Source organism: Paenibacillus sp. FSL L8-0470 (genome assembly GCF_038008625.1).
Taxonomy (GTDB): Bacteria; Bacillota; Bacilli; order Paenibacillales; family Paenibacillaceae; genus Paenibacillus_AQ.
Genome location: NZ_JBBOZM010000001.1, coordinates 115,343 through 230,685, shown reverse-complemented (window position 1 = coordinate 230,685; position 115,343 = coordinate 115,343). Strand labels below are relative to the sequence as shown.

96 protein-coding genes, 11 tRNA genes, 3 rRNA genes, 1 other RNA gene and 4 pseudogenes (2 of these 115 running past the window's edge) are annotated in these 115,343 nt (G+C 49.3%); 20 read left to right on the top strand and 95 right to left on the bottom strand.

The features are described from left to right. On the bottom strand, nt 1-29 hold the 5' end (the start) of the coding sequence (locus NST99_RS01150; protein WP_341089205.1) for a copper amine oxidase N-terminal domain-containing protein. Its footprint begins 862 nt before the window's first position; 29 of the gene's 891 nt are visible here — the first part of the coding sequence; its start codon is at nt 27-29; its stop codon lies off the left edge, out of view. Nucleotides 30-270: 241 nt separating this feature from the next. On the opposite strand from NST99_RS01150, the gene NST99_RS01145 reads away from it, so the two are divergent. Beyond that, the gene (locus NST99_RS01145) at nt 271-2,070 is read left to right on the top strand and encodes a helix-turn-helix transcriptional regulator (protein ID WP_341089204.1); all 1,800 of its coding nucleotides are present in this window, start codon (nt 271-273) and stop codon (nt 2,068-2,070) included. Nucleotides 2,071-2,223: 153 nt separating this feature from the next. Here the strand turns inward: NST99_RS01145 and NST99_RS01140 are convergent, their stop codons facing one another. Then, entirely contained in the window at nt 2,224-5,961 is a 3,738-nt protein-coding gene (locus tag NST99_RS01140) for an alpha-L-arabinofuranosidase C-terminal domain-containing protein (protein WP_341089203.1), read from the bottom strand. Between the two features lie 189 nt (nt 5,962-6,150). Between NST99_RS01140 and NST99_RS01135 the strand changes: the two genes are divergently transcribed. Beyond that, complete coding sequence (locus NST99_RS01135) at nt 6,151-6,585, top strand: LSm family protein (protein ID WP_341089201.1); 435 nt, start codon at nt 6,151-6,153, stop codon at nt 6,583-6,585. Between the two features lie 132 nt (nt 6,586-6,717). Here NST99_RS01135 and NST99_RS01130 read toward each other — a convergent pair whose 3' ends face one another. Further along, the gene (locus NST99_RS01130; RefSeq protein ID WP_341089200.1) at nt 6,718-7,302 is read right to left on the bottom strand and encodes a lysozyme inhibitor LprI family protein; all 585 of its coding nucleotides are present in this window, start codon (nt 7,300-7,302) and stop codon (nt 6,718-6,720) included. Nucleotides 7,303-7,468: 166 nt separating this feature from the next. Here NST99_RS01130 and NST99_RS01125 point away from each other — a divergent pair, with 166 nt between their 5' ends. The 4 genes from NST99_RS01125 (at nt 7,469) to NST99_RS01110 (ending at nt 12,763) form a co-directional block, all read left to right on the top strand. Next, nucleotides 7,469-8,152 (top strand): response regulator transcription factor, encoded by a 684-nt coding sequence (locus NST99_RS01125; protein ID WP_341089198.1) that lies wholly within the window; start codon nt 7,469-7,471, stop codon nt 8,150-8,152. After that, entirely contained in the window at nt 8,145-9,335 is a 1,191-nt protein-coding gene (locus NST99_RS01120) for a sensor histidine kinase (RefSeq protein ID WP_341089196.1), read from the top strand. The genes NST99_RS01125 and NST99_RS01120 overlap by 8 nt, the downstream gene beginning before the upstream one ends. A 66-nt stretch (nt 9,336-9,401) precedes the next feature. Beyond that, complete coding sequence (locus NST99_RS01115) at nt 9,402-10,085, top strand: ABC transporter ATP-binding protein (RefSeq protein ID WP_341089194.1); 684 nt, start codon at nt 9,402-9,404, stop codon at nt 10,083-10,085. Continuing rightward, complete coding sequence (locus NST99_RS01110; protein WP_341089193.1) at nt 10,082-12,763, top strand: ABC transporter permease; 2,682 nt, start codon at nt 10,082-10,084, stop codon at nt 12,761-12,763. The genes NST99_RS01115 and NST99_RS01110 overlap by 4 nt, the downstream gene beginning before the upstream one ends. A 427-nt stretch (nt 12,764-13,190) precedes the next feature. Here the strand turns inward: NST99_RS01110 and NST99_RS01105 are convergent, their stop codons facing one another. The 7 genes from NST99_RS01105 to NST99_RS01075 all read right to left on the bottom strand — a co-directional run bounded on the left by NST99_RS01105 (nt 13,191) and on the right by NST99_RS01075 (nt 21,661). Beyond that, entirely contained in the window at nt 13,191-14,309 is a 1,119-nt protein-coding gene (locus NST99_RS01105; protein WP_341089192.1) for a GerAB/ArcD/ProY family transporter, read from the bottom strand. 33 nt (nt 14,310-14,342) lie between these two features. Next, complete coding sequence (locus NST99_RS01100) at nt 14,343-15,563, bottom strand: Ger(x)C family spore germination protein (protein ID WP_341089190.1); 1,221 nt, start codon at nt 15,561-15,563, stop codon at nt 14,343-14,345. A gap of 13 nt (nt 15,564-15,576) precedes the next feature. Continuing rightward, nucleotides 15,577-17,199 carry a spore germination protein gene (locus tag NST99_RS01095; RefSeq protein ID WP_341089189.1) on the bottom strand — a complete coding sequence of 541 codons (1,623 nt, stop codon included), beginning with the start codon at nt 17,197-17,199 and terminating at the stop codon, nt 15,577-15,579. Nucleotides 17,200-17,438: 239 nt separating this feature from the next. Further along, on the bottom strand, nt 17,439-20,225 hold the full coding sequence (locus NST99_RS01090) for a glycoside hydrolase family 3 C-terminal domain-containing protein (RefSeq protein WP_341089188.1): 2,787 nt from the start codon (nt 20,223-20,225) through the stop codon (nt 17,439-17,441). 204 nt (nt 20,226-20,429) lie between these two features. Next, entirely contained in the window at nt 20,430-20,621 is a 192-nt protein-coding gene (locus NST99_RS01085) for a hypothetical protein (RefSeq protein ID WP_341089187.1), read from the bottom strand. A 187-nt stretch (nt 20,622-20,808) separates the two neighbouring features. Beyond that, nucleotides 20,809-21,219, bottom strand: coding sequence for a hypothetical protein (locus NST99_RS01080; protein WP_341089185.1), 411 nt, complete (start codon nt 21,217-21,219; stop codon nt 20,809-20,811). After that, nucleotides 21,212-21,661 carry a LytTR family DNA-binding domain-containing protein gene (locus NST99_RS01075; RefSeq protein ID WP_341089184.1) on the bottom strand — a complete coding sequence of 150 codons (450 nt, stop codon included), beginning with the start codon at nt 21,659-21,661 and terminating at the stop codon, nt 21,212-21,214. Before NST99_RS01075 ends, NST99_RS01080 begins: the two co-directional genes overlap by 8 nt. Before the next feature lie 229 nt (nt 21,662-21,890). Here NST99_RS01075 and NST99_RS01070 point away from each other — a divergent pair, with 229 nt between their 5' ends. Together NST99_RS01070 and NST99_RS01065 are read left to right on the top strand one after the other, a co-directional pair. Next, nucleotides 21,891-23,201: a putative DNA modification/repair radical SAM protein gene (locus NST99_RS01070; protein ID WP_341097512.1), complete on the top strand. Its 1,311-nt coding sequence runs from the start codon at nt 21,891-21,893 to the stop codon at nt 23,199-23,201. Next, nucleotides 23,201-24,064 (top strand): TIGR03915 family putative DNA repair protein, encoded by an 864-nt coding sequence (locus NST99_RS01065; RefSeq protein WP_341089183.1) that lies wholly within the window; start codon nt 23,201-23,203, stop codon nt 24,062-24,064. The genes NST99_RS01070 and NST99_RS01065 overlap by 1 nt, the downstream gene beginning before the upstream one ends. Before the next feature lie 186 nt (nt 24,065-24,250). Here NST99_RS01065 and NST99_RS01060 read toward each other — a convergent pair. The 15 genes and pseudogenes from NST99_RS01060 to NST99_RS00990 all read right to left on the bottom strand — a co-directional run. Further along, nucleotides 24,251-24,580, bottom strand: a pseudogene (locus NST99_RS01060) (glycoside hydrolase family 88 protein); the annotation flags it as partial. Between the two features lie 205 nt (nt 24,581-24,785). After that, a complete protein-coding gene (locus tag NST99_RS01055; RefSeq protein WP_341089182.1) occupies nt 24,786-25,589 on the bottom strand; it encodes a hypothetical protein in 804 nt (267 codons plus the stop codon). Nucleotides 25,590-25,605: 16 nt separating this feature from the next. Beyond that, complete coding sequence (locus NST99_RS01050; protein WP_341097510.1) at nt 25,606-26,394, bottom strand: vWA domain-containing protein; 789 nt, start codon at nt 26,392-26,394, stop codon at nt 25,606-25,608. Nucleotides 26,395-26,511: 117 nt separating this feature from the next. Then, nucleotides 26,512-27,249, bottom strand: a pseudogene (locus NST99_RS01045) (serine/threonine protein kinase); the annotation flags it as partial. Between the two features lie 74 nt (nt 27,250-27,323). Then, complete coding sequence (locus NST99_RS01040) at nt 27,324-27,626, bottom strand: pore-forming ESAT-6 family protein (protein WP_341089181.1); 303 nt, start codon at nt 27,624-27,626, stop codon at nt 27,324-27,326. 17 nt (nt 27,627-27,643) lie between these two features. Next, complete coding sequence (locus tag NST99_RS01035; RefSeq protein ID WP_038584741.1) at nt 27,644-27,943, bottom strand: WXG100 family type VII secretion target; 300 nt, start codon at nt 27,941-27,943, stop codon at nt 27,644-27,646. A gap of 36 nt (nt 27,944-27,979) precedes the next feature. Continuing rightward, nucleotides 27,980-28,231, bottom strand: coding sequence for a methyltransferase (locus tag NST99_RS01030; protein ID WP_341089180.1), 252 nt, complete (start codon nt 28,229-28,231; stop codon nt 27,980-27,982). Next, complete coding sequence (gene essC / locus NST99_RS01025) at nt 28,224-32,849, bottom strand: type VII secretion protein EssC (protein ID WP_341089178.1); 4,626 nt, start codon at nt 32,847-32,849, stop codon at nt 28,224-28,226. Before essC ends, NST99_RS01030 begins: the two co-directional genes overlap by 8 nt. A 61-nt stretch (nt 32,850-32,910) precedes the next feature. Then, entirely contained in the window at nt 32,911-33,657 is a 747-nt protein-coding gene (locus tag NST99_RS01020; RefSeq protein ID WP_341089176.1) for a hypothetical protein, read from the bottom strand. Between the two features lie 38 nt (nt 33,658-33,695). Continuing rightward, entirely contained in the window at nt 33,696-35,570 is a 1,875-nt protein-coding gene (locus NST99_RS01015) for a PT domain-containing protein (protein WP_341089175.1), read from the bottom strand. Between the two features lie 58 nt (nt 35,571-35,628). Then, complete coding sequence (locus tag NST99_RS01010) at nt 35,629-36,093, bottom strand: DUF5085 family protein (protein WP_341089174.1); 465 nt, start codon at nt 36,091-36,093, stop codon at nt 35,629-35,631. A 1-nt stretch (nt 36,094) separates the two neighbouring features. Beyond that, complete coding sequence (locus NST99_RS01005) at nt 36,095-36,544, bottom strand: DUF5085 family protein (protein ID WP_341089173.1); 450 nt, start codon at nt 36,542-36,544, stop codon at nt 36,095-36,097. Next, nucleotides 36,541-37,314 carry a hypothetical protein gene (locus NST99_RS01000; RefSeq protein ID WP_341089172.1) on the bottom strand — a complete coding sequence of 258 codons (774 nt, stop codon included), beginning with the start codon at nt 37,312-37,314 and terminating at the stop codon, nt 36,541-36,543. Before NST99_RS01000 ends, NST99_RS01005 begins: the two co-directional genes overlap by 4 nt. A 9-nt stretch (nt 37,315-37,323) precedes the next feature. Further along, nucleotides 37,324-38,421: a hypothetical protein gene (locus tag NST99_RS00995; protein WP_341089171.1), complete on the bottom strand. Its 1,098-nt coding sequence runs from the start codon at nt 38,419-38,421 to the stop codon at nt 37,324-37,326. 108 nt (nt 38,422-38,529) lie between these two features. Continuing rightward, entirely contained in the window at nt 38,530-38,859 is a 330-nt protein-coding gene (locus NST99_RS00990) for a hypothetical protein (protein WP_341089170.1), read from the bottom strand. Between the two features lie 369 nt (nt 38,860-39,228). Here NST99_RS00990 and NST99_RS00985 point away from each other — a divergent pair, with 369 nt between their 5' ends. Continuing rightward, the gene (locus NST99_RS00985) at nt 39,229-41,610 is read left to right on the top strand and encodes a GH36-type glycosyl hydrolase domain-containing protein (RefSeq protein ID WP_341089169.1); all 2,382 of its coding nucleotides are present in this window, start codon (nt 39,229-39,231) and stop codon (nt 41,608-41,610) included. A 115-nt stretch (nt 41,611-41,725) separates the two neighbouring features. Here NST99_RS00985 and NST99_RS00980 read toward each other — a convergent pair whose 3' ends face one another. Further along, entirely contained in the window at nt 41,726-42,697 is a 972-nt protein-coding gene (locus NST99_RS00980; RefSeq protein WP_341089168.1) for an aldo/keto reductase, read from the bottom strand. 28 nt (nt 42,698-42,725) lie between these two features. Continuing rightward, entirely contained in the window at nt 42,726-43,142 is a 417-nt protein-coding gene (locus NST99_RS00975) for a MerR family transcriptional regulator (RefSeq protein ID WP_341089166.1), read from the bottom strand. 284 nt (nt 43,143-43,426) lie between these two features. Here NST99_RS00975 and NST99_RS00970 point away from each other — a divergent pair, with 284 nt between their 5' ends. Both NST99_RS00970 and NST99_RS00965 read left to right on the top strand, forming a co-directional pair. Then, nucleotides 43,427-44,443 carry a helix-turn-helix domain-containing protein gene (locus tag NST99_RS00970; RefSeq protein ID WP_341089165.1) on the top strand — a complete coding sequence of 339 codons (1,017 nt, stop codon included), beginning with the start codon at nt 43,427-43,429 and terminating at the stop codon, nt 44,441-44,443. A 143-nt stretch (nt 44,444-44,586) separates the two neighbouring features. Continuing rightward, the gene (locus tag NST99_RS00965; RefSeq protein WP_341089164.1) at nt 44,587-45,381 is read left to right on the top strand and encodes an SDR family NAD(P)-dependent oxidoreductase; all 795 of its coding nucleotides are present in this window, start codon (nt 44,587-44,589) and stop codon (nt 45,379-45,381) included. Nucleotides 45,382-45,459: 78 nt separating this feature from the next. On the opposite strand, the gene NST99_RS00960 is transcribed toward NST99_RS00965, so the two are convergent. The 3 genes and pseudogenes from NST99_RS00960 to NST99_RS00950 form a co-directional block, all read right to left on the bottom strand. Next, nucleotides 45,460-45,729, bottom strand: coding sequence for a DUF6809 family protein (locus NST99_RS00960; RefSeq protein WP_038584714.1), 270 nt, complete (start codon nt 45,727-45,729; stop codon nt 45,460-45,462). Between the two features lie 445 nt (nt 45,730-46,174). Further along, nucleotides 46,175-46,431: pseudogene (locus tag NST99_RS00955) on the bottom strand (Rpn family recombination-promoting nuclease/putative transposase); the annotation flags it as partial. Nucleotides 46,432-46,519: 88 nt separating this feature from the next. Then, complete coding sequence (locus NST99_RS00950; RefSeq protein ID WP_341089162.1) at nt 46,520-46,756, bottom strand: hypothetical protein; 237 nt, start codon at nt 46,754-46,756, stop codon at nt 46,520-46,522. Nucleotides 46,757-46,827: 71 nt separating this feature from the next. On the opposite strand from NST99_RS00950, the pseudogene NST99_RS00945 reads away from it, so the two are divergent. After that, nucleotides 46,828-47,088: pseudogene (locus NST99_RS00945) on the top strand (erythromycin esterase family protein); the annotation flags it as partial. On the opposite strand, the gene NST99_RS00940 reads toward NST99_RS00945, so the two are convergent. Genes NST99_RS00940 through NST99_RS00930 form a run of 3 tightly spaced genes read right to left on the bottom strand, consistent with a single transcriptional unit; the run spans nt 47,062 to nt 49,265 of the window. Then, nucleotides 47,062-47,805: a MerR family transcriptional regulator gene (locus NST99_RS00940; RefSeq protein WP_341089161.1), complete on the bottom strand. Its 744-nt coding sequence runs from the start codon at nt 47,803-47,805 to the stop codon at nt 47,062-47,064. The pseudogene NST99_RS00945 and the gene NST99_RS00940 sit on opposite strands and share 27 nt — an antisense overlap. 9 nt (nt 47,806-47,814) lie before the next feature. After that, complete coding sequence (locus tag NST99_RS00935; protein ID WP_341089160.1) at nt 47,815-48,549, bottom strand: ABC transporter permease; 735 nt, start codon at nt 48,547-48,549, stop codon at nt 47,815-47,817. After that, the gene (locus tag NST99_RS00930) at nt 48,546-49,265 is read right to left on the bottom strand and encodes an ABC transporter ATP-binding protein (protein ID WP_341089159.1); all 720 of its coding nucleotides are present in this window, start codon (nt 49,263-49,265) and stop codon (nt 48,546-48,548) included. Before NST99_RS00930 ends, NST99_RS00935 begins: the two co-directional genes overlap by 4 nt. Before the next feature lie 107 nt (nt 49,266-49,372). Here NST99_RS00930 and NST99_RS00925 point away from each other — a divergent pair, with 107 nt between their 5' ends. After that, complete coding sequence (locus NST99_RS00925; RefSeq protein WP_341089158.1) at nt 49,373-49,543, top strand: hypothetical protein; 171 nt, start codon at nt 49,373-49,375, stop codon at nt 49,541-49,543. A gap of 229 nt (nt 49,544-49,772) precedes the next feature. Here the strand turns inward: NST99_RS00925 and NST99_RS00920 are convergent, their stop codons facing one another. From NST99_RS00920 to pflB, 3 genes are all read right to left on the bottom strand, one after another. After that, nucleotides 49,773-50,720: a hypothetical protein gene (locus tag NST99_RS00920; RefSeq protein ID WP_341089157.1), complete on the bottom strand. Its 948-nt coding sequence runs from the start codon at nt 50,718-50,720 to the stop codon at nt 49,773-49,775. Nucleotides 50,721-51,009: 289 nt separating this feature from the next. Further along, the gene (pflA, locus tag NST99_RS00915; RefSeq protein WP_341089156.1) at nt 51,010-51,750 is read right to left on the bottom strand and encodes a pyruvate formate-lyase-activating protein; all 741 of its coding nucleotides are present in this window, start codon (nt 51,748-51,750) and stop codon (nt 51,010-51,012) included. A gap of 13 nt (nt 51,751-51,763) precedes the next feature. Continuing rightward, nucleotides 51,764-53,992 (bottom strand): formate C-acetyltransferase, encoded by a 2,229-nt coding sequence (pflB, locus tag NST99_RS00910; protein ID WP_341089155.1) that lies wholly within the window; start codon nt 53,990-53,992, stop codon nt 51,764-51,766. Between the two features lie 260 nt (nt 53,993-54,252). Here pflB and adhE point away from each other — a divergent pair, with 260 nt between their 5' ends. Next, nucleotides 54,253-56,877, top strand: a complete 2,625-nt coding sequence (gene adhE / locus NST99_RS00905) for a bifunctional acetaldehyde-CoA/alcohol dehydrogenase (RefSeq protein WP_341097508.1) — start codon at nt 54,253-54,255, stop codon at nt 56,875-56,877. 310 nt (nt 56,878-57,187) lie between these two features. Beyond that, a complete protein-coding gene (locus NST99_RS00900) occupies nt 57,188-57,589 on the top strand; it encodes a CHRD domain-containing protein (RefSeq protein ID WP_341097507.1) in 402 nt (133 codons plus the stop codon). A gap of 366 nt (nt 57,590-57,955) precedes the next feature. Here NST99_RS00900 and NST99_RS00895 read toward each other — a convergent pair whose 3' ends face one another. From NST99_RS00895 to NST99_RS00835, 13 genes are all read right to left on the bottom strand, one after another. Continuing rightward, nucleotides 57,956-58,873, bottom strand: coding sequence for a VOC family protein (locus tag NST99_RS00895; protein ID WP_341089154.1), 918 nt, complete (start codon nt 58,871-58,873; stop codon nt 57,956-57,958). Nucleotides 58,874-58,963: 90 nt separating this feature from the next. Beyond that, nucleotides 58,964-59,389, bottom strand: a complete 426-nt coding sequence (locus NST99_RS00890) for a VOC family protein (RefSeq protein ID WP_341097506.1) — start codon at nt 59,387-59,389, stop codon at nt 58,964-58,966. A gap of 254 nt (nt 59,390-59,643) precedes the next feature. After that, nucleotides 59,644-60,008, bottom strand: a transfer-messenger RNA (tmRNA) gene (ssrA, locus tag NST99_RS00885). Between the two features lie 193 nt (nt 60,009-60,201). After that, nucleotides 60,202-60,681 (bottom strand): SsrA-binding protein SmpB, encoded by a 480-nt coding sequence (smpB, locus tag NST99_RS00880; RefSeq protein ID WP_038584698.1) that lies wholly within the window; start codon nt 60,679-60,681, stop codon nt 60,202-60,204. 400 nt (nt 60,682-61,081) lie between these two features. Continuing rightward, entirely contained in the window at nt 61,082-63,976 is a 2,895-nt protein-coding gene (rnr, locus tag NST99_RS00875; RefSeq protein ID WP_341097505.1) for a ribonuclease R, read from the bottom strand. Nucleotides 63,977-64,220: 244 nt separating this feature from the next. Beyond that, nucleotides 64,221-64,454 carry a preprotein translocase subunit SecG gene (gene secG / locus NST99_RS00870; protein WP_038584695.1) on the bottom strand — a complete coding sequence of 78 codons (234 nt, stop codon included), beginning with the start codon at nt 64,452-64,454 and terminating at the stop codon, nt 64,221-64,223. A gap of 148 nt (nt 64,455-64,602) precedes the next feature. Beyond that, entirely contained in the window at nt 64,603-64,866 is a 264-nt protein-coding gene (locus NST99_RS00865; protein WP_341089153.1) for a hypothetical protein, read from the bottom strand. A 126-nt stretch (nt 64,867-64,992) separates the two neighbouring features. Beyond that, entirely contained in the window at nt 64,993-66,279 is a 1,287-nt protein-coding gene (gene eno / locus NST99_RS00860) for a phosphopyruvate hydratase (protein WP_038584689.1), read from the bottom strand. A gap of 58 nt (nt 66,280-66,337) precedes the next feature. Next, the gene (gene gpmI / locus NST99_RS00855; protein WP_341089152.1) at nt 66,338-67,882 is read right to left on the bottom strand and encodes a 2,3-bisphosphoglycerate-independent phosphoglycerate mutase; all 1,545 of its coding nucleotides are present in this window, start codon (nt 67,880-67,882) and stop codon (nt 66,338-66,340) included. Nucleotides 67,883-67,884: 2 nt separating this feature from the next. After that, complete coding sequence (gene tpiA / locus NST99_RS00850) at nt 67,885-68,640, bottom strand: triose-phosphate isomerase (RefSeq protein ID WP_341089151.1); 756 nt, start codon at nt 68,638-68,640, stop codon at nt 67,885-67,887. 33 nt (nt 68,641-68,673) lie between these two features. Then, nucleotides 68,674-69,855 carry a phosphoglycerate kinase gene (locus tag NST99_RS00845; RefSeq protein WP_341089150.1) on the bottom strand — a complete coding sequence of 394 codons (1,182 nt, stop codon included), beginning with the start codon at nt 69,853-69,855 and terminating at the stop codon, nt 68,674-68,676. Between the two features lie 110 nt (nt 69,856-69,965). Next, the gene (gene gap / locus NST99_RS00840; protein ID WP_038584677.1) at nt 69,966-70,976 is read right to left on the bottom strand and encodes a type I glyceraldehyde-3-phosphate dehydrogenase; all 1,011 of its coding nucleotides are present in this window, start codon (nt 70,974-70,976) and stop codon (nt 69,966-69,968) included. A gap of 116 nt (nt 70,977-71,092) precedes the next feature. Further along, the gene (locus NST99_RS00835; RefSeq protein WP_341089148.1) at nt 71,093-72,145 is read right to left on the bottom strand and encodes a sugar-binding transcriptional regulator; all 1,053 of its coding nucleotides are present in this window, start codon (nt 72,143-72,145) and stop codon (nt 71,093-71,095) included. Nucleotides 72,146-72,393: 248 nt separating this feature from the next. Between NST99_RS00835 and NST99_RS00830 the strand changes: the two genes are divergently transcribed. Together NST99_RS00830 and clpP are read left to right on the top strand one after the other, a co-directional pair. Further along, nucleotides 72,394-72,468, top strand: a tRNA-Arg gene (locus tag NST99_RS00830). 191 nt (nt 72,469-72,659) lie between these two features. Further along, nucleotides 72,660-73,256, top strand: coding sequence for an ATP-dependent Clp endopeptidase proteolytic subunit ClpP (gene clpP, locus NST99_RS00825; RefSeq protein ID WP_341089147.1), 597 nt, complete (start codon nt 72,660-72,662; stop codon nt 73,254-73,256). A 100-nt stretch (nt 73,257-73,356) separates the two neighbouring features. Here clpP and NST99_RS00820 read toward each other — a convergent pair whose 3' ends face one another. The 23 genes from NST99_RS00820 to NST99_RS00710 all read right to left on the bottom strand — a co-directional run bounded on the left by NST99_RS00820 (nt 73,357) and on the right by NST99_RS00710 (nt 95,186). Next, nucleotides 73,357-73,995 carry a GDSL-type esterase/lipase family protein gene (locus NST99_RS00820; protein ID WP_341089146.1) on the bottom strand — a complete coding sequence of 213 codons (639 nt, stop codon included), beginning with the start codon at nt 73,993-73,995 and terminating at the stop codon, nt 73,357-73,359. 121 nt (nt 73,996-74,116) lie between these two features. Continuing rightward, nucleotides 74,117-75,217: a PdaC/SigV domain-containing protein gene (locus NST99_RS00815; protein ID WP_341089144.1), complete on the bottom strand. Its 1,101-nt coding sequence runs from the start codon at nt 75,215-75,217 to the stop codon at nt 74,117-74,119. 235 nt (nt 75,218-75,452) lie between these two features. Continuing rightward, nucleotides 75,453-76,211 (bottom strand): SIMPL domain-containing protein, encoded by a 759-nt coding sequence (locus NST99_RS00810; protein WP_341089143.1) that lies wholly within the window; start codon nt 76,209-76,211, stop codon nt 75,453-75,455. 126 nt (nt 76,212-76,337) lie between these two features. After that, nucleotides 76,338-76,862 (bottom strand): GNAT family N-acetyltransferase, encoded by a 525-nt coding sequence (locus NST99_RS00805; protein ID WP_341089141.1) that lies wholly within the window; start codon nt 76,860-76,862, stop codon nt 76,338-76,340. Between the two features lie 147 nt (nt 76,863-77,009). Further along, nucleotides 77,010-77,279 carry an HPr family phosphocarrier protein gene (locus tag NST99_RS00800; protein ID WP_019914358.1) on the bottom strand — a complete coding sequence of 90 codons (270 nt, stop codon included), beginning with the start codon at nt 77,277-77,279 and terminating at the stop codon, nt 77,010-77,012. A 97-nt stretch (nt 77,280-77,376) separates the two neighbouring features. Beyond that, entirely contained in the window at nt 77,377-78,306 is a 930-nt protein-coding gene (gene whiA / locus NST99_RS00795; RefSeq protein WP_341097504.1) for a DNA-binding protein WhiA, read from the bottom strand. Between the two features lie 42 nt (nt 78,307-78,348). Next, complete coding sequence (locus tag NST99_RS00790) at nt 78,349-79,284, bottom strand: gluconeogenesis factor YvcK family protein (RefSeq protein WP_179091833.1); 936 nt, start codon at nt 79,282-79,284, stop codon at nt 78,349-78,351. 57 nt (nt 79,285-79,341) lie between these two features. Next, nucleotides 79,342-80,241: an RNase adapter RapZ gene (gene rapZ, locus NST99_RS00785; protein ID WP_076113245.1), complete on the bottom strand. Its 900-nt coding sequence runs from the start codon at nt 80,239-80,241 to the stop codon at nt 79,342-79,344. A 46-nt stretch (nt 80,242-80,287) separates the two neighbouring features. Then, nucleotides 80,288-81,238, bottom strand: coding sequence for an ROK family glucokinase (locus NST99_RS00780; RefSeq protein WP_341089140.1), 951 nt, complete (start codon nt 81,236-81,238; stop codon nt 80,288-80,290). 319 nt (nt 81,239-81,557) lie between these two features. Next, nucleotides 81,558-82,817 carry a DUF438 domain-containing protein gene (locus tag NST99_RS00775; RefSeq protein WP_341089139.1) on the bottom strand — a complete coding sequence of 420 codons (1,260 nt, stop codon included), beginning with the start codon at nt 82,815-82,817 and terminating at the stop codon, nt 81,558-81,560. Nucleotides 82,818-82,860: 43 nt separating this feature from the next. Then, on the bottom strand, nt 82,861-83,088 hold the full coding sequence (locus NST99_RS00770) for a DUF1858 domain-containing protein (protein ID WP_038584645.1): 228 nt from the start codon (nt 83,086-83,088) through the stop codon (nt 82,861-82,863). Between the two features lie 204 nt (nt 83,089-83,292). Next, nucleotides 83,293-84,246: a thioredoxin-disulfide reductase gene (gene trxB / locus NST99_RS00765; RefSeq protein ID WP_038584642.1), complete on the bottom strand. Its 954-nt coding sequence runs from the start codon at nt 84,244-84,246 to the stop codon at nt 83,293-83,295. A gap of 160 nt (nt 84,247-84,406) precedes the next feature. Next, entirely contained in the window at nt 84,407-86,149 is a 1,743-nt protein-coding gene (locus NST99_RS00760) for a tetratricopeptide repeat protein (RefSeq protein WP_341089138.1), read from the bottom strand. A 252-nt stretch (nt 86,150-86,401) separates the two neighbouring features. Beyond that, nucleotides 86,402-87,352: a ribose-phosphate diphosphokinase gene (locus NST99_RS00755; RefSeq protein ID WP_341089136.1), complete on the bottom strand. Its 951-nt coding sequence runs from the start codon at nt 87,350-87,352 to the stop codon at nt 86,402-86,404. A gap of 23 nt (nt 87,353-87,375) precedes the next feature. Further along, on the bottom strand, nt 87,376-88,203 hold the full coding sequence (gene hisJ / locus NST99_RS00750; RefSeq protein ID WP_341089134.1) for a histidinol-phosphatase HisJ: 828 nt from the start codon (nt 88,201-88,203) through the stop codon (nt 87,376-87,378). A 13-nt stretch (nt 88,204-88,216) separates the two neighbouring features. Then, on the bottom strand, nt 88,217-88,948 hold the full coding sequence (gene hisIE / locus NST99_RS00745) for a bifunctional phosphoribosyl-AMP cyclohydrolase/phosphoribosyl-ATP diphosphatase HisIE (protein ID WP_341089133.1): 732 nt from the start codon (nt 88,946-88,948) through the stop codon (nt 88,217-88,219). After that, nucleotides 88,945-89,703 (bottom strand): imidazole glycerol phosphate synthase subunit HisF, encoded by a 759-nt coding sequence (gene hisF / locus NST99_RS00740; RefSeq protein WP_341089132.1) that lies wholly within the window; start codon nt 89,701-89,703, stop codon nt 88,945-88,947. Before hisF ends, hisIE begins: the two co-directional genes overlap by 4 nt. Nucleotides 89,704-89,776: 73 nt before the next feature. After that, nucleotides 89,777-90,526 (bottom strand): 1-(5-phosphoribosyl)-5-[(5-phosphoribosylamino)methylideneamino]imidazole-4-carboxamide isomerase, encoded by a 750-nt coding sequence (hisA, locus tag NST99_RS00735; RefSeq protein WP_341089130.1) that lies wholly within the window; start codon nt 90,524-90,526, stop codon nt 89,777-89,779. A 41-nt stretch (nt 90,527-90,567) separates the two neighbouring features. Then, nucleotides 90,568-91,191: an imidazole glycerol phosphate synthase subunit HisH gene (gene hisH / locus NST99_RS00730; protein ID WP_341089128.1), complete on the bottom strand. Its 624-nt coding sequence runs from the start codon at nt 91,189-91,191 to the stop codon at nt 90,568-90,570. 1 nt (nt 91,192) lies between these two features. Next, the gene (gene hisB / locus NST99_RS00725; RefSeq protein ID WP_076113252.1) at nt 91,193-91,804 is read right to left on the bottom strand and encodes an imidazoleglycerol-phosphate dehydratase HisB; all 612 of its coding nucleotides are present in this window, start codon (nt 91,802-91,804) and stop codon (nt 91,193-91,195) included. Continuing rightward, a complete protein-coding gene (hisD, locus tag NST99_RS00720; RefSeq protein ID WP_341089127.1) occupies nt 91,794-93,101 on the bottom strand; it encodes a histidinol dehydrogenase in 1,308 nt (435 codons plus the stop codon). Before hisD ends, hisB begins: the two co-directional genes overlap by 11 nt. A gap of 33 nt (nt 93,102-93,134) precedes the next feature. Continuing rightward, nucleotides 93,135-93,779 (bottom strand): ATP phosphoribosyltransferase, encoded by a 645-nt coding sequence (hisG, locus tag NST99_RS00715; protein WP_341089126.1) that lies wholly within the window; start codon nt 93,777-93,779, stop codon nt 93,135-93,137. A 189-nt stretch (nt 93,780-93,968) separates the two neighbouring features. After that, nucleotides 93,969-95,186 carry an ATP phosphoribosyltransferase regulatory subunit gene (locus tag NST99_RS00710; RefSeq protein WP_341089125.1) on the bottom strand — a complete coding sequence of 406 codons (1,218 nt, stop codon included), beginning with the start codon at nt 95,184-95,186 and terminating at the stop codon, nt 93,969-93,971. Between the two features lie 311 nt (nt 95,187-95,497). On the opposite strand from NST99_RS00710, the gene gntK reads away from it, so the two are divergent. The 3 genes from gntK to NST99_RS00695 all read left to right on the top strand — a co-directional run bounded on the left by gntK (nt 95,498) and on the right by NST99_RS00695 (nt 100,168). Beyond that, complete coding sequence (gntK, locus tag NST99_RS00705; RefSeq protein WP_445745010.1) at nt 95,498-97,027, top strand: gluconokinase; 1,530 nt, start codon at nt 95,498-95,500, stop codon at nt 97,025-97,027. A 275-nt stretch (nt 97,028-97,302) separates the two neighbouring features. Beyond that, nucleotides 97,303-98,691 (top strand): MBOAT family O-acyltransferase, encoded by a 1,389-nt coding sequence (locus tag NST99_RS00700; RefSeq protein WP_038584612.1) that lies wholly within the window; start codon nt 97,303-97,305, stop codon nt 98,689-98,691. A gap of 37 nt (nt 98,692-98,728) precedes the next feature. After that, on the top strand, nt 98,729-100,168 hold the full coding sequence (locus NST99_RS00695; RefSeq protein ID WP_341089123.1) for a copper amine oxidase N-terminal domain-containing protein: 1,440 nt from the start codon (nt 98,729-98,731) through the stop codon (nt 100,166-100,168). A 100-nt stretch (nt 100,169-100,268) separates the two neighbouring features. Here the strand turns inward: NST99_RS00695 and NST99_RS00690 are convergent, their stop codons facing one another. The 23 genes from NST99_RS00690 to NST99_RS00580 form a co-directional block, all read right to left on the bottom strand. Continuing rightward, nucleotides 100,269-101,468 (bottom strand): acyltransferase, encoded by a 1,200-nt coding sequence (locus tag NST99_RS00690; RefSeq protein ID WP_341089122.1) that lies wholly within the window; start codon nt 101,466-101,468, stop codon nt 100,269-100,271. Nucleotides 101,469-101,630: 162 nt separating this feature from the next. Next, nucleotides 101,631-102,152, bottom strand: a complete 522-nt coding sequence (locus NST99_RS00685; protein ID WP_341089120.1) for an acyltransferase — start codon at nt 102,150-102,152, stop codon at nt 101,631-101,633. Beyond that, complete coding sequence (ppaX, locus tag NST99_RS00680; RefSeq protein WP_341089119.1) at nt 102,149-102,802, bottom strand: pyrophosphatase PpaX; 654 nt, start codon at nt 102,800-102,802, stop codon at nt 102,149-102,151. Before ppaX ends, NST99_RS00685 begins: the two co-directional genes overlap by 4 nt. Nucleotides 102,803-102,809: 7 nt before the next feature. Next, nucleotides 102,810-103,841, bottom strand: coding sequence for a prolipoprotein diacylglyceryl transferase (lgt, locus tag NST99_RS00675; RefSeq protein ID WP_341089117.1), 1,032 nt, complete (start codon nt 103,839-103,841; stop codon nt 102,810-102,812). 12 nt (nt 103,842-103,853) lie between these two features. After that, entirely contained in the window at nt 103,854-104,792 is a 939-nt protein-coding gene (hprK, locus tag NST99_RS00670) for an HPr(Ser) kinase/phosphatase (protein WP_038584597.1), read from the bottom strand. Nucleotides 104,793-105,093: 301 nt separating this feature from the next. Continuing rightward, nucleotides 105,094-106,215 carry an ABC transporter ATP-binding protein gene (locus tag NST99_RS00665; protein ID WP_038584594.1) on the bottom strand — a complete coding sequence of 374 codons (1,122 nt, stop codon included), beginning with the start codon at nt 106,213-106,215 and terminating at the stop codon, nt 105,094-105,096. A gap of 107 nt (nt 106,216-106,322) precedes the next feature. Then, nucleotides 106,323-107,417, bottom strand: coding sequence for a PucR family transcriptional regulator (locus tag NST99_RS00660; protein WP_341089115.1), 1,095 nt, complete (start codon nt 107,415-107,417; stop codon nt 106,323-106,325). Between the two features lie 109 nt (nt 107,418-107,526). Further along, nucleotides 107,527-108,576, bottom strand: coding sequence for an NAD(P)/FAD-dependent oxidoreductase (locus NST99_RS00655; protein ID WP_341089114.1), 1,050 nt, complete (start codon nt 108,574-108,576; stop codon nt 107,527-107,529). A gap of 59 nt (nt 108,577-108,635) precedes the next feature. Next, nucleotides 108,636-108,708, bottom strand: a tRNA-Lys gene (locus NST99_RS00650). Between the two features lie 7 nt (nt 108,709-108,715). Next, a tRNA-Tyr gene (locus NST99_RS00645) sits at nt 108,716-108,801 on the bottom strand. A gap of 5 nt (nt 108,802-108,806) precedes the next feature. Continuing rightward, nucleotides 108,807-108,882: transfer RNA gene (locus NST99_RS00640), tRNA-Phe, on the bottom strand. Nucleotides 108,883-108,909: 27 nt separating this feature from the next. After that, nucleotides 108,910-108,987 (bottom strand) — tRNA-Asp (locus NST99_RS00635). 16 nt (nt 108,988-109,003) lie between these two features. After that, a tRNA-Thr gene (locus NST99_RS00630) sits at nt 109,004-109,079 on the bottom strand. Nucleotides 109,080-109,118: 39 nt separating this feature from the next. Continuing rightward, a tRNA-Val gene (locus NST99_RS00625) sits at nt 109,119-109,194 on the bottom strand. 8 nt (nt 109,195-109,202) lie between these two features. Then, nucleotides 109,203-109,279: transfer RNA gene (locus NST99_RS00620), tRNA-Met, on the bottom strand. A gap of 26 nt (nt 109,280-109,305) precedes the next feature. Next, a tRNA-Ser gene (locus tag NST99_RS00615) sits at nt 109,306-109,397 on the bottom strand. 81 nt (nt 109,398-109,478) lie between these two features. Next, nucleotides 109,479-112,405: ribosomal RNA gene (locus tag NST99_RS00610) — 23S ribosomal RNA — on the bottom strand. 151 nt (nt 112,406-112,556) lie between these two features. Then, nucleotides 112,557-112,632: transfer RNA gene (locus tag NST99_RS00605), tRNA-Ala, on the bottom strand. A 21-nt stretch (nt 112,633-112,653) separates the two neighbouring features. Next, nucleotides 112,654-112,730 (bottom strand) — tRNA-Ile (locus tag NST99_RS00600). Nucleotides 112,731-112,777: 47 nt separating this feature from the next. Continuing rightward, nucleotides 112,778-112,894: ribosomal RNA gene (gene rrf / locus NST99_RS00595) — 5S ribosomal RNA — on the bottom strand. Between the two features lie 105 nt (nt 112,895-112,999). Next, nucleotides 113,000-114,555: ribosomal RNA gene (locus tag NST99_RS00590) — 16S ribosomal RNA — on the bottom strand. Together the 16S, 23S and 5S rRNA genes with 10 tRNA genes alongside form the textbook arrangement of a ribosomal RNA operon. A 345-nt stretch (nt 114,556-114,900) precedes the next feature. After that, complete coding sequence (locus tag NST99_RS00585; protein ID WP_341089113.1) at nt 114,901-115,167, bottom strand: pro-sigmaK processing inhibitor BofA family protein; 267 nt, start codon at nt 115,165-115,167, stop codon at nt 114,901-114,903. A gap of 31 nt (nt 115,168-115,198) precedes the next feature. After that, nucleotides 115,199-115,343, bottom strand: the 3' end of a protein-coding gene (locus NST99_RS00580; protein ID WP_341089112.1) for a hypothetical protein. The gene runs 185 nt beyond the window's last position; 145 of the gene's 330 nt are visible here — the last part of the coding sequence; the start codon falls outside the window, past its right edge; the stop codon is at nt 115,199-115,201.

Here is a 115,343-nt window from a genome sequence, read left to right as displayed (position 1 = left end):
ACTAATAAAGCACTTATCATTTTTTTCATATTTCTACATACCTCCCATTTTTTAGACCCATTTATAATAGACGCAACCAAACATACAAAAGTTTTTAAAAAATATTGCGAACGTTACGCATCTCCTATAAAAAAATGCCCTTGACTGTCGTCCGGCTCAACTGCCGGTTGGAAAACGCCCTCCCTCTCCCCTCCTTGAATCCATGGTTATTCCATAGTCCGGGATTATAATGAAATTACGACGTCGAATTCAATTTCGGGAGAGGTAACTATGATCAGTAGCGAAAAAGTCGGCAAACGCATCGCCATGCTCCGCAAAGAAAAACAGCTGTCCCAAGAACAATTGGCCGAACAGCTCAATGTCACGGCTCAAGCCGTCTCCAAATGGGAAACAGGGAAGTCCCTGCCCGAAACGGCTACCCTGCCTTTGTTGTCCAGTGTACTGGGCCACCCCATTGACGGCATTTTGCTGCCCCAGGAATTAGTCGTACTTTCCGCCGTATACACAGACGGCCGGGATTCCCATGATGTCACCCACTTTGTGAACCAGTTCGTAGCCGGCAACAGACTGTCCTTCACCGTCAGCGATCATATCTTCCCCGGCTGTCTGTCCGGCGACCGCTCCAAGGTGCTGATTGTCAGATATGAGACGCCTGCCGGAATCTATTCAGCCTATGCGCTAAAAGAACAGCTTCTGACGATTGATGTCCATTCCAAAGGGTATACCCCCGGCAAAAGCGGACTGGAATTTGTGTATGCCTCCTATGGAAATGAGCTGATCCACCGGAATGTTTTGAAGAAGATGCAGCATTATGAGTTCTTTCAGTGGGAGCATTTCACGGTCAGCCACGAGCTTTTCCCAAGTCTTATCGACAATGATGGCAACGATTATCTGCTGCTCCTCTACTTGAATGCCGAGGGTATTCATGCGGTAAGCTGTGCCGAAGGTGAGCAGATTCACTACAGCCCGGACCGGACCCGCCTCTTCGCCATCCAATCGTCCCGGCAGCATTACATTGTTGAGAATGTAGGCCGACTTGGCTTCGGCCAGGGAATGGACTGCTCATGGGCAGGAGCCTTCTATCTGTCTTTGAGCACAAGGGGGATTGAGACTACCTATGAGCAGGTAATGGGGGTGTCCGGGGCATGCTGGAGAATTTCTTTCACACCTGTGTGGGATTATAGCTCAGCCGATGCGCTCGTAGCCTATGATTTTTCAGCTGCTGCCCATAAAGCCTATGGTCTTACAGCCAGTTGGGCGAACCGGCTTACACCGGAAGAGCGCAAACAGGAGAAGCAACAACTAATGGACAGCATTCGGAAGCATCAGCTGCCGATAGCGATCAACCTCAGGGTTGCCCCCGAGTGGGGCGTAATTACAGGGTACTTGGACAATGGGGATACCCTGCTGTGCCGCAGCTATTTTGACGGGGAAACGTTCGAGGGCCTGCACGACGATCCAGAGTTTCAGAGCGATATGAAGGTCAGCAAGGGCTATTTATATGTGGACCATTGGCCTTATATGCTAATGCGCTTTGACAGCCAGGCTCCTGTACCGTCAGCTCTGGACAACTTCTATACTTCACTCAGGGTCAAGCTGGACTCCATGAGGGCCGATGACAATAGAGGCTACCGGCTCGGCTATAAGGCTTTGGATACATGGTGCGAAGGTCTGCTCAGCAGCCGGTGGTACCAAGATGCAGAAACCTATGATTTTGAACGCAGGTTCGGCGTAAACCACTTTTGCATGATGGCGCTAACCGATGCCCGTAGAAGCGCCGCAGCTTACTTAAAAGCCTCGCTGCCGCTGTTGCAGCATCCTGCCGAAGCCGGCGCGCTGGCTGAAATGGCCGGCGTGTATGAACAGATCGACGCCTTACTCGAAGGTTTTTACAAGGCAATGACCGATCCGGCCTCTATAGAGCCGGGCTTATCCCCCCGCCCGTTCTGGACGAATGAGCACCGAAGCCGGCAGGCGGAGCTACTGCAAACCGTAAGCATGCTTGAACACCGTGGAGATGAGCTGGCTAAAGAGATCCTGGAGAACAGCCAGCACCATGCAGAGGCTTAAAGACTTTTTCTTCATAAGATAGAAAGTACAGGAACAAATGATAAAAGAACCTGTGGCCCTTGAACTGGGCGACAGGTTCTTTTGTTCAGCTTATTTGAGGATCACGTGGGCAAATACTGGCTAAAGCCTGCATAGTACAGAGCAGACGCTTCTTTATGCCTTAAGATCCAGCACCAGCACATTCACCGAGTTAGCAGGCAGATTAAGAACAATATTGCTGCTGTTCAACGTAATCTCCCGCTCGTCAGGCACGATTCGCTCATTGTTCTTCTGGTTTACATTAGGCACATGCACAAGCTGGGCTTCGCCGGTCAAGGTGATCAGCTTCGCGGCTGTCTCGACCTTCAAATCTTCAAGCCGCAGCTGCGTTATTTTGTCTACATCATCGGCATTCACAAGCTTTACATACACATGCTTCGCGTCTTTTGTAACCGAGTTGAAGATCTCTCTGTTGTACGCCTCCAGCTTGTAGTCCAGCACCTTGCTGGCTGCTCTGCCGTCCGTATAAGAACAGATCAGGCTCTCTCCGGTTTCACCACCGTAATTCACTGTAATCGTGTATTCCGTGTTGTCGGAAATCTCCTCATAGCTGGCTGCTCTAAGATTGCCTGCCGCCGTGCTGGAAGAGTAGTCGCCCAGGGTATAGGCTTCCACGCCTTGCTTGTACACCTTCACACCGGTAGCGTTGCCGCCATAGCTGATAGCATATTCGAGGACATCCTTGTTCTCCGGCGAAATGTCAGTCAGCCCTGTGCCCACGTAGAAACCGTCCTCCCCCGCGATTCGCGAAGCAACAACCTCCACCTTGTAATCGGTCCAGCTGTCATTCAAGATGTAAAGGCCGTTCAGCCCGCTGGCCTGAGCTTTAAGCACAAGCCCTTTATCCAGAACGGTATACCCTGCGGAGCCGGGAATGGTCTGCCAAGCCTGGTTAAGCGCCTGTGTAAAGTCCTGATCAAGCAGCACAGAGCCATCCTTATTCGACGTTACGGTCAAGCGCTTCACCAGAATATCAGCATTGCCTGCCGCCACTTCAATTCCGCCATGAGGAAGGAGTGCTGCCGGTTTGCCGTTTCTATACGTAGAGAAGGAGGTTGCCAGTACTTTATTGCCCAAATATTTGGCATACAGCTGCTGCACATAATAGTTCGGGGTGAACCAGACCGTCTCATCGTCGAACCAGATGCAGTCCGGTGTCCAGCGGTAGGTCCCGTCCGTCAGCACCTTGTTGAACAGCGGCGCATAAGCGGCGAGCAGAACAACATCCGCATTGTTTTCAAATCCGGTCATAACCGCTGCCTCTGCTACTGCGCCAGCCAGTGTGTTTTTGTCCGTAGAAGCATATTCCCCGACAAATACCTTGGAGGTTTCCTTCCAGTCGATGCTGCCGTCTGCGTTATACGCTCTATAGTAATAATTATACCGGTCGGCATTCGCAAGCAGATAGTCATTGGAGCGGTAGTAATGCTCATCGGCAATCGTGTCCATGTAGTTGCTCTGCTGCCCGTACCAGGTTACCGTTTCTTCAATTACTTTATGCCCGTCGGCAAAAGCTACCTCAGCCGATCCGCTGAGATTGCCGCTCAGGAACTTCCAGCCCTGCTGGTACGCATCATCGTCCGCTTGCGCGCCAACCGTGGAGATAATATGCAGTTCATGCCCCGGATAGTTCTGCTCCATATAGGCATCTATTGATGTCTTGAACACTTCAAAGTTGGCGAAGAACTCTGTACCCCAGTTCTCGTTGCCTACGCCCAGATAACGCAGATCAAACGGAGCTTCATGGCCCATCTTGCTGCGCATAGCCGCCCATTCGTTGTTCTCGAAGTCCATGCTGATGGCGAAGTCGATCAGGTCGGTAAAGTTCTTGATGTAATACTCCCGTAATTCGCCTCCGGCCGGATGGGCGTAGTCCGAACGCGCCTGGCACAGCACGCCGCAAGCCATCACCGGAAGTGGAGTTGCATTAAGGTCTTCTGCCAGCTGGAAATATTCCATATAGCCGAGGCCCATAGTCATCATGTAGCCCCATACGTTGTAATTTTCTTTGCGCAGCTCAACCGCTCCGATGGAATCCTTCCAGTCATACACATTCTCCCAAATAAAGGAGCCTTCAGAGATGCACCCGCCGGGGAAACGCAGGAATTTCGGATGCATGCCTACAAGCGCGTTCACCAGATCTTTTCTCAGCCGGTAGTTCGGGTTGCCCGTATAGTTGGCGTGAGCCGACCGGGAGTGCTCTTCCTCGCCTGCTCCCCATACATCCTGCGGAACCAGGGACACCATGTCGATCGAAATTTCACCCGCAAAAGCAAGCGCCAGCTGGCCAAGAGCCGTGGCCGAACCCGTCAGCACAAGCTTGGCATCCACTCCATACTTCTTCCAGGTGTTTCCGCCCTCCACTTTTACGATTACGGAATCACTGATCGCTGCTCCGTCCGCTCCCTGAAGCTGCAGCGTAATTGTACCGGCTGACTCTGCCTTCGCCCAGATTGTGAAATCGTACTTCGCGCCCGTTAGTATGGACATGGCACAATTTCCGTTGGAATCAGCAAACCCTTTGTTCTGAATCACGGCACCATCTGCCACTGTCACATAATAAGCATTTACTTCCGGGTCCTTTACGCCAAAATGTTCATTTAGTCCGCCGCTGTGCTGCGGGAGCATCTTACCGGTATCTCCGGACCACGCGAATAAGGGCTCGCGGTTCCGGCCGGTGGAGCAGCCGCATTCCCCGGAAGTATGGGAATAGGTATCAAAAGCAAAAGATTCAAACGAGCGGTTCTGCACCAGCTCAGCATAAATTCCGCCGTCTGCTGCGTTGTTAATGTCTTCATAGAACAAGCCGTACATCACCTCGCTGACATCGAGGATTTCCTTATTTCCGTGGATGGTCAGTGTGTATGGAGGCAGGTCCTGCGGCAGCACCGAGACGTCGAAGCTTTTTTCCATAGAGACGGGCCCCCGGGTCAGAACTGCGGTAAGGGTTGCCGCTTCAGCAGAGCTTATTTCCTGAACCTGTCCATTATCCAGAAGCGCTGCAGGCTGGCTAGATTTCCAGCTCACTTCAACTTTTCCGCCCATCAGCGAAGCCGGAAGTGACAAGTCCTTAGTGATTATGGTCGTGGGGAAGGCAAGATACTTGTCTCTGGCCAGCCTTACGATCTCTTCATTACTCAAAGAATCGCACATCACCTCAATGACCTCATCCATCGACAAGCCCGCTTTATAAATCCGCATATCCGAGAGCGAGCCGGCAAAGTCTGCATCCGCAGCAAACTGCGAACGGCCGATAAAATTGCTGCTGTAGTTGTCCGAATCCGTAAAGGTCGCGAACCATCTGCGCAGTTGGGCATAGTTGCCGCTGGAGGTCTGGCTGATCGAGCCGTCAGCAACGGCTTCACCGTTCACATACACCACCGGACCCGCACTGCTTAAAGTGCCGCCTTGCGTACCCGTTACCGACATGGCAATATGCATCCACTCGCCCCCGGCAAATCCTCTGCCCGGATCAACGGCCAAATCGCCTTGGGCAGACAACGTACCGCGCAAATTACGTGTCAGGAACAGATAAGGCCCTTTCTCCCCTTTGCCAAAGTCAAAGATCCGCTCCCATACGTTAGAGCCCTTGGCAAAGTTCACCCATGCAGCAACGGTTATCCCCGTGTTGTCGCTTACATCTTGAAGCAAGTCCGCCGGAAGCCGGACATACGAGGTTCCTGCATCGCCACCGGCAAACGTTGCAGCCACTCTGCCGCTCACCTTGGAGATTACCGGCGCCACCTTGCCGAAGGCCTCTCCATCCCGCCCTTGTCCAGAGCTGTCTTTAGCGATACGGTCTGCATCCTCGAATTTGTAATGTGCAATGATTTGATCGCGGAAATTAGTCATTAGGGTCTCTCCTAACCTTTTATTTAATATAAATATGAATCAGTTTATAAAAATAAATACCATATAGCTATACTACCTCATTAGGCGGTTATTTCTCAACTTTTTTTGCTATACTCGTGGAACTAGCACAAGCCGTATCCAATCCTCTGTGTACTATAGGAGTAAATAGAACAATGAGGTGATCTGCAAATGGGCAATTCAGCAGCAAGAGTGCGCAAGCAGGCAAAACGATTGAAGGGCCGAAAGGTCTGCATTACGCTGCATGACGGGCGTACCTATGTAGGATGGATAACCGGACTCGATCAGGGGGCGCTGATTCTCTCCAAACGGCGCAGTAACCATAAACCACGCAGAGCTTCCACCTCCCGTTCGCAAAAGGCCACAACCTCAGCATTTCTGCCGATGCTCGGAACCTTGCTCGGAGGCTCGGGTGCTGGCGCTGCCGGAGGACCCGGCGGGGGGCTTGGCGGAGGCCTGGGCGGACTGATGGGCGGCGGGCTCCGCTTCTTCGGAATGATTCAGAAAGCTATGCCGGTGATGAAGATGGGCTACAGCATGATTAAGACGATCAGACCGTTTATGAGTGGGCTTAAGGGATTGATGGGGGGGGGCGGTGGGGTTTAGCAGCTTAGGGGCTGAACAAAGAATGACATCCATTTCAGCGAGAAATAGAAGGATAATTTATACGTGAAGCATATAAATTCTATATTTTTAAAAAGACACCCCGGGGGTGTCTTTTTTGCGATAGTATTCTGTTCACTTCATATACAGCTCAACCAGCTCATAGCATCTTTCCTTCGTCACCCCTGACTGGGTCGCTGCATATTCCAGCGGCTCCATCGTTCCGCCTTCAAATTCTGCCGCTGCCTTTGCCGCCGTTTCATCTCTTTCTGTGATCCATTTTAATTGCTTTTCTTTTAATTTGGCCATTTCATCTTTCGGGAGCTGCCGCTTGAGCTCCTGGTAAATCTCATTTAGAGCCGCATCCCACCGTCCGTACTCCTTGTCCGCAGCCTCGATCATCGACGCCGTTGTCCCTTCATCTGATAAAGCCTGCAAATCTGTAAGCCCCTCTTCAATCTTATCCAGCTTCTTCAAGTAGTCCTGCTTCATCGATCCGGCGGCAGGCTCCTGCCCGGTTTCAGGCGACGTTTCCTCCGGTGTGGCTTCCGGGGTTGTTGCCGGGGTTGCTTCTCGCGTTGTAGCCGGTGCTGTTGCTGTTGCTGTTTGCTGCGCATTCTGATCCGGCTCTGCCGAATTTACCTTGCTGTCTGCATTATTACTGCAACCGGCAAATACTAAACTGCAGGTCAATAGAGTCAATATCATTGTTTTTCTCATTCGTCCTCACCCTATCATCGGTTTATAGTATATATCGTGTGGTTTGGCTTACCTTTTAACAGAGGCTTATTTGTATATATTATCTGCATTGGCAGCAATATAATCATCGCAGATATAGTTAAAGATATACTTTCCTTCCAAAAACTAAAATAGATATACTAGAAACATGAGACAACAACAAATTCTAATCGTTGAAGATGACGAAACTATTGCCTTTGGACTTAAAGTATTCCTGCTGCAAAAGGGTTTTGGTATACAACATGCCGATCGGGTCAGTACCGCCAAAGCTATGCTGACCGCCAGCCCCCATGATCTGATCCTGCTGGACTGGAATCTTCCTGACGGCAACGGCTATGAGTTCTGCTCTTACGTCAAACAGATGTCCGATATTCCGGTAATCTTCCTGACTGTACGGGATGACGAGCATGATATCGTGCAGGGTCTGGATATGGGGGCTGATGATTATATCGTTAAGCCGTTTCAGCTTAGTGTGGTACTCTCCCGCATCCAGGCCGTATTGCGCCGGACAGGAGGCACCGCCCCTGCGGCAGCCCGCCTCACCTGCGGAGCACTTCTGCTCGATCCGGTCAAAACGCAGGTATTCTGCGGCGGAACAGAGGTGCCGGTGACCGCCGGTGAATACCGCCTGCTACTGCTGCTTCTGCAGAACAAAAATCAGACGCTGACCCGCAGAGTGCTGCTTGAGAAATTATGGGATGCAGACGGGGATTTTGTCAACGATAACACTTTGACCGTGATGATAAAGCGGCTGCGGGAGAAATTAGGCCCTTCCTCCAGCATCAAGACGATTCGCGGCATCGGCTACCGCCTGGAGCCGGATGATGAATAGACGCAGGTACAGCCGGTTTCTCCTTCTGGCCTTCGCCGCTGCCTTGTTTGCCGGACTGGTTATGGGGATTGGCATATCCCGGCTCGTCTCGCAGGCTGAATACACCCAAACGGCGCAGCTCACCGGGACATCCTACAGCCGCCACCCTGAGCTGGAACAGACTTTAGTACAGGGACTGCATGACGGGAATGCCGCCGCTTTGCAGACCGGTACCGAACTTCTGCACCGCTATGGGTATACCCTCCACACCTTTAATAACAAGAACCGCCTGCTGATCATCACGGGAAGTGTGGGCCTGTGGATGCTCCTGTTTCTGCTGTTTGCAGCAGTTCAGTATCGATTACAAAACAAAAGAAAGGAAAGAATCGCAGGACTGACAGCCTATCTCTATTCCATTAATCAGGGACAGCACCAAATTCTGCCCCGGACTGGTGAGGATGAATACTCTTTCCTGGAAGACGAATTATATAAGACTGTTGTAGAGCTGCGGCATACCCGTGAGACAGCCGTGCTGGAAAGGCAATCGCTCGCCGACAATCTGTCCGATATTGCCCATCAGATCAAGACCCCGCTGACTTCTGTCTCTTTGATGGCTGAATTACTGGCTGACAGCAGGCAGAACAGCGCAGACGCCTTATATGTGGAGAAAATCCAAAGCCAGCTAACCCGCCTGGAGCGTCTGGTATCCTCCTTGCTGACGTTGTCCAGGCTGGATGCGGGAACGCTGGAACTGCAGCAGCTTCCGGTGGATGTGTACACGATGCTGGCCAGCGCCGCTGAACCTCTGGAGAATATCCTCTCCGGCAGAAGGCAAACCTTGACCCTTCAATCCAGCCCCGCCATCAGCTACCGCGGAGATTACCATTGGAGCTCGGAGGCACTGCTCAATGTTCTGATGAACTGTTCGGAGCATACCCCAACTGGCGGCAACATCACTGTATCTTACGCACAGAACCCCGTGTACACGCAAATTATAGTGGAGGATTCCGGGGCGGGATTTCCTGCGGAAGAACTTCCGCATATATTTAAACGCTTTTACAGAGGGAGCAATGCCCGCAAGGATAGCGTTGGCATCGGACTTGCGCTGGCCCATTCCATCATTCAGCGGCAGAACGGCAGCATCCATGCGGAGAACCGGCCGGGGGGCGGAGCCCGCTTTGTCATCAAGTGGTATGCTCATTAATCTTCCTCCGTCACCGGAATGTCACCTGGGGCTGGTAGAGTGGACCGTACAAAGGAGGCTCCACCCATGGAAATATTACGTTGTGAGAACTTAACGAAAGCCTACGGTTCGGGACAATCGCTCGTTACCGCCCTTGACTCCGTTCAGCTGTCGGTACAAAAAGGCGAATTCGTCGCCATTATCGGCGCTTCGGGTTCCGGCAAGTCCACCCTGCTGCATCTGCTGGGCGGCGTAGACCGCCCGACCAGCGGTACGATCATGATTGAGGACCGTAACATTGCACAGCTGAACGAAGAAGAATTAGCGGTATTCCGCAGAAGGAAGGTCGGGCTGATCTACCAGTTCTATAATCTTATTCCTGCCTTAAGTGTCCGGAAAAATATTGTACTGCCGATGCTTCTGGACGGAAGAACGCCGGATGAACAGCGGCTGCAGGACATTATCCGCAGCCTGGGATTGGAATCACGGCTCCACCACCTGCCAGGCCAGCTGTCCGGCGGGCAGCAGCAGCGTGTGGCTATCGCCCGTTCCTTGATTTACAGACCTGCTCTTCTATTGGCGGACGAACCGACCGGAAACCTCGACAGGAAAAATACAGAGGAAACGGTCGGGCTGCTGAAATTGTCCCATCAGCAATTCAATCAGACCGTTCTGCTCATTACCCATAACGAGAAGATTGCGCTGGAAGCGGACCGCATTATCACCCTGGAAGACGGCCGCATTGTTTCCGACGAGGTGATCCGGCAATGAATACTATCATCGGAGACTACGTCCGCTCCCATCTCAGGGCGAACAAGCGCAGCACAATGTTCATCTTCACGGCCATTCTGATCGCTGCCACCTTACTCTGCGCCTCTGGTTTTCTACTTTATTCCCAGTGGCTTAACGAGGTGGATACGACCGTTAAGGACCGCGGTAATTGGCATGCCCGTTTAGGACAACCGGTTCCGGCAGAACAGCTGAAATATATTCAGCTCCATCCGCAGGTGGATGAGGTCTATCTGGAATCGCAGCACAAGTCGCTACAGCTGGAGGGCACAAAGCGGCCTTATCTGAATCTGGTACAGCTGAGCGTTGACGCTTGGGAGAACAGCCCGCGTACAGGAAGACTACTGGAAGGCAGGATCCCAAAGAAGAAGGGCGAGATCATCGTATCCAAATTGTTTTTTGCCGAGAATCCCCAATACCAAATAGGAGACAGCCTTCAGCTTCCCATAGGGCAACGTATGCTGGATGGAAGGCAGGTGGCGGACTATGCCCCACGGCTCCAAGGTGAAATCTTTCAGCCTGCTGGTGAACAAGCCTTCATCATTACGGGAACGATCAATGAATCCTCCGTATCCTCTTATCCCTGTTACTCTGCCTATGGCTTCGCGGATATGCAGACGGCTTCACCGAAAGAGCTGTTTAACGTCTCCGTGCGGCTACGTAACATCTCTGATGCTTATGAAACGGCTCCGCAGCTGGCCGGGAATATTGGCCAGAAGCCGAATGCTGCCGGAAGCTACGCCATCACCTACAACACACCGCTTCTGGCCTTATACGGACTCAAGGGGCCCGGTGTCCATGGCGGAATTGCCCTAACCTCCGGCTATGCACTCTCCGCCCTCCTGACGATGGGGCTGGTGATGCTCCTCTTCACCATATTGATCTACAATGCCTTTACAGCTACAACGGCAAGCCAAATCAGGCAACTGGGTATTCTCAAAAGCGTTGGCGCAACGCCGAAGCAAATTCGCCGCATTGTATTATATGAAGCCTTGGGACTGGCCTGCATCGCAATCCCCCTGGGGCTGCTGCTTGGTTATGCCGGAATGGCCGTTATTATCAAAGCGATCGACGCCCTGTTAGCCGATTCTGCAAACAACCATTTACGCATTGCATTCTCTTGGCCCATCGTAGGCATAGCAGGGGCAGCAAGCTTTGCTACCGTATTATTGTCCGCATGGACGCCAGCCCGGAAGTTGGCCAGACTGCTGCCGATAGAAGCCATCCGAAATGTCCCGGCTACAAGGAAGGCGGGGAAGACACGCGAATACCGCTGGTTACATAACAGACTAAGTGCTGAGGGAGGGCTTGCGTTCAGCGCCTTTGCAGCCAACAAAAAAGCCTATCGCACGACGATAATCTCGCTCACGCTGTTCATTACGCTAATCGTAGGCTTTCAAAGCTTTGCGGTCATCTGGATAGCCGACCAGAAGCTGGCACTGGCCCAGAAACAATACACTTTCGAACTGTCCATGACCACCGTGGCGCAGCCCGATCCGGCTATGATGAAGCAGTTGTCCGGCTTGTCCGGTGTTCAGCAGCAGGTGGTTTACCGGGGGGCTGAACACTCCCTTAAATGGGATAAGCAGCGAATCCATCCGGCCTTTGCCGCTGCCGGTGGATTTCAGGACAGCTACTATCCCGGTAATTCCGGCGGCAGCTTCCCTACCAATCTGCTGCAAGAGGATGGGCAGCCGCGAATTTTTCTGGAGCTGAAAGGACTGGATAGCGCCTCCTTTGCCGCTTACTGTGCCCGGATTGGGGTAGACGCAGCCCTGTTTGCTGATCAGGCCCAGTCCAAGGCTATAGTAGTTAACCGGACCAGCGGCAATATTCCCTCTTTTATCGAAAAGTACAACATCCCGGAAACGGAATATCTTCAGCTTGCCGCTGGCGATTCAATGATTGTAGAAGAAGATCATTTCCCTGACCAGCCGCGTACGGGTGGGCAGTATAAGCTTACAATCGGTGCCGTGACCGGCCAATATCCGGCGCTCGACCAGCATCACTATCCCTTGGATCTGGTAGTGATCGTGCCGATGGACACTTATGAGAGTATTGTTCAGAAACTCAGCATGGAGCGGGCGCTGGATTACCAGAGTATTACCTTTAAGATGAACATTCCCCGGGAACAGCTGGCTGTGGCCCGGCAGCAGGCCGGTGAGATCCTGAATCAATACCTGCCACCTGAAGATTGGAGCATTACCACTCTGCTCAGCCGGGAGGAAAGCAACCGGGACGCCATCCGTTCCATCGAGCTTCTGGTCGGCGGCTTTGCCATCCTGCTCGGCTGTATAGGCATCACAGGTGCTTTTTCCACCGTGTCCGGCAACCTTTCAGCCCGAAGACGGGAGTTCGCGGTCCTTCGCAGTATGGGCTTGTCTCCCCGGGGTATGAAACGTATGCTGCGGCTGGAAGGACTATACTTTGGATTGTTGCCCTCCCTGCTGTCTATACCGATATTGGCCGGCGTCTGCGGTATTATGCTGCATTACGCAATTGCCGCTACGTGGAAGGACTTTCTGGCCGGGATCCCCTGGCTTCAATTAGCAGGCTGCTTTATCCTTGCCGCAGGCAGTGTAGGACTGGCCTACCAAATCACCGGCGCAAAGATACGGCAGGAGAATGTGATTGATGCCATCAAAGATGAGAACTTGTAATCGCACAGCATATAATTCCTTAAAGAACAAAAGACACCCCTGGAGGTGTCTTTTGGACCTTTTATGTTGTGTTCTTTATTGAGCGTGATAAGATAGGATATCTGAATGAATGGGGCGATCAAGATAAATCAGGAGAAAGATGCAACAAAACGTTACTCGAAGGATAGGCCGGATGGGAATGAGTATTCCTTAGAAAAGATGGCTGATATTCTTATTCAGCACTCAGTACAGAAGTAATGACTGTTTGGCGTATCATCAAAACTGTGACTGCATTCGTAGAAGCTTATATGCTGTTATTTTCATACATATGGAGTAAGTAAAAGACACCCTGGAGGTGTTTTTTACTAGTTTACGGTTAATCAGTTAACATTGTAATAGCACATCTATTGTAAAACAATATCTTATCTTTCTCAGCCGCTAGAGATCCTCAACTTTTCTCATGAGCTGGACGGTTTGTCCGCTTTTTTCGCTTTCTGATAAGGATTATGATAAGAAGCAATAAGGGTAGAATGATCTGAAAAACTGGAAAAATGTAATTTAGAACAATTTGTCTGCCTGCAACGATATGATGGGTATAATTTGGAGATAAGAAGGACAATCCGTAAACTAGAAATGCGACAGGCAACACCCACTTTTTATAACCAACACCGGTTATTTTTTCGAGTCCGATTACGGCACCATTAAAAAAGGCAGCCATTTTAACAATTAATCCAAGAAAGAGAAGCAAGGTGAACAGCGCATCCATCCGCTCAAATACTTCAGCAAAGTCAATCAATTGCACGGTTTCCAGTAGAGGTAAAGTGCTATATATTGCAATTTTTGGACCCAAAACAAAAATATTCAGTTGATTAATAAATGTCAGTGAGAGTGCCGTAATGACATAACAGGTAATCACAGCTCTGTTGAGTTTTCTTCCTGTATGGACATAGGGATAAAAAACTAGAAATAATACAGTCTGTCCGAACGGAAAAGAGACAATCTCCGGTATTGCCGCATTAAGAACGGGCTTCCACCCGGATTCCAAAACTGGAAGCATAAATTGGAAGTGGAAGAGGCCGGTGACAGGAATCAGAATACTGATTAGGGCATAGCTAACTAACACAACAGGAAAAAGAATGACGCACATCAGAAACATTACTCTATATCCATAACGGACGGTATTGGAAACAACAAGGATGACGATCAGCATGATAATCCATAGCGATGTCTGGTTTAACAATGTCATTATAGTGATTTCGCCAAGATCGCGTAAATTTCGTGATACTTCATAAACGAAATAGCCCACAAACAGAAGGTTCAGGAATGTTCCGAGATATTTCCCCATATAACGGCGAAACAATAGGAACAGATCTAAAAGGGGCTCCTGATGATGAATACTCAAGTGTATTAGAAGCACGAACAGACCGGCCAATGCCCCTACCAGCATGGCTAACCAGGCATCCTGCTTAGCCTCTCCCCCCATGAAAAATAAGGTTGTGCTGCCAACCTCGAATAATGAAATACATATGACCAGCTCCGATACCCGAATTGTACTGCTTTGGCTCATTTATTTCATCTCCTGTTTATGTTTATGTGGTCATTAATCATCTTCGGATTCGAGCAGCCGGCTAAATGAACCCTGAAATAAACCGGGCCGTTTCAGGTTCACTTCTACATCGATGTCAATGTCCATGTTAGCAATTTCCTCGGGCCAAGTTTCTTTTAAACTTTTCCAATCCTCGGGGGATTTACGGTGTATTTTATTGCCGATTCCCGCAAGGTCGACTTTTAAACGCTGTACCGCTTTCCATCCTTCCAGGATTTGCGAGCCAATAATCTTCTCTGCCTGCTGCTCCAACTTGTTAATACTCTGCGTTTTTAAAAGATCTTCAGGTGTAGTGGTCCCCAAAATCTCACCTACAACCACTTTAGCCTTGACTTTTATCGTATAATGCACATGCCCTTTTACCGGTGTAACTTTTACCTTTGCTTTTCGGATCAGGAAAGCGGACACATCGGCATCCTTACTTTTATAGCTTAGAGTGGTCGTATGTATACGGTTGGTTAGCCAGGAGAGTCCCACACTCTCGTTTTGGTCCAGTGTTCCAACCATTTTTGCTTTCTGGAAGACACTTAACCCGGAAATTTTTAGTTTGCCGCTGGCCGAGGTCTGTTGGAATACATTTGCTGACTCTAAATTTGAGCTGTCAGTGCCTGTGATAGATACTTCTGGAACTCCAGCAGCGCCGCTGTCGGAACTGATGCCCAGAGCCAATTCATGTACGGATACCGAAGGGTAATACGAACTTAACTGCTCACTTTTTTGCAGGATGTTGGATAACGCTCTGCCGGGAAGCTTCTCCGGGGGGATCAGCTTCTTCAAATAATCTCTGGCTTCGCCATTGGCAACTAAGACTTTAACTGTTTCCCGTGCTCCAGGATTACGATAATAAGTGTCCAGAATTTCTTCAATTCCGGTTTCTGCTGCTTGTTTACCAATGATAAGAATATTGGTATGTGCAAAATACAGCTTACGCGGATTTTCCTGGGTGCTGGTCGCTACAGCCTCTCTGATGGTTTTTCCATGTGCCGAGAAGGTATGCACAGCGGCTTGAGATCCCCCTGCACCGGATGATCCGCCTGCGCCGGAAGACATTGCCGGTGGAATGATGAGCTGGTATGTAATTGTCCAGTCCCCCTGCTGCCCATCAAATCCGGTTGCTGTTGTAATTCCTAATTCGTTCATTTCAATTCGGTTTCCGCACCCTGCAAGCATTAGACCTGCAACAAGCAAAATGGCAACTACCCAGCATCGGTGCACATAGATCTCTCCTTTAAGCTTTTGGTTCAGGCTCGTCTGCACTGCGGACAATGTTGTTCGAACCGACAGGATATTGGTGAGGAGCCTGTCTTTTTTTGTTAGTTCCGGATTTTATATTGGGTCTTGTTTTCATTGCCCACCAGGGTGCCCGAATAAGCAGATCTTTCATATTTGACTTGTAAAATGGACTGTATGGCAATAGATAGTCAATACCGAACGATTTTAGAGAGAGCAGATGAGCTAAAATAGGAACAACCCCTGCCATAATTCCGAATAAACCGAGAGTTCCTGCCAGCAGCATGAGAATAAAACGCAATAAACGTACGGCAGTTGCCATACTGAAGTATGGAATGACAAAGTTGGATATAGCAGTAAAGGAGACAACGATTACCATTGCGCCGGAGACCAGTCCTGCTTCTACCGCTGCTTGGCCAATAACCAGAGCTCCTACTATGGATATGGCTGGACCAATCGCACGGGGCATCCGGACGCCTGCTTCACGAATCACTTCAAAGGTTAATTCCATCAGCAAGGCTTCCAACAGAGCTGGAAAAGGAACCCCTTCCCGTTGGGCGGCCAGAGTTACTAACAGGATGGTGGGAATCATTTCTTGATGGAACGTTGTCAAGGCAATGAACAAGGAAGGAAGCAGCAAGGAAACCAGGAATGATAACAGACGGATCACCCGCAAAAAAGATGAAATGTCGTAGCGCTGGTAATAATCTTCGGCTGTCTGAAAAAAATTATAAAAAGTTACCGGGGCAATTAATGCGAACGGTGTCCCATCCACCAAAACCGCTACTTGTCCATCTAAAAGGCTTCCAGCAACGGTGTCCGGGCGTTCTGAATTTAACATTGTAGGAAAGGGAGTAAGCGGCGCATCTTGAATGAATTCTTCGATATAGCCACTTTCAAGGATACTATCTGTATCAATGGTCTGAAGCCGCTTAGTGATCTCCTGAACCACACCGGGATCGGCAATTCCTTCTATGTAGGTTACAATGACAATGGTTTGCGAATATTGTCCGATAATGTGGCTGTCAAACTTAAGATCAGGTGTCCGCAGCTTCCTTCTGATCAGAGTGATATTGACTGAGATATCCTCTGTAAAACCCTCTTTCGGCCCCCGGATCACCCCTTGCGAAGTGGGTTCTTCCACGGCCCGTCTGACCCCGCCGGCAATGGAGACAGCCAGAGCAGATTGTAAACCATCTATTATAATGACGGCACTGCCTGTAAGGACAGCTTGATAGATCTGATTTTGCGAATCAATCATTTGAATATTTCCTGCAGGCAGTGTTTTTTTTAATAAAGAAGCTGCAAGATGTTCTTCTAACCGGTTAGAGGATGTATGGGCTATTTCTTTAACTAAGCTTTCAATAAGATCGGATAACAGACCTGGGTCGATTAGCCCTTCAATATAACAAACGGCAAGAGGCCCGGTGTGCTCAGGATTATCGGAAAATTCCCGGATGGTAAAGTCAGGGCTTTGACCCAGTCTATTTTTAAGTGTGCATAGGGTACTGGCTAATGAAGCATTTATAGGCTCGTTTAAGGCCTGATGTTTGGATTTTTCCGCATCTTGGCTGGAACCTTTCGCTGGTCTCAACACATTTTTTATCCAGTGTTTTAGCATGATTAGCCTCCTCTCCTGAGTATACTATTTGCTGTCATTCCCCAATGTATGCATAACAGGACATCCATAAACAATCCGCTGGGCTGAAGAATAATAATGATTTTAAAGATTTCAGACTAGAATTAGACGGATAAATCCCTCATTATCAAAGTGCCATTATATTATTCAGGAATCAACAAAAAGAGAGCACCCCTAGGGGCACTCTCCTGTACTTCATATGGTTAGTTTCTTTGCAGCATTTACACTTGTTTGAATTCGATCGCGTTAATCTGCATGCCTGGTTTGACGAAATCAAACTTCATTTCATAGAGGCCTGCTTCCAGCTCAATCTTCACGAGCTTTAGCGTGATCCATCTGCCGTCCGTTCCATTGGTTTGAATAGTCGTCACCACTTGATCGTTTAGAGTCATATTGCTTGCACTCTGGGCAAGTTCTGTATCCGGAGACATGACGCTTGCAAAGATCCGGTATACACCCGCTTGGTCAACTTTTATGAAGGTCGAACCGGTTGCAGCCGTTTGAACCACTGCATTGTCAGCTACAGTTTGTGCTTGCCCAGCGGGAAGAGCCGGATTCGCCTTGAAGACATCAACCGTTTCTGCAATCACTTGTTCTCTGGAGAACACGGGTGCCTGCATCAGAAACTCACAAATATTGATAGCGCTGCGCTGCAGCTCTCCACGGGTCAGGGTGCCATTGTCCAGGGATTCAATCGTGTTGTCTCCCCAGACATTGGTTTCCGCACCATAGTTGCTGACGACCATATACAGGTCATTCTGTGCACGGACCATCCAGTTTGTGTTCCTCCGGTCAGCAGGACCCCCATCCACGACATCGTTCATGATCGCCCACCAGTCGGTCATCACGATGCCCTTGAAGCCCCATTCTCCGCGAAGAACCGTTGTATTCAAATCATAGTTAGATGCCGCCCAATGCCCGTTCACCGGATTATAGGAGGTCATAACCGAATTGGCTCCGCCCTGTTTTACCGCGATTTCAAAACCTTTCAGATAAATCTCGCGGAGCGCCCGTTCGGACACAATCGCATCCACCTTACTGCGGTACTTCTCCTGATTGTTGCAGGCGAAATGCTTCAGTGTAGCGTTCGATCCGCCTTTCATAATCCCGCGGGTGCAGGCTGCAGCAAAAACCCCTGAAATCAGCGGATCTTCCGAAAAATACTCAAAATTGCGCCCGTTCAATGGACTGCGGCGAATATTCAGACCCGGTCCCAGCAAGGCATCTACACTGTTGCTTAACAGCTCCCGGCCTTCCATGACGTACAGCTCTTCAACCAATTCAGCATTCCAGGTTGCTGCCAGCAAGGTTCCAATGGCAACCTGTGTCGCCTTCTGCCCGCTGTCCATGCGAATGCCTGACGGGCCGTCTGCGGTACAGCCAACCGGAATTCCATAACTGAACAGCTGATCACTTACCCCACCGAAAGCCGAAGCCGTACCCGGTGTAACGAGCGGACTGCTCATGCCTTCGCCTCTGACAATCGCCGCCAGATCCTGGTCGCTAAGCTGGGCGATGAACGCCTCCATGCTAACCTTTCCTTCATGGACATCTCTTAGTTTATATCCTTGATTACCGGTTTGCGCCAAGGTTTCAGGGAGATTGCTCTGAATGCGTTCTGCCATAGAAACCTTTTGTTTTGGCACCTCTGCATAGGCAAGTTCATAAGAGCCGTCTGCTTTGCGGGCTCCCGGGTGCATTCTTGTAAAGCTCTCTGTCGGCGCCAGCGCCTCTTGCAGCTGCTCCACAACCTGAAGAGCTTCCACGCTGTAACCGCTCTGTCCTTCCACGCCAACTTCGGCCAGCGCTTTAACACTGGTTCCTACGTAAAGGCGGTATGTCCCGGCTTCCAGCACGTAAGCAGAAGCATGACCAGTCACCCCGGCGTCATCGTAAGAGGCCATCGAATGAACAGGGAAGCTTACAGTCAGACGCTGCGATTCACCCGGCTGGAGAAGTTGTGTCTTCACGAAGGCAGCCAAAGCTTTGGCCGGCTGGCCCAGCTTGCCTTGGGGCGCTTCATAATAGACCTGAACGACCTCTTTTCCCGCAAAGGCAGTTCCCGTATTCGATACGTTCACTTCAATAGCAATGTAGGCTTCTCCATCCTTGGTGATCACTTTGGCTTCTTCCGGCTTCACTTCAAACCGGGTATACGATAGACCATATCCAAATTCAAATTGAACCCGCTCCGGGCAAAACGTCTCAAAATAACGATAGCCCACATAAATATCTTCCTGATAGAAGTTCTTGAGTTCATTGCCGTAATTACGGGTCGAGGGATAATCCTCGATGGAATAAGCAATCGTATCGGTTAATTTACCGCTGGGTGTCACTTCTCCGGCCAGCACATCGGCAATCGCATTGCCGCCCTCCATACCGCCCTGCCAAGCATAAATCACACAAGGGATGGGGTGCGCATAACCTTCATCGTTCAACCAGCTCATATCGATAATATTGGAGACATTCAGCACCACGACGGTTTGCTCAAAATAGGCCGTCACCTGCTTCAACATCGCTTTTTCTTCATCATTTAACTGGTAGCTTCCCGGCTCGTTGGCATTATCCTGGTCTTCCCCGGCCGTACGTCCGATCACTACGATAGCTTTATTGGATTTAGCTCTTGCCTCTGACACCAGTTCATCGGTTAAAGGCATCTCCTTCTGGTGCCACGGCTCTGCAGCCCAGCCCCCGCCGCCATTATCAAACGGGTTGCTCTCAATCCACGTTTCATATACAGCTGCCAATGGCTGGTTAATGGAAATGTTCTGTTTATTCCGGAGACCATCCAGCAGGTTGGTTGTATGTGAAACATGGACACTGCCGCCCGAACCGGTTCCGCTGCGATAATAATTCACCTGGGTTCTGCCAAAAATGGCAACGTTGTCGCTTGCCTGAAGCGGAAGAACTTGCCCTTCATTCTTTAACAGCACTGCACCTTCTGCGGCGGCGACTCTGCTGAATTCAGCAAACCCTTCTAATGGAACTCCAAAACTTTGTGTGCTCAATGTATTCTCTCCCTATTGTCATCTCTATACTAATTTCAACAACTTAATATTAATATACAAGCTCAGCTTCTATAAAAGCAAAGTTTCATCATTTAATATTGTGAATATTCGGCTTGTTCATCCACCAGACATTCCTAAACACCCGCTCCAGGAGCGGGTGTTTAGGAAAAGCACCAAGGGACAAGGTCCCCGGCGGCCTGATTTTTATTTTTTACGCCGTTGTTTCGTCATCCGGTTATACATCACAAACGCAGCTATAATCGCGCCGATCATGCCGACGCTGGTCGCCGAATCATTGTCCATGCCAAACAGAAGGCACAGGTTCGTAACCACACTTCTCGTAAGCAGCGCAACCAATATCAGCATCAACGGACGCCAAATGTTATATCCTCTCATCCCTGCAACACCCCTGACCTAATTTTCACAAATCGGCAAACCCACTCAGCCTAAACCATCAATCTAATCTACTATTAGATGCTATTATAGCATAAGTAGGAATGCGCATACATTTTGGCTAGGGTTGCAGAGCCAGGAGTAACTGATTCCTTGGGAATAACACTTTTAGCCCCCGCCCCGCTGCAGCCTATTTCAGTATCTTGTTCAGCTCTTCCACTCTTTTCCGGCTGTCTATTCTAGCGTAGAAATAAAAAGCTATGGTGTGCATTACAACCGACAATAACAGCATTCCGGGCCACCAGGGCAGAATAACGTGAAACATATCTTGTGAAAATAACCAGACAATCAGCATTCCGCCCGCTATCGTAATAATGGAGGAAATCAGAATATTCCAGAACGGCTTTAAGGTGAAATGATTCCATAGGGCATCGTACATTATTCCAAATAATACGGCCGATATTGCAGCAATCCCCGCAACATGCCACAGGTATACCATACTGATCGGTTGGTCCCTATAAAACACCGTTAACAGTAACGTTACCCATAAGGATGTCACCGTAAATACTTGAAAAAAAGAATGCTTGAACTGGCTAATCATGATATCTCCCCCTGAATTGTTTAATGTAATAGCGGCTGACAAAGTAACTGGAATGATCCGTGAGCACCACTTGAATCCTTGCGTTGCCAGTGGATGAAAACTCTTTAATATAGCCCGTATTGATAATGGTTTGATTATTGATTTTCATAAAAAGGGCTGAATCCAGACTTTCATCGACATATTTCAACCGTTTATTGAGCAAATACCTTTCTCCGGTAATTACACGTACGCTGCACATGCGGTCTTCCGCTTCAATTACAGCAACCGTACTCCACCCGATTTGAACATGGCGGTCATTTTTCGCGTTAATCACTACAAGCTTTTTCTCTGCAGTATGAATAGCCTCTTTAATATTCCCCCAATGTTCCTTTTCCGCAGGATGGGTACTTACTTTGGCGACACCCCGGTCTAATGCTGAATCGGCTTCAAATATAACGTTCAATGCTGCATCCTCCTTTCACAACTAATCTTATAAGCAAAACCTTGCTAAAACTATAGTATTGCGTTTTCTTGCAAAATCCTGCGTCTTTGTTGCACGGCGCTGCGACGCATATGCGCTGACACGAAAGGACACCCTTATATGTGTATTTTTATGTATTTGTTTGATTTTGACAAGAACACTTGTTCGGGTTATACTTTTCCCAAGTGAGGGGGATATGAACGTGGATATCATGGATAAACTCGAAATTTTAACCGCTTCGGCCAAATATGATGTGGCCTGTACCTCAAGCGGATCGGACCGCAAAAGTCAGGCCGGAGGTATGGGCAATGCCGTCAGTATGGGCATCTGCCACAGCTTTGCGGCAGACGGCCGCTGCATTTCACTGTTGAAGGTGCTCATGACGAACAGCTGTGTTTATGATTGCGCCTATTGTATCAACCGCAAATCGAACCAGACACGCCGGGCTGCATTTACACCGGAGGAAATCGCAGACCTCACCATGCAGTTCTACCGCCGCAATTACATAGAAGGCCTGTTTCTCAGCTCCGGCATTATGCGTAACCCCGATTATACAACCGAGCAGCTGATTGCCGCTCTGGAGCTGCTGCGGAATGTCCATCACTTCGGGGGCTATATCCATGTGAAGGCGATTCCCGGTGCAGATGATATATTGCTGTCCAGACTCGGCCTGCTCGCCGACCGCATGAGCGTTAACATCGAACTGCCCTCTAAGGAGAGTCTTGGCCGGCTTGCACCAGATAAGAGCAAACAGTCCATTCTGAAACCGATGGCCCTTATTAAAGAGAAGATAAATGAGAATTCTTCAGACATTGTCAAATACAACCATGCTCCCCGCTTCGCACCGGCCGGGCAGAGTACACAAATGATCGTTGGCGCAACACCGGACACCGATTACCAGATTCTTAACCTCACGGAAGGGTTGTACCGGAAGTATGGGCTAAAGCGTATCTTTTACTCTGCCTACACCCCCGTGGTAGAGCATTCGCTGCTGCCTTCCCTGGACACCAAACCGCCGCTCCTGCGGGAACACCGGCTCTATCAGGCTGACTGGCTGCTGCGCTTCTATGGCTTTCAGGCCAAGGAGCTGCTGGATGAAGCAGCGCCCAATTTCAATCCGCTGCTTGATCCCAAATGCAGCTGGGCCATCAATCACCGCGAGCAGTTCCCGGTCGAAATCAACCGCGTGCCGTACGAAACGCTGTTGCGTGTACCGGGCATCGGCGTAAGGAGTGCTCAGCGGATTGTAAAAGCCCGGCGGGCGGGGACATTGGATTTTTACGCGCTGAAGAAGCTCGGTGTCGTGCTGAAGCGCGCTCAATTTTTCATTACCTGTAAGGGAAAAATGCTGGAGGGGTTAAAAGTCGGCGAGCATACCCTGCTTCGTTCACTCATGTCCGGCCAAGAGCTGTCCCCGTTTCTACAGCCGCAGTACGAGCAGCTTTCCCTGTTCGATGACACGTATTTGGCAGCCTTGCCTGCAGCGGGAGCGGCAGAACTGAGGAAAGGAGAATCCTCCTGATGTTCAAGACGGCCGCTCTGGCCTATACCTATGACGGCAGCTTTGAGGGCCTGCTATGCTGCGTGTTCGAGAGCTACCAATGGAAAGAAACTCCGCTCACCATACATTCGGAGGGTGAAGGGCAAGGCATGCTGCTGGAATCCAAATGGATTGAGACCGACAACGCCAAAGCAGGCCGGGTGCTGCGCTCCATACCTCTGCGCATCTGTCCTGAGGCCGAAGAGCTTGTCCGTTTAGGATTCTGGACATGTACGCCAGACAAGGAACTGCTGCTGCTGAACTTTCTGTATCTCGGCTTCACGCATGGCCGCAAGGTTATGGACATGCTTGCCGATGATACCGTGAACGCCTTGCAGAAGGCGGTACAGCATCTGCGGCGGGAAGGGCATCTCTTTCTCGGCTTTGTGCGGTTTTCCGTTTACGGTCCGGTCATGGCAGCGGTGATTGAACCCCGCAACTACGTGCTCCCTGTCATTCAGGAGCATTTCTGCGACCGGTTTCAGGGCGAAAGCTTCATGATCTATGACAAGACCCATAGCATGGCACTGATCCATCAGCCCGGGCAAGAGGCCATTATTCCACTGCAGGAATGGATACCCCCGGAGCCGGATGCGGCTGAGGAGGCCTATCGCCGCCTATGGAAGAAGTTCTATACTGCCATCGGTATTCAGGAGCGCCGCAACGACCGGCTGCGTTCCTCCCTGATGCCCAAACGCTACTGGAAGCAACTTCCGGAAATGGACGGGGGCACTGCGGCGGTACCGGCGCTCACAGCTAAACAGGCGCAAACTGCACGACTGAAGAGTAAGGAGCGGCGTGAATTGCACCAAGTAGAAACAACTGCGTCGCCCTTACAAGGATGAGATTCGTTTCAGCGAGAACGATAAGGACAATTTACAGTACACATTTTCTGATCACACGAAGAGAAAGGCGTTTCGCCAGCAGGTAGTTTTTTCAGTGGAGGCTTCTGCTCTAAAAGCACAAAGAGCACCCATCCAGGTGCTCTTGCTTATGCTTCTCCAGCTTGAAAGAGCAAGCTTGCTTCCGGGCTACCGCTCGTACCAGTATCCCGGAATGCCCCGCTCCAGCCGCATCAATGCTTCAAGATAGTAATAATCGCCCCAGATGGTGTAGTCATCCGGGGACTCGCCACCTCTGACGGAGTACGAACCATGCTTCAGCAGACCTTCCGCTTCCTCGGCACCCCGAGTGGAATAATGCTCTGCCAGTGACTTCACTGATGCTTCCGCAGCGTCCAGGAAAAACTGGCGCTCCGGATCGCCCGCATCCATCTGTCCGGCTATCTCCAGCAGGCCGCAGGCGGCGATGGCAGAGGCGGAGCTGTCCCGTTTCGTATCCGGCCCCTGCGGAGCATCAAAGCTTTATTGCTGGCCATCTTGCTCTTAGGGCTTCATTCTATGGACCACATCCAGATTAAAAGTATATTATCAGAATCCCGCTTACCATATTTTGTATTATACTTAAATAAAGGACGATCACCACAAATGTCCGTTTTACTTATGTATAGTTTATTTTCTCAACTTATTTGGCAGCCCTACTCAAATGGTTAGAACTAACCAACAATTAATTCCAGCGAATTTCCAAAAAAGAAACATCATCACTGGCAACATGGTTATACGACGTTTCGATCATCTGTCGAAGTTCCGCGTTTTCCGGATACCTTTTCCAATTCCTGTACCCCATTAGTCCGTCCGTGAATACTTGTATACAATTCGGTCTACCGGAACCTTTTGCAAGATCCATAGACAGAATAGAAGGTCCTTCTCCCATAACACCATGACAAGTCGACCAACGGTTCCATTGGGAAAATCCGCTTACTAAGCCTGGAATCTCAGTTCCATGATCGAAGAGACGAATAGCTGTATCTCCCAGCCAGGCTACGGTGATCTGACCCTTGTTACTGTCAGCCGTGTAGCTAATCTTCCCGCATACAAATGTTGTCTCGCTGCCCTTCAAGCGTTTCTCCTCCAGTACTTCACGGAAGAGGCCGCCAATATGCGAAGGGAGTTCATAATGGTTGATCATATTTGTAGCCGGGGCGGTCATTTGCTGCAAGCCTGAAGATAACTTGTACTTTACAACTTCGCTGTCCGCAGAATTAAAACAATCGGATTCAGACATGAATTGCAGCAGAGAATCCCCTAGGTATTTTGCTGCTAAATTTCCGTAAAAGGACTGGCTGACCCCATCACATACACAGAACAGGATGCTGTCATCCGTTACTCTATAGGTTATATAGTCCTGCCCCATATCATCTCCCTGCCGTGACTCTCTGGAACGGGCATAGGTGCAGCGTATGGAAAACAGTCCTGCTTGCAGTGACGACAGAGGATATTCCAATCGTTGGTCAATCTGAAATAATCTCATCTCTAGCATCACTGTCCTATCGTATCGGAGTAGACGCAGATATCTGGAAGCCTAAAGACACCATTTCGTGACTGCTGCCAGGCAGCATCATCAGAGCTCCGCTCTGCAGAGTATAAGAGAATTCAGTCATCATCTTACGGTAGCTTTCCGGAAGTGCAGAAGACATGTTTCTGAGTTTCAGCGCATAGTCATCCTTCAGATTCATTCCGGGCAGAATCCCCTTCCAGTTCCGCGGGTCGTTAACAGGCTCTTCAAGAAAATGATCATTAATAAAAATGTTCTCAATAAGCACATTCCCATCAGGCACACTCATCTCCATGATCCGTTTGGCCACCGGTTCGGGATCCTCCCCGGTATGCACACCGTCAGTCATGTGGCAAATCAATGGAGCCGGACACTTCTGCATAAGGGGCAACTGTTCCAGAAGCAATTCCTCAGCTCTTTGAAACGCAAGTGCTGTATCCGTAAATCGCATCGGTGTAAGCTCTGGCAGCGTCGCCGTCCTGGCAATTTGATCGATCGCCTTGATGCCTCCCAGCAAATCGTCTACCTCGTCACTGTAAGGAAGAATAGCGATCCGATAACGTGCTGCAATCCGGCTACCCTTAGTGGAGCGGTAGACCATTTGCTTTATGGTAGAAACCAATGCTTTTTTCACCAAATCTATTCTTCTGACATTATTCATTTCCAACCCCATTGAAGCACTAACATCAATGAGGTAAATAATCAATGCCGGAGTGCTTTGCGTAGCCTGTACTGTATATTTTTCCCTGGGGACTAATCCCCCGGTTAAATCTCCAGTCATTGGTGAAGCCCCATCCTGATTATTGATCATAACCGTCGGTTCAACGACCGGTGTTTTACCGATCATTAATTTAGAGATGTTTTCTAATTGTTTTTTCACTTCGCGCGTACTTTGAACCCTTTGATCCGGTTGCGTTTCAAGTAATTTTTTGAGCAGATTCACATATTCTAATGGAACCTCAGGAGAAATGAGCGCAAAGGTAGAGTGAACGGAAGAATAATATTTTCCACCTGTGAGCATGAAGTAAAGAGTGGCACCCATTGAATACAAGTCGGTCCGGAAATCCGTCTGCCCATTTTCCAATTGCTCCGGTGCTGCAAACACCAGTGTACCTAATGCAACCGTATCCTTTAACTGTCCCTTCTTGAAAGTCCTTGCGATTCCGAAGTCGATCAGCTTCAAATTGTCGTATTCATCCACCATAATATTTGAAGGCTTTAGGTCACGAAAAATCACCGGTTTAGGCTGTTCATGTAAGTAATTCAGAATCTCGCACAGCTGCACGGCATATTTAAGCGCGCGCTGCACCGTTATCGGCGTCTTGTTATCCCCATATATCTCTTCAATCGTGTGCCCGTTCACATATTCCATCACCAGATAACTTCTTCCTTCAGCATCCGGCTCAAAATAATCCGCTATCTTCAGGATGTACGGGTGGGACAGATTGCTGAGAATCCGTATTTCTTCCAGAAAGCTGCTGCCATCGGTTTCAGAATCGATAATGATTTCCTTAACCGCCCAAATCTTACGATTCAATCTGGTATCCCGTACCCGGTATACAGCACCCATGCCACCTCTGGCAATAAGCTCTTCTACCAGATATCTTCCTCCAAGAATCTCTCCGTTAGTCAACATATTCCTTCTCCTATCCCTGGTTCAGTGCTAATAAGGGCAACGGACATTGTCCATTACCCTTGCTTCAGAAGCTGTTATTTGAATTGGCTCGCATTGTTTTTTATCGCGTTTTCCGTATCTTCATATCCTTTTACTGTTGTATCCAAGAAAGTAGCATAGGAGATAATGACGTTCTTATATTCCTCAAAGCGGGGTTCCATTCCTCTAAATTTCTCACGAATGGTATTGCTCGCATCACTTTGCCAGGTGGAGGCAAGTGCGTTCATCTCCATTTTAATTTCGTCCAGTCTGGCGCTGAGATTTTCATTAATGGATCGGATCGTTCCGGCAGTATTCGCTACCTCAGGCAGAGAAATTTGAATTCCTTCCGTTGACATATATGCAGCCCCCTTTTTTAATTAGTTAATTTTTTAGCTGAATTGATAATTTCACTTTGGGTATCCCGGTACATCTTGGCGCTCAGTTTTAGAAATTCGGAGTATTTAAGCAGCAGATCGTACATGTTCTTAAAATCCTCCTCAAAGCCTTGAATCTGGGTAACATATGCCGTATTGTCGGCCCCTTTCCAAGCGGCACCCATTGCATTTACCTCTGTGAATAACTTCTTGTATTGCGTGGCGTACTCAGACGCTTGGCCATCCATCTTCTGTGCTGCTGATTCCAGCCGTGCAGGATCCACAGTAATCTTCGACATTATTTCTACTCCTTTCTGATTAAAAAAATATAAAATTTATATTAACATCAGCATGGAGCCGTTACTTAACCCCAGCTCCCTTGCCGATAGGTTAATATCAAGCACTGTAGCGGTCTGTTTATCGCAAATGACAGTATCCTCTGATCTGATATAGACCCCTCCCGACAGTTCCATGATTGCAGCTGCCATCAGGCCTTCGATCTCATGCAGACGAAGATCTAAAGGAATGATTACATCGTGTGTCTGGCTGATTGCCGGAATATAGAGCTCAATAATGATCTTATCCAACGGGGACCTCCTCCTCCACGAGCGCACTGGCAGCCAGCAGTTTCACCAGAACAGCCTTCCCGCGATGCACCACGTACCCGAAGCCGTCGCCAATCTCGCGGTACATCTCTTGGCTGAATCTGGCCGGCTTCATGTGGTACTGATCGGTAAAACCGTCTCCAATCCATATCCCCTCACCTCCGGCCACATGCTCTTTAAACCAAGCTTCATAGGAGAACGTCGCGATATTAGCAGCCCGTTCAGCCAATATAAAATGTACCTGATAAGCGGCGCTCCCTTTCTCAAGCAGAACTTTCCACTTATCCTTGGCATCTACGGATAGCCTGGACAGCAAGGCCGATACCGACAGCACAATTACCGTCAGTTTATTGAATACAGGAACCGGCTGGCCTGCAGCAACTGCATCCTTAAAGGCGTTATTCCGCAGCACCAGCATATTGAACAGTTCAATAACCGCCCCCTCGGCGGCATCGTTATGGTCATTGATATAGCGGCATTTACCCTGAAAGTGTTCCGTAAGCTGTCTATTGGCATCAAGCACCAGCAGCTCCGAATCGGAAGCGCCTTGCTCAGAGAGCACCTCGACCAAACCCTGCATGAAAGTAGTCATATCATGATCTCGGGAAGCTACCAACTGAATATAGCTTTGGCTGAGGTCCATGTAGGATACCTTTAGGCTGTCTTTCTCCACCCCCACAGGAATCAATCCGTCCTTCCAGCGATGAATATCTTTCTTAAGGAAGGCCAGATCCACCTTGTCCGGCAAGATCGGTATCTGTTCAGCAGTTGTTCCAGTCCATTGTTTCGCATAGCTGCTGCAGCTGCTTCGCAATTCATTCAGCAGATTGTTGCCGTTTGCCTGAATATGGGCCAGCTGAAATTCATAGACGTTGTCTTTCTTGAAGATGCCTCTGCCCTTCAATTTGGAAGGGTACACGCCTCCCACATTGCCGAGCACACCGGAATAATCGGATGGATCATTCAGCTGGAGCACGTAGAGCTGCTTGAAATTCTGCAAGGTTTTGTACCGTACAGCTCCCGTATTAAGTGCAGTCAGCATAAAATAAATACCATACTTCAGACCTTCTCTGCTGAGCAGCGAGATCACCTCTTCCTTGCCCTCAAAAAGCTCGGTAAATACGGAATAGTTATGAATGACGACTAATATAGAAGGCTCTTGTTCCGCAGATACACGATTATAAGAACCGAAGTCGCCCCCATACGGTGAGAACATCTTCTTTCTATGTTCTATTTTTTGCTGAAGCATCTGGAAAAGTTTATTAACCCTTTCACTGTCGTGAGAGAAGACTACATCACCCACATGCGGTGCTTCTGAGAAGGCTCCCAGCGTTTCCGAACCAAAGTCCAGAATATATATATTGATTTCTTCGGGAGTATGCTGCTCTATCAAGGAGAAGATAAGTGTCGTCAGAAAGACTGTTTTTCCACTACCGGCCGTACCATAAACGAGCGCATTACCGTCCCGGGAGAGCGGGAAGGTCATGGGCAGCTGTCTCTGGTTCACCGGATCATCGACCTCGCCGATTACAGGATTAATCTCACCATAAAAAGAAAGGGAGTTAGGGTACTTCTTCTTCAATTCATGCAGATAAATAACAGCAGGAATCGGCTCCAACCACAGCGGCCGGATCTTGATGCCTTCTTCGGCAGCAATGTGGGATAGATACTCATTAATCCTGCTAATCTGCTTCTCTGGATTAGCCTGTCTGATTTTTCGTTTATTAACAGTTGTTTGCTTTACAATACGGCCCAGCGTATCAATTATCGTGAGGTTGTGATCCGGTGTACGTTCCATCCGGTCCGATGGAGCATACGGTGCGCCGGCCCATGCAGATTGCCCTAGTTCAAACAGCTCGTTAAAGCCTACCTGCACATAAAATCTTCCAGTAACGGACAATTCGGCGGCATCCGGTCTTTTGATTACATCCATACTGTCGGCCCTCTCCTGGACCTTCAATGAAATACGGAATTTACTATTGCTCCAAATTTGGTCGTCTACGACACCCGCAGGCTTCTGAGTAGCTAGAATCAAATGGATGCCCAGACTTCGTCCGATTCGCGCAGCACTTACCAGCTGTTCCATAAACTCCGGCTGCTGGGTTTTAAGTTCGGCAAATTCGTCTGAAATGATAAACAAATGCTGAAGCGGTTCGGATACCTGCCCTTCCCGGTAAAGCCTTTGGTATTTATAGATATCAATGTTGCTGAGACCAAGCCGGCTATGAATATCCTGAAATATGGCCTGCCGTCGTTTCAGCTCGCTTTGGATTGAAATCAGCGAACGTTTTACCGCAGCGCCGTCCAAATTGGTAATCGTTCCTGCCAGATGAGGAAGGCTAGAGAATGCGCTTGCCATCCCGCCACCCTTATAATCGATAAGGATAAAGGCTACTTCATGAGGATGATAATTCACTGCCAGTGATAATATAAAGGTCATAATGAATTCGCTTTTACCCGAACCTGTCATTCCGGCAATCAACCCATGTGGACCATGGAATTTTTCATGCAGATCCAGTTGAAATAAGGCTCCCGAGGTATCCACACCAATGGGAGTTTCCAGTGACAATACCGGATCGTTATCCTTCCAGCGGGTTAAGGCGTTAAGATGCTCTATCTTTCCGACGCCAAACATATCGAGGAAGGTTAACATATCCGGCAGATTATATTTAGATCCTGATGTGTCAAGCTTGATGTTAGCCAGCCGGACAGCAAGCGCAAGCTCGTTACGGATCTCATAGGGATCAGGGCGGAAAGATACAGCTTTCCCGGAAATATTATCTTTGTCAAAAATATTCGAATCTTCACCGTCGCACTCAATCACCAGGGAGCACTCTTTGGGAAGATGCATGAGCTGATCATAAAGATGCAAAATGCTGAAGCCGAGGTTCTTTTTCTGCTTTAATAATCCGTTGATTATTTCAGCTTTGCCCGCCAGCTGCTTGTCCGCAGCTATAATCACGTAATATGGCGACAACTCCCGTATTTCTTCATCAGATGAGAGCATTTCCCGGGCAGATAGCTCTTTTTCCAGATAACTGGACAGCTCTTTCACTTCATTTAGCTCCGTTGCCACAAACCGCAAACTGCCCTCTTCATTCCATACATGCGGCAGCCATTTCACAAATCCCCAAGTATCTTGTTCTTTTGTATCATAAAGAAAGACGAGCTTTAGTTCATCATAGCTGTGAAGTGCGGTAAGCTGCAGGATCAGCTGTTTCGTAAGCCTAACGGCGGCTTCCCTCGTGCCGATAATTCCCGCTATCCAATCCTCTGTCAATAACAGCGGCAACGGCACATTTTTGAGGAGCTTCGGTTCTTTAATGAACTCTTCTAATTCGTTCCGCAATTCATCTTCATCCAAGCTGAATCTTATTTCGGGATGCTTAATTTCTGCCTGCAGGTTAACGGTTCCCAGTCCCAGTCTAAGCGATAAAAAGTCATTATGCCTGCGGGTTCGCTCCCATAAATCACGTTTCTTTTGTTCTATGCGGCCAACGCAATCTTCTACAGTCACTAGGTTCTCATGTAGAATATCGCTTTGATAGGCACACTCAACTGCAATTTTTTGCCGGAGCTCTCCCAAATATGCCTTGTATTTCACATTTCTCTCCTGATTGCGCCGGCTTCTCCGCTTGCTCTCATGTCTTCTGGCCAAGACAGGCCATAATATTGTACCTAGCAGCATGCTCATAGACATTACTAGAGTAGGCATTGCATTTCTGACATTCCCCCCGGAACTGAGTGCATTCTGGAGGGCAAACAACCCTGTAAAAAGTGAAGCCATCCCCATAGTGATGGACGGACCCAGCATCAGCATAATTGGCAATTGCTCCATATTGCCGAGTGAGGGTGGAGGATCAATTACAAATTCCGCCTGCTGAATATCCCGCTTGAACCGGGGAGAACGGTAGAAGAATTCAGGGGAAACAGCGATCTCCTCCAATTCCTCCTCCTCAACCACAGCTGCTGTCTGCTTGATATACGGCTGAAACGCAGCTCCTTTGATTTTTAGCTGACCGTCCGGATTGTTCACGGCAATAAAATCGGGGCCAATAATAATTTTGAGACCGATAATATAGACGACATCTCCTAGTTTCAGCACTTTGCTGGTGACCCGTTTCCCATTCACAAACGTTCCGTTTGCGCTGCTCTGGTCTTGAATCGTCAGGGTAGAGCCGTTGATCAACAGTTCAGCATGAATGGATGAGGTATACTTATTGGCATAATGCAGATTACAATTCTCTGCCCGTCCAATCGTTATTCTGCTGTTTGCATGAAACTTCAGCTTCTTAAAGGTATTCCTGTCACGGGAGACAGGCTCAGAGAAGAGCACTACATACTCATTCGTTCGGATAAGATGAATGGAGTACATGTTCATGGGCTCTATGGCAATTTCCTTAATGGTGGATTTGTTGCTGTCCAGAATAACGGCCTGTTTATTGGACTTCAGAATCCATTTCCCCTCAATGCCTTCAATACCGATAACGTTCTCCTCATAATTCTGTTCATTTCTCTGAGTGATCCAGTATTGTCCCTTCTGTTTCTCGGGAAGAACACAAGTATAGATGACCGTGTCTTTAAGCAGTGATAGCTGCATGCGTATCTTCACTCCCTATTCAAATCCACCAAATAGCCGGCACTAACTTCCTGCAGGAATACTATTTAATAAATACTGGATCAAACATGGCGAATTCCACTTTAGAAGCGCCGATACTGCTTATTGCAAATGTAATCTTATCCACATAACGAAGCGGCACAATCAAATTTTGGGGTTCTTGAGTGGACGCGTATGTATACGTTCCGTATAAGGTCGTTTGTCCGCCTTTATCTGTAAGATAAACATCTACCGTGACCGGCTGCGTGCTGACGCTTCCTAGCTTATGCTGAATTAGAGCCGCTTTCGCATTAAACTGTCTGTACTTTTCATCCAGTTGATAGGTAATCTTCGCTTGTGCCTTGCTATCCGGAGTATAGTCTCCAAGCATCGTATAGATATAATTCAAATGGGTGGTCCCGTTTTGCTCTTTAATCACAGTGCTGCCGTCGTACATAATGCTGCTCTCTGCGTTCGTATTAACTACTTCAGGGGCTCCGATCAGGTAATCGTTGCCTGCCTCAATTGTGCCGGTGGTTGCGTAAACCTTCTTGCCTGTTGAATTTAAGATTACAGTCTTCCCGTCACGGGAACGCGAAGGTTCATAACCCAGCTCAGGCAGCATATAGCTGGGAAAATAAGCGTAGCCTTGGAATGTAAAAGGTTTGTTTTTACTATTCACCGTAATCTTCGTGCCATCCACCTCAACACTATTAATGTTGAATAGGGCTCCCTTTAAATCTGCCGCAAATACGGTAACACCTCCGAATAATAATCCACCGCAGATAAAGCCTGAGATAAACTTCTTCATTTCTATTCCTCCTAAATGTTATATGTACTTTTGTATAACTACTCTCCTGTAAGCTCTTTTAGCATGCTTCGTGCCAGCTTGTTATTGCTATCCAGTGCTTTTAGTTGTTTAGCTAGACGGATAACCTTTTCCGTATCATCTTCAACGTTATAGGCATAAAGAATGCTATCCTCCAGCGCTTTGATTTTTTGCTTCTTCGCTGCTGACTTGGCGGTTGCCGCCGGTTTAGTTGTCGGTTTCGACGTTGGTTTGGCTGTTGGTTTAGCTGTCGGCTTTGGCGTTGGTTTAACCGTCGGCTGGGCTGTCGGCTTCGGTGTTGGTTTAACCGTCGGCTGGGCTGTCGGCTTCGGTGTTGGTTTAACCGTCGGCTGGGCTGTCGGCTTCGGCGTTGGTTTAACCGTCGGCTGGGCTGTCGGCTTCGGCGTTGGTTTAACCGTCGGCTGGGCTGTCGGCTTTTCCGTGATTACAGGCGCCAGAGCAGCCGCCGACGGGCTGACGTCAACCGTTGGCTGGGCTGTTGCCGTTGGCTGCACCGTTGCTTGAGCGGCAACGTCAGCAGCCTCATTAGAAGGCTCCGATTCGCCCATCATTCCCCTTACAGTCAGACTGCCGCCGAGCACAATAGCTGCCGCCAAGGCAATCAGCATTCCAAGCCGCCATTTCTTGCCTGCCAGCGGGCGCGGTTTCTCCTGTTCCGGCGCAGTTTCTTTCGAATGCTGTTCAGCCAGCAGAGACTGAATCACCTGTATGGAAACTTCGATTTCATGGCGGACAGAGGAATCAGCAACGGGACCGGCAAGCAATGCTGTGTAAGCCGCCAAGGCCCCCTGTAAATCCCCTGAACTTTCCAGCATTCTTGCTCTACCCAGCGGCGCTTCATCCCATTCTGACAACTCTTCCATTGGAGTCGGACGAAGAACGGATGGGAGGGCCGTTGAAGTCATTGTTCCTTCCGCCCGGACCTCTTCGGAGGAGTCCGTGTAGCCAAGGCTGACCGATGATAAGGCAATATACCATTCTCCGAATGCTGGACATTGATATAGCGCGTCACTTTCCCATGCTTTACGGAAAAGACCCGCAACCTCGCCGCCGTAACTTTCAGTCAACACTCTATTAATTAAGGCTACTCTATCCTGATCATTTTCCATCAACCCGGGGTCAAAATAACTTTCACCCCATGCCGCTTCCCGAATCTCCGGATGGAACCATGCCAGCATCTCTGCGAGCAGGATGCTGCCGGAATAACGATCTGCATACTTGTTCCAAAGATGCTGATAATCACTTCTCCCGGAAGAGTATCCGGGTGATCCCATCGTCATATATTCAGGCCTGTCGAGGTGGACCGCATACATGTGCTCTATGTCGATCAGCTGAATGCATGATTTGACTAAGGGCATAATCTCATGCAGGAGCCCGGGAATCATAACGTTAGAGCCTGATAAATCCCCATGCGCCAACCCGCGCTGCTCCATGAAAGATAACACTTCAGCCAAGGACCTGGCGGTATGAAGCGCCGTTTCTTGGGGAATATCTTTCTTTTCCAGTATGATATCCATCCAGGTCGGACCATTGATCCATGGCATAAGAACAGCATACAGCAGCTCCGGGTGACTTCCCAACAGTTGCACGTCCCGCTGAGGAATCAATACATCCCGTTCACAGACCTGAAGTCCATCAATTTTTGAAAAGGCCGCAAGCTGTTCTGACAAATATACATTAGAAGGCTGCCGGAAGACGGGTTTGAATACTTTCAGCGCTTTGGAAATGCCGTCTTGAATGCTGGTGAGTTTATACACCGTACCTTGCCTGCCCTCTTGGCCGTAGGGGATCTCACTCATGAGCGGATGCCCCTGAACAACATAAACCTTCCCGTCAATCACTAATTCTTCATTGGTTTCTGGATTGAATGCCATATCCTTGCATCCTTTCTACATGCGGTTCAATTCGCTGATAACCGTCCTGTACCGCCGTTCACAGCCAAATTTCCTCAGCACTTTGAGCACTGACTCCGATTTTGATAAACAAATAGGGTAATGTCCGGTCCCCGGAAACGATATGAAAAATGGGAGTCGTCTGGCGCAAATAATTGCTCTCCATATAGTGAAGCAGCTCTCCATAAGCGGTCTCCGTACTTGCTTCATAATCGGCAAGATCACAAGTAGAAATCATCCGGTCGATGCAGAAATAACTGTGGAAATGCATATCTTCTGTCACGTCCAGATAATCCTCGTGGATAGGAATAAAAAATTCAGCATGCAGCATTTCATCCAGTGGAATATTGTTTATAGAATAGAACAAGGGACCTTTAATCGTAGCCTTCAGCTGGAATACATCACTCATAAAATCAGATAGATGCTGCTCCAGATCCTTATAGTAGAAATGATATTTTCTAGAGACAACACTGGTGTATTTTATCGAATCCTTTGGATTTACCACACTATCCCTCCTTAATGACCGGAGCAAAGATATCAATAATTCCATCTCCGTAGACGTCCAGATAGATATTGTAAAAGGGTTCCTCAAGCGTTAGCTGATAGGATTCGGCGCATGACCGCAGAACAGCGTAGGACTCTTCGATATCCTCGTCGAGATCAGCGTGTCTGAGGAGCAGCCCGTCTGTAAATTTCAAAGTTTCCGTAAAGTGATAATCCTCATTTTTCTCCATCTCTACAGGTGCATTAACAGGAATGTAGAAGGAATAGTCAGCCTCCCCTACGTCCAAATTCAGACCAGAAACTTGATAAATGATCGGACCTGTACCATATAAGCCGCTGCTTACAATGGAATTACGAAGCTCTTTGGCGAGCTGATGCCATTCCTCTATTTTGCAAGTTTTGGTACAACTGATGACGTTATGGAATATAATCGGAGTCCGCTTTATTTTCATGCCTTGTGTCCCCCCCGTGGCTTCTGCTGCTTCGATTTACGCTGGTTGGGTGGTTGGATATGAAAAGATTGGAACCGCCCTTTGCAGTATGCCAGCAGGATGAATTCAGGCAAGAACATTGCGGTGAGATACTGAATAAGTACACTAAGCACCAAGGCAATTACAGGCTCAGAGGATGTATAACTGCTGCTATCCGCGAACATCCTAGGCACAAATCCGGCAATAACGGCTCCGAGATAAATAACAGGGAAACTTATGTACGACTTGGACCCTCCAAAATTATATAATCCTTTTTCGCCTCTTCGTAAATGACCCTTTTTTACCCGATGTACTGCCCGCCAGGTCGAGAGGACCAGAAAAAGAATTCCGCCTAACAACATCAGCAGACCGAGTGATGTCATGAACGGCTCCGCTCCCCTGTCTTCACACATAAGAAAATAAACCAAATAGATCTCAAGTGAAAATTTCAGGGAAATGAAACATAGTATGTAGGCCTGAATTTTTTGATATTTGTAGGCCAATTTCTCATTATAAAATAAAAGCGCAGCCAGCAAATGGAATGCCCAGAGGACTATGTCTACAATTAAATAAATCATCCATTCCGAATCGGTGTTATCACCATAGAGAACCGCATTAAGCGAAACCGCGATCATTACAGCACTGAACACTAAGGTAGCTATAATAAATACAGATACACTATCAGGACGTAAGCGTTCACGCGCGGCTTCCTTTATTTTAGCGAAGTACTCCTCGTTATATTGCTTTAACATGTGAGCCTCCTACCAGATCAATTTGTTCAAGCCCTTTCCGATGTTTGATACAGCACCACTGATAGCGTCGCAAGTAGCATCAACGGCATCGTTAACCACATCTTTCGTATGATCGACTACACTTTTCGGCGGCGGACCTCCGAACTTGGCATTGAGGGCAAAGTTTATAGCTACACCTGTGGCGAGCCCCACTACAGTTCCCAAGGGTGGTACCACAAACGAGCCGATAACGGCACCAGTTGCTGCTGCACCCGCACCGGCGGCAACATCCACCGTGGTGTTCACAGCAAAAGTACCCGTGTTCTTCAAGTTAAAATCCCACTTCCCGCCGTCTCTGAAGGTCTCCACAAAGTTATCTCCTACCGCCAGAACCGTCCCGGCCGCACCTAGAAACTTCCCGCCCTTAGACAAGACCGTCGTGTTTTTCCAGTTAAAATCATCCCAGAGCGTCATCCCGTCTTTATAAGAAGATTTGAATACATCCTTCATATTTTGTAATCTGTTGCTTCTTCCATTGATGAATTGTTCTACAGGAGCCAGTCTATTAAAACGGTCCATATTGTCTTGGATAACTCCATGGCCGTCAACATACAGAGGTATTCCATCCCCGTTAATTAACCGGTTCACGTATCGCTTCTTGAAGGTTCCGCTTTCTCCGCCCAAGAGCCGGACCAACCCGTCTCTATACTCCATATAGTGTCTGCCCGTAACCATTTCCGCATTGACGAGCTGAATGAGAATCTTCCCGTCTTTTTTAACGGTTTTAAACTGCAAATCTTTATACCGGAGTAATGTATCTGAGTTCGTAATGCCAGAGAATACATCATTCACAGCATTGCGGAAGGCCAGCAGAAAGAAAGGATCGCCAGCCAATTGAGATTCATACTGGTCTATGGGGTTTGAGCTGAATGACAATCCCACTTTAACCAAATAATCTTCAATATCAAAATATTTTCCACTTTCATTCTCCACAAACTTCTTGAAATTCCCCAGCTTTTCCTGTAAATCCCCCAGCTCTTTACACAGGTTCCCTAACCGGCTGCCTACATCACTTCGCGACAGAACTCTATTGTCAATTTGACCAAGCAACCGGGAAAGTCTGCTCACTGCGTCAGATAAATCAGAGGTGTACTTAGAAAGATGGGTTGATGCAATTTGAATAAGATTCTCATCTAGGAAAATGGTATTCAATACAGTGTCCCCCCGGCACAGACTTTATTTAGTATGCGAACTATTCTTGAGCTGCTTCAATGCTGCCTCTCTAGCTGCGATTTCTGCTGCCTCCTTCGCATCTTCTTCTTGTCTTATCGTATTTGCCGTAGATATAATATCCGACTCAATCGCTCTAAGACTTGATGCGACCCTTCCAATACTCGTTTGAATCAGTTCCATGGCATGTGTCATATGTATAGTTTCATCTGCATCCCAGCTTTTTCTCAAACTTTCCTTGTACAACTCGAGATTTTCTTTGATTGCGCCCAGAGAAACTTCATGCTGACCGATCTCCCGGGCAATTCCACTCTCCCTTTGGACATCAATTTTCATAAAATCATCCTTTCGCAGGTTAGATTAACTCCCAACCCAAATAAACACTAAATGTGACCTATGTACAAGCTTCCGTGGACCTAATGCATATACAGAATACATAAAAACTTGGTTGATTCATTATATAACCACACAATAAACATACATTACCATCAAAAACGACATGTTAAACTAAATTTTGCGTATTACGAAAAAAAAGTCCTTCGGCACATCAATAACTAGTTTGATATTCTTTGTTGATTTTTCACAAATATGGGGTTATAGGTTGAATAAAACTATCTTATAATGAAATGGGGCCGGGAAACTTCACCCGTTTGTGAACGCGCGTTTATTGCCCTGCCCATCATCCACTTTATAGGAGGAATGGTTATGCAATACGGTCACTTTGACGAAAAAAACAAAGAGTATCTGATTACGAAACCGAATACGCCTGCCCCTTGGGCGAACTACCTGGGCTCGCCGGAATATGGCGCCATTATCTCAGGAAACGCAGGGGGCTACAGTTTTGTAAAATCTGGAGCCAACGGGCGGCATGTCCGCTACCATTTTAATTCAAAGGACGAGCCTGGACGCTACATTTACGTGAGGGATTTGGAAAACGGGGATTATTGGTCCGGTTCTTGGCAGCCCGTGGGTAAAGATCTGGATCAGTACAAGTCGGTATGCCATCATGGAACCGGATACACGAACATCGTCTCGGATTACGACAATATCCATACAGAATCATTGTATTATGTACCGCTGAACAAAACCTACGAGGTATGGCGCATGAAGGTCCGCAATGATGACTCCAAAGCGCGGAGGCTGGCTCTCTTCGGATTTGTTGAATTAACCAACAATAACAATTACGAGCAGGATACTGTCAACCTTCAGTACACGCTGTTTATCTCACGGACCTACTACAAAAACAATATGATCCTTCAATCCATCAATGAAAACGTTCCCGAGGATCAGAGCTGGAGATTCTTCGGTGCTGCAGGCGCAGAGGTAACCGCTTACGATGGCGACCGGGATACGTTCCTCGGCGATTACCGCAGCTACGGCAATCCGGCCTCCGTTGCAAACGGCCAATGTAGCAATTCATTAAACTACAACACCAACTCCTGCGGTGCTCTGCAGATCAACGTGGAGCTGCAGCCGGGAGAAGAGAAAGAAATTGCATTCCTTCTGGGACAATATGACGAGAAAGGCGCGTCCGAAATTCTTAGCCACTATAAAGATTTGTCTGTCGTGGACAAGGAACTCGAAGAACTGAAGGCATTCTGGCACAGCAAGCTTAACCGCTTCCAAGTCCAGACACCAAGCGATAATCTGAACAACATGATCAATACCTGGAACGCATATCAATGCTTCATCACTTTCATCTGGTCTCGTGCAGCCTCCTTCCAATACTCCGGTCTCCGTAACGGACTCGGCTATCGGGATACCGTACAGGATATTCAAGGTATCATTCATCTGGATCATGAGATGGCCCTAGAGCGTCTGAGACTGATGATTTCAGCCCAGGTATCCAACGGCGGTGGACTTCCACTGGTGAAGTTTGATCATAACCCTGGTCATGAAGGCACACCAGACGACCCGGAATACGTACGGGAAACCGGTCATCCCCACTATCGCGCCGATGACGCCTTGTGGATGTTCCCAACCGTCATTAAATACTTGAATGAAAGTGGCAACTGGGACTTTACAGATGAATTGATACCTTATTCGGATAAAGGCGAAGGCACGGTGTACGAGCATCTGCGCCAGGCCCTCCAATTTAGCCTGGATCGTATGGGTGCACATGGCATGCCGGTCGGGCTTCATGCGGACTGGAACGATTGTCTGCGTCTCGGAGCCAAAGGTGAGTCGCTATTCGTCGCCTTCCAGCTGTACATGGCCTTCAAAGTGTTCATGGAAATCGCGCACAACAAGAACAAACCGGACGACATAAAGTGGGCACAGGGCCTGCTTGATGAGCTCGACGGGAACATTCAGAAGCATGCTTGGGAGAACGATCAGTTCGTCCGCGGGTTCACCGAAGACAACTATACAATCGGCTCCTGGGAGAATGATGAAGCAAAAATCTGGCTGAATCCGCAAAGCTGGGCTGTATTAAGCGGCGCCGCCCGCCCGGATCAGGCAAAACTCGCGATGGACAAAGTGTACGACAATCTGCGGACCGATTACGGCACCATGTTATTCTACCCGCCGTTCCGGGAGTACGGTTTGCCAGTGGCTCTGATGGCGCTTTTCAACGCCTCCACCAAGGAAAACGCCGGTATCTTCAGCCAGCCGCAGGGATGGCTCATCTTAGCAGAGACCATGATCGGCAACGGTGAACGCGCGTTCGAATATTTCCTGAATTGCAGTCCGGCCAGCATGAACGACAAAGCTGAAATCCGCAAACTGGAGCCTTACGTGCATGGTCAATTCGTCGAGTCCAAAGACAGCCCGTATCAAGGCCGGGCCCATGTCCACTGGCTCACCGGCACAGCCTCGACTGTGATGGTCTCTCTGGTGGAGGGCATCATGGGGGTTCAGCCGCAGATGGATGGCCTTCGCATCAATCCGTGTGTTCCTTCCAGCTGGAATGACTTCTCCATGGTGCGGGAATTCCGCGGTAAGAAGCTGAACATTCAGGTAGAAAACAAGAACGGCGTCCAAAAAGGGGTTACCCATATCGTCATTAACGGCGAAGAAATTCAAGGCGACCTGATCCCAATCGCCAAAATGAAAGCCGAAAACAACGTGCGGGTCATTATGGGGTAAAGCCCTCCTTCCATTTGATCAGCCAGCTTAGCTCATCATATATACCAGCAGCAACCTCTATCCGCTTCGGACAGAGGTTGCTTTCTTTGGTCCCTAGTGAAATATGAGATGATTGTTAGCCATTCAGTTGCGACATCAGTTCTTTCATATAGCGGGTTCCATGGACTTCGTTTTTTGGGCTTACATTTTCAATCCGCGCTAAATCCTTAGGAGTCAGCTCAATAGTTGCGGAGTTTGCATTCTCCTCCAAATATTTGATTCGTTTCGTTCCCGGGATTGGCAGTGCGTGATTAGCGATCGTCCATGCGATAGCCAGTTGTGAAGGCGTGCAATTTTTCTCGATGGCGATTTCCTTGATTTTATCTACAATTTCTATATTCCTCTGGAAATTATCGCCTTGGAACCGGGGCATATATCTGCGCAGATCATTTGCATCCAAATCCTCGAATTTCCGAATTTCACCGGATATAAAACCTCTGCTTAACGGACTGTAAGCGATATGCGTAATGCCGAGTTCTCTGGCAGTGGGGAGAACGTCATCTTCAATGTCCCGGCTCCATAGAGAATATTCACTTTGCAATGCAGAAATGGGATGCACTGCATGCGCACGGCGAAGCGTAGAAGCAGATGCTTCAGACAGGCCGAGACTGCGTACCTTGCCTTCTTTAACCAAGTCAGCCATAGCGCCAACGGTTTCCTCGATGGGAATATTGGGGTCTACCCTGTGCTGGTAGTAGAGATCAATATAGTCTGTGCCTAACCGGCTGAGACTTTCTTCTACGGCCTTTTTTACGTAAGCGGGATGACCGTTCAGACTTTCATAGTTAGGGGTATATGCGAATTTGGTTGCAATAATTGCCTGATCCCGGCGGCCTTTGATAGCTTTCCCAAGAAGCTCCTCGTTGTGCCCATTTCCGTACACATCGGCGGTATCAAGCAGACTAACTCCGATTTCTAGCGAGCGGTGAATCGTCTTGGTGGACTCCTCATCATTGGTTTCTCCATACATGCCAGGAGACATGCCCATAATTCCCAGTCCAATCATAGAAACGACTATATCGCTGTTTCCTAGTATTCTTTGCTTCATAACTTGATACCTCTCCATCTATTCAATATTATTGTTTGCTGGCACTATCCATTTGGCTCAGCAGTTTACTTTCAGAAGGAAGTCTTCCTTTTTCTATCTCCTCGTAGATGACAAGCTTGTTGTCCACTGCCTCAAGTGCTTCAGCAAGCTCGTACTGACGCCGCTGCAAATCCTCTTTATATTCGCTCAGAATCGCTTTTCTCTGCGGAATGGTTGAATCGCCGTCTAAAGCAAGGCGGACCATATGCTTCAATGTAGATATCTTCATTCCTGTTGCCCGGAAGCAGGACATCAGTCTCATCCAATCCAGGTGTTCTTGCTCAAACTGACGGTTTCCATGCTCATCTCTTTGAATATAAGGGAGCAGCCCCTCCTTCTCGTAATAACGAATTTTATGTGCAGGGCAACCTAGCCGCTCCGAAGCCTCTTTTATAGAAAAAGACATGATGGTGACACTCCTTTCATGCTCGTATTTGGATGTAACAGACCGGGTCTTTTTCAGCTTAAGGGTTAATGTGTACATTAAGGCAACCCCCCAATTTATAGAGAACCGATAAAATTTTAATCCCATGAACCGGACATAATGACAGCAATACACAAGGAATCGGCAGAGTAGACTTTTGAACAGACTAGAGAGTATGCTTGGTGTTCATATGTTAGCATAAGGCTATTGCGTTTTTATTTTTTATTCAGCGGCACATCCGTGTAATCAGCAAAGGAGACCTGTATATGAAGTTACATACCACGAAATATATTAAATTTCCTTCTGGCTTTTGGTCCGGATTACAGCAGCTAGGGGTTGCTCCAAGGGATGTAGCTCGGCGAGCCGGGCTGCCGCTTACCGTAATTACTGAACCTAAAGTCACTGCCGCAGAGTATTTTGCGATCTGGCAGGCTTTTTCGGATCTCATAGGGGATATTGCCAAAGCGATCATTGGACTTGTATCTGTCTTTGAAACGGCACAATTCCCGCCTGACGTCTTGGCCACTTACCACGCCCGTGATTATCGGGATGCTCTTTGCCGTATGGCCAGGTATAAACAAATGTGTCCCCCTGAAAAGCTGCTTATCATGGAGGAGGGTGAGGAATGCACCATCGAGCTGGAGTGGCAGCATACGGAAGAGTCCGGTCCGGAGGTATTGGTCGGGATCACACTGGCGTATCTTCTGGAACTTGGGCGCCGGGGAACAGGCAAAGCGTTGAATGCACGAAGGGTAGAATTTTCACGTCCCATGGGCGATGTGCACACGCTGGAGGCTTATTTCGGCTGTCCAATCCAAATCGGTACCAGCCGGAACCGGCTCACACTGCGGCGCCAAGACTTGGACATTCCTTTTGCAACGTATAACGAAGAACTGCTAGAAATTTTGACACCTGTCTTAGACCGGACGCTGAATGAAAAGCAAAACACTACTTCTATTACTGAGACAGTAAAATGGATCATCAAGCGGAGCCTTATGGGAGGGCTTCTTGACATACAGTCTGTCGCAAAGGAGCTTAATATGAGCGATCGGACGCTGCAGCGCCGGCTAACTGAAGAAGCCACGAGCTTCAAGCATCTGTTAACGCAGGCCAGGCATGAGCAGGCAAGGACATATTTGGCTGACCCGTCACTGGATATTAAAGAAGTAGCTTGCCTAGTGGGATACGAGAACCAGAATTCGTTTTACCGCGCATTCCGTATATGGGAAGGCGAAACGCCCTCTCATTGGCGTTCGGAGAATGCAGGCTCTCACAATAAGTAAAATTTAAATAAATTGGCGCGTGATGCAAGAAGATTGGCGCTGTGAGCTAGTTACTGAGCCGCCCAAACAAGGTATTATAATCCCTATCGGAACGCAAGATTATTCTTGAGGTTCTATATAACTTCATTTAGGGGAAATGTATCATGGATATGGGATTACACAATAAAACAGCTTTAGTTACAGGTTCAACGAAGGGTATCGGTAAAGCCATTGCTATTGAACTGGCCAAAGAAGGCGTGAATGTACTGATTAATGGAAGAAACTACGAAGAGGTAGAACAAACGGTAAACCAAATTCGTTCGAAATTTCCGGCTACTTCTCCTCAAAATGCCACTGCAGATATTGTGGATGTTACGCAGAGAGAAGCCTTGTTTGAAAAATATCCTCATGTCGACATTTTGGTTAACAATATGGGCATATATGAAATCATGAGTTACGATGACGTAACCGATGAAATATGGGATAAATACTTCCGTACGAATGTGCTTGCTGCAAACGGATTATGTAAATTTTATCTGCCTAAAATGCTGGAAAACAATTATGGACGCATGATTTTTATCGCGAGCGAAGAAGCCGTAATGCCTTCAGGTCAAATGCCGCAATACTGCATGACCAAATCAATGCTGCTCTCACTTTCAAAAAGCTTATCAAAATTAACCATAGGAACGGAAGTGACCGTCAATACGATAATGCCTGGACCAACACTTTCTGAAAATGTGCATCAGATCATTGAGGGAGTCTACGCCGAGGACAATATAACGTTTCCCGAAAAAGAGAAAAAATTTATGGCCGCAAACCTGCCTCAGTCTGAGATTCAACGATTTATCAGACCGGCCGAAATCGGAAGACTAGCAGCCTTTATATGCAGCCCTTATGCTTCAGCATTTAAAGGTTCTCCAATCCGTATGGACGGAGGAATGGTGCCAACGATTTATTAAAGGATCACTGTGTTACAACGGGCAGCTGATCGATCTGATTGGTGCGGAAATCCCTAAAGAACAGGGCTTTCGCCATTCTTAATCATCGACTAGAATTTCAATCATCATCGCCGCTCCGGTCTTGAGTCCGCACACAAACGCAGCCGTCATATCCATCCCCTGCACTTGCGAATACAACTCCAATAAAGACTCCAGCTCCTCAAAATCTCCTTCGGACAGCTTGCTTTTCCAAGTTTCTATAGACTCGATGATTTGTTTGTTTAACGGGCGATAATTAGAATCTTTGGGAATAACGTGCTCGTTAGGGAACAAACTACCGTGGTATAGGGATTCGAGAATGCTTGGCATGGGGGCCTCCTCTATAAGATTCAGGATTTAAAAATGATATAAACCAGCGTAGCATATTTGCAGAATATATGTGGTACGCCTAGGCGTAAGGTTGAATTGAAAAAAAACATTTAAGGTGTCTTCACTGTATACGGAAAGGGGAATCGAATCCCTGTTCCAGGAGAACGGTAGATAGATTTTTACGAGTGTAGTCACAGTTTTGATATCATCCGATTATCACCCCGAAACCGGCTATACGTTAAGTCAGCCTGATTATCAGCTTCTGCTGACCCCAGGGGTCGAGAACTGACAGCCTGTCTCGCTACTTGTTAGTTCCTATCCCTGTCACATGGACGATGCAGGATAGAATCACGCACCTAGATAGGTTATTAAGCAACGAAAGTTACACCACAGAATTTCTTCAATAAGAAAGGAGCATCCGCTCAATTGGATGCTCCCTAATTATTTACTTCCCCAAGCTATTAATTTCCTGTTCCGTTAATCCAGTGGCTTTTATAATGGTCGCTATGTCCAGATTCAAGTTCAGCATATTCTTTGCTACCTTCTTTATACCTGCCATTTGTGCACTTTCGAGCATAGATGCCTCATCATGCAAATACTTCTGTCTGGCCTCATACAATCGTCTGGCGTCTGAATCCTGACTCAAATATTGAAGGGTATCCATGCCTTCTCCAAACCCGGATCATTCATCTTCAGTACCTCTCTCCCAGGTGAAAAGGCTTGTTATATTGTATTTTCCAAGTGAAAAAGTAGCTGCACTTAATTTATAGCTAATCTGACTTCATGCTATTTAGTTATCCTTAAAATCCATGTTTTTTATTATTAATATAGCAGAAAATAAAATCAATAAAAAAAATCCAACTAATGACAATAGGTCAGTAATTGAAACTAACAACACACCAAATATATTTTCACCATAACCACTTTTAAACATACCAAGTTTTGCGTAACTAAGTAGTGGATGATTTAATAAAGTAAGTACAAGACCACCCAAAATGCAATAAACTAATTTCACATTTTTCTCCATTAAAATTATCCCCCTTCAACTCATTACTACAGTAATTACACGAAGAACATACCATAATTTACCTTTAACTGTCGATGGTGATTCCGGCTGACTATCCAAGCATGGTGAAGCCGCATGATCAGTATCTAGCCGAGCACGCTGTGTGGGCTCAAGAAAAATTGGGCGGAAAAACGATGGTTTGGGGGCACAATATTCACATAGCTAAAGGTGTTATCACTGAGAAGATGTATCCTAAAGTCGCCGGGGAGTTTCTGAAAGAACGTGTAGGTAATCAATATGTAGCAATTGGCTCCACCACTACAATGTCATATCTCTACGTTCAGTTTTGCCCTTAGTATCCATATAAGCTCCTTTGCAGACTCAATGGCTTGTTCCAATGAATAGACTAAGCGATCTGTCACTGAAATAATGTCTTCATGATCTTCTGGTGTGTCGAGCACTTTCTTAATATTAAGATTAGTCCACCTCATGTTCTCTGCTTGATTCATCAACCGAAGGATTGCACTTATTGAATAATGTGCCGTCCTTAAGGTCCGAATAATTTTCAATCGTTTTATTTCATTTTCTGTATATGCCCGGGAGCCATTGGAAAGTCTATGGACTGTTATTAATCCATTGCGTTCCCAATTTCGAATCACTTCAGTTGAGAGATCCAGAACCCGGGCAGTCTCTTTGCGTGTATACGTTTGAGTAGATGTAGATTTGATTCCACATATCCACTGCTCCGAAAGTTCAATAGCTTCTAGCGCCCGGTTATATTCTTTTTCTAGATGGGACAAATAGTCTTGTGCATATTCTAGTGCTTGAGTAAAATCTGCTTTACCGCTAGCTTCAACTATGGCTCTAGCCTTTGCCCGAATGCGCCCTTGAACAATTTCACAACGAAAAGCGATTCTAGCTATTTTTAGTTGAAATAAATGCAAGTCGGAATAAATGCGGTAGCCATTCACACCTCTCGGAACAGCAGAGATATATCCCCATTCTTCATAAATCCGTACAGTGTTGGGATGTACCCCGACAATTGCTGCAATTTCTTTGGTTTGGTACATCCCTCAACCCTACTTCCACTTAAAAAATTTGAATGACCCAACCAAGCTGATCACAGTAACAATGCCTAAAATCAAAAACGGCACTGTCATCCCCTCGGTTTCTCTACCTGTACTTACCAGCTTTAATAAATGAATCCCATGTGACAAGGGTAATATATCCATTATCCATTGAACGAAGCGTGGCATCACTTCATATGGAATGGTCGCACCTGAGAACAATAACATCGTAAAGTACGCAATAGAACTCCACATATTAGCTGCTTTTTGATCAGGTACGACACTGCCAATTAAAGTGCCAATACTGTACATGGCTAAAATAACAAAGGCATATACGCTCAAAAATATAAACCAGGAACCTACTATTTGATAATCAAAAAATAAATAATATACGAGAGTAACACCCATAAATGAAACAAGGGCAGAGGAAAGCTGAATGATACCTTGGGCGAATAAAATCTGTAAAGGTGATACCGGTGTCACTTGGAACCGCTTCAGAATACCCCGATGCCGATAATCAGCAATGGTTAATGGTAGCCCCATTACGCCCGTTGCAAGCACACCAATAGTGGTAACGGCTGCGTAAGATAATTCAAAATTAGATGAACCTGCCGATGCATCTTTACTAAGCACGTAACCAAACAAAGCCGCTAAAATGACCGGAAAGCATATACCGAAAATTAAAATATCAATGCCTTTCCATACCAGCTTACCTTCTATTTTTAAGAGCGTAAACATTGTACTCATCCCCAGTATTCCTCCTCACCGGCCAAAAATAAATATGCGTCTTCGAGCGTTGTTTTCCCGCTAACGACTAACGCTTCCTGAATGGTCCCATGAAAAACGGTTTGACTCTCCCGCAGAATTAATATCTCATCACATAACGCTTCAACCTCATCCATGTAATGTGATGTTAATACAATCGCCAGACCATTTTCCTTCATTGTTGCGAGCTGCTTCCACAGCATACGACGTGCCTTTGTATCAAGCCCTGTTGTCAGTTCATCCAAAAACACAAGTTTCGGTTCTGGAATTAGGGCAAGGAGTACGGCCAGTCGCTGTCGCTCCCCACCAGAAAGTAATTTAACTAGTTGCTGTTCCTTATCTGCCAACCCAAAGGTTTGTAGTAAAGCAGGTAAGTCAGCTGTTGTTTTATAGAGTGATCGCCATTGTTCACATGCGTCGGAAACGGTTAGTTTATCTTGGAAATTGGTTTCTTGAAACTGCACACCAACTTGTTCAAATATCTCCTTTCGATCGCGTATTGGTGACTTACCAATGATAACAAGCTCATCATAAGTGCTCTTTTCAATACCAAGCACTGCAGCAATGGTTGAAGATTTCCCCGCCCCGTTCGCACCTAGTAATCCAAATGCTTGCCCCGACTTTACTTCAAAGCTAATGTGATCGACAGCCTTTTTCTGACCGTATGTAACGGTTAAATTCCCAACCTTTAATACCATGTTCTAACCTCCCTAAATAAATCTTAGGACGTCAGTATAACAAATGATCTATAGGGTGGTGTCTTACTGGAGGGTTTGAAACCAAGCAACTTGCTAAGATAGCTATCGTGAAATTGATTTTCTTAACTTATCTGGTAGCTCCGTACCACATCCTAGAAGCATCCAACAAAGTCGTTGGCATCATTGATTTTGGTGTTTCCGGCACCGGCGATCCAGCTCATGATGTTGGCGATGGGCACTCATCGGTTATGAAAGCAAAGATGTTTCTTGGCATTTAAAGGTCAGAACCATCCCTTTCGCGGTTAACCATAAATATGAACTCCAGGTATTAGCTAAGTTTATTCAAACACATTGTTGTCCCTGACGAAATTATAAGAAAAAACACAAAAAAGCGACCATTATAGGTCGCTTTGCTTTTCTGATACTCCATATGGAGCCGACGGGATTCCGAGCCCCTGTCCGAAGATAACGCTTCTACGAGTGTAGTTAAAATCTCTTAACTAGTTGTTATTCTTTAAGACCTGTCAGACGGATTTCATTTAGCTCCTCCGCGGTTAATAATCCGGATTTATACAAATTCATATACTCTTGAGAAACGCTTTGATTAAAAATTAACAAATCATCAGTATTAATCGTCACCGGGATTCCAAAATTATAAAGCTTGCGAATTGGATGGCTGCCGTAATTCTCCACCACACTAAGCATAATATTGCTTGTTGGACAGACATTCAATTGAATATTGTGATCGGACAACCACCTCATAATCTGAGGTGAGCGGGCTGCCGCGATCCCATGATGAACCTCTTGGAGCCCCAACTCTTCAACGGCCTCCCTTACATCATCAGCAGTTCCGAATTCCCCCACATGAGCTTTTAAAACTAGACCCCCAGATTTTGCGGCTCTGTAGATGGACTTAAAGTATGCAATAGGCTGAGCAAATTCATCACCGCAGATATCTATAGACCGGAACCACCGGAAAGCCAATATTTCATCGATCCGTCCGTAAATTTCATCGATATTGCAGGCCCGATCTAAGGCTAGTTCCGGTAGAAACCGTGTTTTGGGAGCAAAAACGCGATGAAGATCGTCAATTATTTGCGAAAATAGTTCCATTCCTCCCAAAGTATCAATCTCGTCTATTCCGAAGCTTAATATCAATCTCTCTATGTGATCTTCAGCCGCCTGAACAAAGGAAGCTTCGATACGTTTCAAATAGCCTTGTATACTGGGACAATGGCATTTTACATGTTCAACAAACCAGCTTTGCATTCCAAGCAATGATTGAAAGGGTTCTGAAGGCGGTTGAATTCTAACGTTAGCCCATACGCCAATATATTGAATCGTCCCTCCACGTCCGGCGTGGTTATGCAAATCACTTTTCGGAATGGCTTGTAAATTCGTTAGTGATTCATTCATCAAGCTATCCATAAAAGGTTGTTTTAGATCAGCTGACAACCTTAACAACTCCTTCAATATATTGGAATGATATATAGTCAATATTCCCACACCATAAAATCACTGTCAATGCATTTTGCCGGTCGAGCGATATTAATCGGGGTATACTCATGATGAGTCCGCACCCCGCGTTGCCAAGGCTCTGCAACCACCACATACCCTTGAATAACTCCCGAAAACATGAAAAAAGACACCCATTAAGGTGTCTTCTACTTTACTCCATATGGAGCCGAGGCGTGGACTCAGTAAGATCCGCCGCCCAATATACGAAGATGACAGAGAAGCAGTGCTAATGTGCACCTAATATCTCCCTCGCCATTCGAATGATCTCCTCATCGGGTGGCTTGATATGGACAAGAGGGTATTTCAAACCAAGCTGTTCGTACTTGTACTTTCCCATTTCGTGATAAGGCAGGACCTCAACCCGCTCTACATTGCGCAAGGTTTTAATAAAGTCGGCCAGGTTCCGAAGATCCGATTCATCATCAGTCAGTCCGGGAACTAGGACATGTCTGATCCAGACGGGGATATTAGTTTCTGAGAGAAAACGGGCAAAGTCGAGAATATGATCGTTGGGCTTACCGGTTAGGTCGAGATGCTTTTGCGGGTCGATCTGCTTCAGGTCAAGCAGAACGAGGTCGGTATGCTGCATCAACATCTGCAGCGTCTCAAAGAAATGGCCGCGACGGCTAAAGCAACCGCCTGAAGAATCGATTGCAGTGTGAATACCGAGTTCTCGTTTTAAAGCCCGGAAAAGAGTAAGAAGAAAATCAGCCTGCAATAGAGGCTCTCCGCCACTAACCGTTACTCCGCCCCCGGAAAACTGCAGGAAGGGGAGATATCCGCGAATTTCCTCAACTAATTCCTGAACCGTTACCAGTTGGCTTTTCCCAATCGTCCAGGTATCGGGGTTGTGGCAATATTGGCAGCGCAGTAAGCATCCCTGCATAAAAACAACGAACCGGATCCCCGGGCCATCTACCATACCGGATGTTTCAATGGAATGAATGCGGCCTTCGTGCTGCTCCATAGCGCGTTCCCCGTCAGATTTTTTCGTGAAAGGTTCTGTTGATGACATCAAGCTGCTGCTCTCTCGTCAGTTTGATGAAATTAACCGCATAGCCTGACACTCGTATCGTGAGCTGCGGATACTCCTCTGGATGCTCCATCGCATCAAGCAAGGTTTTGGTGTCAAACACATTTATATTAAGATGATGGCCATCCTTCGCTGTATACCCGTCAAGCAGCGCGGTCAGATTACGGACCCTATCCTCTTCGTTCTTCCCAAGAGCGCCAGGAATAATCGAGAACGTATTCGATATGCCATCCAAAGCGTACTCATAAGGAAGTTTCGCTACAGAGGCCAATGAAGCAATCGCACCTTTTCGGTCCCTGCCGTGCATCGGGTTCGCTCCCGGGGCGAATGGCTCGCCCTTTTTTCTCCCATCCGGGGTGTTCCCGGTCAACTTACCATATACCACATTGGATGTGATGGTCAGCACCGACATCGTGGTCCTAGCCTGTCTGTAGGTGGATTGTTTCTTAAGCTTGCGGTAGAACCGTTTGACGAGATCTACCGCAATCTCATCCGCGCGGTTATCGTTATTTCCGTAAGCAGGATATTCTCCTTCAATTATATAGTCGACAGCAAGACCGTTCTCATCCCGGACTGGCCGAACATCTGCATATTTAATGGCACTGAGCGAGTCGGTTACGACCGAAAGACCCGCAATCCCGGTTGCCATGGTCCGCATCGTTTCCTGATCATGAAGCGCCATCTCGATACGTTCATAACAATATTTATCATGCATGTAGTGAATTACATTCAAGGTGTTGATATAGAGTTCCGCAAGCCATTCCATCACATGGTCGAAAGCGGGCATCACTTCGTCAAAGTCCAGCTTGTCCGACAGAATCGGCCGCAATGGCGGGGTTATCTGCACCTTCATCTGCTCATCCATCCCGCCGTTAATCGCATACAGCAGAGCTTTTGCCAGATTCGCCCGAGCGCCGAAATACTGCATCTGCTTGCCGATCCGCATTGCGGACACACAGCAGGCAATCCCGTAATCATCGCCAAAATAAGTCCGCATTAAATCATCATTCTCATATTGAAGAGAGCTGGTCTGAATCGTCATGCGTGCACAATATTCCTTGAACTTCTGAGGGAGCCGATGGGACCAGAGTACGGTCAAATTCGGCTCCGGCGATGGACCAAGCGTCTCAAGCGTGTGCAAGAACCGGTAAGTATTCTTGGTGACTAACGGACGACCATCCAGGCCGATGCCTCCGAGGGACTCGGTGACCCATGTCGGATCGCCGCTGAACAGCGCGTTATATTCCGGTGTCCTTGCGAACTTTACCATACGTAACTTCATGACAAAATGATCGACGAGCTCCTGCGCCCCTTGCTCCGTCAGCCTCTGCTCCTTCAGGTCACGCGCTATATAGATGTCCAGAAAGGTGGAGGTGCGGCCAAGACTCATTGCAGCCCCGTTCTGCTCCTTGATCGCGGCAAGATACCCGAAGTACAGCCATTGAAAAGCTTCCTGCGCGGTCTCCGCCGGCTTGGTAATATCGAATCCGTAGCTGGCCGCCATCTGCTTCAGTTCCGTAAGGGCACGCAGCTGCTCCGCGATTTCTTCGCGTGCCCGAATTACATCTTCAGTCATCGTGCGTTCGTCGAAGAAGGAGAGCTCCTCTTTTTTGCTTTTGGCTAGAAAATCCGTGCCATATAAGGCAACTCGCCGGTAATCGCCGATAATCCGTCCCCGGCCATACGCATCCGGGAGCCCTGTAATAATGCCGGCTTTTCTGGCTAGACTCATGGCAGGTGAATAGCCGTCAAATACGCCTTGATTATGAGTTTTCCGGTAAGTGGAGAATATATGCTCGATTTCCGGATCCAGCTCATAACCGTAAGATTCACAAGCATTCTTAGCCATTCGGATCCCGCCGTAAGGCTGAAGGGCCCGCTTTAATGGCTTCTCCGTTTGAATACCCACGATGACCTCAAGCTCCTTATTCAAATAGCCGGGGCCATGGGAAATAATACTGGAAACCACTTCAGTATCCATATCCAGAACTCCGCCTTGATCACGTTCTTGCTTCGCGAGCTCCATGAACTCTTCCCAGAGCTGTTGCGTGGCTTCCGTGGAACCAGCCAGAAAAGACGCATCTCCTTCATAAGGCTCGTAGTTGAGCTGAATAAACTGGCGGACATCAATCTCTTCCTGCCAGCTTCCTGATTTAAAGTCTTCCCATGCCTGCATCGTGACATTTCCTCCTTTATTACTTTGCCATGGGTTTATGGGCTGTGCTTAGTATGATCCGCCTTGACTAATATAAAGGAGGTATATCAATGGATACTATGGAGGATATCGCCACTTTTACACAAGACCTAAACAGTAGAGACTGGAAACGGGGATAATAACACGAAATGCAGGTAAAACTGTGTTTGTTGAAAAGGCTTGTTTTGATTTTGCAACCTGAATATAAGCAGCACGAGTAGATGCCAGGGAGGGAAAAAATGATGGCTGTACAAAGCCAGGCAGAAAATAACGAAAGCATCACCGATAAAAAACTTACCGCCCAGGAAGAGGTCAACCGTCTGGTTGCACGTGCCCGGGCTTCGCAAGAAGCGTACCTTTCCATGAATCAGGAACAGATTGACCGCATTGTACAAGCAATGGCACTCGCCGGACTGGACAAGCATATGCTGCTTGCCAAGATGGCCGTGGAAGAGACCGGACGCGGCGTGTACGAAGATAAAATCACTAAGAACCTTTTTGCCTCAGAGTATATTTATAACAGTATCAAACATAACAAAACCGTCGGAATTATTGAGGAAAATCTTTATGAGAATTATCAGCGGGTAGCGGAACCTGTTGGCATTATCGCAGGCGTAACACCTGTTACGAATCCGACCTCTACAACGATCTTTAAAACACTGATTGCCACGAAGACGCGAAATCCCATTATTTTTGCTTTTCATCCTTCCGCGCAGAAATGCAGCAGCGAATCGGCAAAAACGCTGCTGGATGCAGCAGTAGCAGAAGGAGCGCCGCCACACTGTGTACAGTGGATCGAGCATCCGTCGCTGGAAGCGACGCAGCTGCTCATGAACCATCCGGATGTAGCTCTGGTCCTGGCCACAGGCGGCTCCGCCATGGTAAAGGCCGCCTATAGCACAGGCAAACCGGCACTTGGCGTCGGACCCGGAAATGTACCTTGCTTTATTGAAAAAACAGCCGATCTCAGACAAGCGGTCACCGATCTTATTCTTTCCAAAACATTCGATAACGGGATGATCTGTGCTTCCGAGCAAGCCCTCATCATTGAGGAACCGGTGTATGATCAGGTTCGCCAAATGATGATAGACAACGGGTGCTACTTTTTAGATAAAACGGAAACAGAGGCAGTCTCGAGTCTCGTTATCACCGGGGAGAAATGTTCAGTTAATGGCGCTATTGTCGGTCAGCCTGCTTACAAAATTGCCGAGATGGCCGGTCTTCAGCTTCCTGAGCATACGAAAATTCTTGTTGCCGAATTGGAGGGCGTAGGAACGGACTTCCCGCTGTCTGCTGAGAAGCTGAGCCCGGTTCTGGCATGCTATAAAGTAACCTCTGCCGAACAAGGCATTGACCGTGCAGCGGAAATCGTCGCATTTGGCGGTTTGGGACACTCTTCTGTCGTTCACTCTAAGGACAATAAAGTGATTGAGGCCTTCGCGGAACGGTTACAGACTGGACGTGTGATTGTCAATTCTCCTTCAACACAAGGGGCTATCGGCGATATTTACAACACCAATTTACCGTCACTTACCTTAGGCTGCGGATCCTACGGCAAAAACTCAACCACCTCCAATGTAACTGCAGTTAACCTGATCAATATCAAACGTGTCGCCTACCGGAGGGTGAATATGCAGTGGTTCAAAATTCCGCCCAAGATCTATTTTGAAAAAGGGTCCACGCAGTATCTCGAGAAAATGCCTAACATCTCCAAGGTGCTTATTGTTACTGACGCCATGATGGTTAAGCTCGGATATGTGGAAAAAATCGAATATTACTTGCGAAAACGTACCGAGCCAGTTTCTGTTGAGATCTTTGCGGATGTCGAGCCTGATCCGTCCGTAGAGACGGTTGAACGCGGAACCCGCATGATGGAGAGCTTCCAGCCGGACTGCATCATTGCACTGGGGGGCGGCTCACCCATGGACGCGGCGAAGGCGATGTGGTTATTTTACGAATACCCGGATACCAGCTTCCATTCGATCAAACAGAAGTTCCTGGATATCCGTAAACGGGTCTACAAATATCCGCGATTAGGCATCAAAGCCCAATTTGTCGCGATCCCAACAACCTCAGGAACAGGCTCGGAAGTAACTTCATTTGCGGTAATCACTGATAAAAAAGAAGGACATACGAAATATCCGCTTGCGGATTATGAACTGACGCCGGATGTGGCGATCATTGATCCGGAGCTTGTTTATTCCCTGCCAAAAGCGGCGGTCGCAGACACCGGGATGGACGTGCTGACGCATGCTATTGAAGCCTACGTTTCCGTCATGGCCAGTGACTATACCGATGGACTTGCGCTGCATGCCATAAGGCTCGTATTCCAGTACCTGGAGAAATCATTCCATACGGCGGACCCGGTTGCCCGTGAGAAAATGCATAATGCCTCAACAATCGCAGGGATGGCTTTCGCCAATGCCTTCCTCGGCATCAACCACAGCTTGGCGCATAAATGGGGCGGTGAATACCATACGGCGCACGGGCGTACGAACGCAATTCTGATGCCGCATGTTATCCGTTATAATGCCACGAAGCCGTCAAAATTTGCATCGTTCCCGAAATATAACTATTTCATCGCCGATGAACGTTATGCAGAAATCGCCAGAATGCTGGGAATGGAAGCACGCACCACTGAAGAGGGAGTTAACAGCTTGATTATGGCTATCCGCAAGCTGAACCAATCGCTTGGCATTCCCGAGAAATTCCAGGATCTTGGCTTCGCTCCGTCCGATTTCGAATCAAAGGTCGATTATTTGGCCGACCGCGCCTTCGAGGACCAGTGCACCACAGCCAATCCCCGCATGCCGCTAGTCAAAGAGCTTGCAGACATTTACCGGAATGCGTTCTACGGCAGATTTTAATACATTTGTTAAATAAGCCTCTCCTTAGAATGGTTGCACGAGACAACCCTTTAACAAGGAGAGGCTTTTTGTATGAAAGACATGTTCAAAACAGCCGCTGAAATAAAAAAAGACACCGATTAAGGCGAGGGGATTCGAACTGCTGTCCGAAGATAACGGCACATAAGCTTCTACGAGTGTAGTCACGGATTTGATGTCACCCGAGTATCGCCCTATTCATTTCAAAAAATCAATCAAACCTTAGACGGATGAACAATCCCTTCCTTCCGTACGGAATAAAATACCGTATCAACGAAGAGGGGTGAGGAATATCAAAACGTTTAGGGCTTTCTTGAATGGAAGAAACGAAGTACCTCCTGTAAGGACAATTTCTACTGGAAATACTGTTTTTCAGCTTAACCGTGCTGGTGATAAATTATTTTTTAGACTTGTCATCCGAAATATAAACCGAGTAACCCAAGCCCATATCCATCTTGGACGAAGAAATGAAAACGGTCCTATAGTCGCCTTTCTATTCGGCCCGTCGAAATTTGGAATCTCCGTAAGACGAGGAGTTATTCGCGGGACTCTGACTCGCAATGATTTAATCGGCCCTCTAGATGGAAAGACGATCCGCGATCTAGTCCGTGAATTTGAAAGAGGCAATGCTTATGTCAATGTACACACCATACAAAATCCAAATGGAGAAATCCGCGGCCAAGTTATTTCGTAAATTGTACATGAATAATTGAAATAAACGTGCTTCTCACACAGAAAGCACCTTCACGCTGGTCGCAGAATCGACCCGCTCTCCACATGCAAAAAGCACCGATCTAGTGGATCGATGCTTTTTGGAATGGAATGGTATGGGCCGAGGGGATTCAAACTGCTGTCCGAAAATAAGGCACATAAGCTTCTACGAGTGTAGTGACAGTTTTGATGTCACCCGAGTATCGCCCCGTAACCGGCTATACGTTGGATCAGCCTGATTATTTTCTTCCGCTCGACCCCAGTCGGAGGTTTTATGCTAATCTCTCGTCCTTACGCTGGGCGATCATCGGGTATGCGAGTAAATTTGGCGGAGGGTAGAGTTTATGCTTCACTCGCCCTTATAAGCCTTGTGCAATGCTGCAAGGTCGAATTTCTTCATCTGCAAAAAAGCCTTCGTAACACGAGCAATTTGCTCCGGTGTTCCCTTTTCCAGCATCTCGTCCATCTCGGCTGGCACAATCTGCCACGACACGCCAAACCGGTCTTTCAGCCAGCCGCATTGTTCAGCCTCGGGAACTGCAGAAAGCTTCTCCCAGTAGTGATCAATCTCCTCTTGCGAATCGCATTTTACCATAAAGGAGATCGCCTCGTTGAAACTGAATTTATGCTCATGCGCACTGTCCATGGCGGTGAACCACTGCTTCTCCAGCATGAAGTCAGAGAACATAATGGTTCCTTCCTGATCAGGCTCCAAGCCCTTAGGATAGCGGGCAATCGTTCCCTGCCGCGAGTTGCCAAATACAGATAAATAGAGAGACATAGCCTCTTCCGCCTTACCGTACTGATTACCTACAAACAAAAAAGACGGGATGATAGCCGGACGCTCCTCACCCTCAGGATTTGTAAGCATCAGCTGCCAGGACACGCCATATTTATCCTGAATCCAGCCGTACCGCTCACTGAATGGATACTTATCTAGCGGCATTAGCGCCTGTCCACCCTCAGATAACTTGTTCCAGACCTCATCTATTTTCTCAGCTGCGTCCTTATCGCGTGACGGATCAAAATTAACGAAGAAAGACACTGACGGATTTAACTTAAAATAGGGACCTGCACTGATGGCCATAAACTTCTGTCCCCATATTTCAAATGAAACTTGATCACAGTCACCTGACGGTGTGTCATGAATTGTCGTAACACTCGTAACCTTGGATTCGGGGAAAACAGAAGCGTAAAAATTAGCTGCTTCTACCGCTTCTTTGTCATACCATATATGCGGCACGATTGTCTGATTCGCATTTGTCACAAGTCATTCCTCCTCAGCTGTCCTGTCCATCCGGAAACAGTAAGCGGTATTGTGGGTAGAGTGAACACTGCATAAATGTTATCCCTGAGGTTACTCCCCTGGGACATTCACTTGAAAAGTAACGCCGAACTTGTCCTTAACAATCCCATACAAAGGGCTCCAATCCGTCTTCTGCAAAGGCATGACCACTTGACCACCGTCTTCCAGTGCGGCGAAAATCTCCCGTGCAATTGCCTCTTCTGTAGGATGAATGGCAATCTGAACCGTGTCACCGTCCGCCTGATGCGACGTACCCGGAAAAGTATCGGAGAACATGAGATCTGCATTACCAACCTTCAAATGCGCATGCATCACAAGGGTTTTCATCTCATCGGTCAGCGGATGATTCGGATCTTCCGGTAAATCCCCGAACGTCATGATCCCGACCACGTTCCCGCGCAGCGCTTTTTCATAAAAATACAGAGCTTCTCTTGTGTTTCCATTAAAGACAAAATACGGGTTCAAGCGGATTGACATCATTCTTCATCCCCTTTGGAACAAATTGGACAATCATCTTAATTATACACAAAAATTGAAGGAAATAAACGCTTTTTTACGAACATATGAACCCCTATACCCACCCCGGCTCGTTCATCTCCAGCCACCTCCTATTGCGGTGTATCAGCACCTTTCAGAATCAGTAACGTATTTGGAAGTTCATCCATATGATTTCGGTCAATAACTTCAGAAATGAAAAAAGACACCGATTAAGGTGTCTTTTAATTTACTCCATATGGAGCCGAGGGGATTCGAACCCCTGTCCGAAGATAACGGCACATAAGCTTCTACGAGTGTAGTCACGGATTTGATGTCACCCTAGAAGCCCCCCGTAACCGGGTCCCCTTCGGGTCAGCCTGATTGTCTTCTTCAGCTCACCGCAGGCGGAGATGAGACAGCGTATCCCACTACTTGTTAGCCCCTATCCCTGTCACATGGGCGATGCAGGGTAGAAGCACGCACACAGTTTCTTAGGCTGCGAAAGCGTAGTTTGTTTGTTGTTTGCCGTTTAATAGGCTTTAGCGTTGATGAAGCGGACGCGTCCCCACTACTCGCTACTCATGCTCGAACTACCCCCGTCGAATCCAAGAACGGCCCCTCATTAAAAGGGCGCTTCGGATTAAGCGGACCAGCGAGCAAAAGTGATCCGATCCACAGTCTCTTCTTCAAGAAGACTGCAAAGAAGCATTAAGCTTTACTTACACAGTATAGCACATTTATCAACACTATAACACGAAGGTTAAAGGAATTGAAGGTGGAATCTGGAACATTGGGCATTCTCCTGCCCAGGCTTATCTTGCGATCTTTTGCTTGTCGCGCAGCACACGCTGAATATCGCGCTGAGCATCACGTTTTGCGGCAGAATCGCGTTTGTCGTACTCTTTCTTCCCTTTACCGAGGCCGATCAGCAGCTTGGCGTACCCGTTGCGGACGTACACCTTCAGCGGCACGATGGTGAATCCCTCACGCTTGGACTGTCCCAGCAGCTTGTGAATCTGCTCTTTATGCATCAGCAGCTTGCGCGTACGTGTCGGGTCGGTAGGATTGGAGCGGTTCCCTTGTTCAAAAGGGCTGATATGCATATTGTGCACGAAAATCTCACCGTTTCGAATCGTCGCAAAAGCATCGCCAATATTCGCGCGTCCATTACGCAGCGACTTGATTTCTGTGCCGGTCAGCACCAAGCCTGCTTCGTAAGTGTCCTCGATGTAATAATCATGGGAAGCTTTTTTGTTCTGGGCGAGCACTTTCCCGTCTGCTTTTTTACCCATGAGAGTCACTCCTTGAATCGTATTCCTAAGCAGAGATAATCAAATTGCCTTAAAAAGCAGGTGAGTTTGATTATCCAAACGTCAGATCTATATTGTATCAAAAGCGCTCCGGGGAACGCAAGGAAGCAGCGCCCATTCACCACCAGGCATTTTGACATATGTATGTCAGCAAGACGCGCTTTGGAGATAATTTATATACAATATGATGGATAAATAGAAATTACAGCCTGGCACAACACCACATAGGATATTAGTGGCGATGACGTTAATCCCAATGTAGGGTGACTTTGACTTGGAAGTTTTTGCATTCCTTTTGCGGGCGACCCTGAACATAAAATTCTTTATTAGCAAAAAAAGCGCTGCTCCCTTCACGGGGAACAGCGCCTTTCATTATCTCAGCTTACTCCTGAGGTTTTTTCTTCTTTTTCTTTCGGCGTACTGCGCCTTCCGCATTGCTGCCTTTGTCGCTGCGCTTAGCGGCTACCTTGTCGGAGGTCTCCACGTTGCCTGGAGTCACGGAAGGGCCAATGAACACGCCGCTCTTGTTCTTCTTCTTGCGGCGGCCCTTATCCTTGCCTTCTGTGCTTCCGCTGCGGCTCTCGAACCCGCGATCCTCCCGGCTGCTGAACCGGGTGTTCGCGTCAACGCCGCGCAGCTCGCCGGCGCCTTGCTCGCCTGCGCCGCCGGCTGGCGCGCCGTAGCCGCCCTTGCCGGAGCCGAAGGCGAAGCTAATGCCGCGTCCCCCGGCACCGCCTCCGGCCTCTCCGCCGCGGCCACGTCCCCCGCCGCTGCGCTCGCGCGGCGCACTGCCGCCCGCTTCGCCGTTCAGGGCGGCGTAAGCCCGGCGTGCGGCCTCTGCAGGGCCGCCGCTGCCACGCTTGGCGCGTCCGCCTGCAGGCGCGCCGCTACCGGCCGCCGCGTCTGTGCGCGGCGCTTCCCAGGCGCCGGTTCCCACCGCGCCGGACTTGCCTCTGCCGGCGTTCAGCGCGCCGCCGGATTTACTCTTGCCCGCGCCGACAGCGCCGGGCTTGCCTTTACCGCCGGTGCGGCCCTTGCCGCCGGCCTTTCCACCGGACGGCTTGCTGAAGCCGCCGGCGCCCGGACGGCCGCCTTTACCGCCGCGTCCGCTATAGCTGCGGTGCTCGCCCGCCGCACGCGGCTTCATGTCGACCAGCTCGAAGTCGATCGTATGGTCGTCCATGTTGACCTTGGCGACACGGATCTTCACTTCATCGCCAATGCGGAACACCTTGGAGGTGCGCTCGCCGATGAGCGCCATGTGAGCTTCGTCGAAGTGGTAGTAATCATCGCTAAGCGCGCTGAGACGGATTAAGCCTTCGACGGTATTTTCCAGCTCGATGAACATGCCGAAGCTGGTTACACTGCTGATCATCGCCTCGAATTCCTCGCCGACCTTATCCTGCATATATTCCGCTTTCTTCAGCTGCTCCGTATCACGCTCTGCTTCCACTGCTACGCGTTCGCGTTCAGAGGACTGCTGCGCGATGTCAGGCATCCGGCTGGACAGGTAATCATGACGCTTCTGGCTTAGGGCTCCACCATTCTCGATCACCTCGCGCATCACGCGGTGAATGACAAGGTCGGGGTACCGGCGGATCGGCGATGTGAAGTGGGAGTAGTATTCCGCTGCAAGTCCAAAATGGCCCGTGCTCTCCGCATCATACTTAGCCTGCTTCATGGAGCGCAGCATCATCGTACTGATGACGGTCTGCTCCTTGGTGCCTTGAATGTCCTCCAGCAGGCTCTGCAGCGCGCGCGGGTGGACAGAATTGCCGCGTCCCTTAACGTGGTAGCCAAAATTGGCGGCAAAGGCCATAAAGTTCTGCAGCTTCTCCGGGTCCGGATCTTCATGAATCCGGTAGAGGAACGGCACTTTTAGCCAGTGGAAATGCTCGGCTACCGTCTCATTGGCCGCCAGCATGAACTCTTCGATAATTTGCTCGGCTACTGAACGCTCACGTTTTACAATATCAACAGCTTTGCCGTTCTCGTCTACGATGATCTTGCTTTCTTCAAAGTCAAAATCAACCGCTCCCCGCCGCATCCGCGCATCGCGCAGCTTCATGGCCAGTTCCTTCATCAGACGGAAGTCCCCGATCAGCGGACTGTACCGCTCGAGCAGCTCCGGATCCTCGTCTTCGACGATTTTGCGGACATTGGAGTAAGTCATTCTTTCTTTGGTGCGGATTACACTCGTAAAGACATCATGCTTCACGACCTTCATATGCTCATTAAATTCCATCTCACAGGACATCGTCAGACGGTCCACCTGCGGGTTCAAACTGCATATCCCGTTAGAGAGACGGTGCGGCAGCATCGGAATTACCCGGTCCACCAGATACACGCTGCATCCGCGGTCATAAGCTTCCTTGTCGAGCTCCGAACCTTCGCGCACGTAATAGCCGACATCGGCGATATGGACGCCCAGCTTATAATGCCCATTCTCCAGCCGCTCCACATTGACAGCATCATCCAGATCCTTGGCATCCTCACCGTCGATGGTGACAATGTTAAGCCCGCGTAAATCGCGGCGTCCCTGCTGGATAATTTCTTCATCGGTAATGGAATCCGGCGCCTGCTCTGCTTCAGTCATCACTTCAGACGGGAAAGCCTCAGGCAGCTGGTGCTTACGGATTACGGATAAAATATCAACACCCGGGTCGTCCTTATGTCCCAGAATTTCAATGATTTCCCCTTCAGCCGCAGCACGGCCTTCCGGGTAATTTACAATGCGGACCACAACCTTCTCACCGTCGACCGCTCCCATAAAGGACTGCTTCGGAATAAAGATATCGCGGTTAATCCGCTTGTCATCCGGCAGCACAAAACCGTAGGTCTCCAGGCTTTGGAATACCCCAACAGTCTGGAGCACACCCCTTTTCACGATCCGCACCACTTCGCCTTCCATCCGCCCGCCGGACGGACTTTTCGAAGTAATCCGCACCAGTACGATATCCCCGTTCATCGCACCCTTTAAATCGTTGGCGTGTACATACACGTCGGGATGATCACGGTCGTCGGGGATTAGAAAAGCAAACCCCTTGGCATGTGCCTGCAGCCGTCCGCGCAATAAATCCATCCGTTCCGGCACGCCATAACGGGCATTCCGGGTCAGCACGACTCTCCCGTCCTGTTCAAGCTCCAGCAGCAAATCCTCGAACGCTTTAAACGACGCGCTATCCTGCAACTCGAAGTGGCTTACCAATTCGTCATAAGTGAGCGGTTTATAAGCGGTCTCCCGCATAAAATCAAGCAATATTTCCTGTGTTATCAAGTTAGTCACCTCGGCCCTCCGCAGCCTTTAAGCGCTGCTGGCATATATGTATGTGTTGTCCTGCTTCACCCGAAATCATTCAAGTAAAATTTACCTTTATATACTTCATACCCTAGTATACACGAAATCAATCCAGAGCATCCCTGTAATGATTATCACGAAGTTAACGCAGTCCAAAAAAATGCACCAAAAAAGCCCACGCCCCATTCTATTCAGAACAGTGCGAAGGCTTATTGTAGACGTCCTAATCAACTACAATGGCAACAACGATCGCCATAATGAAGAATCCAGCTGCCAGTGCAACCGTTACACGCTGCAGTACAAGCTCCATACCGCGTGCTTTAGTTTTACCGAAAAGATGCTCAGCACCGCCGGAGATGGCACCGGAGAGACCTGCGCTTTTCCCTTTTTGCAGAAGAACGACCGCAATCAGACCGACGGAAAAAATCAGGAGAACTACTTTCAAAAAGATATCCATTCACTTCCACCTCCTACGTCCAAGCATCACTATCTATGCTAAATTAGGTTATACGTTTCATAAACAGCATTTTTATTTTATCATAGCTACCGTATGAATACAACCTTCTGACTACGAATCTAGTTTGGAGATACCGAGTGTCAATCTGTTAAGCCTGTCTCCTGAAAAACGTAAGAGTCAGCAATAACAGCGCAGAAATCACAATGATAGGAACACAAATAAAGGCATAGGCAATCCCTTCCCAGCCCCCAATCACTGAAAAACTGAGCACGAGCAAGATTGCACCGCCAACCAAGCCGACAATCCCCGGATAAAACGTGAGCCCGGAATGCAGTCCCCGGATTCGTGTAAAAACTAAGCTTATGATTACAATCAGTATTCCGATCGCAATTCCTGCCACAATAGCATTCATTCAATCCGCTCCTTCCAAATATCTACATATATAGAATACCTATTCAGAGCGGCAGATGCAATTCCAAACAAAAAAAGAGCCTGCCCGAAATCGGCAGACTCTTTGAAAAGCTTGACTCAAAAATAATTATCTTTTGAGGTTGTAGAAGGATTTCAGGCCGTTGTATTGAGCCAATTCACCCAGTTCATCTTCGATACGAAGCAATTGGTTGTACTTAGCGATACGGTCTGTACGGGAAGGAGCACCTGTTTTGATTTGGCCGGCATTAGTTGCCACAGCGATATCAGCGATGGTGCTGTCTTCGGATTCACCGGAACGGTGAGAGATAACTGCAGTGTAACCTGCACGTTTAGCCATTTCGATAGCATCGAAGGTTTCAGTCAAAGTACCGATTTGGTTAACTTTGATCAGAATGGAGTTACCGATACCTTCTTCGATACCTTTAGCCAGACGCTCAGTGTTGGTTACGAACAAGTCATCGCCAACGAGTTGGATTTTGTTGCCGAGTTTCTCGGACAGCAATTTCCAGCCTTCCCAGTCATCTTCGGAGCAGCCATCTTCGATGGTGATGATTGGGTATTTATCAGCCCAAGAAGCGAGCAGGTCAACAAATTCAGCTGGTGTGAAGGATTTGCCTTCGCCTTCCAGGTGGTATTTGCCATCTTTGAAGAACTCAGTGGAAGCAACGTCCATACCAAGGAATACATCAACGCCTGGTTTGTAACCGGCTTTTTCGATAGCTTCCATGATGGAGGACAGTGCATCTTCGTTGGAAGTGAAGTTAGGAGCGAATCCGCCTTCGTCGCCAACTGCTGTGTTCAGGCCTTTAGCTTTCAATACGGATTTCAGAGCGTGGAAGATTTCAGCGCCTGTACGCAGAGCTTCTTTGAAGCTAGGTGCGCCAACTGGCAGAACCATGAACTCTTGAACGTCTACGTTGTTGTCGGCATGTGCGCCGCCGTTAACGATGTTCATCATTGGTACTGGAAGCTGTTTAGCGTTGAATCCGCCCAGGTATACATACAAAGGTACATCCAGAGCTGCTGCTGCAGCGCGGGCTACGGCCATGGATACAGCCAGAATTGCGTTAGCGCCGAGTTTGCCTTTGTTGTGAGTACCATCCAAAGTGATCATCAATTTGTCGATGCCCAGTTGGTCAAGAGCGTCCATACCGATTACTTCAGGAGCGATGATTTCATTTACGTTCTCAACAGCTTTCAGAACGCCTTTGCCCAGGTAACGGTTTTTGTCTTCGTCACGAAGCTCTACAGCTTCATGAGCGCCAGTGGAAGCGCCGGAAGGAACGATAGCGCGGCCTTTAGCACCGGATTCCAGATAAACATCAACCTCTACAGTAGGGTTACCGCGGGAGTCGAGGACTTCGCGAGCGTAAACATCAGAAATAATAGTCATGTAAGTTAATCTCCTTTTATCATGGGTTTTGGTATTGATGGTGAAGCTTAAATCCTGCTTATTTACGGCTGGCGATCATAGATTGTCCGGTCATTTCCGCTGGTTGCGGAAGTCCCATCAAATCCAGAATCGTCGGTGCCACATCAGCAAGGATACCGGATTCGCGCAGCACAACATTTTCGGTAGTTACGATGAAAGGAACCGGGTTGGTAGTATGAGCCGTGAATGGACGTCCGTTCTCGTCAAACACCATATCCGCATTGCCGTGGTCGGCAATGATGATTGCCACGCCGCCTTTGGCTACAACGGCATCCACAACTTTACCCACACATTCATCCGTCACTTCAACGGCCTTGATTGTTGGTTCCAGCATGCCGGAGTGTCCAACCATATCAGGATTCGCAAAGTTAAGGATAATAGCATCTTGTCTATCCGCTTCGATTTCCGCTACGCAGGCCGCCGCCACTTCGTATGCGCTCATCTCAGGCTGAAGATCATAAGTTGCTACTTTAGGAGAGTTGATCAGGATGCGGGTTTCCCCAGGAAGCTCTTCATCGCGTCCGCCGCTGAAGAAGAAGGTTACATGCGGGTACTTTTCAGTTTCCGCAATACGCAATTGCTTCTTGTTCTGCTGTACCAGCACTTCACCCAAGGTATTATCCAGGTTCTTCGGTGAGTAGGCCACGAAGCCCTGCACCGTTTCGCTGAATGTAGTCAGACATACGAAGTGCAGGCCTTGCGGGAACAAAGGCCCCCGGTCAAAACCACGGAAATCCGAGTTGGTAAAGACTTGGGACAACTGAATCGCACGGTCAGGGCGGAAGTTCAGGAACACAACAGAATCACCGCTTTCCACTACCGCAACCGGCTTGTCGTTGCTGTCTACAATAACACTAGGCTCAACGAATTCATCATACACGGAATTCTGATAGGAGGCTGTGATCGCCTGCAGGGCATCAGTATATTTCGGACCATCGCCATATACCATAGCACGATAGGCTTTCTCTACACGCTCCCAGCGTTTGTCACGGTCCATAGCGAAGTAACGCCCGGATACCGTAGCAATCTTACCTACGCCAACCTCTTCAATCTTGGCTACGAGATCCTGAACGAACTTTTGTCCGCTGTCAGGAGGTACATCGCGGCCATCCATGAATGCGTGAATATACACTTCGTGCATATCCTCTTTCTTGGCCAGATCAAGCATGGCAAACAGGTGGCTGATATGACTGTGTACGCCTCCGTCGGAGACCAGTGCATACAGATGAAGCTTTTTGCCGGTTGATTTGGCGTTTCTTACAGCAGCAACCAGCGTTTCGTTATCAAAGAATTCTCCGTCACGGATAGACTTGTCAATCCGGGTCAAATCCTGATATACGATACGTCCGGCACCGATGTTAAGGTGTCCTACTTCCGAGTTACCCATTTGCCCTTCCGGCAGACCTACAGCCTCGCCGCAAGCGGTCAGTGTGGTATTCGGATATTGTTTCAGATAACGGTCATAGTTAGGCTTGTTGGCTTGAGCAACAGCGTTGCCTTCAGTCGTATTGCGCAAACCGAAACCGTCCATGATGATTAATGCTACAGGTTTTGGTGCTGACATTCTTACTTCGCCCCCTCAACGAGTGAAACAAAGGAAGCTGGCTGCAGGCTGGCACCGCCGACAAGAGCGCCGTCGATGTCGCTTTGACTCATGTACTCCGTTACATTCTCAGGCTTCACACTACCGCCGTATTGAATACGCACAGCTTCAGCAGTTGCTTCATCATACAGACCTTTTACAAGGGTACGGATATAAGCAATAACTTCGTTGGCATCCTGGGAAGTGGAGGATTTGCCTGTGCCAATCGCCCAGATAGGCTCATAGGCGATAACCACCTGAGCAGCCTGTTCGGCACTGAGACCGGCAAATGCAGCTTCGGTTTGAACTTTGCACACATCTTTTGTTTGATTAGCTTCGCGCTCTTCAAGCTTTTCGCCTACACAAACAATTGGAGTGATGCCGTGACGGAATGCCGCATGCATCTTTTTGTTGACGATTTCGTCCGTTTCGCCAAAATAAGCGCGACGTTCGGAGTGCCCGATGATAACATAATCAACGCCAAGGTCCTTCAGCATTACACCGCTGATTTCGCCTGTATAAGCGCCGTTATCTTCGAAGTGCAGGTTTTGTGCACCGATCTTGATGCTTGTGCCTTTTACTGCTGCTACCAGTGCTGGCAGGTTAGTAAATGGAGCGCAAACAACAGTCTCTACGCCTGCTACTTCTGCTTGGCCTTTGACTTCAGTGATGAAGCCTTCTGCTTCCGGAACGGTTTTGAACATCTTCCAGTTCCCGGCGATAATAGGTGTTCTACTCATAGTAATGGATTGCCTCCTTCTACCTTCTACGTCTTACTTGTCGTTCAGTGCTTCTACGCCAGGAAGTGCCTTGCCTTCCATGAACTCGAGTGATGCGCCGCCGCCAGTGGAGATATGATCCATTTGGTCAGCCAGGTGGAATTTCTCTGCTGCAGCTGCGGAATCACCGCCACCAATTACAGTGTAACCTTCGGTTGTCGCACAAGCCTGTGCTACAGCCTTTGTACCTTCAGCAAAGATGTCGATTTCGAACACACCCATAGGTCCGTTCCATACAACCAGCTTGGAGTTTTTGATGATATCGGCATAAATCTCACGAGTTTTAGGACCGATGTCCAGACCTTCCCAACCCGCAGGAATGTCAGTTGTATCAACAATTCTGGTGTTGGCATCTGCGCCGAACTTATCGGCTACAACTACGTCAACCGGAAGTACGAAATTTTTGCCCAGTGCTTTAGCCTTCTCGATAAATCCAAGAGCAACATCAAGTTTGTCGTTGTCTACCAAGGAATTTCCGATTTCGAAGCCTTGAGCTTTAGTGAATGTATAGGAAAGGCCGCCGCCGATCAGTACATTGTCAGCCAAAGTCAGCAGGTTGTCGATAACGTCGATCTTGTCTTTAACCTTGGAACCGCCGATGATGGCAGTGAAAGGACGCTCAGGGTTCGAAAGAGCTTTCCCCAGAACAGACAATTCTTTCTCCATCAGAAGACCAGATACAGCCGGCAGGAAGTGAGCGATGCCCTCAGTCGAAGCATGTGCACGGTGAGCTGCGCCGAATGCGTCGTTGACGAACAGGTCAGCCAGTTCCGCGAACTGCTTAGCCAGTTCAGGATCGTTCTTTTCTTCACCCGGATAGAAACGGACATTCTCAAGCACAAGTACATCACCGTTGTTCAGTTCAGCAATTTGTGCTTTAACAGCATCGCCGATCGCCTCATCAGCTTTGGCAACTGGTTTGCCGAGCAGCTCGGACAGACGTACAGCAGCACCGGTAAGGCGCATGGAATCAACGAATTGACCCTTAGGACGGCCCATATGGCTGGCCAGAATGATCTTTGCACCGTTCTCGATCAGGTATTTAATCGTTGGAAGTGTTTCGCGGATACGTGTATCATCAGTGATTTTACCGTCTTCCACTGGCACATTGAAATCGACGCGTACGAATACGCGTTTGCCTGCTACTTCTACATCACGGACGCTCTTTTTGTTCATGATTAGTTTCCTCCACACCCATATTGGTTCACTCACGAATCCATTTAGAAAGAGCGGAAACAAGGAACTTCTGTTTCCGCTCTATAGATGCTGCTTATATAAAAACGATCTTATTGAGCAAGTTTAGCGAAGTGTTCCAAAGTGCGAACAAGTTGTGCAGTGTAGGACATTTCATTGTCATACCAAGCAACAGTTTTAACCAGTTGTTTGTCGCCAACAGTCAGGACTTTAGTTTGTGTTGCGTCGAACAGGGAACCGAAAGTCATGCCTTTGATGTCGGAAGATACGATTTCATCTTCAGTGTAGCCGTAAGTTTCTGGATCGGAAGCTTCTTTCATTGCTGCGTTCAGCTCTTCAACAGTAACGCTCTTGTTAAGGACAGTAACCAGCTCAGTCAGGGAACCTGTAGCTACAGGCACACGTTGAGCAGCTCCGTCAAGTTTGCCTTTCAGATCTGGAATAACCAGGCCGATGGCTTTAGCAGCACCGGTAGTGTTAGGGATGATGTTCTCAGCAGCAGCACGGGCACGTCTGAAGTCGCCTTTAGCGTGTGGAGCATCAAGAGTGTTCTGGTCACCAGTGTAAGCGTGGATAGTTGTCATCAAGCCTTCAACGATGCCGAACTTGTCGTTCAGCACTTTTGCCATTGGAGCCAGGCAGTTAGTTGTGCAAGATGCGCCGGAGATAACTGTTTCAGTACCATCCAGAATGTCATGGTTAACGTTGTAAACGACAGTTTTCATGTCGCCTGTAGCTGGAGCGGAAATAACTACTTTCTTAGCTCCGCCTTTCAAGTGTTTCTCAGCTGCTTCTTTAGTTGTGAAGAAACCTGTGCATTCCAGAACGATGTCAACACCGAGGTCGCCCCAAGGAAGTTCTTCAGGGTTGCGGTTAGCCAGAACCTTAACTTCTTTGCCGTTTACTTTGAAGAATCCGTCGTGAACTTCAACTTCACCCTGGAATTTACCTTGAGTTGTATCATATTTAAGCAAATGAGCAAGCATCTTAGCATCAGTCAAGTCATTGATTGCTACCACTTCGATACCTTCTACATTTTGAATACGGCGGAATGCAAGGCGTCCAATACGTCCAAAACCGTTAATACCAACTTTTACACTCATTGAATAGTTCCTCCTAGATTTCGTTTTATTTATTCAAGACAGGCCGTTAAGCTTGTCAAGACAACAATGTTAAGTATAATGCAAAATAACTGCGAATGCTCTCCAGAAACTGGATGCTATAGGACCTGCTGTATTTGTGCGTCAATTTCTTTGCCGATTTCGACAGCCGCTGCCTCGTCTATGACGAGTATATCCTCTTGCCCAAACCGCAGCATCGCATGAATGGCCTTCGCCTTGCGTTTGCCTCCGGCGATTCCGATGACAACTTCCGTCCGGATAATATCCTCCAGTCGCAGTCCCATCGTCAGCATGGTATGGACAACCTGGCCGTCTTCATTGAAATAGTAGCCGAACGATTCGGCAACCGCGCCTTCTTCCTGTATTTCCGAGACCGTAGTCTCATCAAGCTTACGGCGGTGGGTCATTTCAATGGCATCGCCAATTCCATGAACAATAATACGCGATCTACGGATGATTTGCACGATTTCTCCAATATTGGAGTCCTGCGCCAGCGATTGATAAGCATCTCCGCTGAGCAGATCGGGTACATGCAGCAGCCGATAATTGGCTCCAAGCCGTTTGGCCATCGTCGAAGCAATGGTATTAGCTTGAATCTCCATACTTTCCCCAAGTCCTCCGCGCGCCGGAACAATCCAGGCGTTCTTATAGGAATGGGATAACGGCGGTGTCAGCTGATCGGCCATTTCGGCCAGTGTCGAACCGCCGGTGACAGCAATCGTATCGCCTGCACAGAGCACACCCAGCAACGCTTTGGCGCCTGCCCGGCCCAGCTCACGTTTGGTAAACAACGATGTCTCACAATCGCCAGGCACTACTATGACTTTACTAAGACCGTACGTTGAGCGAATCTTCTCTTCCAGATCATCCAGGCCGAACAAGCTCTTGGCGATCGGCTCCAGCAGGTCAAGCAGTCTGCGCCCGGCATCGCTGATGCGCATGCCGACACTCTCGATCTCAATGAGCCCTTGCGATTTCAGAAGATCCGTCTCGGCGCGCAGTACCCGCTCAGTCATATCAAGCGAAGCGGCGAGCGTCCTGCGTCCGATAATATCGGACAGCATGATCTGATGTAGAATCGTGTACCGTCTCTTAAGGGTTTCCATGAGATCAGGCAGAAGCTGCTTTTGGATTTCTAATAAATTACGCATACTTTCACTCCTGCAACTTCGTCTTTCTCTATTCCCTTGTTCGTGGTCTCAAAATGTCCCGGGTTAACTTTTTAAGTCCCACCCATATTCTACCCAAATATTACGCGGAGTGCAAGTCTCCCGAGAGTATAATTCTCAACCTCTTTTCATCTTATACATCATCACAGAGATCCGGGGAAAGATATTTTCTAAACAACAGGATGAACCCATTGCATTTGAATAATAAGTGTATTATAATAATTTCTGTTGCGCCCGTGGTCCAATGGATATGACGTAGGCCTCCGAAGCCTGAGATCCAAGTTCGATTCTTGGCGGGCGCGCCATTTTTTTCTTATTTGTCTATAATTTAGCAACACCTATACTAATAATTAACCAAAGAGCCAGGTGATGGCTCTTTTTTTGCAACTAAGTTTGACTTTCTTTGACTTTTTGTTTGAATTTGTTTATCATGTGGTTAATACGGTAACAGTAAAAATGAACACATTCGAAGAACCAATTCAAGGAGGTTTTCCACGTGAGTTATATTCCTATGGTAGTAGAACAGAGCAACCGCGGTGAGCGCGCTTATGACATCTATTCCCGCCTGCTGAAGGACCGCATCATTTTCCTTGGAACGGAGGTTAATGACGTGGTAGCCAATTCCATCATCGCGCAAATGCTGTTTCTGGCTGCCGAGGATCCGGAGAAGGATATTCACCTGTATGTAAACAGCCCTGGTGGCTCCATTACAGCGGGTATGGCTATATTTGATACAATGCAGTACATCAAACCGGATGTATCGACGATTTGCGTAGGTATGGCCGCTTCGATGGGAGCTTTCCTGCTGAACGCCGGTGCCAAAGGCAAACGTTTTGCACTCCCTAACAGTGAAATTATGATTCACCAGCCTCTGGGCGGTGCTCAAGGTCAGGCTACGGACATCGAAATCCGCGCCCGCCGCATCCTCAAGCTGCGCGACAAGCTGAACCGCATTCTGTCCGAGCGCACAGGACAGCCGCTGGAACGGATCGAAAAGGATACCGACCGCGACTATTTCATGACTGCAGCTGAAGCAGCTGAATATGGTATTGTCGATAAAGTTATCGAGAAAACGCTGCCTGCCGGCGTTTAATACATGCAACAACAAAGAGGCTGGTTGGGACCACTAAGTGATCCCCGCCAGCCTCTTTTGCTGTTTTATAGTCCAGGTGCATTATTCTATTGATGAAGAATTAACCCAGACGCCCATACCCCAACGCATCCAGCTTCCCGGCGATAACACGGTAACCTCTTCCGTTAGGATGCAAATGATCTATTGACAGCAGCCCGCGCTCGTTGCCGGCAAATTCATTATATATAGAGGCGAACCGGCATACCGGGCTGCTATATCCCGCAGCATAGCGGTTAAACTGCCGCACCCAATCCGTCGCTTCCGTCAACTGGGGATAGGGGTTATACAGTCCTACTATTCTGATAATATAGGGTCTCCGCATGCCCGCCTTCAACTGCGAAAGCGTGCCCATAATGTCATTCAAATTACGCTTGCATTCCCGTAGCGCTTTTTGCAGTACCGGAGCCAGATCGCCCGGCCGGCCGGCCGCCGCTTTGGCCGACTTGATCAAATCGTTGCCGCCAATGGACATCGTAATCAATTCGGCCTCGCTGATGGCAAGCCGATAGTTGTAATCCGCCTTCAGCCTTTGCTCCAATCCATCTGTGGTCAAACCATTGACTCCCAAATTGGATAATTCGATCGGTACCCGCAGCCGCGCCTCGGCCATCCGGCGGTAGACCGGAACAAACCCATTGCCCGGCAGAGCTCCAAATCCTGTCGTTAACGAATCGCCAATCGCCGTATACTGAATACTCATCGTTACTTTCCCTCCCCGCTCCTAAGCTGGTTTCTCCTTTAGCTTATGAACGGTTAGGTGATCCGGTAACGGAGAAATGTCCGTATCCGGCATTGGCGGATTCGCAGTCAGGTCACTGTATTTACTTCAATGCGGCAAATGGACTGCTTCCGCTGGGGAGCAGCTCCTTGAACGTGAAAGTAAACTCAGGGAATCCGGCAGCATACGCAGTGTATTCATACAGCTGGAAGAAAAGGACCGCCTTGCCGTCTTTCAAATAGAAATCCTTCTCCGTATTCAGGCCGGTGAAGCCGCCAAGATACCCGCCATCTGCTTTCAGCAGCTTCGCCAGCTTTGCATTAAGCTCTTTTTTATAGTTGGGGTTGGCTCCGAATAAATCTCCAAGCAATAGCTGCTTTCCGTCCTTGAGTGAGAAGGTAAAGGCATTACGGTAGGTCATTCCATGAGCGCCGCCGGTATACCCATACTGGCTGGTCACAAGGCTGAGCACCCCGTCCTGATTGTACGTAACCACGTATCCTCCTTCGTATTCATAGGGGCGGTCATCTTTGGCTCTAATCGCAATTTCTTTCTCAGCCCCTTCCGCATACTTTAGGAACGTCTGCTTAAGGGTATTATTAATCGCTGCCTGCGCTTTGGCATTGTCCAAACCGCTGATTTGCGGGTAATCCAGCTTGATCGGCGCGTCCTTGTAGTCCTTGCTGTAAGTTTCAGTCGTTACCGTAATCGGATTTTGTGTTTTCTTGATCACATTTAACCGTCCGGAGGCAGCATTCCAATCCCCCTTATAGCCCAAATAATCGCTAAGCAGATCAAAGGGAACATACAGACGGTTATTTATAATCTTGCCTTCAAACTCTCCCAGGAAATAATTATTGACCGTGATGGAGGTGCCGTAATCGGAGACCATCAGCTTGGTTCGTGTAATTCCGTTCCCGATCGTATAAGTTTTCTCCGTTTTATCATAAGTCAACGGCATACCCAGAGAATCACGCATAAAAGCAACCGGCACCCATACTTTTCCTGCGCTTACGATCCCGGTATGCTGTGAAATCGTTCCGTTTGTTTTTAATACAACAAGTGATGAATTGACCTTAGCCTGTGTCTTGGCCGCTGCGGCCTGGCTCGTCTCTGCAGGCAGAAGAGCTCCGCCCAGCAGCAATCCTGCTGCCATTAATCCTGCGCCCCATTTCCGGGCCTGTTCTTTCGACATATACTTCATACTTTTTTCCCCTTCCGCTGATACGATGATTGACTCTTCCCATTATAGAATAAACAGCAACCGTGGTTGTTACAACGCTCCTTACAGTTTCTTAAAGTTTCCCTGCAAATATTACGAGTCTTATTACATTACTTTAAACAAATTGAGAGATTTCACACCTGCTTCTGTACTTCAAAAGCAAAAAGAGGCGTTGCCTCCGCCATCACAGCGGAAGCAACGCCTCACCCGTTGCTACTTATTTCAGCTCGTACATTACACTAAGCTGGGTAGATACTTTAACCTCTCCCGCTTCAACCGAAGTGCCTGCAGCCATATCGGCCGATGCTTTGGACATTTGGGCACTCTCCATATAGACAACAGGATTATTACCGTCATCGTTCTGGATTACCGTAACGACCTGGCCCAGACTGCGTTTGGCCACTTTGGCAATCGCAGCTGCCTTCACATCTGCATTAGCCATTGCTTTCTCAATAACCTGTGCTTCGAATGCAGAAGGATCCTCAATGGCAAACCGAGCACTTCCGATGTTGTTCGCTCCCGCTGTAGAAGCGGCATCCAGCAGTCCCCCGACCTTAGTCAGATCGCGGTAAGAGACTTGCAGCGTGTGCTGGGCGTTATAACCCTTAACCTGTTGACCGTCTTTTTCAGTGTAGGCGTAATTAGGCTGCACATAAAATTGGGTGCTCTGAATATCCTTATCCGCAATACCCCAGGTTTTTTTCAGCAGGTTGGTCAGCTTGGTGATTTTGGCTCCATTGGACTTCTGTGCTTCTTCAGCTGTTGCAGCAGAAGTGCTGACGCCAATCGACAGATACACGATATCCGGCTTGATCGAAAGCTCGCCTTTACCTACAACACTAACGACATTTCTCTGCACGTCCTCAGCAGCGTAAGCCTTTTCAGGAGCCAGGAGCACTCCGCTTAACGCCGTACCCCCTACCAATAAACTTCCCGCCAGCAATACGGTACCGACTGTTTTGCCCCATTTCTTCATCCTTGCCATCCCCTTTCATTCTCCAAAAATTGTTGGTACCCTCTAGACGGAACTGCTTGGCAAAAGTTGCATATCCCCCAAGGCTTTTGAAGAAAAAATTTGCAGAGGTTACATTCCGCCTGCATTTCACGTCTCGATCCAGAACCTCCGGATCACGTTGCCGTCCTCTTCGATGTATGAACTATCCTCCAGCCCGCCGTTTCTGCGGATCGTCCGTTCGGAAGCGATATTGCTGTCATCGCAAACGACAAGCGCTTTGGCAATCCCAAGCCCGCCCGCCTTCAGCAACGCCTGTCTCAGAAGTTCGGTTGCCAATCCCTTGCGCCGCTCAGAGCGAAGTATCCCATATCCAATATGTCCCCCGCTCTGAAGCAGTTTCTCAGTCAGGCGATGCCTTATATTTACTGCACCCACCACTTTGGAATCGGCATTCACCAACCAGTATGTAGAACTAGGTACCCAGCCTTCTTTAAGATTTACGCCATCCGCGTTATCCTGCAAATACCGGACCATAGCCGCGAAGTCGGTGGGATCAATGCCAATTACCCAAGGGACGAATATCTCTCCGCCTGCCAGCCATTCTTCGTAAAATGCCAAGTACTGCGGCGCCAGCTCTACTGTCGGCTCTGCTAAAGTCACCTGATTGTGCATGCTCATTCTCCTTCTAGTCTCATCAAATTCAAATTCCCTAAACAAGGTAATAAAAAAAGCCCGCAAAGGGGCTTTTTAAACTGGCCGTCTCCCGGAGAGGGAGCGCAGCAACGTTTCTGGTGTACAAATAAGTAAGAACTTGCAAGATTATTGGTTCTCAAGCTCTTCCTTGCTTACAAGACTAGTCAAAGCGGTTACAGCTTGATCCGCATCGGCGCCATCCGCGCTAATATAAATCTCCGTGCCGGAACTGATCGCCAGGCTCATAATGCCCATGATGCTTTTGGCGTTAACCTTTTTATCGTCTTTTTCCACGAAAATCTCCGACGAAAACTTGTTAGCTTCTTGCACGAACAATGCTGCCGGCCGAGCGTGGAGCCCCGTCTTCAACCGTACAACTACCGGGTGCTTTGTCATGAAACGCTTACCCCCTATTTGAGATCTGCCCAAAAATTTCACATTAATTTTATAATATTATATCATTATAACCTCATCCACACTAGAAAAAAAATAATCAGCTTCCCCGAAGCTTATCAGCCAGCTCGTCAATTTTGCGCAAACGGTGGTTTACACCGGATTTACTGACCGTTCCCTTCAGCATCTCGCCCACTTCCTTGAGGTTGATGTCCGGGTGTGCCAAACGGATTTCAGCGACCTCGCGCAGCTTATCCGGCAGGCTTTCCAGTCCCACTTCACGCTGCAGCAGCTTGATGTTCTCAATTTGCCGCACCGCAGCGCCAATCGTTTTGTTCAAATTCGCTGTTTCACAGTTGACGATCCGGTTCACGGAGTTACGCATATCACGCATAATCCGCACATCCTCAAATTTAAACAACGCTTGATGCGCTCCAATCAGACTGAGAAATTCAATGATTTTCTCGCCTTCCTTGATATATAGGATAAAGCCTTTCTTGCGCTCTATGCATCGGGCGTTCAGGTGAAATTCCCCAGCCAGATCCACCAGCGCTTTGCAGTGCTCCTCATACATGGAGGCGATTTCCAGATGGTAGGAAGAACCTTCCGGGTTGTTGACCGATCCCCCCGCCATAAATGCACCACGCAGATATGCGCGCTTACAGCAGTTCTTACCGACGATTTCCTTGTCGATCCCATCGGTAAAGATGAAACCTTCGGAAACAATCCGCAAATCCTTCAGGATCTCCTGAACACGGTTTGGGATTCTTACGATATAAACGTTATTCTTCTTCAAACGCATTTTTTTACGCACGAGCAGCTCGATATGGACCTGGTAATATTTCTTAAGTAAAGAATATACCCGCCTTGCAATCGCGGCGTTTTCCGTCGAAATGTCGAGAACTACCTTTTTGCTCGAAAGCTGCACCGAACCATTCATTCGGATCAGCGCTGACATTTCCGCTTTCTCGCAGCAAGGCTGGCTCTCCACCATCGTCAGCTCTTTTTTTGTAAGGGCCGCAAAAGACAAGGGGCTCACCTCTTTCATGTTCATCCAAAAATCAAACCAGAACTATCTGGATTTCCAGTCCTTCACTAACTGGTAAATATGGTGACTGAGTTTATTCGTGTCATGCCGGAGATAAGTCTTGAATAAGACTAGCTTATCCGCAATGACCTTATAACCGTTGCCGTCCAGCACATCCCGGTCAAGCAGCACCGGGCGGGCGCCTTTTTCCGCATATTTGACCTGAACCTGCTCTGGGATCTCCCCGTCGTTGACAATAACGTAATCGAATAAGTGCAGGCCGACATGATCATACACCGCTTGAAGATGATCACTGACCGTGTAATTATCCGTTTCACCCGGCTGGGTCATCACATTGCAGACAAAGATCTTAATCGCTTCGGATTCTACAATAGCCTCCGCCAGCTTCGGCACCAGCAGGTTGGGAAGAATGCTGGTATACAGGCTTCCGGGGCCGCAGAGGATGGCATCTGCATTACGGATGGCCTCCAGCGCCTCCGGCAGCGGTTCCACATCAGCAGGCTCCAGAAAGACGCGTTTGATCCGTCCCCCGGCCTCCGGGATTTTGGACTCGCCGGTAATAATCGTGCCGTCCGACATCTCCGCATGCAGCACCACAGCGTGCCCAGCAGCCGGCAGCACTCTGCCGCGAACGGCGAACAACCGGCTAAGCTCACGGACAGCGGTGACAAAGTCACCGGAGATATCCGTAAGCGCCGCAAGAATAAGATTGCCGAGGCTGTGTCCGGCCAGTCCTTCTCCACTGCTGAAGCGGTATTTCATAATCTCCGCCATCAGCGGTTCTACATCAGCCATAGCCGTGAGCACATTGCGAATATCGCCTGGCGGCGGCATTTGCAGCTCGCTGCGCAGAATACCGGAGCTGCCCCCGTCATCCGCCACAGTAACTATAGCCGTAATATCAAGCGGCTTTTCCTTCAAACCGCGAAGCATGACAGATAGACCGGTACCGCCGCCCATCACGACGATACGCGGACGCTGCCCTTGTTCTTCAGCCACTAATGATCCCTTCTCTCGTTAATGCCGATCACGCTCGGAATCCCGATGGCTAACCGCTACGGATTCCGTCTCGCTAACTCCAAGCATTTTGCCCAAATATTCCGCGATCGCTACCGAACGGTGTTTGCCGCCCGTGCAGCCGATGCCGATAATAATCTGGGATTTGCCCTCCTTGCGGTATTGCGGAATTAGGAAATGAAGCATATCCAGCAGCTTGGTCAGAAACGTCTGCGTTTCAGGCCATTTCATTACATAATCGTAGACATCGCTGTCTTGGCCAGTCTTGGGCCGCAGTTGATCCACATAGTGTGGGTTAGGCAAGAAGCGGACATCAAATACGAGGTCTGCATCGATCGGAATGCCATACTTGAATCCGAACGAGGTAATGTTAACGGAGAGTGTGCTTTTTCCAAGATGCGAAAACCGCGATACGATCTTCTCCTTCAACTGCACCGGCTTCATGCTGCTGGTGTCCAGACACAGTGTAGCGGAATCCTTCAGCTCTTCCAGCATCTGGCGCTCCAGCCGGATGCCGTCAAGCGGCATCCCTTTGGGAGCCAGCGGATGATGCCGCCGGCTCTCCTTGTAGCGCTGGACAAGCACAGAATCCGTTGCATCGAGAAACAGAATCTCGCAGCCGATGGTTGACTCGTTTTTGATGTAGGCCAGCGACTCTGACAAAGCCGTAAAAAACTCCCGCCCCCGCAGATCAATTACGAGCGCCACTTTGGCAATTTTCCCCTTCGACTGCTCAATCAGCTCGGCGAATTTCGGGATCAGCACCGGCGGCAGATTATCGACACAGAAGAACCCGAGGTCCTCCAGACTTTGTACAGCAATGGTCTTGCCTGCACCCGACATACCCGTAATAATGATCAGGGTGGCACTAGCCGACGGAGATTGCTCCAATTCGGTCATTAAAGCGTCCCCTCCCTAAAATTAGTATATGAATAATTCCAGCTTATTAAGAACGCAACAAAAGGCCGGCAGCCCCAATAATACCAGCGTCATTCCCCAGTTCCGCAGGAACGATGGTAACGCCTTTCTGCAATGGCTCGGGAGTCAGCTTGGCGAATACACGGCGGACCTCGTCAAACAAAATATCCCCCGCCTTGGAGACACCTCCGCCAATGATAAACACTTCAGGGTTAAGCACCGCAGCTACCGCCGCAATGGACTTGCCCAGATAGAACGCTGCACGGTTAACAATACGAATTGCAACTTCGTCGCCCGCTTTTGCCGCATCAAATACTTCCTTCGCCGCAATCTTCTCTACCAATGACAGAGTGGTGCGGTCCCCGCGTGCTACAGCATCATTGGCCATACGGATAATTCCCGTAGCAGAGGAAACGGTTTCCAAACAACCCATATTGCCGCAGCCGCACTGGATCGCTTCCAGGTCTGGCACTACAGAGATATGGCCCAGTTCACCTGCGAGACCAGCAAATCCTTGATACACCTTACCGTTAATGATAATGCCGCCGCCAACACCCGTTCCCAGTGTGTAGCAGACGCAATTCTCAATGCCGCGTCCCGCACCGCTCCAGGCTTCGCCCAGTGCAGCCACATTCGCGTCATTGTCTATTTTCACAGGCTTGTTCAATCGGTTCTCCAGAATGGAGCGGATCGGCACATCTCTAAAACCTATGTTAGGCGCAAGGATGATGATTCCTTCACGAATGTTCGTAAAGCCGGCAAGGCCCGCTCCTACACCGGCAAGCTGATCCCAAGAGTATGGAGAGTCCTCCACAATCTGGCGCACATATTTCTCGATGTTATCGATGACGGCATCGACGCCATCCGCAGTCCCTGTAGGACCTTCATAAGTGTGCAGCAGATTCCCCTCGGCATTGCAGATTCCAACCTTAATCGTGGTTCCACCTAAATCCACGCCAACGTAGATATTTTCAGACATGTAACAAGCCACCTTTTTCTATGCTAAAATAGTTAATCCTACGTACCCACTATAATAGAAGCTTTCTCTGCGGTCAAGGAAAGGCGACACACCCGGCTAATTTGAAAGCTAAGCTATCCAGAGCACATGAATTTATTGGCCAGGCAAGATTCATGGACAATGCACATGGCATAGTTAAGAAATGCAGAGCCGGGATTAATTAGAACTAAAACAGGTTTTTGCGGTTGCAAAAAAGACTTCCCGGCCTTTAGTGGCGGGAAGTCAGGTGGATTTGCCGGGTTAACCGGCGAGGAACAGGTGTAGTAAATCAATCTTGTCATTATTCTGACAATATGCGTTTTTGCCCTTCCAGCGCACGAATCGGTGCGATATTCTGTGTGAACTCCAGCGTACCCATGTAGCGGCCCGCTTCATCACGAACGGCGAAATAACGGATGTAGATAAATTTATCCTTAATCGCAATCCAGAAATCCTCGGCATCCTTGCGGCCTGCCTTAAAGTCTTCCAGTAATTTCTCGACCACATGCACACTTTGCGGCGGATGGCAGTTCTGCACCGTGCGGCCTATAACCGCTTTGGTCCGGGCGAAAATCCGCTCCTTGCCATGTGAGAAATAGCGGACTACATCATTCTCATCAATGAACGTTAAATCGACGGGCAGATGGTTCAGTACGGTCTCCAGTTGATGGAGCGACAGCAGGCCCGTCTCGAAACGGATAAAGCCCTGCGGACTTTCGCCTACAGCTTCACTCTGCACTGCAGCTCCTTCCGGTTCGTCAGCACGCTCAGGAATCCATTCCTGCTCCGGTGCAGTCAGGCAGAAGCCGATCTCGTCGCTTTCTCTGGCTATCTTGACCCATTCATCTTCGGTCAGCTTGTCGAGCGCCATCGGCAGCAGAATATTTTCTTCCTTAAAGATCATCTCATTTACTTCCTGGATGATGTTCGTAAGCATAACTCCGATGTCCTCGGCTTGGCCGTTATACTGGCTGAGTGCAGCTTTAGCCTCTTTTATCATCGCGCGGATGCCGTCGTCCACACCCCACATAACCTTGGTCGGGCCATAAATTCCGTATTTCTCAAGATACGGGAACAACAGGTTCTCTTTGCGGCTGTAATGCTTGTCGAGATCCAGCAGCAGGCTGAGATCCTCCAGCAGCTTGAAGATGATTTCTTCACTGGCGTTCTTCAGAAACTTACCGGCATGCAGCTCCAGGCGGAAGTTGACCAGACGTTCGATTTCGCGGTTCTCCAGCTTGAAGGTATGCACGGGGTGACCAGGCTGCTCCTCCGGCTTCGAGGAACGGTGAATCTGCTCAATGGAGCCTTTGAAAATGGCCGTATGCACCGAACACAGGCGCTGGACCTCTGCTACAGGAATACCCTCCTCCGTCATCAGTGAATGCTCCATCGCGGAAATCTCCGCCACCGTAACATCGCCTACCGCTTCTGCGAAGCGTGCTTTGACCTCTTCCACACTTTTCCCGGCATGAAGTTCCTTTATAATTTCTTTGAGCATCGCCTGCCGGCGTGTCTGCTCAGGCACATCTACTTCGCGGTTGTTAATTAGTTCACTCATTGGAATTCCGCCTCCTTTTATCATATCGTCTTGCAGATAATCTCTATTCAAGAATCTCGAAGCCATGGCGCTGAAACGTCAGCTTTACGGCGTCCGGATTCATTTTCTTCAGTTTGATTCCTTTGGACAAGGTCATGAAACGGCCTGCGGTCTGCAGCATTCCCGGCTTGGCAATATCCTGAAAGCCCAGCTCTGTCATAATGTCCACAACCTCGGGATGCCGGCTCACCAGCTCGAATATGGATTCATCCATCTTCAGCACTTTGTTCATATGCATCTTCTCCCTACTGAGAATCCTTCTCAACAACAGCTTAGCATAGCCGATAGGGGGCAATAGTGATTGCAATCACTAAGTGAAAAAAAGTTCAATCCGAAGGTCCGCACATCTCTGAAGATAAAAGAAAAAGCCGGCTGGTCCCTGATTGAGGGACCAGCCGGCTTGCCTATTCAATAGATATTTTAGAAGAAGCTGTACTTATTTATCCAGCGTTTCGCTCCAGTCATGCACCATGGTGCCCTCCAGGAACTTCTCGGCATCCATCGCCGCCATACAACCGGTTCCCGCTGCGGAGATTGCCTGCCGGTAACGTGTATCCTGTACATCGCCGCAAGCGAAAACACCCGGAATGTTCGTTTCCGTCGTACCCGGATTCACCACAATGTACCCATTGGTATCGGTAGTAATCTGCCCGCCCAGGAACGCTGTGTTCGGTGTGTGTCCAATGGCTACAAATACACCGTCCGCTTCCACCAGTTCTTCAAGACCTGTCTCGTTGTTGCGGACTGTCAGCCCTTTAACCCCGGCATCGCCGACCGTTACTTCAAGCGGCGTGCGGTTAAGCGCCCAGGCTACCTTGCTGTTGTCGCGCGCCCGGTCCTGCATGATCTTCGAAGCACGAAGCTCCGGACGGCGGTGAACCAAGGTTACGCTGGAGGCAAACCGGGTTAGGAAGCTGGCTTCCTCCATTGCGGAATCGCCGCCGCCGACCACGACAATCTTTTTGTTGCGGAAAAAGAAGCCGTCACAGGTTGCACAAGTGCTGACCCCGCGTCCTACATTCTCCTGCTCACCCGGGATGCCCAAATATCTGGCCGAGGCACCAGTCGAGATAATAACTGTTTCGGCCTCCAGCACACCCAGTCCATCTACAGTTACTTTAAAGGGGCGCTGCGAGAAATCCACGGATTCCACCCAGCCGTTCTTGAACTCCGCACCAAAGCGCTGCGCCTGCTTACGCATGTTATCCATCAGGTCAGGACCGAGGATTCCCTCAGGAAAGCCTGGAAAGTTCTCCACTTCTGTCGTCGTTGTCAGTTGTCCCCCCGGCTGCAAGCCTTCAATCACGAGCGGGCTAAGGTTGGCACGCGCCAAATAAATCGCGGCAGTCAGCCCGGCCGGGCCTGTTCCGATTACAATCGTTTTGTACATCACTTTGGCCTCCTTACAAGTGGGTTATTTATTTGGAAGAAACGGCTGTAGGGCTTCTAGGAAGCCAAGATGCGTTTCAGGTGAATAATATAAAGGATGCAGTATAATACTCACTTTATACTTCCTTGCTTATATTTCCTTGCAGTAATATTGCAAATATCTAGATATTCTCCGTTGACGAGGGCAGGGTCTCCTGCCCGGGCAAGCTCCCGGGAATATCACATTCGTTGCTGATACGGCGTGCATACCGGCTTACCATGGAGGCAGAAACCCCATAATGCTGGGCCACCTCGCGATAGGTAATCGGCCGGTCATGCAGTTTGGCAGTCAGATATTCCAGAGCTGCGGCCCAGCCCCCCGTATGGCGGAAGTAAGGCACATCGGGATACAAATCGCTAACAAACTGCTTCCATAGGAGCTCGGCGTCCTTCTTCTGGATGGCATCATACCGCCGGTCCATCATTGATGCCGTATGGTCCAATATCCGCTGCCAGTCTTCTTTCCATTCCGGCGGCCCTTTATGGCTTAGCGGCAGCAGCTCCTCCTGGGGAGCAGCACTCGCATCCGGGCTGCTGCCGATCAGCCGCTGCAGGTTGAGCAGCGCCGCCTCCTGCAGCTTATCTTCCTGCAGCGGCTCCTGCGCCAGAAGCCCGTTCAGCACCTTGGACATCTCTTCGTCCTCGATCCAGCGCAGCGCTTCGGTCACCTGCAGCCTCGTGTTGGCATCACCATAACGCAGCGCCCAGAAGAACGAAGCGCGCAGCAGCGGATTGTTCCGCATTTCCTCGGTAAAGCTGTCCGTGTTGCCCTGCCACTGCTTGAGCTGCTCCTGAAATGGCAGCTGGTAGTTGTAGCTGACAAGAGGCATCGGTCTGCCTTCGGCCTGCGCCCCCTGCAGCTGTGACAGGAAGAAGCCCGGCACAGCCGATTCGGGATCCAGCTTGGCTGCCTGTCTCCAGCAGCGCAGCGCTTCATTGTACAGGCTGCTGTTGCTGGCGGCCGCTGCACAATAATGATAGAGACCCGCGTCTCCGCCCACCTCTTCATCCTTCAGCAGGCGGCGGAAATGGCCATAGGCTGTTCTGTGTCTGCCCAGAATGCCCATCGTTGTGGCCATTTTGAACACATGCTCCTGATGAAACGGCACTGTCGCCTCAAGCATACGCAGCAAGACCGCCAGTTGTTCCTTGTCTCCCGCATACTGCATGAAGATGGCCATATTGCAAAGCGCATGCAGGTTGCCGGGATCCTGCTCCAGCACCTCGGACAGGCATTCCTTCGCTTTGGCAAAACGGCCCATGTAGAAGTAGGCGAGTGCAAGATTGTTATGAGCCGCCAGAAAGTCCGGGGTATTCTTAGTGATCTCCTCTAGCATCTTAACTGCCTGCGGGAACTTCCCCTCTTCCAGCAGCGTGCGGGCCCGGTCATGCTCGACCACGCCTTCACGGCTGCGGATCCGGATCAGCGGGGCAGGACGGTTCAGCTCGTATTGCAGCAGCTCCATCAGTTCCTCGGACTCTGCCAGATATTCGCCGCTCGCATCCTCCTCGAGATACGTGACCAGCGACCGCTCGGCCTCTTCAAAACTTTCCATATTGGCAAAATTATTAGCCATATAGAAATGACATTCCGTCATTGCAGGGTCAATCTTCTCCAGCACATGGATCAAAATATCATTCGATGCTTCATAATCGCCCATCTCAGATAATATACCCGCCATGTTGCAATGATTCACAGGGTTTTCCGGTTCATATTCAACAGCTTTGCGAAAATTCTTTAATGCCTTATCATATTGAAAGCGGTCCAGCGACCGTACGGCTCTTTCAAAGAAAAAATTGGCATCCAGAGTGACGGAAATAACATTACTGCCTTCCGTAACATTCTCTGAAGTTCTCTCAATCATGGAAGCAAGGCACCTCCCTTTGTAAGCTTCCTTATCCTCACGAAAAATAGGAGAGCGGCGCCTTGCGGCACCCTGAACTCCCATCTTAAGTGTTCTTTCGTTTCCATTTATGGTCCCGACTGTCTCCAAATAGTATACCACATGTGGCAGGGAGATTCTCAAGCGTAAGGGAAACCATTTGGAGGGAAAAAGCTTGCAGCCGTGAGAGGTTCACCGGAATGAATGAGAACATCAACAAAAAGACGCGGGAAATTAAATCCCCGCGTCTCTGAACAACTTATCTATAGAACCGCCTTCGATGATAATGCGTGTCGCCTCAGCCAGCATAGGTGCAACGGACAACACTTTAAAGCGGTTGGAATGGTCATCCGGAAGCGCGATGGAATCCGTGATTACTACTTCATCTATATTGGGATGGTCCATGCGTACAAGCGCGTCACCGGAGAATAAACCGTGAGTTGCGCACACGATGCTGTTCTTGGCTCCCCGCTCCTTCAAGCCTTCCACCACATTCACAATCGTCGTGCCCGTATCGATCAGATCCTCAATAATAATCGGCGTTCGTCCTTCAACATCGCCGATAACATGCGTGATTACTGATTCGTTATGGGCCGGACGTTTCTTGATCATAATCGCGAACGGTGAATCCAGCCGGCTGGCCAGCTTCTCCGCCATGGAAGCACGCCCGGCATCCGGCGAAACTACCACAAGATCGGAAAGTCCCTTCACCTTCAGATATCCGCTGATCAGATCAAGCGCCGTCAGATGATCGACCGGAATATTGAAGAATCCTTGTATAGCCGCTGCATGCAGGTCGATGGTAATGACACGGGTCGCTCCTGCAGTCGTAAGCACATCCGCGACCATTTTGGCCGAAATCGGCTCACGTGGAGCAGATTTACGCTCCTGCCGGGCGTATCCGTAATAAGGCACAATGATATTCACAGTTCTTGCCGATGCACGTTTGGCGGCATCAATCATGACGAGCAGCTCAACGAACAGCTCATTGATCGGGTGTGCGAGGGATTGCACCAAAAATACGTCACAGTTCCGGATGCTCTCTTCATAATGCACATAAATCTCGCCGCTCTTGAAGCGGGTCAGCTTAATCTGGCCCAGCGGGGCGCCCAGACGCTCCGCAATATCTGCGGCCAGCTTCGGATTCGACGAACCGGAAAAAATACGCAATTGATGATGATGCATAGTACCCTCCTGGGGATCATAATTTATAGTTCAAACTGAACGGATGTACGGCGGCGTCCTTCGAATACCGCCAGCTCACGGAAACCAGTGCGCCACAGCAGACTTCGCGCCTCCTGCAAGCCATCTCCCAGCTTTGCCGGATCATGGGCATCAGAGCCCAGGGTAAGCGGAATACTGAGTGCCAGCGCTTGCTGCAGCACATGCTCTGCCGGAAACATCTCCGCGCAGGGCTTGCTCAGCCCGGAAGCATTCAGCTCCATGGCAATGCCGCTGCTTGCAATTGCCCTCAGTGCATCCAGCTCCAGCTCTCTAACCTCAGCTTTGCCTTCCGGTGTCTGCGGACCATAGCCGAATCGTTTGATTACATCCATATGTCCTATAATATCATATAATCCCGATAACGCCGACTTCCGCACAGCATCATAATACCTGCGGTATACCTCCATTACATCTTTGCCTTCCCAGCCATGGGTCTGCCGGTGATCCGTGATATCCCACTCCCCGAGAAAATGAACCGAACCAATCAGATAATCCCAAGGATAGGGCGACAAAAGCTCACGAATCTGTTCTTCATAGCCCTCGATATAATCGGCTTCCAGCCCCACCCGCAGCTCAATCTTACCACGGTAGCGCTCCTTCAGGTTCAGGCACTCCTCCACGTAACGCGGAAGCTCGGCAAGCGGCATGGCCATTTCAGGATAATAGGTCTCCGGATTGACATGAATGAGCGGCAAATGGTCGGATAACCCAAGCTGCTGAAGCCCCAGCGCTATGCCGCGCTGCACGTACTCCTCCAGCTTCCCTACCGCATGACCGCAGCGTTCATGATGGGTATGGTAATCAATATGCATGCGGAAAGCCCCCTTAGTCCCGGCGCGGCCGTTCGTGGCGGGCGCTCAGTTCCTCCAGAATCTCATCGAGCGGAAGCTTGCGCTCCTGGAGCAGCACCAGCAGGTGATAGATCAGGTCGCTGACCTCAAGGCGCAGCTCGGCGTTGTCTTTATTTTTGGCGGCGATGATCGTTTCCGAAGCCTCTTCGCCTACTTTTTTCAGAATCTTGTCGACGCCTTTGTCAAACAGATAGGTCGTATAAGCACCCTCCGGACGTTCGGCTTCCCGCTCGGCAATGACCCGCTCCAGTTCACCCAGTACAGCAAAACGTCCGCTATCTGCAAGGTTTGCAGAAGGCTCTGTCTCAGCTGCCTTAGCGACTGGTGCCGCTGCTGCTGCCGAAGCATTCAGTGGAATCTCACGGAAGAAGCAGGAGGTTTCACCGGTATGACAGGCGGGTCCCTCCGGTATAACCTTTACGAGCAGCGTATCGCTGTCGCAATCATAATGGATCGAGGTAATGGCCTGGGTATTGCCCGAGGTTCCCCCTTTATGCCACAATTCACTGCGTGAACGGCTCCAGAACCAGGTCTGGCCGCTCTCCAGCGAGAGCTGCAGCGACTCCGGATTCATATAGGCAAACATCAATACTTCCAAAGTGCCGGCATCCTGCACGACAGCAGGGAGCAGACCGGATTCATTCCAGCGGATGCCTTCGATTGCTTCTTGTTGGATCAGGGTTCTATTCTCTTGTTCTTGGCTCATCGGATCTCTACCCCTTTTTGCTTCAGTTCTGTCTTCAAATCGTGAATCGCGATCTCTTTATAGTGAAAAATGGTCGCCGCAAGTCCCGCATCGGCTTTGCCTTCAGTAAATACATCATAAAAGTGCTCAATCTTGCCCGCACCGCCTGAGGCAATTACGGGGATGCTGAGCAGATCACAGACCGCTGCGGTCAGCTTCAAATCAAAGCCGTCCTTGGTCCCGTCCGCATCCATGCTCGTCAGCAGTATTTCGCCGGCGCCCAGCTTCTCGGCCTCCTTAGCCCAGGCCAGCGCACGGATGCCGGTAGGCTTGCGCCCGCCATGCGTGTACACTTCCCATTCGCCCCAATCCTCATTATATTTGGCATCCATCGCCACCACAATACACTGGGAGCCAAAGCGGCGGGCCCCTTCCAGAATAAGCTGCGGATTGTTGACCGCCGCCGTGTTGATGCCGATTTTATCCGCGCCCGCACGCAGAATCCGCTTCATATCGTCTGGAGTGGAAATTCCCCCGCCAACGGTGAAGGGAATGGCAATCTCGCCAGCCGTCTGCCGGACCACTTCAACCATGGTCGCCCGTCCTTCCACCGAGGCGGAAATATCCAGGAACACCAGTTCATCCGCACCTTCACGGTCATACAGCGCCGCCAGCTCCACCGGGTCTCCGGCATCGCGCAGATTGACAAAATTAACGCCTTTGACTACCCGCCCGTCTTTCACATCCAGACAGGGGATGATACGTTTGGCTAACATTATGAAGTCCCTCCTTCAAAGGGTTCTGAGGGCATCCGCCTCGAATTCTCTTCGATCAATTTTTTGCCCTATATTACAGCTGTCCTGCTGGACGTCCCAGCGCCTGCAGCGCCTCGGGAAGCTTGATGTTGCCGGTGTACAGCGCTTTGCCTACAATCGCTCCGCCGATTCCGCTGCCGCTATGTACGCTCAGGCGCAGCAGATCGTCAAGGCTCGTAACGCCGCCGGAGGCGATGACGGTTTTGCCGCTGGCAGCAGCCATGGCCACGATTCCCTCGATATTCGGACCCTGCATCATCCCGTCACGGGAGATATCCGTGTAGATAAACGTCTCCGCGCCTTTGGCTGCCAGCTCCTTAGCCAAATCCTCGGCGCGCACCTCGGAGGTGTTCAGCCAGCCATGCGTAGCTACGTAGCCATTCCGGGCATCAATGCCGATAGCTACCTTATCACCATATTTGGCGAGCACAGCCTCCGTAAAAGCATGGTCATTGATGGCCGCCGTCCCGATAATGACCCGGCTGACTCCAAGACCGAGCAGCTTCTCCACATCAGCAAGACTGCGGAGTCCGCCGCCCACCTGGACGGGCACACCTGCGTTTTTGGAAATGGCACCGATGATGGCGTCATTGACCGGATGTCCGGCCTTCGCGCCGTCCAGATCCACGAGGTGAATGAACCGGCCTCCCTGCTCTTCCCATGATTTAGCGACCTGCACCGGACTGTCATTATAGATCGTTTCCTGAGCGTAATCACCCTGCTGCAGTCTTACACACTTTCCATCCCGGATATCAATCGCCGGATACACGATAAAAGAAGACATGTGGCGTTCCCCGCTTTCATTACAATATATTTATAGCGGGCTTACGCCCGCTCTCCCTTAAGCTTTAGAAAATTCCCCAGCAGCTTCATGCCAAGCTCCCCGCTCTTTTCCGGATGGAACTGCATGCCGAAGACATTGTCCCGCCCGACCACCGCCGTGACCGGATGCCCATAATCGGTTACGGCGAGCAAATCGTTCTCCTGTCCAACCACTGCATGGTAGGAATGGACAAAATACACATGCCCCTCTTCCAGCCCCTCAAGCAGCGGGCTCTGCGGCTGCCGGAAGCTCAGCTTGTTCCAGCCCATATGTGGCACCTTATAGCCGTCACGGGGGGCGAACCGCACCACTGATCCCGGCAGGATGTCCAGCCCTTCGTGCTCACCGTGCTCCACGCTGCTGCTGAACAGCAGCTGCATGCCCAGACAAATGCCAAGCACCGGCTGTTCCCCGGCGGCGGCCTCCTTAACCACAAGATCGAGCCCGCTGCTCCGCAGCTGTTCCATCGCATCGCCAAAGGCACCGACGCCCGGCAGAATGACACTGCTTGCCGCAAGAATTTCCCCGGCATCGCCTGTCACAAGACTCTCGTAGCCGAGACGTTCCACCGCCTTGCTGACACTGTGCAGATTGCCCATGCCGTAATCGACGATAGCAATGGTCATGCTACAGCACTCCTTTCGTGGATGGCACACCCTTCACACGCGGATCAATCTGCGTTGCTTCGTCCAGCGCCCGTCCCAGCGCTTTGAATATCGCCTCAATCATGTGATGAGTATTGGAGCCGTAGTGTACTATCACGTGCAGTGTAATCCGGGCCTCCAGCGCGAATTTCCAGAGGAACTCATGAACCAGCTCCGTAGAGAAGCTGCCTACCTGCTGCGACGGATAAGCCGCCCGGTATTCAAAATGCGGCCGGTTGCTGATGTCGATGACCACCTGGGCCAGCGCTTCATCCATGGGAATGAACACACTCGCATAACGCTTGATGCCTTTTTTGTCACCCAGTGCCTCGCGGAGCGCCTGTCCCAGACAGATGCCGATATCCTCCACCGTGTGGTGGTCGTCAATATCAATATCCCCCCGGCCCTCCAGAGAAAGGTCAAATTGGCCGTGCTTCGTGAATAAATCGAGCATATGGTTCAGAAAAGGCACATCGGTCTCCAGCTCGGCAATGCCGCTTCCATCCACAGCCAGGGACAGCGTGATATCCGTTTCGTTTGTTTTACGGCTAAGACCTGCTTTGCGAACAGCCTGTTCGTTATTGTTATTCTCCATGTTCTTCTCCGCCCTTCGCTTCATTCTCCAGCCTGATCTCTATCGCCCGTGCATGACCTTCCAGCCCTTCGCGTCTGGCCAACTCGATAATGGTTGCTCCATCACGCAGCAGCGCTTCCTTGCTGTAATAAATCAGGCTTGATTTCTTGATGAAATCATCCACATCCACCGGCGAAGAGAACCGCGCGGTGCCATTGGTCGGTATAATATGATTCGGTCCGGCGAAATAATCGCCGACCGGTTCCGAGCTGTACGGTCCCAGGAAAATCGCTCCGGCATTCTCGATGCTGCCGAGCAGACCCATGGGATCTAGGGCGACAATCTCCAGATGCTCCGGCGCCAGCCGGTTCACTACGGAGATGCCTTCCTTCATCGAGTCTACGACGATGATTGCGCCGTAGTTCTCCACTGAGGCGCGGGCGATGGCCTCGCGCGGCAGCTCCTGAAGCTGCCGCTCTACCTCGGCCGCTACGGCCTCTCCGAGGCTCTGCGACGGCGTCACAAGGATGGCCGAGGCCATCTCGTCATGCTCGGCCTGTGAGAGCAGATCAGCCGCGATGTAGGCCGGCTCTGCGGTTTCGTCGGCGAGTACGACGATTTCACTGGGCCCGGCGATGCTGTCGATATCGACCGCGCCGTAGACCTCGCGCTTGGCCAGGGCAACGTAGATGTTGCCGGGGCCGCAGATTTTATCGACCGGCGCGATGGATTCCGTGCCGAAGGCTAGCGCGGCGATCGCCTGCGCGCCGCCCACGCGGTAGACCTCGCTCACACCGGCTTCCGCCGCAGCAACGAGGATGTAAGGATCAATGCCGTCCTTGCCGCCGGTGGACGGCGGTGTGACCATCACGATCTCCGGCACTCCGGCAATCTGGGCCGGAATCACGTTCATCAGCACCGAGGACGGATACGCTGCCTTGCCGCCGGGAACATATACGCCCACCCGCTTCAGCGGGCGGATGATCTGGCCGAGGATCGTACCGTCCGGCTGCAGATCCATCCAGGAGCTGCGTTTCTGACGGGCGTGAAACGCCCGGATATTGACCGCGGCTGCACGAATCGCGGTTACGAACGATTCCTCAACCCGGCTATAAGCCGCCTGGAGCTCTTCTGCGGTTACCCGCAGCTGCGCCGGTGTCAGCGCCGCCCCGTCAAACCGCTCCGTATAGCGGAGCAGCGCAGCGTCGCCCTCCTGTTTGATGTCAGCTACGATTTGCTTCACGGCCTTGTTCTGCTCCGGCGTTCCGTATTCCACTTCACGCTGCAGATTAAATTCCCTGCTCGATTGGACCTTCACCGCTCGTTCCCCCTTTGAACATCCACACTCATTTTATTGTAACTGAAGCCCCGGTTCTGCAATAACTGCCTGCAGACGGTCGCATAGCTGCTGAATCTGCTCATTCTTCATCCGGTAGCTTACACGGTTCGCAACCAGCCGGCTTGTGATTTCGAAGATGCTCTTCATTTCCACCAGTCCATTATCCTTAAGGGTTTGCCCGGTCTCCACCATATCGACAATACGGTCGGCAAGGCCAATCAGCGGAGCAAGCTCAATCGAGCCGTTCAGCTTAACGACCTCCACCTGCTGGCCCTGCTCACGGAAATACCGCGAAGCTACATTCGGGTATTTCGTCGCTACCCGCTGCTGAATCCCTGGCTGCCAGTTCGGCAGGCCGATAATGGACATCCGGCAGCGTGCGATGCCCAGATCAAGCAGCTCGTACACGTCGCGTTCTTCCTCCAGCAGCACATCCTTGCCCACGATGCCTATATCCGCCACACCATATTCAACATAGGTAGGCACATCCACCGGCTTGGCAAGAATAAACTCCATGCCCGCCTCAGGCAGTGAGATCACCAGCTTGCGCGACTCTTCGCCATCCGGCGGAATCGGCAGCCCCGCTTGGCGGAACAACTCTGCCGCTTTATTGTATATTCGGCCTTTCGGCATAGCTACCTTCAGTATCTGCGCCATCATCATTAGCCTCCGTTTCCATTTCCCTCTGCAATTTGTTCGTTTCTGTTCTCTCGCTATACCGATCACTATATAAATTGAACTTAATTTGGACTTCCGGCCGCTGTTGTCTTCGGATTTCCTGATCTTAACCGCAATTAGCGGTAGAAATCCGAAGAAGTTCAATCTATATAGCCGCAATTTCTCCGCTTAGCCGTGCTCGCTGACAAAAGACACAAATGTATAGATTTCACCATACTGCTCACCGCCGGCTTCCACCGTCTCTGTGTCAAGCCGCTTCACCGTCTTCAGCTCTTCCGGCCCCGCTGCCAGCTTGGTTACAACAATCCGGCCTTGTGCGCGCAGCCGCGCGGCTTCTTCCAGCCCTTCGGTCCGCCGCAGCGCATCGTACTGGATCAATACCGGCCGCTCCACCTCTTCCGGCATGCCGGATACTCCGTCCAGAATCCGGTTCGTTTTGAGTGAGAACCCGGTCGAAGGAATCGGGCGCCCAAACTGCTGAAGCAGATTATCATACCGCCCGCCGCTGCATACCGGGAACCCAAGCTCGGAGGCATAACCCTCAAAGGTCATCCCTGTATAATAAGAGAAATCTCCGATCATCGTCAGATCAATCAGCACATGCTGCGAAACCCCGTAAGAGACAAGCACCTCCCATACCTTGCACAGATGCTCAATAGAGGTCCGGGCCAGCGGATGGCTGCTGAGCTCCAGTGCCTGCCCGCAGATTTCTTTGCCGCCGCGCAGCCGCAGCAGCCCGTCCAGCTCCCGCTTCTGGGCCTCCGTCAGGTCCAGCCGCCGGAGGGTTTCCCGGAAAGCAACATAATCGCGGTTCAGCAGATGGCTCTTGAGCTCCTCCTGGGCTTCCGGCAGTCCGGCGACCGCCTCTTGGAAGAGTCCGTCCAGGAATCCGACATGTCCCATCGCGATTTTGAAAGACTTGACGCCCGCTGCCTGCAGCGACGAAATGGCCAGCGCCACGACCTCGGCATCCGCCTCAGGCGAATCATCGCCTACAAGCTCCACACCAGTCTGGAAAAACTCCGCTTCCCGGCCGGCTTCCTCTTCGATTGCCCGGAACACATTGGCATGATAAGAAAGGCGGAGCGGAAGTGGCTCATCCTTCAGTAACGATGAAACCACGCGCGCAACCGGTGCTGTCATTTCGGACCGCAGCACCAGGGCCTGACCACGGTTGTTAAGCAATTTATAAAGCTTCTGGTCTGATGTGGAACTGGCCACGCCGACCGTATCGTAATATTCAAGTGTGGGTGTAATCATCTGCTGGTATCCCCAGCGGCTCATGCAGTGGAGCACGTCGTTCTCAATCTTGCGCAGCTTCGTTACTGCACGCGGGAGATAGTCGCGCACACCAGCCGGCTTCTCGAATCCCTTAGGTTTGGACATCTTCATTAGTCACCTCATCAGATATCATGCAAGTTATATATCGTTTTACATATCGTTTACTTTACTATGGTACAGTGGTAGCAAAGTAAAGCATTTGCAACATCGTATCATGATCCATCCTTTTGCGTCAATAAAACCTTACACCATAGACATAATATCTTAACCACCAGCCTGAGATTTATCTGAATTTTGCCTCAGCGTATACCGGATAATATAATAACCTTATATAATTGTACTTTATTCCCTGCTTCCAGTGTTCCAAGTATCTATTTTCCAATAGAAAGAAGGACTAACCGTTGAATACATCCTATATGATCGGCGTTGATATTGGAACCACCAGCACTAAGGCAGTCCTCTTCGAAGAAAATGGCCGAATCGCAGCACAGTCCAATCAGGGTTACCCGCTGCACCAGCCCTCCCCATCTGTGGCTGAGCAGGATCCGTTACAAATTATGAATGCAGTAACACAAACCATTGCGGCGGTGATGCGGGACAGTGCTGTTCCCGCTGAAGCGGTGCTGTTTGTCTCTTTCAGTTCAGCCATGCATAGTGTCATTGCCATAGACAATACGGGCAAGCCCCTTACCGCCTGCATCACATGGGCGGATAACCGCAGCGCTGCTTGTGCTGCCCGTCTTAAGAACGAGCTCGGGGGACATGAATTATATTTGCGTACAGGAACCCCTATTCATCCCATGTCTCCGATCACCAAGCTGATGTGGCTTGGCGAAGAGCAGCCGGAGCTTTTTCGCCAGGCCTATAAATTCATTTCCATTAAAGAATACATCTTCGCCAAACTGTTCGGAGAATATGTGATCGACCATTCCATCGCTTCTTCTACAGGCATGTTCAACCTGGAGAAGCTGGATTGGGATGAAGAGGCGCTGAGCATTGCCGGCATTACCAGGGAGCGCCTGTCGAGCCCTGTCCCTACCACCCATATCATGCAGGGGCTGCTCCCGGGGCTGGCAGCAGAACTGGGCTTTCTCTCCTCTACTCCATTTATTGTCGGCGCCAGCGACGGGGTCCTCTCCAATCTTGGGGTAGGTGCCATACAGCCTGGCGTTATCGCTGCCACGATCGGAACCAGCGGAGCGATCCGCACCGTAGTGGACCGTCCGCTTACCGATCCCAAGGGGCGAATCTTCTGCTATGCCCTGACCGAGAAACACTGGGTCATCGGCGGTCCGGTGAATAACGGCGGCATGCTGTTCCGCTGGGTACGTGATGAATTTGCCGCCTCCGAGGTAGAGACTGCCAAACGCCTCGGCATTGATCCCTATGAAGTGCTGACACGCATTGCCGAACAGGTGCCTCCAGGCAGCGGCGGATTGCTCTTTCATCCCTACCTGACTGGAGAACGCGCACCGCTATGGAATCCGGACGCCAGGGGCTCCTTCTTTGGCCTGACGATGAATCACCACAAGGAGCATATGATCCGTTCAGTGCTGGAAGGTGTCATTTTCAATATGTACACCGTGCTGCTGGCCATGGAGGAGCGCATTGGCCGCCCGAGCAAGATTCTCGCCACCGGCGGCTTCGCCCGCTCTGCCCTGTGGCGGCAGATGATGGCCGATATTTTCGATCAGGAGGTTGTCGTTCCGGAGAGCTTCGAGAGTTCCTGCCTTGGCGCAGTTGTGCTTGGTCTTTATGCTATCCGGCGCATCGACTCCCTTGATCATGTATTCGGAATGATCGGCTCCACCCATCAGCATCAGCCGATCCAGGAGCATGCCAAAGTGTACAAGCAGCTGCTGCCCATCTATATTTCCGTCTTCCGGAGTCTGGAAAGTCAATATGAGGCCATCGCCGGGTTTCAGCGTGAACAGTCGGGGGAATAAAGGAGTACTGGCTGATGATGCCGGCAAGATGTTATACATTCGGCAATCTCATATCTTTGAATAGATCTTCCTGATATCGGCTCGCCTCATGTCACTTGACAAAAAAACTAAAATATGGAACATTTGCCGCACATCGTTTTTTGTCAATTTTCAGGATTATTTCTTATTATTTGCCGTGTAAGGACTTACCCGCTAGACGTTTTTTTAGTATATTGAAACTTAGGGCCATAGACCAGCTATTTGAAGTCGAAAATTATGAAGAGGTGTTTGAAGAAGTGCTGTTTAACTCTTACGAATTTATATTTATTTTCATGCCGGTTACTGTGATAGTTTATTTTCTATTAAATCGCTTTCGTTTGATCTACGCCAGCAAGCTTTGGCTAGCGCTTAGTTCCCTGTTCTTCTACTGCTGGTGGGATGTGCGCTACCTTCCGCTGCTGCTGGGTTCCATCGCCTTCAACTATTTTATGGGCAGAACCATCTCCCATATGCAGAATGCCACGGAACGAAAGCGCAAACTAGCTTTGGCTTTCGCCATCATCATGAATCTGCTGCTGCTTATCTATTATAAATATGCCGATTTCTTTATCGGCAATGTCAACGCTCTGTTCGATACAGATGTTCCATTGCTCAAGATCGTGCTTCCGCTCGGAATCAGCTTTTTCACCTTTACACAGATCGCTTACCTGGTCGACGCTTATCGCGGTAAGGCAAAAGAATATAATGTGATCAGCTATGTATTATTTGTAACCTTTTATCCGCATCTGATTGCAGGTCCGATTCTCCATCATAAGGAGATGATGCCGCAGTTCGACCGTTTACGGGGCAAACGTTTTGATTACAGCAACGTAGCCAAAGGCCTTTTTCTGCTGAGCATTGGGTTATTTAAGAAAGTGGTTATCGCCGATTCATTTGCACCCGTAGCCAGCAATGGATTTGATGTGTTGTCCCAGTTGAATTTTATTCAAGCCTGGACAACCTCACTTTCCTACACCCTTCAGCTCTATTATGATTTCAGCGGGTATTCGGACATGGCGATTGGTGTTGCCCTGCTGTTTAATATCATTTTGCCTATCAACTTTAATTCGCCATACAAATCCTTGAACATTCAGGATTTCTGGCGCCGCTGGCATATGACCTTGAGCCGCTTCCTGCGGGAGTATATCTATTTCCCTCTGGGCGGCAGCCGTAAAGGAACTACCCGCACCCATATCAACTCCATGCTGACCATGCTCATCGGCGGTCTCTGGCACGGGGCGGGCTGGACCTTTGTCTTCTGGGGATTCATGCATGGATTTGCCCAGTTTATCCACCGGATTTGGCAAAAAGCCAACATCAAACTGCCGAAATGGGTAGCTTGGTTTATCACTTTTCAATTTATTAATCTTACCTGGGTTTTCTTCCGGGCAACCAGTTGGGACAATGCCATCAAGGTGTTGAAAGGAATGGTCGGCCTTAACGGAATCGGTATCGCTTCATTGGACAAGACGATTGTATTGGGACTGGCTGTCTTCATGATTGTGGCTGTGCTATGCCGCAACTCCATGCAGATGCTGGAAGGATTCAAGCCGGGCTGGAAAACCGCCGTTTTTGCCGCCGCTTTGTTCTGTATTGCTGTCGTCTATTTCAACAAAATCAGCGAGTTTCTCTATTTCAGCTTCTGATCCCGGCCATTTCAACTGATAAAGGAGATTTATTGAATTGAGGCATAAAAAAACGAAATACAAAAAATTTATATTTCAATTTATAACTATGGTTATCGCGTTCGCTGTTCTGATTGGTACCTTTAGTTATATTGTCGATCCCTTGCAGTTCTACCGCAAGGCCAGCTTCTATACTCCTAAACTATCCTGGCAGGAACGATACCAGAATCCCGGTCTTGCCCGTAACTACAAATATGATACCATCGTTCTCGGCAGCTCCATGACGGAGAATTTCCTCCCCTCTGATGTAGGCGAGAAGTTGAAGGGCGACGTTCTTAAGTTGTCTATTGAAGGCTCGACCATCGGAGAGCAGTATCAGACTGCAAAAGTAGCCTTCAAAACAGGCCAGGTCAAACAAGTATTATGGGGAATCGATTATTTCGCCTTCCGCACTAACAATGCAACCGGGAATGAAGAATTCCCCGCATATCTGTACGATAGCAATCCGCTTAACGATTACAAATATGTCTTCAATGAAACTAATATTAAGTCGGCGCTTACAGCCTTGAGTAAGTCAGAAGGACGAGCCAACCTGCAGCTGTCATCGCTTGAACTACTGTACAACTGGGACAAGTCAGTTACCTATGGACGCGACTTAGTCATTAAGAACTGGCAGTCAGCACGGAACAAGGAGGTCGCGTATGGAAATAATGAGGATCCGCTGGATTCTGTTAAGCAAACCTTTGATGAGAATGTGATCAGCATAGTCAAAGCCCATCCGGAAACGAAGTTTTATTTCTACTATCCGCCATATTCGATTCTGCGGCAGCAGGTCTGGTATAAGACCAACCCGGAACGCTACGGCAACCAGCTGGAAATGAAACGTTATATGTTCGATAAGCTTAATTCCTATTCCAATGCTAGTATTTATGAATTCCAGACAGATAGCGACATCACCTATAACCTTGATCTTTACAAGGATCTGTCCCATCACTCCGGCGTAGTTAATTCCTTAATCGTGGATGGAATCTCTAAAGGAACCCATCTGGTCACAGCAGATAACCTGGAACAGGGGATCCAACTGCTGAAGCGGCAGGCTGAGAATGTAATCGTTAATACAGAGGAGGGTACAGTCTATTCCATAGATCTCTCTCTGAACGGTGAGCCGCAAAGCTTCGGTTTCCTTCCGCCAACGACTGGGAATGTCATTATGGCTCCTCTCAAGCTCTATGCGCAGATGCTGGGGATTGCCTTCGATTATGATATCGATAAGAAATTGATTACTCTCGCCAAGGGAGACAGCGTTGCGGAACTGACTGTAGGTTCGGACGAAGCCCTGCTCGATGGACAAACGGTCAAGCTGGCTGCCCCCGTTGAGAACAAGATCGGGATCATGGCCGCTCCACTGGAGTCCATTCCAGCCTTGTTCGGAGGTTCAGTCACTTTGGGGCAGGAGAAAGACAAGCTGCTTGAAGTTGATATCACCTTTGGGAAGTAAGGCATACACCCGTAACTGTTCGATCCTAGTGCCCGATAACCGGGAACATCAAGCCATTGGCATTCTTCATGCGGATGGCTTTTTGCTGTTTAAACACTCGCTAAGCCTTTCCGTGGCTATTATCCAAAGTGAGCACTGCTTCCGGCTCCCGCTTAGGTTGAGGTGCAAGCGAGCGGGGAACACTTCCGAATGCGATCCAGGACCACCGGATTCGGCGGAACGAGATCTGAACGACCACCCAGCTTACCCCCAGAGCCACTATAAGCCCTCCATGTACGAATAATACATAGGCCAAGGAATCCAATGGAATGTTATACCGGAACCGGCGATACAGCACCAGAATGAGCGGATGGAGCAGATACACAGCAAAGGAGATTTCTCCTAGCCTCGTCATAAAGGCATTAACCCCGCGGGAAGCTGTGCGGTATATCAGGAAGGTGGCATGGAGCAGTACAAGCGCCGATAACATAGAGTGAACATTCCAGAACAGCTCGTACCACAGCGAGTTGACCCAATGGCCAAAATGCCGGCCTTGATACCATAGATGAATCTGAATGAAGGCCGCAGCGAGCCAACTGCCCCAGAGCACAAGGGTCTCTCCGGTTTGTTTGTTGGACCACGCTTTGAAGGGGCGTTCCAGCCAAGGCTTGATTTTGTCAAAATGAATCGCAAGATAAGCCCCCATCATGTAGTAAGCCATATACGTTGGAGCATAGCTGGCCTTATCCACAAGTTGCAGCTGATATTTATTCAGGAATACAAAAGCCCACTGAATGATGAGACCGGTCGGTATAGCCCAGGTGACCATTGTTTTTGATTTCTGCATCAGTTGCAGGATTAGCGGAAAGACCAAATAGAACTGAATGCTGATAAATACGAAGTACAAATGAGTATAGGCAGAGCCTGTAATGAGGGCGTACATAAAAGAGGATAGATTCGTTAACGGATCATCAAGTAATTGGCCGTTTATGTAGAGAACCAATAGATGATATCCGATGGAGGCCAGCAGATAAGGCAAAAGGATATACGTTAGTCTCCGGCGGTAAAAGTTAAGCATCAGCCCGCGGGTAACCGGACGGCCGTAGTAATTATAGAACAGAACAAAACTGCTAAGAAAAATAAAACAGGGGGTCCCAAATCTAAAAAAAATATTGACCCCGTTGATCCAAACATAATAAGGCGATTGAAGTGCCTGCTCTCCTGCTGCAAACGATGTGGCATGTACATGCAGTACACCGAGTATGGCCAAAGCCCGGAAAATATCCAACTGGGGCAGCCTTTCCTTTTTGATGGAATTCACTTTAAATCTCTCATCTCCTTCAGATTGACTATGCAAAGAGATACGATGCCTGTAACTTATCTGTCGCTGCTCCTCTATAACGAAAAAAACCGCCTTACGTAACTATACCCAAAAGACATCAAAATGCATCCTGGACAAGTAAAATACGTAAGCGGTTTGTTTCTAACTATAGTCCTCTGTACGGTCTAACCGTTCTGACGAGTCCTCCGGGCGCAGCTCCCGCAGCGGATTGCCTCCGACAAACGAGCCAGCCGCCACATGCTTATGCACAACCGAACCCGCCGCCACAACCGCGCCATCTCCGATCGTTACACCGGGAAGAATGGTTGTATTGGCACCAATCAGAACATTTTCACCAATAATGACTTCACCGAGCCGATACTCTTTAATCAGGTACTCATGTGCCAAAATGGTGGTGTTATAGCCGATGATGGAGTTTTCGCCGACCGTAATTTTCTCCGGAAAAAATACATCCACCATTGCCATCAGTCCAAATGCCGTATGTTTACCTACCTTCATGCCAAGGATCCGGCGATAAATCCAGTTCTTGAGCGGAAGGATGGGGCAATACCGGGCAATTTGGATAAAAATAAAATTACGGACGCCCTTCCATGGGCTGACCGTTCGGTAAATGTACCAGAGTGAATTATGCCCCTCCACCGGATAGCGGGTTAGGTTTCTCACGATTCCTTCGTCCCTTGCCGGACTATCTCATATAAATCCGTCATGTCGTGGATAATATAATCCGGCTCATATTTACGCAGCGTCTCTTCCCCTTTAAGTGACCAGGCTACAGCTGCTACAGGCACACCGGCCGCTTTGGCCGATTGGATATCTACAATGCTGTCGCCTACCATCAAGGTATGCTGCGGGTCAACATCTAAGTTGCGGATAGCTGTCAGCACCGGCTCTGGATGCGGTTTAGGCTCTGTCACATCAGTAACCGTTACTATAGTTTCCATATACTTCAGCAGATCGAACATCTCCAGTGCCTTGAGCGTAGTTGGACGAATCTTCGTCGTTACAATCCCCATTCTAATCCCACGCCGCGACAGCTCCTCCATCGTTTCATTCACACGCGGAAAAGAACCAATCAGCTCATCGTGATGCGCGTAGTTGTAAGAACGGTAGGACTTCTCCAATACGCTTGTATCCTCAAGGCCGGAGAACGCGCTCAGCTGCTGATGAAGTGTTGTTCCCATATGGGGGATAATCTGCTCCCGGGTCAGAGACGGAAGATTATTCTCCTTCAGCGCATGCATGAAAGAGCCAATAATCAGTTCATTGGTATTCACAATCGTTCCGTCCAGATCAAAAAGAACGCATTCTATCATCGGGTTACTACTCCTTCGGTTCCGCATCCTCAGACTTGACCTTGTCAGGCGGTGCCGCCTGCGGGGCTTTTTGCGGTGTGTTGACTGCATTCTCCGGGACCACAGAATCTGCCGCGACCGGCTTGGTGCTGACAATAGGATCGGAATAATGAGCCTTAGATTGGCCGGTTACCCGGCGCACAATAATAAGTACTACGGCAGCCACGATAATCAGCAAAGCGAGCAGCTGCGAGATACGGATATTTCCATAGGCAGGATCAAAGTACCCTTGTTCAAAGCCCATCCATTTCATCGGGCTCCACAGGCCGTTGACGAATGAAGCTACACCGCTGCTGCCGGTAAAGCCCAAGCTGTCAGTACGCAAGGCTTCAATGAAGAAACGGCCGATTGAATACCAGATAAAGTAGGATAAGAAGATTTCACCCGCACGGACAAACCTCTGGCGGCGAAGCACCATAAGGAGTAGAATACCCAGCAGGCTCCACAGAGATTCGTACAGGAAGGTTGGATGATGGAACGCATTTTCTATGTACATTTGATTGACGATAAAGTCAGGCAAATGCAGCTTATCGCGCAGGAACGACTCCTCTACAACCCCACCATAAGCCTCCTGATTGATAAAGTTGCCCCATCGGCCAATCATTTGTCCGGCCAGCAGTCCAGGCGCGCAAATATCCACAACACGCCAGAATGGGTACCCTTTATAGCGGAAATAGATAATGGCGCAAATAATGGCCCCGATTAAGGCTCCATAGATGGCAATTCCGCCGTTCCATATTTTGAAGACATCTATAAAGTTATCCTTATAGTCCTCCCATTTAAAAGCTACAAAATATATCCGTGCGCCAATGATTGCTGACGGCACTCCAAGCAGCAGCATATCCATAAAGAATTCCTGGGAAATATTAAACCGTTTGCCTTCCTGAATCGCGAGGAATAATCCGGCAAGTGCGCCGAACCCCAGGATCAAACCATACCAGTGAACGGGTAGTGAACCGATGGAGAATACAATGGGATTAATCGCTAATGAAAAAAACATTCTCTCACACTCCTAGTCCAGATCATCCATGTCTTCAGATATGGTAGCTGTAAGTTTATTGGTAAACTGCAGAGCCGCGTTAAAGCCCATTTGCTTCAAGCGGTAGTTCATGGCCGCAACCTCAATAATAACTGCAAGATTTCGTCCTGGCCGTACCGGAATCGTTACGAGAGGAACATCCGTATCGATAATCCGTGTTGTTTCTTCGTCCAGACCAAGCCGGTCATATTGCTTGTCCTGCTGCCAGGCTTCCAGCCGAACCACCAGCGTAATACGCTTATGATTGCGGATTGCGCCTGCACCAAAGAGTGTCATTACATTTATAATTCCGACACCGCGGATTTCGAGCAAATGGCGGATCAGCTCCGGTGCCGTACCATGCAGCTGGTTATCGGAGGTCTGGCGGATTTCCACGGCATCGTCCGCGATCAAGCGATGTCCGCGTTTAACGAGCTCAAGTGCCGTTTCGCTTTTACCAATGCCGCTGCTGCCTGTAATCAGCATGCCTACACCGTATACATCGCAGAGAACGCCATGAATGGTTGCTGTAGGAGCAAGTCTGCCTTCAAGGAAGCTGGTCAGTCTACTGGAAAAAATCGTTGTAGCCATCGAGCTGCGCAACACTGGAAGCCCCTTTTCGTTGCTGATGTCAATCAGCTCCTGCGGTACATCCAACGCTCTTGTAATGACAATACAGGGTGTATTATCCTTGCAGATCCCGCGGATCCGGCTCTTGCGCTCTTCCTCCGAAAGCATAGAAAAGAAGGCCAGCTCTGTCTTGCCCAGCAGCTGTACTCGTTCTTCCGGATAATATTCGAAATAACCTGCTATTTCCAGCCCGGGCCGATTCAAGTCATCCACTGTAATCGGTCTCTTCAGACCTTCATGCCCGGAAACAACCTCTAATTGAAAATGCTGTACCAATTCCGATACTTTTACCTTCTTAGCCATGTATGTCCGTCCTTTCGTCACCTAACGGTTATGTCCGCTTTCCTACATTTGGTTAACAACTCTTTCCATTCCATCCGTAGGTAATTCTCCTGCTATCTTAATTGATAATCCCCTTTAATGCAATCTTAATACCTGCTACCTTGCCCTTAGATCCATTGGTATATAAGGAGTTGAACCCAAAACCTGCTTATATTCTGCCCATCTATTCCTATAGCTTAGGAGGTCATTAGCGGAAGGCTCCAAGAAGACAAAAAAGCCGCCCTTTCAGGCGGCTTTCTTTAAAGGGAAAGATATTTCTATCTTAGCCCAACAATACGTTAAGTTCGGATTCTTTATCAAAGATGTGGATTTTGTTCATGTCAATTGCCAATTTAGGCTTGCTGCCTTCACGGGTAGTGGAACGTCCATCTACACGGGCAATTACAGTGTTGCTGCCCAGACCGCTCAAGTAAAGGAGCATTTCATGACCAAGGTTTTCCGTAACATCTACCAGCGAAGTGAAGATTGTGTTCGGGGAAGCTTCCAGGAATACTGGTTCTTCATGGATATCTTCTGGACGAACGCCCATGATCACTTCTTTGCCGATGTAGCCTTTGCTGCGCAGGATTGTAGCTTTGCCTCCTGGAACTTCAACATCAAGGTTCTCAGCGCGGAAGCGGACAGCGCCGCCAACATCGGACAGAGTACCATTGATAAAGTTCATAGTTGGGGAACCAATAAATCCGGCTACGAACAGGTTGGTAGGCTCATTGTACAGTTCTTCAGGAGAAGCTGCCTGTTGAATGATACCATCATACATAACTACGATACGGTCACCCATCGTCATAGCTTCTGTCTGGTCATGCGTTACGTAGATACAAGTGGTTTCAAGGCGTTTAACCAGTTTTGTGATTTCAGCACGCATTTGACCACGAAGTTTAGCATCCAAGTTGGAAAGTGGCTCATCCATCAAGAAGACTTGCGGATCACGGACGATAGCGCGGCCTAGAGCGACACGTTGGCGTTGACCACCGGACAGTGCTTTAGGTTTACGCTCAAGCAAGTGCTCGATATCGAGAATTTTCGCAGCTTCGCGAACTTTCTTGTCGATTTCTTCTTTCTTCACTTTACGCAGTTTCAAACCGAAAGCCATGTTTTGGTACACGCTCATATGCGGGTACAGGGCGTAGGATTGGAATACCATCGCGATATCGCGGTCTTTAGGTGCAACGTCATTGACTACACGGTCGCCAATGTACATTTTACCTTCGGAGATTTCTTCCAGACCAGCAATCATACGCAGGGTAGTGGATTTACCACAACCGGAAGGTCCAACCAGTACGAGGAATTCCTTATCTTTAATATCAAGATTGATGTCGATTACTGTTGCTTTATCGGAACCCGGGTATTTTTTGAAAATATGCTCTAAACGTACGCCTGCCATTGTATTTCCCCCTCGAGTTATTAGTTGATTATAAATAAATCGCTTTCTTGTACATTTATCTTACCCCAGACGTGCCTCGCTGGCTATTTGCAACGTTCACAAAAATCCTATTTTCTTTTCGTCACTTTATACAATAACATGGTTAACTTTACAATTGCTGCGTCGCCAAAGCTCCGTACATCGGCTCCGGTCTCCTGTTTGATCTTGTCCAACCGGTATAGGAGCGTGTTGCGGTGGATGTATAATTTTTTCGCGGTCTCACTGACATTGCAGTCCATCTCGAAGAAGGTTTCCAGCGTCAGCAGCATTTCCTTATCCGCCAGCACTGAAGTATAGTCACCGATCTGTCCTAGCAGCTGCCTGCGCCGCTCATCAGGGATACTGTTCACCAGCCGCTCCATGTGCAGCTCCCACGGGAGATGAATATAGTCGCCAACCTGAAAAATCCGTCCCAAAACAATCGTTTCCCGCAGCAGCGCAACCGAGCCTGTCAAACCTTTTACCGGGATGATCGCCGGTGCAACCGCCAGATGGAATACACCTACCCACTCACTGGCAATCAGCTCATGCAGCCCCATACAGGTCTGTGACAGCAGCTCATCTGCACTCTCTTCCTCATCGTCCTTATCATCCCCGCCGGTCAGTAATTCCTTGCGGGCTAAAATTAACCATTCCTTCTCCTGCAGGGGGATCAGCAATATTTCGTTCTCAAAATAACTACGCAGCAGCTTCATAAGCGAACGGTAAGAGATCTGCGGATTGTGGACATTCTCACTCACCAGCAGAAAAGGAATCATCTCGCCGAACAAACGTCCCTTCAGAGTGATTTCGTCAGGAATCTCTGCATCATTCTTCTCTTGCTCGAGCTGCGAATTCAGCCAGTTGCTCAGCTGCCGGGCCTCTACTTCTCCTTCTTCCTTTAACCCTGTGGCCTTGAGCGCGACAGCAAAATTCCGTGCCGCATAATTGACCAATTGCAATTCCAGAGCCGAAAGGCCATCCATCTCTACCCAAATCGCAGTTATTCTTCCCTCGTTCTCATACAATGGTACCCAGAGATGCCCTTCATGAGTGACCGGCTGATCCAACTCTTCTTTGCCTATGCCAAAAAGAGAAGCTGAATGCTGCCTCCCGAGTTGTTTGATTCCGGTTCTTTTTCCGGTGAGCTGCTCCAATTTTTGACGCAATGCCTCACTATCCATCGTCACCATACTCCACCACTTTTGCTCTTTTCGCCTATTTTATCATAATTCACAACATTATGCGGCCTGGTCCCTCCGATTACTAAGACACAATCGACAATTTGAGGAATCATTTATTTTGTTTTACTATTTCGCTATGTTTTTGCTTAGACAGCGGCAAGCTTACCGATATCTTCTTTAACTCTTTATGCATCCAAATACCGGCTAACGCTCCCTCCCCCATTGCAACTGTAGCTTGCTCTGCATGAACAGCAACATCACCAGCCACCCATAAATGCTCTACATTGGTCATTAATGAACGCTTATCAGCTTCGATATGCTTGTTCTTATGAAGCTTCACCCCAAGCTCTGCCGCAAGTTCCGAATGTACCGCATTGTTCCCAAAGGCGATGAACCCTCGCTCTGCAAGCAAAGTATCTCCGCTCTCTAGGATTACCGCTTTAATGATTCCATCATTCTCTTCATCAATTCGAGCAACTGCTTCCTCTACGTATAAGATCCCTTGCTCATCAAGACGTTGGCGGTTTTCTGCCGATACCGGCTGGCATTCATGATTGATATAAGTCAGATCACCCGTACGCTCGCGCAAAACAAAAGCCATATCTGCCCCTGCGTCTCCTGAGCCCAGCAATAGGGTCTGCCGGTCCTGAATTTCGTAGCCATCACAATCCGGGCATACATATACCGTTTTCCCTAGTGTAGCTGCGAGCCCCGGCAGCTCAGGAAAGCGGTCCATTACACCTGTTGCAAGCAGCAATGTCTTGGAACTATAGCACTGATTCTCGGAACCGTTCAGCTGAAACAAACCATTTTGCTTCTCTGCCTTAGTAATCCTATCCGCAGCAAACTCCACACCGGCAACTTCAGCCTGTCGCCTCCCCCTTGCCCTAAGCTCTTCACCGGATATTCCCTCTGGCCAGCCCAATATATTATGATAATTGCGGCAAATGTTAGATCTTCCCCCTCCCGCGTCTATCACAAGCACATGGTGCGTAGAGTAACGTCCCAATTGAATCGCTGCCTGCAGGCCGGCAAAACCGCCTCCAACAATAATTGCATCATATATAACGGGAATCCCCTCATTTCTGCTCAGTGTTATAAACTTATAATTAAACGGAGACAGAAATTTTAAACTCGCTGTCAGCAATTTCATTTTCATGCGGTATGACGATAACACAAAAAAGCCACCACCCGAAGGTGATGACTTTCTGATTGGGATGAGCCATGAAGGACTCGAACCTTCGACACCCTGATTAAAAGTCAGGTGCTCTACCAACTGAGCTAATGGCTCATAAAACTGGTGGAGGCTGATGGATTCGAACCACCGAACACGTACGTGAGCAGATTTACAGTCTGATGCGTTTGGCCACTTCGCTAAGCCTCCATATATGGTGGCGCGGGAGGGAATCGAACCCCCGACACAAGGATTTTCAGTCCTTTGCTCTACCGACTGAGCTACCGAGCCATAAAAAAAGCCATAAAACATAAAAAATGGCGGAACCGACGGGATTCGAACCCGCGATCTCCTGCGTGACAGGCAGGCATGTTAGGCCAACTACACCACGGTTCCGCATTTGTAGAAATAATGGTGCCGGCGAGAGGACTTGAACCCCCAACCTACTGATTACAAGTCAGTTGCTCTACCAGTTGAGCTACACCGGCACGGTGTAAAAATGTTGAAACGGTGTTGAATTGTGAAAATGGTGGAGGCTGAGGGGATCGAACCCCCGACCCTCTGCTTGTAAGGCAGATGCTCTCCCAGCTGAGCTAAGCCTCCGGGTTGTATGGTAGCGGCAGAGGGGATCGAACCCCCGACCTCACGGGTATGAACCGTACGCTCTAGCCAGCTGAGCTACGCCGCCACACTAACAATATTATGAATTTGAAATGGCGGAGAGAGAGGGATTCGAACCCTCGCACCGCTTACGCAGTCTAACCCCTTAGCAGAGGGTCCCCTTATAGCCACTTGGGTATCTCTCCAAACAAGTTGGTGCCATGTAAATTCATTCAGGAACCTTAATTCCTGAAAACTGAATCCGAAACGAATCTGCGTCTTACTTGTTGGATAAGCCCTCGACCGATTAGTATTGGTCAGCTCCATGCATTGCTGCACTTCCACCTCCAACCTATCTACCTCGTCGTCTTCAAGGGGTCTTACTAATTGGGAAATCTCATCTTGAGGGGGGCTTCACGCTTAGATGCTTTCAGCGCTTATCCCGTCCGTACGTAGCTACTCAGCCATGCTCCTGGCGGAACAACTGATGCACCAGCGGTACGTCCATCCCGGTCCTCTCGTACTAAGGACAGCTCCTCTCAAATTTCCTGCGCCCACGACAGATAGGGACCGAACTGTCTCACGACGTTCTGAACCCAGCTCGCGTACCGCTTTAATGGGCGAACAGCCCAACCCTTGGGACCTACTTCAGCCCCAGGATGCGATGAGCCGACATCGAGGTGCCAAACCTCCCCGTCGATGTGGACTCTTGGGGGAGATAAGCCTGTTATCCCCAGGGTAGCTTTTATCCGTTGAGCGATGGCCCTTCCATGCGGTACCACCGGATCACTAAGTCCGACTTTCGTCCCTGCTCGACTTGTAGGTCTCGCAGTCAAGCTCCCTTATGCCTTTGCACTCTTCGAATGATTTCCAACCATTCTGAGGGAACCTTTGAACGCCTCCGTTACTCTTTAGGAGGCGACCGCCCCAGTCAAACTGCCCGCCTGACACGGTCCCCGTACCCGATTAGGGCACTAGGTTAGAACCTAGATACGATCAGGGTGGTATCCCAACGGCGCCTCCGCAGAAGCTTGCGCTCCTGCCTCTACGGCTCCCACCTATCCTGTACAGATCGTACCCAAATTCAATATCAAGCTGCAGTAAAGCTCCATGGGGTCTTTCCGTCTTGTCGCGGGTAACCTGCATCTTCACAGGTATTAAAATTTCACCGGATCTCTCGTTGAGACAGCGCCCAAGTCGTTACGCCATTCGTGCGGGTCAGAATTTACCTGACAAGGAATTTCGCTACCTTAGGACCGTTATAGTTACGGCCGCCGTTTACTGGGGCTTCGGTTCACAGCTTCGGATTACTCCTAACCGCTCCCCTTAACCTTCCAGCACCGGGCAGGCGTCAGCCCGTATACTTCGCCTTGCGGCTTCGCACAGACCTGTGTTTTTGCTAAACAGTCGCTTGGGCCTTTTCACTGCGGCCCCCTCGGGCTATTCACCCTACCGAGGCACCCCTTCTCCCGAAGTTACGGGGTCATTTTGCCGAGTTCCTTAACGAGAGTTCTTCCGCGCGCCTTAGAATTCTCTTCTCGCCTACCTGTGTCGGTTTGCGGTACGGGCACCTTCTCCTGGCTAGAGGCTTTTCTTGGCAGTGTGAGATCATGACCTTCGCTACTATAATTTTCGCTCCCCATCACAGCCCAGCCTTAACGGTGTGCGGATTTGCCTACACACCAGCCTCACTGCTTAGACGGACATCCATCAGTCCGCGTCACTACCCTCCTGCGTCACCCCATCGCTCATAGCGGATTACGGTGGTACAGTAATTTCAAACTGTTGTCCTTCGACTACGCCTTTCGGCCTCGCCTTAGGTCCCGACTTACCCTGAGCGGACGAGCCTTCCTCAGGAAACCTTGGGCTTTCGGCGGATCAGATTCTCACTGATCTTTTCGTTACTCATACCGGCATTCTCACTTGTATGCTGTCCAGCGCTCCTTACGGTACACCTTCAACCCACATACAACGCTCCCCTACCCCAGATGCAAAGCATCTAGCCATAGCTTCGGTGGTGTGTTTAGCCCCGTTACATTTTCGGCGCAGAGTCACTCGACCAGTGAGCTATTACGCACTCTTTCAATGGTGGCTGCTTCTAAGCCAACATCCTGGTTGTCTGTGCAACTCCACATCCTTTCCCACTTAACACACACTTGGGGACCTTAGCTGATGGTCTGGGCTGTTTCCCTTTTGACAATGGATCTTAGCACTCACTGTCTGACTCCCGGCAAGAAGTTAATGGCATTCGGAGTTTGACTGAGCTTGGTAACCCTTGCGGGCCCCGCACCCAATCAGTGCTCTACCTCCACCACTCCATTCACCGAGGCTAGCCCTAAAGCTATTTCGGGGAGAACCAGCTATCTCCGAGTTCGATTGGAATTTCTCCGCTACCCCCACCTCATCCCCGCATTTTTCAACATACGTGGGTTCGGGCCTCCAGTGCGTGTTACCGCACCTTCACCCTGGACAGGGGTAGATCACACGGTTTCGGGTCTACGTCCACATACTAAATCGCCCTATTCAGACTCGCTTTCGCTGCGGCTCCGGCTTCTCACCTTAACCTTGCATGTTAAACGTAACTCGCCGGTTCATTCTACAAAAGGCACGCCATCACCCCTAGATCGGGCTCTGACTTTTTGTAAGCACACGGTTTCAGGTTCTATTTCACTCCCCTTCCGGGGTGCTTTTCACCTTTCCCTCACGGTACTGTTTCACTATCGGTCGCCAGGTAGTATTTAGCCTTAGCAGATGGTCCTGCTGGATTCATACGGGGTTTCACGTGCCCCGCACTACTCGGGATCCGTCTCGGAGAGAACACAGTTTAGGTTACAGGGCTTTTACCTCTATCGCGGGCCTTTCCAGACCTCTTCACCTACCATATTCCTTTGTAACTCCATGTGAGACGTCCCACAACCCCAAGGGGCAAGCCCCTTGGTTTAGGCTGTTCCGCGTTCGCTCGCCGCTACTGACGGAATCACTATTGTTTTCTCTTCCTCAGGGTACTTAGATGTTTCAGTTCCCCTGGTCTGCCTCTATCTCTCCTATGTATTCAGAGAGAAGTAACTGCGAATTACCACAGCTGGGTTTCCCCATTCGGACACCCCCGGATCAAAGCTTGCTTACAGCTCCCCGAGGCAGTTTCGTTGTTCGCCACGTCCTTCGTCGGCTCCTGGCGCCTAGGCATCCTCCGTGTGCTCTTATTAGCTTAACCAATGCGTTTTCCGTTAGGAAAATCGCTAGCATCGCTATAATTAAAACTTGTTTACACAAGTTTCAGCTAAAAGATGTTCTAAAACGCAAATTCGTTTCGGTATCCAGTTTTCAAGGATCAAGTTTAAAGAAGTATTGAGTTTAAATCATTTTGGTGGAGCCAAGCGGGATCGAACCGCTGACCTCCTGCTTGCAAGGCAGGCGCTCTCCCAGCTGAGCTATGGCCCCATAAAGGAATTTAATGTTATATGGTGGGCCTTGGTGGACTCGAACCACCGACCTCACCCTTATCAGAGGTGCGCTCTAACCAACTGAGCTAAAAGCCCATATAACATATATAACATTTTTGAATCAACCAACGAATTGGTTGTCCGCTTGGCAGCGTCCTACTCTCCCAGGACCCTTCGGTCCAAGTACCATTGGCGCTGGAGGACTTAACGGTCGTGTTCGGGATGGGTACGTGTGGAACCCCTCCGCTATCGCCACCAAACGCATACGAAAGAGACTTGCTCTTTCAAAACTGAACACGAGTGAGTGTTTTGGAAGCTAAGCTTCCGATTTGAATGTTTCCGTTGCAGGAAACGATTCTCCATAGAAAGGAGGTGATCCAGCCGCACCTTCCGATACGGCTACCTTGTTACGACTTCACCCCAATCATCTACCCCACCTTCGGCGGCTGGCTCCCTTGCGGGTTACCCCACCGACTTCGGGTGTTGTAAACTCTCGTGGTGTGACGGGCGGTGTGTACAAGACCCGGGAACGTATTCACCGCGGCATGCTGATCCGCGATTACTAGCAATTCCGACTTCATGCAGGCGAGTTGCAGCCTGCAATCCGAACTGAGACCGGCTTTGCTGGGATTGGCTCCACCTCGCGGCTTCGCTTCCCGTTGTACCGGCCATTGTAGTACGTGTGTAGCCCAGGTCATAAGGGGCATGATGATTTGACGTCATCCCCACCTTCCTCCGGTTTGTCACCGGCAGTCACTCTAGAGTGCCCAGCCTTACCTGCTGGCAACTAAAGTCAAGGGTTGCGCTCGTTGCGGGACTTAACCCAACATCTCACGACACGAGCTGACGACAACCATGCACCACCTGTCTCCTCTGTCCCGAAGGCCGCCACTATCTCTAGTGGATTCAGAGGGATGTCAAGACCTGGTAAGGTTCTTCGCGTTGCTTCGAATTAAACCACATACTCCACTGCTTGTGCGGGTCCCCGTCAATTCCTTTGAGTTTCAGTCTTGCGACCGTACTCCCCAGGCGGAGTGCTTACTGTGTTAACTTCGGCACCAAGGGTATCGAAACCCCTAACACCTAGCACTCATCGTTTACGGCGTGGACTACCAGGGTATCTAATCCTGTTTGCTCCCCACGCTTTCGCGCCTCAGCGTCAGTTACAGCCCAGAAAGTCGCCTTCGCCACTGGTGTTCCTCCACATATCTACGCATTTCACCGCTACACGTGGAATTCCACTTTCCTCTTCTGTACTCAAGCCACCCAGTTTCCAGTGCGACCTCAGGTTGAGCCCAAGGTTTAAACACCAGACTTAAATAGCCGCCTGCGCGCGCTTTACGCCCAATAATTCCGGACAACGCTTGCCCCCTACGTATTACCGCGGCTGCTGGCACGTAGTTAGCCGGGGCTTTCTTCTCAGGTACCGTCACTCCGGTAGCAGTTACTCTACCGGACGTTCTTCCCTGGCAACAGAGCTTTACGATCCGAAAACCTTCATCACTCACGCGGCGTTGCTCCGTCAGGCTTTCGCCCATTGCGGAAGATTCCCTACTGCTGCCTCCCGTAGGAGTCTGGGCCGTGTCTCAGTCCCAGTGTGGCCGTTCACCCTCTCAGGTCGGCTACGCATCGTCGCCTTGGTGAGCCGTTACCCCACCAACTAGCTAATGCGCCGCAGGCCCATCTCCTTGTAGCAGATTGCTCCGCCTTTCATCCTCCGTCCATGTGAACAAAGGAATTATCCGGTATTAGCTACCGTTTCCGGTAGTTATCCCAGTCAAAGAGGTAGGTTGCCTACGTGTTACTCACCCGTCCGCCGCTAAGTTATTCCAGAGCAAGCTCCTTCATAACTCCGCTCGACTTGCATGTATTAGGCACGCCGCCAGCGTTCGTCCTGAGCCAGGATCAAACTCTCCAAATTGGTATTTAGAAAGAGCGATTGCTCAATTTGAAACATCTGACGAGAATTTACATTCTCTCGATGAAATTTCTAAAGCGTATAAATACGCTGTGAAACTCATCAGTTTTGGATCTCACTTACGTGATTTCCCACTCACTCGTTGTTCAGTTTTCAAAGATCAATGTCTCTTTTTTCGTCGTCGTTGCTTGTCAGCAGCGACCTTTATAATATATCACAGCACCCTTGCTTCAGTCAAGCGTTTTTTTAATTTCTTTTTTAGCTTTCCTTATTGGCAAGTTATCAAGTGATATCTTGTCCAAAGGGCCGAGACTTAATGTATCATAAATTAATAACATGCGTCAACCATTAAAACAAAGTTATTTTTAAACCGAGCAGCATCAGGACTCCCGGAAGTCCAAGAACCGTTACGGCGCCTATGGTTGCCGGGTTTAAGGGAAGATAAACTTCCGTAAGCAATCCGGAGAAATTCACTATATAAATACCCAGTGCAGCAAGAATAAGATGAGTTCCAAACAAACTGAGCCAGGCCCAGCCCAATTTTTTACGAAAAACTATTAATATCAATAATAACCCGGATAATATCAATACACCCATTGCAGCCAATCTTAGCATTGTGCTCCCCCTTTACATATCTTGTCCAAGCTTATAATAGACTGCGGTTAAGCCCCAAGCTTTTAGCATGCTTAAGATGAATCTGATATTTGCGTTCTGCTGCCTCCAGAATATATATCGCGTAGTCAATTTGATCCTGTCCCAGCGCCTCATCAAACATCAAATAAGCTCTTTGC

Excerpts from the sequence above, each read along its gene's own strand:
- hisIE (WP_341089133.1), bottom strand. The coding sequence starts at position 88,948 with ATGAGCCAAGAACAAGAGAATAGAACCCTGATCCAACAAGAAGCAATC.
- NST99_RS01105 (WP_341089192.1), bottom strand. The coding sequence starts at position 14,309 with ATGAGCCAAAGCAGTACAATTCGGGTATCGGAGCTGGTCATATGTATT.
- NST99_RS00980 (WP_341089168.1), bottom strand. The coding sequence starts at position 42,697 with ATGAAGCAAAGAATACTAGGAAACAGCGATATAGTCGTTTCTATGATT.
- NST99_RS00950 (WP_341089162.1), bottom strand. The coding sequence starts at position 46,756 with ATGGAGAAAAATGTGAAATTAGTTTATTGCATTTTGGGTGGTCTTGTA.
- NST99_RS01015 (WP_341089175.1), bottom strand. The coding sequence starts at position 35,570 with ATGGCATTCAATCCAGAAACCAATGAAGAATTAGTGATTGACGGGAAG.
- NST99_RS01005 (WP_341089173.1), bottom strand. The coding sequence starts at position 36,544 with ATGAAAATAAAGCGGACTCCGATTATATTCCATAACGTCATCAGTTGT.
- NST99_RS00660 (WP_341089115.1), bottom strand. The coding sequence starts at position 107,417 with ATGGATAGTGAGGCATTGCGTCAAAAATTGGAGCAGCTCACCGGAAAA.
- NST99_RS00845 (WP_341089150.1), bottom strand. The coding sequence starts at position 69,855 with ATGAACAAAAAGAGCGTCCGTGATGTAGAAGTAGCAGGCAAACGCGTA.
- lgt (WP_341089117.1), bottom strand. The coding sequence starts at position 103,841 with ATGTTTTTTTCATTAGCGATTAATCCCATTGTATTCTCCATCGGTTCA.
- NST99_RS01115 (WP_341089194.1), top strand. The coding sequence starts at position 9,402 with ATGGAAATATTACGTTGTGAGAACTTAACGAAAGCCTACGGTTCGGGA.
- tpiA (WP_341089151.1), bottom strand. The coding sequence starts at position 68,640 with ATGAGTAGAACACCTATTATCGCCGGGAACTGGAAGATGTTCAAAACC.
- NST99_RS00930 (WP_341089159.1), bottom strand. The coding sequence starts at position 49,265 with ATGGTATTAAAGGTTGGGAATTTAACCGTTACATACGGTCAGAAAAAG.
- NST99_RS01035 (WP_038584741.1), bottom strand. The coding sequence starts at position 27,943 with ATGTCGAAGATTACTGTGGATCCTGCACGGCTGGAATCAGCAGCACAG.
- ppaX (WP_341089119.1), bottom strand. The coding sequence starts at position 102,802 with ATGATAGAATGCGTTCTTTTTGATCTGGACGGAACGATTGTGAATACC.
- NST99_RS00865 (WP_341089153.1), bottom strand. The coding sequence starts at position 64,866 with ATGAATGCTATTGTGGCAGGAATTGCGATCGGAATACTGATTGTAATC.
- NST99_RS01135 (WP_341089201.1), top strand. The coding sequence starts at position 6,151 with ATGGGCAATTCAGCAGCAAGAGTGCGCAAGCAGGCAAAACGATTGAAG.
- NST99_RS00940 (WP_341089161.1), bottom strand. The coding sequence starts at position 47,805 with ATGTACCAAACCAAAGAAATTGCAGCAATTGTCGGGGTACATCCCAAC.
- NST99_RS00585 (WP_341089113.1), bottom strand. The coding sequence starts at position 115,167 with ATGCTAAGATTGGCTGCAATGGGTGTATTGATATTATCCGGGTTATTA.
- NST99_RS00990 (WP_341089170.1), bottom strand. The coding sequence starts at position 38,859 with ATGAAAATTGATGTCCAAAGGGAGAGTGGAATTGCCCGGGAGATCGGT.
- hisG (WP_341089126.1), bottom strand. The coding sequence starts at position 93,779 with ATGGCGCAGATACTGAAGGTAGCTATGCCGAAAGGCCGAATATACAAT.
- NST99_RS01050 (WP_341097510.1), bottom strand. The coding sequence starts at position 26,394 with ATGACTGGAGATTTAACCGGGGGATTAGTCCCCAGGGAAAAATATACA.
- NST99_RS00970 (WP_341089165.1), top strand. The coding sequence starts at position 43,427 with ATGAAGTTACATACCACGAAATATATTAAATTTCCTTCTGGCTTTTGG.
- pflA (WP_341089156.1), bottom strand. The coding sequence starts at position 51,750 with ATGGAGCAGCACGAAGGCCGCATTCATTCCATTGAAACATCCGGTATG.
- gntK (WP_445745010.1), top strand. The coding sequence starts at position 95,498 with ATGATCGGCGTTGATATTGGAACCACCAGCACTAAGGCAGTCCTCTTC.
- NST99_RS01130 (WP_341089200.1), bottom strand. The coding sequence starts at position 7,302 with ATGAGAAAAACAATGATATTGACTCTATTGACCTGCAGTTTAGTATTT.
- hisB (WP_076113252.1), bottom strand. The coding sequence starts at position 91,804 with ATGGAGAATAACAATAACGAACAGGCTGTTCGCAAAGCAGGTCTTAGC.
- NST99_RS01020 (WP_341089176.1), bottom strand. The coding sequence starts at position 33,657 with ATGAAGAAGTTTATCTCAGGCTTTATCTGCGGTGGATTATTATTCGGA.
- NST99_RS01110 (WP_341089193.1), top strand. The coding sequence starts at position 10,082 with ATGAATACTATCATCGGAGACTACGTCCGCTCCCATCTCAGGGCGAAC.
- hisH (WP_341089128.1), bottom strand. The coding sequence starts at position 91,191 with ATGACCATTGCTATCGTCGATTACGGCATGGGCAATCTGCACAGTGTC.
- NST99_RS00665 (WP_038584594.1), bottom strand. The coding sequence starts at position 106,215 with ATGGCAGGCGTACGTTTAGAGCATATTTTCAAAAAATACCCGGGTTCC.
- NST99_RS01065 (WP_341089183.1), top strand. The coding sequence starts at position 23,201 with ATGTTCAAGACGGCCGCTCTGGCCTATACCTATGACGGCAGCTTTGAG.
- gpmI (WP_341089152.1), bottom strand. The coding sequence starts at position 67,882 with ATGTCAGCACCAAAACCTGTAGCATTAATCATCATGGACGGTTTCGGT.
- NST99_RS00790 (WP_179091833.1), bottom strand. The coding sequence starts at position 79,284 with ATGGGCGGCGGTACCGGTCTATCTGTCATGCTTCGCGGTTTGAAGGAA.
- NST99_RS00710 (WP_341089125.1), bottom strand. The coding sequence starts at position 95,186 with ATGTCCAAACCTAAGGGATTCGAGAAGCCGGCTGGTGTGCGCGACTAT.
- adhE (WP_341097508.1), top strand. The coding sequence starts at position 54,253 with ATGGCTGTACAAAGCCAGGCAGAAAATAACGAAAGCATCACCGATAAA.
- essC (WP_341089178.1), bottom strand. The coding sequence starts at position 32,849 with ATGCAGCTATCACTGCTTAAAGACACGGTCATCTATACTTGTGTTCTT.
- secG (WP_038584695.1), bottom strand. The coding sequence starts at position 64,454 with ATGGATATCTTTTTGAAAGTAGTTCTCCTGATTTTTTCCGTCGGTCTG.
- hisF (WP_341089132.1), bottom strand. The coding sequence starts at position 89,703 with ATGTTAGCCAAACGTATCATCCCCTGTCTGGATGTGAAAGACGGGCGG.
- NST99_RS01095 (WP_341089189.1), bottom strand. The coding sequence starts at position 17,199 with ATGCTAAAACACTGGATAAAAAATGTGTTGAGACCAGCGAAAGGTTCC.
- NST99_RS01070 (WP_341097512.1), top strand. The coding sequence starts at position 21,891 with ATGGATAAACTCGAAATTTTAACCGCTTCGGCCAAATATGATGTGGCC.
- NST99_RS01125 (WP_341089198.1), top strand. The coding sequence starts at position 7,469 with ATGAGACAACAACAAATTCTAATCGTTGAAGATGACGAAACTATTGCC.
- NST99_RS00815 (WP_341089144.1), bottom strand. The coding sequence starts at position 75,217 with ATGAAGTATATGTCGAAAGAACAGGCCCGGAAATGGGGCGCAGGATTA.
- NST99_RS00960 (WP_038584714.1), bottom strand. The coding sequence starts at position 45,729 with ATGCCAAGCATTCTCGAATCCCTATACCACGGTAGTTTGTTCCCTAAC.
- eno (WP_038584689.1), bottom strand. The coding sequence starts at position 66,279 with ATGACTATTATTTCTGATGTTTACGCTCGCGAAGTCCTCGACTCCCGC.
- gap (WP_038584677.1), bottom strand. The coding sequence starts at position 70,976 with ATGAGTGTAAAAGTTGGTATTAACGGTTTTGGACGTATTGGACGCCTT.
- NST99_RS00965 (WP_341089164.1), top strand. The coding sequence starts at position 44,587 with ATGGATATGGGATTACACAATAAAACAGCTTTAGTTACAGGTTCAACG.
- NST99_RS01040 (WP_341089181.1), bottom strand. The coding sequence starts at position 27,626 with ATGTCAACGGAAGGAATTCAAATTTCTCTGCCTGAGGTAGCGAATACT.
- NST99_RS01140 (WP_341089203.1), bottom strand. The coding sequence starts at position 5,961 with ATGACTAATTTCCGCGATCAAATCATTGCACATTACAAATTCGAGGAT.
- NST99_RS01000 (WP_341089172.1), bottom strand. The coding sequence starts at position 37,314 with ATGTTAAAGCAATATAACGAGGAGTACTTCGCTAAAATAAAGGAAGCC.
- hisA (WP_341089130.1), bottom strand. The coding sequence starts at position 90,526 with ATGTCTTCTTTTATCGTGTATCCGGCGATTGATATCCGGGATGGAAAG.
- NST99_RS00810 (WP_341089143.1), bottom strand. The coding sequence starts at position 76,211 with ATGAAGAAATGGGGCAAAACAGTCGGTACCGTATTGCTGGCGGGAAGT.
- NST99_RS01080 (WP_341089185.1), bottom strand. The coding sequence starts at position 21,219 with ATGATTAGCCAGTTCAAGCATTCTTTTTTTCAAGTATTTACGGTGACA.
- NST99_RS00770 (WP_038584645.1), bottom strand. The coding sequence starts at position 83,088 with ATGAACAAAGTGCTGAAGATGGATGAATCCATATTCGAGCTGGTGAGC.
- smpB (WP_038584698.1), bottom strand. The coding sequence starts at position 60,681 with ATGGGTAAAAAAGCAGACGGGAAAGTGCTCGCCCAGAACAAAAAAGCT.
- NST99_RS00775 (WP_341089139.1), bottom strand. The coding sequence starts at position 82,817 with ATGAGTGAACTAATTAACAACCGCGAAGTAGATGTGCCTGAGCAGACA.
- NST99_RS00985 (WP_341089169.1), top strand. The coding sequence starts at position 39,229 with ATGCAATACGGTCACTTTGACGAAAAAAACAAAGAGTATCTGATTACG.
- NST99_RS01085 (WP_341089187.1), bottom strand. The coding sequence starts at position 20,621 with ATGAGAGGATATAACATTTGGCGTCCGTTGATGCTGATATTGGTTGCG.
- NST99_RS01145 (WP_341089204.1), top strand. The coding sequence starts at position 271 with ATGATCAGTAGCGAAAAAGTCGGCAAACGCATCGCCATGCTCCGCAAA.
- NST99_RS00890 (WP_341097506.1), bottom strand. The coding sequence starts at position 59,389 with ATGTCAATCCGCTTGAACCCGTATTTTGTCTTTAATGGAAACACAAGA.
- NST99_RS00655 (WP_341089114.1), bottom strand. The coding sequence starts at position 108,576 with ATGAAAATGAAATTGCTGACAGCGAGTTTAAAATTTCTGTCTCCGTTT.
- NST99_RS00800 (WP_019914358.1), bottom strand. The coding sequence starts at position 77,279 with ATGACAAAGCACCCGGTAGTTGTACGGTTGAAGACGGGGCTCCACGCT.
- hprK (WP_038584597.1), bottom strand. The coding sequence starts at position 104,792 with ATGGCTAAGAAGGTAAAAGTATCGGAATTGGTACAGCATTTTCAATTA.
- NST99_RS00975 (WP_341089166.1), bottom strand. The coding sequence starts at position 43,142 with ATGTCTTTTTCTATAAAAGAGGCTTCGGAGCGGCTAGGTTGCCCTGCA.
- NST99_RS00835 (WP_341089148.1), bottom strand. The coding sequence starts at position 72,145 with ATGCGTAATTTATTAGAAATCCAAAAGCAGCTTCTGCCTGATCTCATG.
- hisJ (WP_341089134.1), bottom strand. The coding sequence starts at position 88,203 with ATGCATATTGATTACCATACCCATCATGAACGCTGCGGTCATGCGGTA.
- NST99_RS01055 (WP_341089182.1), bottom strand. The coding sequence starts at position 25,589 with ATGAGATTATTTCAGATTGACCAACGATTGGAATATCCTCTGTCGTCA.
- NST99_RS00805 (WP_341089141.1), bottom strand. The coding sequence starts at position 76,862 with ATGCACAATCAGGTGACTTTAGCAGAGCCGACAGTAGAGCTGGCGCCG.
- NST99_RS00820 (WP_341089146.1), bottom strand. The coding sequence starts at position 73,995 with ATGAGTATTCAGTATACGGCGATTGGCGATTCGTTAACGACAGGATTT.
- NST99_RS00780 (WP_341089140.1), bottom strand. The coding sequence starts at position 81,238 with ATGTCTGAAAATATCTACGTTGGCGTGGATTTAGGTGGAACCACGATT.
- rapZ (WP_076113245.1), bottom strand. The coding sequence starts at position 80,241 with ATGACCGAATTGGAGCAATCTCCGTCGGCTAGTGCCACCCTGATCATT.
- pflB (WP_341089155.1), bottom strand. The coding sequence starts at position 53,992 with ATGCAGGCATGGGAAGACTTTAAATCAGGAAGCTGGCAGGAAGAGATT.
- trxB (WP_038584642.1), bottom strand. The coding sequence starts at position 84,246 with ATGTACAAAACGATTGTAATCGGAACAGGCCCGGCCGGGCTGACTGCC.
- NST99_RS00760 (WP_341089138.1), bottom strand. The coding sequence starts at position 86,149 with ATGATTGAGAGAACTTCAGAGAATGTTACGGAAGGCAGTAATGTTATT.
- NST99_RS01120 (WP_341089196.1), top strand. The coding sequence starts at position 8,145 with ATGAATAGACGCAGGTACAGCCGGTTTCTCCTTCTGGCCTTCGCCGCT.
- NST99_RS00755 (WP_341089136.1), bottom strand. The coding sequence starts at position 87,352 with ATGCATCATCATCAATTGCGTATTTTTTCCGGTTCGTCGAATCCGAAG.
- NST99_RS00935 (WP_341089160.1), bottom strand. The coding sequence starts at position 48,549 with ATGAGTACAATGTTTACGCTCTTAAAAATAGAAGGTAAGCTGGTATGG.